General features: G+C 59.1%; 105 protein-coding genes, 1 tRNA gene and 1 pseudogene (2 of these 107 cut by a window edge). 47 read left to right on the top strand and 60 right to left on the bottom strand.

Going from position 1 to position 115,343, the window contains the following annotated elements; all coding sequences use genetic code 11:
* On the bottom strand, positions 1-61 hold the 5' end (the start) of the coding sequence (locus tag OYW20_RS10575; RefSeq protein WP_268800631.1) for a dermonecrotic toxin domain-containing protein. The gene continues 4,235 nt to the left of window position 1, outside the view; the window shows 61 of its 4,296 coding nt (coding positions 1-61); the start codon lies at positions 59-61; its stop codon lies beyond the left edge, outside the window.
* 295 nt (positions 62-356) lie between these two features.
* Here OYW20_RS10575 and tcuC point away from each other — a divergent pair, with 295 nt between their 5' ends.
* Entirely contained in the window at positions 357-1,649 is a 1,293-nt protein-coding gene (gene tcuC / locus OYW20_RS10570; protein WP_268800630.1) for an MFS transporter, read from the top strand.
* 456 nt (positions 1,650-2,105) lie between these two features.
* On the opposite strand, the gene OYW20_RS10565 is transcribed toward tcuC, so the two are convergent.
* Complete coding sequence (locus OYW20_RS10565; RefSeq protein ID WP_268800629.1) at positions 2,106-3,569, bottom strand: glyceraldehyde-3-phosphate dehydrogenase; 1,464 nt, start codon at positions 3,567-3,569, stop codon at positions 2,106-2,108.
* A gap of 182 nt (positions 3,570-3,751) precedes the next feature.
* Here OYW20_RS10565 and mfd point away from each other — a divergent pair, with 182 nt between their 5' ends.
* From mfd to OYW20_RS10550, 3 genes are read left to right on the top strand one after another with little or no spacing between them, the layout of a single operon-like run.
* On the top strand, positions 3,752-7,204 hold the full coding sequence (gene mfd, locus OYW20_RS10560; RefSeq protein WP_268800628.1) for a transcription-repair coupling factor: 3,453 nt from the start codon (positions 3,752-3,754) through the stop codon (positions 7,202-7,204).
* Between the two features lie 10 nt (positions 7,205-7,214).
* Entirely contained in the window at positions 7,215-7,739 is a 525-nt protein-coding gene (locus tag OYW20_RS10555) for a CsiV family protein (RefSeq protein WP_268800627.1), read from the top strand.
* A 30-nt stretch (positions 7,740-7,769) separates the two neighbouring features.
* On the top strand, positions 7,770-10,472 hold the full coding sequence (locus tag OYW20_RS10550) for a DEAD/DEAH box helicase (RefSeq protein WP_268800626.1): 2,703 nt from the start codon (positions 7,770-7,772) through the stop codon (positions 10,470-10,472).
* On the opposite strand, the gene OYW20_RS10545 is transcribed toward OYW20_RS10550, so the two are convergent.
* The gene (locus tag OYW20_RS10545; RefSeq protein ID WP_268800625.1) at positions 10,462-12,129 is read right to left on the bottom strand and encodes a VRR-NUC domain-containing protein; all 1,668 of its coding nucleotides are present in this window, start codon (positions 12,127-12,129) and stop codon (positions 10,462-10,464) included. The two genes, OYW20_RS10550 and OYW20_RS10545, sit on opposite strands and share 11 nt — an antisense overlap.
* Before the next feature lie 156 nt (positions 12,130-12,285).
* On the opposite strand from OYW20_RS10545, the gene OYW20_RS10540 reads away from it, so the two are divergent.
* Positions 12,286-12,795 carry a nucleoside 2-deoxyribosyltransferase gene (locus OYW20_RS10540; protein WP_268800624.1) on the top strand — a complete coding sequence of 170 codons (510 nt, stop codon included), beginning with the start codon at positions 12,286-12,288 and terminating at the stop codon, positions 12,793-12,795.
* Between the two features lie 44 nt (positions 12,796-12,839).
* On the opposite strand, the gene OYW20_RS10535 is transcribed toward OYW20_RS10540, so the two are convergent.
* Positions 12,840-13,076, bottom strand: coding sequence for a hypothetical protein (locus tag OYW20_RS10535; RefSeq protein ID WP_268800623.1), 237 nt, complete (start codon positions 13,074-13,076; stop codon positions 12,840-12,842).
* Between the two features lie 78 nt (positions 13,077-13,154).
* Complete coding sequence (locus tag OYW20_RS10530; RefSeq protein WP_268800622.1) at positions 13,155-14,057, bottom strand: LysR substrate-binding domain-containing protein; 903 nt, start codon at positions 14,055-14,057, stop codon at positions 13,155-13,157.
* Between the two features lie 128 nt (positions 14,058-14,185).
* Between OYW20_RS10530 and OYW20_RS10525 the strand changes: the two genes are divergently transcribed.
* Entirely contained in the window at positions 14,186-15,283 is a 1,098-nt protein-coding gene (locus tag OYW20_RS10525; protein WP_268800621.1) for an AbrB family transcriptional regulator, read from the top strand.
* A 145-nt stretch (positions 15,284-15,428) separates the two neighbouring features.
* Entirely contained in the window at positions 15,429-16,214 is a 786-nt protein-coding gene (locus OYW20_RS10520) for an exodeoxyribonuclease III (RefSeq protein ID WP_268800620.1), read from the top strand.
* Positions 16,215-16,269: 55 nt separating this feature from the next.
* On the opposite strand, the gene OYW20_RS10515 is transcribed toward OYW20_RS10520, so the two are convergent.
* Both OYW20_RS10515 and OYW20_RS10510 read right to left on the bottom strand, forming a co-directional pair.
* On the bottom strand, positions 16,270-16,920 hold the full coding sequence (locus OYW20_RS10515; protein ID WP_268800619.1) for an LbetaH domain-containing protein: 651 nt from the start codon (positions 16,918-16,920) through the stop codon (positions 16,270-16,272).
* On the bottom strand, positions 16,917-18,161 hold the full coding sequence (locus OYW20_RS10510) for a D-mannose isomerase (protein WP_268800618.1): 1,245 nt from the start codon (positions 18,159-18,161) through the stop codon (positions 16,917-16,919). The genes OYW20_RS10515 and OYW20_RS10510 overlap by 4 nt, the downstream gene beginning before the upstream one ends.
* Before the next feature lie 248 nt (positions 18,162-18,409).
* Between OYW20_RS10510 and OYW20_RS10505 the strand changes: the two genes are divergently transcribed.
* The 3 genes from OYW20_RS10505 (at position 18,410) to OYW20_RS10495 (ending at position 20,717) form a co-directional block, all read left to right on the top strand.
* Complete coding sequence (locus OYW20_RS10505) at positions 18,410-18,895, top strand: GFA family protein (protein WP_268800617.1); 486 nt, start codon at positions 18,410-18,412, stop codon at positions 18,893-18,895.
* Between the two features lie 83 nt (positions 18,896-18,978).
* The gene (locus OYW20_RS10500; RefSeq protein WP_268800616.1) at positions 18,979-20,520 is read left to right on the top strand and encodes an FAD-dependent oxidoreductase; all 1,542 of its coding nucleotides are present in this window, start codon (positions 18,979-18,981) and stop codon (positions 20,518-20,520) included.
* 38 nt (positions 20,521-20,558) lie between these two features.
* Positions 20,559-20,717, top strand: coding sequence for a hypothetical protein (locus tag OYW20_RS10495; RefSeq protein ID WP_268800615.1), 159 nt, complete (start codon positions 20,559-20,561; stop codon positions 20,715-20,717).
* Positions 20,718-20,791: 74 nt separating this feature from the next.
* Here OYW20_RS10495 and OYW20_RS10490 read toward each other — a convergent pair whose 3' ends face one another.
* Positions 20,792-21,910, bottom strand: a complete 1,119-nt coding sequence (locus tag OYW20_RS10490) for an MBL fold metallo-hydrolase (RefSeq protein WP_268800614.1) — start codon at positions 21,908-21,910, stop codon at positions 20,792-20,794.
* A 187-nt stretch (positions 21,911-22,097) separates the two neighbouring features.
* Here OYW20_RS10490 and OYW20_RS10485 point away from each other — a divergent pair, with 187 nt between their 5' ends.
* Positions 22,098-22,721, top strand: coding sequence for a TetR/AcrR family transcriptional regulator (locus tag OYW20_RS10485; protein WP_268800613.1), 624 nt, complete (start codon positions 22,098-22,100; stop codon positions 22,719-22,721).
* Between the two features lie 81 nt (positions 22,722-22,802).
* On the opposite strand, the gene OYW20_RS10480 is transcribed toward OYW20_RS10485, so the two are convergent.
* Positions 22,803-23,501: a DJ-1/PfpI family protein gene (locus OYW20_RS10480; protein ID WP_268800612.1), complete on the bottom strand. Its 699-nt coding sequence runs from the start codon at positions 23,499-23,501 to the stop codon at positions 22,803-22,805.
* 164 nt (positions 23,502-23,665) lie between these two features.
* On the opposite strand from OYW20_RS10480, the gene OYW20_RS10475 reads away from it, so the two are divergent.
* The 4 genes and pseudogenes from OYW20_RS10475 (at position 23,666) to OYW20_RS10460 (ending at position 28,104) form a co-directional block, all read left to right on the top strand.
* Positions 23,666-24,646 (top strand): GlxA family transcriptional regulator, encoded by a 981-nt coding sequence (locus tag OYW20_RS10475; protein WP_268800611.1) that lies wholly within the window; start codon positions 23,666-23,668, stop codon positions 24,644-24,646.
* A 35-nt stretch (positions 24,647-24,681) separates the two neighbouring features.
* Positions 24,682-25,783, top strand: a pseudogene (locus OYW20_RS10470) (GntT/GntP/DsdX family permease); the annotation flags it as partial.
* Entirely contained in the window at positions 25,784-26,644 is an 861-nt protein-coding gene (locus OYW20_RS10465; protein ID WP_268800610.1) for a MurR/RpiR family transcriptional regulator, read from the top strand.
* Between the two features lie 2 nt (positions 26,645-26,646).
* Positions 26,647-28,104: an N-acyl-D-amino-acid deacylase family protein gene (locus tag OYW20_RS10460; RefSeq protein WP_268800609.1), complete on the top strand. Its 1,458-nt coding sequence runs from the start codon at positions 26,647-26,649 to the stop codon at positions 28,102-28,104.
* 236 nt (positions 28,105-28,340) lie between these two features.
* Here the strand turns inward: OYW20_RS10460 and fahA are convergent, their stop codons facing one another.
* Both fahA and hmgA read right to left on the bottom strand, forming a co-directional pair.
* The gene (fahA, locus tag OYW20_RS10455; RefSeq protein ID WP_268800608.1) at positions 28,341-29,639 is read right to left on the bottom strand and encodes a fumarylacetoacetase; all 1,299 of its coding nucleotides are present in this window, start codon (positions 29,637-29,639) and stop codon (positions 28,341-28,343) included.
* A complete protein-coding gene (hmgA, locus tag OYW20_RS10450) occupies positions 29,636-30,952 on the bottom strand; it encodes a homogentisate 1,2-dioxygenase (protein ID WP_268800607.1) in 1,317 nt (438 codons plus the stop codon). The genes fahA and hmgA overlap by 4 nt, the downstream gene beginning before the upstream one ends.
* Before the next feature lie 118 nt (positions 30,953-31,070).
* Between hmgA and OYW20_RS10445 the strand changes: the two genes are divergently transcribed.
* The gene (locus OYW20_RS10445) at positions 31,071-31,862 is read left to right on the top strand and encodes an IclR family transcriptional regulator (protein WP_268800606.1); all 792 of its coding nucleotides are present in this window, start codon (positions 31,071-31,073) and stop codon (positions 31,860-31,862) included.
* A gap of 26 nt (positions 31,863-31,888) precedes the next feature.
* Here the strand turns inward: OYW20_RS10445 and hppD are convergent, their stop codons facing one another.
* A complete protein-coding gene (hppD, locus tag OYW20_RS10440; protein WP_268800605.1) occupies positions 31,889-32,965 on the bottom strand; it encodes a 4-hydroxyphenylpyruvate dioxygenase in 1,077 nt (358 codons plus the stop codon).
* Between the two features lie 431 nt (positions 32,966-33,396).
* Positions 33,397-34,164 carry a transcriptional regulator GlcC gene (glcC, locus tag OYW20_RS10435; protein ID WP_268800604.1) on the bottom strand — a complete coding sequence of 256 codons (768 nt, stop codon included), beginning with the start codon at positions 34,162-34,164 and terminating at the stop codon, positions 33,397-33,399.
* A gap of 244 nt (positions 34,165-34,408) precedes the next feature.
* Between glcC and glcD the strand changes: the two genes are divergently transcribed.
* The 5 genes from glcD to OYW20_RS10410 all read left to right on the top strand — a co-directional run bounded on the left by glcD (position 34,409) and on the right by OYW20_RS10410 (position 40,920).
* Positions 34,409-35,908, top strand: a complete 1,500-nt coding sequence (glcD, locus tag OYW20_RS10430; protein ID WP_268800603.1) for a glycolate oxidase subunit GlcD — start codon at positions 34,409-34,411, stop codon at positions 35,906-35,908.
* On the top strand, positions 35,908-37,005 hold the full coding sequence (gene glcE / locus OYW20_RS10425; RefSeq protein WP_268800602.1) for a glycolate oxidase subunit GlcE: 1,098 nt from the start codon (positions 35,908-35,910) through the stop codon (positions 37,003-37,005). Before glcD ends, glcE begins: the two co-directional genes overlap by 1 nt.
* A 2-nt stretch (positions 37,006-37,007) precedes the next feature.
* A complete protein-coding gene (gene glcF / locus OYW20_RS10420; RefSeq protein ID WP_268800601.1) occupies positions 37,008-38,225 on the top strand; it encodes a glycolate oxidase subunit GlcF in 1,218 nt (405 codons plus the stop codon).
* 46 nt (positions 38,226-38,271) lie between these two features.
* Positions 38,272-38,679, top strand: coding sequence for a heme-binding protein (locus OYW20_RS10415; RefSeq protein WP_268800600.1), 408 nt, complete (start codon positions 38,272-38,274; stop codon positions 38,677-38,679).
* 63 nt (positions 38,680-38,742) lie between these two features.
* Positions 38,743-40,920: a malate synthase G gene (locus OYW20_RS10410; RefSeq protein ID WP_268800599.1), complete on the top strand. Its 2,178-nt coding sequence runs from the start codon at positions 38,743-38,745 to the stop codon at positions 40,918-40,920.
* A gap of 282 nt (positions 40,921-41,202) precedes the next feature.
* Here OYW20_RS10410 and gntR read toward each other — a convergent pair whose 3' ends face one another.
* Complete coding sequence (gene gntR / locus OYW20_RS10405; protein ID WP_268800598.1) at positions 41,203-42,219, bottom strand: HTH-type transcriptional regulator GntR; 1,017 nt, start codon at positions 42,217-42,219, stop codon at positions 41,203-41,205.
* Between the two features lie 285 nt (positions 42,220-42,504).
* Between gntR and OYW20_RS10400 the strand changes: the two genes are divergently transcribed.
* From OYW20_RS10400 to csrA, 3 genes are all read left to right on the top strand, one after another.
* Positions 42,505-43,023: a gluconokinase gene (locus tag OYW20_RS10400; RefSeq protein ID WP_268801095.1), complete on the top strand. Its 519-nt coding sequence runs from the start codon at positions 42,505-42,507 to the stop codon at positions 43,021-43,023.
* 121 nt (positions 43,024-43,144) lie between these two features.
* Positions 43,145-44,497, top strand: a complete 1,353-nt coding sequence (locus OYW20_RS10395) for a GntP family permease (RefSeq protein ID WP_268800597.1) — start codon at positions 43,145-43,147, stop codon at positions 44,495-44,497.
* 556 nt (positions 44,498-45,053) lie between these two features.
* On the top strand, positions 45,054-45,242 hold the full coding sequence (gene csrA, locus OYW20_RS10390; protein ID WP_062380972.1) for a carbon storage regulator CsrA: 189 nt from the start codon (positions 45,054-45,056) through the stop codon (positions 45,240-45,242).
* Between the two features lie 157 nt (positions 45,243-45,399).
* Here csrA and OYW20_RS10385 read toward each other — a convergent pair whose 3' ends face one another.
* Positions 45,400-45,642 carry a DUF465 domain-containing protein gene (locus OYW20_RS10385; RefSeq protein ID WP_268800596.1) on the bottom strand — a complete coding sequence of 81 codons (243 nt, stop codon included), beginning with the start codon at positions 45,640-45,642 and terminating at the stop codon, positions 45,400-45,402.
* 194 nt (positions 45,643-45,836) lie between these two features.
* Between OYW20_RS10385 and OYW20_RS10380 the strand changes: the two genes are divergently transcribed.
* A complete protein-coding gene (locus tag OYW20_RS10380; protein WP_268800595.1) occupies positions 45,837-47,084 on the top strand; it encodes a M20/M25/M40 family metallo-hydrolase in 1,248 nt (415 codons plus the stop codon).
* Between the two features lie 51 nt (positions 47,085-47,135).
* Here the strand turns inward: OYW20_RS10380 and OYW20_RS10375 are convergent, their stop codons facing one another.
* Positions 47,136-48,071 (bottom strand): ketopantoate reductase family protein, encoded by a 936-nt coding sequence (locus OYW20_RS10375; protein ID WP_268800594.1) that lies wholly within the window; start codon positions 48,069-48,071, stop codon positions 47,136-47,138.
* 212 nt (positions 48,072-48,283) lie between these two features.
* On the bottom strand, positions 48,284-49,714 hold the full coding sequence (locus tag OYW20_RS10370) for an NAD(P)/FAD-dependent oxidoreductase (protein WP_268800593.1): 1,431 nt from the start codon (positions 49,712-49,714) through the stop codon (positions 48,284-48,286).
* Between the two features lie 823 nt (positions 49,715-50,537).
* Between OYW20_RS10370 and OYW20_RS10365 the strand changes: the two genes are divergently transcribed.
* Positions 50,538-50,852: a hypothetical protein gene (locus OYW20_RS10365; protein ID WP_268800592.1), complete on the top strand. Its 315-nt coding sequence runs from the start codon at positions 50,538-50,540 to the stop codon at positions 50,850-50,852.
* 46 nt (positions 50,853-50,898) lie between these two features.
* Here OYW20_RS10365 and OYW20_RS10360 read toward each other — a convergent pair whose 3' ends face one another.
* The 3 genes from OYW20_RS10360 to OYW20_RS10350 all read right to left on the bottom strand — a co-directional run bounded on the left by OYW20_RS10360 (position 50,899) and on the right by OYW20_RS10350 (position 52,869).
* Positions 50,899-51,330, bottom strand: a complete 432-nt coding sequence (locus OYW20_RS10360; protein ID WP_268800591.1) for a hypothetical protein — start codon at positions 51,328-51,330, stop codon at positions 50,899-50,901.
* A 453-nt stretch (positions 51,331-51,783) separates the two neighbouring features.
* Positions 51,784-52,047, bottom strand: a complete 264-nt coding sequence (locus OYW20_RS10355) for a DUF1652 domain-containing protein (protein ID WP_268800590.1) — start codon at positions 52,045-52,047, stop codon at positions 51,784-51,786.
* Positions 52,048-52,392: 345 nt separating this feature from the next.
* Positions 52,393-52,869, bottom strand: a complete 477-nt coding sequence (locus OYW20_RS10350; protein WP_268800589.1) for a GNAT family N-acetyltransferase — start codon at positions 52,867-52,869, stop codon at positions 52,393-52,395.
* Positions 52,870-53,263: 394 nt separating this feature from the next.
* Between OYW20_RS10350 and OYW20_RS10345 the strand changes: the two genes are divergently transcribed.
* Entirely contained in the window at positions 53,264-54,196 is a 933-nt protein-coding gene (locus OYW20_RS10345; RefSeq protein ID WP_268800588.1) for a hypothetical protein, read from the top strand.
* 281 nt (positions 54,197-54,477) lie between these two features.
* On the opposite strand, the gene dctM is transcribed toward OYW20_RS10345, so the two are convergent.
* The 8 genes from dctM to OYW20_RS10305 form a co-directional block, all read right to left on the bottom strand.
* Entirely contained in the window at positions 54,478-55,761 is a 1,284-nt protein-coding gene (gene dctM / locus OYW20_RS10340) for a C4-dicarboxylate TRAP transporter large permease protein DctM (protein ID WP_268800587.1), read from the bottom strand.
* Entirely contained in the window at positions 55,758-56,393 is a 636-nt protein-coding gene (locus OYW20_RS10335) for a TRAP transporter small permease (protein ID WP_268800586.1), read from the bottom strand. Before OYW20_RS10335 ends, dctM begins: the two co-directional genes overlap by 4 nt.
* A gap of 118 nt (positions 56,394-56,511) precedes the next feature.
* Positions 56,512-57,510: a TRAP transporter substrate-binding protein gene (locus tag OYW20_RS10330; RefSeq protein ID WP_268800585.1), complete on the bottom strand. Its 999-nt coding sequence runs from the start codon at positions 57,508-57,510 to the stop codon at positions 56,512-56,514.
* A gap of 257 nt (positions 57,511-57,767) precedes the next feature.
* Positions 57,768-58,592, bottom strand: a complete 825-nt coding sequence (locus tag OYW20_RS10325; RefSeq protein ID WP_268800584.1) for an HpcH/HpaI aldolase/citrate lyase family protein — start codon at positions 58,590-58,592, stop codon at positions 57,768-57,770.
* 46 nt (positions 58,593-58,638) lie between these two features.
* Positions 58,639-59,838: a CaiB/BaiF CoA transferase family protein gene (locus OYW20_RS10320; RefSeq protein ID WP_268800583.1), complete on the bottom strand. Its 1,200-nt coding sequence runs from the start codon at positions 59,836-59,838 to the stop codon at positions 58,639-58,641.
* Positions 59,839-59,969: 131 nt separating this feature from the next.
* Positions 59,970-61,319 carry an MmgE/PrpD family protein gene (locus OYW20_RS10315; protein ID WP_268800582.1) on the bottom strand — a complete coding sequence of 450 codons (1,350 nt, stop codon included), beginning with the start codon at positions 61,317-61,319 and terminating at the stop codon, positions 59,970-59,972.
* A 10-nt stretch (positions 61,320-61,329) separates the two neighbouring features.
* A complete protein-coding gene (locus OYW20_RS10310; protein ID WP_268800581.1) occupies positions 61,330-62,493 on the bottom strand; it encodes an acyl-CoA dehydrogenase family protein in 1,164 nt (387 codons plus the stop codon).
* 138 nt (positions 62,494-62,631) lie between these two features.
* Positions 62,632-63,471 carry an FAS1-like dehydratase domain-containing protein gene (locus OYW20_RS10305; RefSeq protein ID WP_268800580.1) on the bottom strand — a complete coding sequence of 280 codons (840 nt, stop codon included), beginning with the start codon at positions 63,469-63,471 and terminating at the stop codon, positions 62,632-62,634.
* 128 nt (positions 63,472-63,599) lie between these two features.
* On the opposite strand from OYW20_RS10305, the gene OYW20_RS10300 reads away from it, so the two are divergent.
* Positions 63,600-64,502, top strand: coding sequence for a LysR family transcriptional regulator (locus tag OYW20_RS10300; protein WP_268800579.1), 903 nt, complete (start codon positions 63,600-63,602; stop codon positions 64,500-64,502).
* 371 nt (positions 64,503-64,873) lie between these two features.
* Here OYW20_RS10300 and OYW20_RS10295 read toward each other — a convergent pair whose 3' ends face one another.
* The 3 genes from OYW20_RS10295 to OYW20_RS10285 form a co-directional block, all read right to left on the bottom strand.
* Positions 64,874-65,254 carry a cupin domain-containing protein gene (locus tag OYW20_RS10295; protein WP_268800578.1) on the bottom strand — a complete coding sequence of 127 codons (381 nt, stop codon included), beginning with the start codon at positions 65,252-65,254 and terminating at the stop codon, positions 64,874-64,876.
* A 50-nt stretch (positions 65,255-65,304) separates the two neighbouring features.
* Positions 65,305-66,189, bottom strand: coding sequence for a helix-turn-helix domain-containing protein (locus tag OYW20_RS10290; RefSeq protein WP_268800577.1), 885 nt, complete (start codon positions 66,187-66,189; stop codon positions 65,305-65,307).
* Positions 66,190-66,266: 77 nt separating this feature from the next.
* Positions 66,267-67,190: a DMT family transporter gene (locus OYW20_RS10285; RefSeq protein ID WP_268800576.1), complete on the bottom strand. Its 924-nt coding sequence runs from the start codon at positions 67,188-67,190 to the stop codon at positions 66,267-66,269.
* Positions 67,191-67,289: 99 nt separating this feature from the next.
* Here OYW20_RS10285 and OYW20_RS10280 point away from each other — a divergent pair, with 99 nt between their 5' ends.
* The gene (locus OYW20_RS10280) at positions 67,290-68,159 is read left to right on the top strand and encodes a LysR substrate-binding domain-containing protein (protein WP_268800575.1); all 870 of its coding nucleotides are present in this window, start codon (positions 67,290-67,292) and stop codon (positions 68,157-68,159) included.
* 182 nt (positions 68,160-68,341) lie between these two features.
* Complete coding sequence (locus tag OYW20_RS10275) at positions 68,342-69,073, top strand: CatB-related O-acetyltransferase (protein WP_268800574.1); 732 nt, start codon at positions 68,342-68,344, stop codon at positions 69,071-69,073.
* 12 nt (positions 69,074-69,085) lie between these two features.
* On the opposite strand, the gene OYW20_RS10270 is transcribed toward OYW20_RS10275, so the two are convergent.
* Together OYW20_RS10270 and deoC are read right to left on the bottom strand one after the other, a co-directional pair.
* Positions 69,086-70,036 (bottom strand): alpha/beta hydrolase, encoded by a 951-nt coding sequence (locus OYW20_RS10270; protein WP_268800573.1) that lies wholly within the window; start codon positions 70,034-70,036, stop codon positions 69,086-69,088.
* Between the two features lie 178 nt (positions 70,037-70,214).
* Positions 70,215-70,898, bottom strand: coding sequence for a deoxyribose-phosphate aldolase (deoC, locus tag OYW20_RS10265; protein WP_268800572.1), 684 nt, complete (start codon positions 70,896-70,898; stop codon positions 70,215-70,217).
* A gap of 120 nt (positions 70,899-71,018) precedes the next feature.
* Here deoC and deoR point away from each other — a divergent pair, with 120 nt between their 5' ends.
* A complete protein-coding gene (gene deoR, locus OYW20_RS10260) occupies positions 71,019-71,789 on the top strand; it encodes a DNA-binding transcriptional repressor DeoR (RefSeq protein WP_268800571.1) in 771 nt (256 codons plus the stop codon).
* Positions 71,790-71,920: 131 nt separating this feature from the next.
* Here deoR and OYW20_RS10255 read toward each other — a convergent pair whose 3' ends face one another.
* From OYW20_RS10255 to OYW20_RS10240, 4 genes are all read right to left on the bottom strand, one after another.
* Positions 71,921-72,994: an aldose 1-epimerase family protein gene (locus OYW20_RS10255; protein WP_268800570.1), complete on the bottom strand. Its 1,074-nt coding sequence runs from the start codon at positions 72,992-72,994 to the stop codon at positions 71,921-71,923.
* Complete coding sequence (gene fucP, locus OYW20_RS10250; protein WP_268800569.1) at positions 72,991-74,322, bottom strand: L-fucose:H+ symporter permease; 1,332 nt, start codon at positions 74,320-74,322, stop codon at positions 72,991-72,993. Before fucP ends, OYW20_RS10255 begins: the two co-directional genes overlap by 4 nt.
* Positions 74,323-74,449: 127 nt before the next feature.
* Positions 74,450-75,370 carry a ribokinase gene (gene rbsK / locus OYW20_RS10245; RefSeq protein WP_268800568.1) on the bottom strand — a complete coding sequence of 307 codons (921 nt, stop codon included), beginning with the start codon at positions 75,368-75,370 and terminating at the stop codon, positions 74,450-74,452.
* A 237-nt stretch (positions 75,371-75,607) separates the two neighbouring features.
* Positions 75,608-76,495: a LysR family transcriptional regulator gene (locus OYW20_RS10240; RefSeq protein WP_268800567.1), complete on the bottom strand. Its 888-nt coding sequence runs from the start codon at positions 76,493-76,495 to the stop codon at positions 75,608-75,610.
* 108 nt (positions 76,496-76,603) lie between these two features.
* On the opposite strand from OYW20_RS10240, the gene OYW20_RS10235 reads away from it, so the two are divergent.
* Entirely contained in the window at positions 76,604-77,092 is a 489-nt protein-coding gene (locus OYW20_RS10235) for a multidrug/biocide efflux PACE transporter (RefSeq protein ID WP_268800566.1), read from the top strand.
* A 507-nt stretch (positions 77,093-77,599) separates the two neighbouring features.
* Here OYW20_RS10235 and OYW20_RS10230 read toward each other — a convergent pair.
* Both OYW20_RS10230 and OYW20_RS10225 read right to left on the bottom strand, forming a co-directional pair.
* A complete protein-coding gene (locus tag OYW20_RS10230; RefSeq protein WP_268800565.1) occupies positions 77,600-78,475 on the bottom strand; it encodes an alpha/beta fold hydrolase in 876 nt (291 codons plus the stop codon).
* A gap of 38 nt (positions 78,476-78,513) precedes the next feature.
* The gene (locus OYW20_RS10225; RefSeq protein WP_268800564.1) at positions 78,514-79,665 is read right to left on the bottom strand and encodes an MFS transporter; all 1,152 of its coding nucleotides are present in this window, start codon (positions 79,663-79,665) and stop codon (positions 78,514-78,516) included.
* A gap of 244 nt (positions 79,666-79,909) precedes the next feature.
* On the opposite strand from OYW20_RS10225, the gene rarD reads away from it, so the two are divergent.
* Positions 79,910-80,791 (top strand): EamA family transporter RarD, encoded by an 882-nt coding sequence (gene rarD, locus OYW20_RS10220; protein WP_268800563.1) that lies wholly within the window; start codon positions 79,910-79,912, stop codon positions 80,789-80,791.
* Positions 80,792-80,825: 34 nt separating this feature from the next.
* Here the strand turns inward: rarD and zapE are convergent, their stop codons facing one another.
* Together zapE and OYW20_RS10210 are read right to left on the bottom strand one after the other, a co-directional pair.
* Positions 80,826-81,950, bottom strand: coding sequence for a cell division protein ZapE (gene zapE / locus OYW20_RS10215; protein WP_268800562.1), 1,125 nt, complete (start codon positions 81,948-81,950; stop codon positions 80,826-80,828).
* The gene (locus OYW20_RS10210) at positions 81,947-83,161 is read right to left on the bottom strand and encodes an MFS transporter (protein WP_268800561.1); all 1,215 of its coding nucleotides are present in this window, start codon (positions 83,159-83,161) and stop codon (positions 81,947-81,949) included. The genes zapE and OYW20_RS10210 overlap by 4 nt, the downstream gene beginning before the upstream one ends.
* A 198-nt stretch (positions 83,162-83,359) precedes the next feature.
* On the opposite strand from OYW20_RS10210, the gene OYW20_RS10205 reads away from it, so the two are divergent.
* A complete protein-coding gene (locus tag OYW20_RS10205; RefSeq protein WP_268800560.1) occupies positions 83,360-84,805 on the top strand; it encodes a SulP family inorganic anion transporter in 1,446 nt (481 codons plus the stop codon).
* Positions 84,806-84,869: 64 nt separating this feature from the next.
* Here OYW20_RS10205 and OYW20_RS10200 read toward each other — a convergent pair whose 3' ends face one another.
* Positions 84,870-85,445 carry a cysteine hydrolase family protein gene (locus OYW20_RS10200; protein WP_268800559.1) on the bottom strand — a complete coding sequence of 192 codons (576 nt, stop codon included), beginning with the start codon at positions 85,443-85,445 and terminating at the stop codon, positions 84,870-84,872.
* Positions 85,446-85,798: 353 nt separating this feature from the next.
* Between OYW20_RS10200 and OYW20_RS10195 the strand changes: the two genes are divergently transcribed.
* Positions 85,799-87,847 (top strand): TonB-dependent siderophore receptor, encoded by a 2,049-nt coding sequence (locus tag OYW20_RS10195; protein WP_268801094.1) that lies wholly within the window; start codon positions 85,799-85,801, stop codon positions 87,845-87,847.
* Between the two features lie 126 nt (positions 87,848-87,973).
* A tRNA-Ser gene (locus OYW20_RS10190) sits at positions 87,974-88,063 on the top strand.
* Between the two features lie 158 nt (positions 88,064-88,221).
* Here OYW20_RS10190 and OYW20_RS10185 read toward each other — a convergent pair.
* Positions 88,222-88,545 carry a helix-turn-helix domain-containing protein gene (locus tag OYW20_RS10185; protein WP_268800558.1) on the bottom strand — a complete coding sequence of 108 codons (324 nt, stop codon included), beginning with the start codon at positions 88,543-88,545 and terminating at the stop codon, positions 88,222-88,224.
* Between the two features lie 677 nt (positions 88,546-89,222).
* Between OYW20_RS10185 and OYW20_RS10180 the strand changes: the two genes are divergently transcribed.
* The 5 genes from OYW20_RS10180 (at position 89,223) to OYW20_RS10160 (ending at position 92,902) form a co-directional block, all read left to right on the top strand.
* A complete protein-coding gene (locus OYW20_RS10180; RefSeq protein ID WP_268800557.1) occupies positions 89,223-89,696 on the top strand; it encodes a helix-turn-helix domain-containing protein in 474 nt (157 codons plus the stop codon).
* A gap of 167 nt (positions 89,697-89,863) precedes the next feature.
* Complete coding sequence (locus OYW20_RS10175) at positions 89,864-90,157, top strand: DUF6388 family protein (RefSeq protein WP_268800556.1); 294 nt, start codon at positions 89,864-89,866, stop codon at positions 90,155-90,157.
* Between the two features lie 151 nt (positions 90,158-90,308).
* Complete coding sequence (locus OYW20_RS10170) at positions 90,309-90,998, top strand: crotonase/enoyl-CoA hydratase family protein (RefSeq protein ID WP_268800555.1); 690 nt, start codon at positions 90,309-90,311, stop codon at positions 90,996-90,998.
* A 115-nt stretch (positions 90,999-91,113) separates the two neighbouring features.
* Entirely contained in the window at positions 91,114-91,836 is a 723-nt protein-coding gene (locus OYW20_RS10165; protein ID WP_268800554.1) for a lysophospholipid acyltransferase family protein, read from the top strand.
* 94 nt (positions 91,837-91,930) lie between these two features.
* Positions 91,931-92,902, top strand: coding sequence for a magnesium and cobalt transport protein CorA (locus OYW20_RS10160; protein WP_268800553.1), 972 nt, complete (start codon positions 91,931-91,933; stop codon positions 92,900-92,902).
* Between the two features lie 210 nt (positions 92,903-93,112).
* Here OYW20_RS10160 and OYW20_RS10155 read toward each other — a convergent pair whose 3' ends face one another.
* The 10 genes from OYW20_RS10155 to OYW20_RS10110 all read right to left on the bottom strand — a co-directional run bounded on the left by OYW20_RS10155 (position 93,113) and on the right by OYW20_RS10110 (position 103,449).
* Positions 93,113-93,835 carry an amidotransferase gene (locus OYW20_RS10155; RefSeq protein ID WP_268800552.1) on the bottom strand — a complete coding sequence of 241 codons (723 nt, stop codon included), beginning with the start codon at positions 93,833-93,835 and terminating at the stop codon, positions 93,113-93,115.
* 1,108 nt (positions 93,836-94,943) lie between these two features.
* Entirely contained in the window at positions 94,944-95,777 is an 834-nt protein-coding gene (locus tag OYW20_RS10150; RefSeq protein ID WP_268800551.1) for a transglutaminase family protein, read from the bottom strand.
* The gene (locus OYW20_RS10145; protein ID WP_268800550.1) at positions 95,774-96,733 is read right to left on the bottom strand and encodes an alpha-E domain-containing protein; all 960 of its coding nucleotides are present in this window, start codon (positions 96,731-96,733) and stop codon (positions 95,774-95,776) included. The genes OYW20_RS10150 and OYW20_RS10145 overlap by 4 nt, the downstream gene beginning before the upstream one ends.
* 12 nt (positions 96,734-96,745) lie before the next feature.
* Positions 96,746-98,155, bottom strand: coding sequence for a circularly permuted type 2 ATP-grasp protein (locus OYW20_RS10140; protein ID WP_268800549.1), 1,410 nt, complete (start codon positions 98,153-98,155; stop codon positions 96,746-96,748).
* Between the two features lie 442 nt (positions 98,156-98,597).
* Positions 98,598-98,939, bottom strand: coding sequence for a ribonuclease E inhibitor RraB (locus tag OYW20_RS10135; protein ID WP_268800548.1), 342 nt, complete (start codon positions 98,937-98,939; stop codon positions 98,598-98,600).
* A 263-nt stretch (positions 98,940-99,202) separates the two neighbouring features.
* Positions 99,203-99,439 carry a hypothetical protein gene (locus OYW20_RS10130; protein ID WP_268800547.1) on the bottom strand — a complete coding sequence of 79 codons (237 nt, stop codon included), beginning with the start codon at positions 99,437-99,439 and terminating at the stop codon, positions 99,203-99,205.
* 146 nt (positions 99,440-99,585) lie between these two features.
* On the bottom strand, positions 99,586-101,655 hold the full coding sequence (locus OYW20_RS10125; RefSeq protein WP_268800546.1) for an LTA synthase family protein: 2,070 nt from the start codon (positions 101,653-101,655) through the stop codon (positions 99,586-99,588).
* Positions 101,656-102,025: 370 nt separating this feature from the next.
* Positions 102,026-102,217, bottom strand: coding sequence for a PLDc N-terminal domain-containing protein (locus OYW20_RS10120; RefSeq protein ID WP_268800545.1), 192 nt, complete (start codon positions 102,215-102,217; stop codon positions 102,026-102,028).
* A gap of 103 nt (positions 102,218-102,320) precedes the next feature.
* Positions 102,321-102,848: a hypothetical protein gene (locus OYW20_RS10115; protein WP_268800544.1), complete on the bottom strand. Its 528-nt coding sequence runs from the start codon at positions 102,846-102,848 to the stop codon at positions 102,321-102,323.
* 64 nt (positions 102,849-102,912) lie between these two features.
* Positions 102,913-103,449 carry an ankyrin repeat domain-containing protein gene (locus OYW20_RS10110; RefSeq protein ID WP_268800543.1) on the bottom strand — a complete coding sequence of 179 codons (537 nt, stop codon included), beginning with the start codon at positions 103,447-103,449 and terminating at the stop codon, positions 102,913-102,915.
* A 410-nt stretch (positions 103,450-103,859) separates the two neighbouring features.
* Here OYW20_RS10110 and OYW20_RS10105 point away from each other — a divergent pair, with 410 nt between their 5' ends.
* Positions 103,860-104,138, top strand: a complete 279-nt coding sequence (locus OYW20_RS10105; protein WP_268800542.1) for a DUF3509 domain-containing protein — start codon at positions 103,860-103,862, stop codon at positions 104,136-104,138.
* A 200-nt stretch (positions 104,139-104,338) separates the two neighbouring features.
* Here the strand turns inward: OYW20_RS10105 and OYW20_RS10100 are convergent, their stop codons facing one another.
* From OYW20_RS10100 to aroC, 4 genes are all read right to left on the bottom strand, one after another.
* The gene (locus OYW20_RS10100; protein ID WP_268800541.1) at positions 104,339-105,055 is read right to left on the bottom strand and encodes a helix-turn-helix transcriptional regulator; all 717 of its coding nucleotides are present in this window, start codon (positions 105,053-105,055) and stop codon (positions 104,339-104,341) included.
* 362 nt (positions 105,056-105,417) lie between these two features.
* Positions 105,418-105,963, bottom strand: coding sequence for a 1,2-dihydroxy-3-keto-5-methylthiopentene dioxygenase (locus OYW20_RS10095; RefSeq protein WP_268800540.1), 546 nt, complete (start codon positions 105,961-105,963; stop codon positions 105,418-105,420).
* 91 nt (positions 105,964-106,054) lie between these two features.
* Entirely contained in the window at positions 106,055-107,203 is a 1,149-nt protein-coding gene (locus OYW20_RS10090) for an MFS transporter (protein WP_268800539.1), read from the bottom strand.
* A gap of 37 nt (positions 107,204-107,240) precedes the next feature.
* Positions 107,241-108,332 carry a chorismate synthase gene (aroC, locus tag OYW20_RS10085; RefSeq protein ID WP_268800538.1) on the bottom strand — a complete coding sequence of 364 codons (1,092 nt, stop codon included), beginning with the start codon at positions 108,330-108,332 and terminating at the stop codon, positions 107,241-107,243.
* A gap of 130 nt (positions 108,333-108,462) precedes the next feature.
* Between aroC and OYW20_RS10080 the strand changes: the two genes are divergently transcribed.
* Together OYW20_RS10080 and OYW20_RS10075 are read left to right on the top strand one after the other, a co-directional pair.
* Positions 108,463-109,458 carry an alpha/beta hydrolase gene (locus OYW20_RS10080; protein ID WP_268800537.1) on the top strand — a complete coding sequence of 332 codons (996 nt, stop codon included), beginning with the start codon at positions 108,463-108,465 and terminating at the stop codon, positions 109,456-109,458.
* A gap of 116 nt (positions 109,459-109,574) precedes the next feature.
* On the top strand, positions 109,575-110,375 hold the full coding sequence (locus tag OYW20_RS10075; protein ID WP_268800536.1) for a hypothetical protein: 801 nt from the start codon (positions 109,575-109,577) through the stop codon (positions 110,373-110,375).
* A 146-nt stretch (positions 110,376-110,521) separates the two neighbouring features.
* Here the strand turns inward: OYW20_RS10075 and prmB are convergent, their stop codons facing one another.
* Complete coding sequence (gene prmB / locus OYW20_RS10070) at positions 110,522-111,430, bottom strand: 50S ribosomal protein L3 N(5)-glutamine methyltransferase (RefSeq protein WP_268800535.1); 909 nt, start codon at positions 111,428-111,430, stop codon at positions 110,522-110,524.
* 262 nt (positions 111,431-111,692) lie between these two features.
* Here prmB and OYW20_RS10065 point away from each other — a divergent pair, with 262 nt between their 5' ends.
* The 3 genes from OYW20_RS10065 (at position 111,693) to OYW20_RS10055 (ending at position 113,347) form a co-directional block, all read left to right on the top strand.
* Positions 111,693-112,295, top strand: coding sequence for a cysteine hydrolase family protein (locus tag OYW20_RS10065; protein ID WP_268800534.1), 603 nt, complete (start codon positions 111,693-111,695; stop codon positions 112,293-112,295).
* A gap of 78 nt (positions 112,296-112,373) precedes the next feature.
* The gene (locus OYW20_RS10060) at positions 112,374-112,694 is read left to right on the top strand and encodes a hypothetical protein (protein WP_268800533.1); all 321 of its coding nucleotides are present in this window, start codon (positions 112,374-112,376) and stop codon (positions 112,692-112,694) included.
* A 95-nt stretch (positions 112,695-112,789) separates the two neighbouring features.
* On the top strand, positions 112,790-113,347 hold the full coding sequence (locus OYW20_RS10055; protein WP_268800532.1) for a Smr/MutS family protein: 558 nt from the start codon (positions 112,790-112,792) through the stop codon (positions 113,345-113,347).
* Between the two features lie 162 nt (positions 113,348-113,509).
* Here OYW20_RS10055 and OYW20_RS10050 read toward each other — a convergent pair whose 3' ends face one another.
* On the bottom strand, positions 113,510-114,856 hold the full coding sequence (locus tag OYW20_RS10050) for an MFS transporter (RefSeq protein ID WP_268800531.1): 1,347 nt from the start codon (positions 114,854-114,856) through the stop codon (positions 113,510-113,512).
* A 69-nt stretch (positions 114,857-114,925) separates the two neighbouring features.
* Positions 114,926-115,343: the end of an MFS transporter gene (locus tag OYW20_RS10045; protein WP_268800530.1), read on the bottom strand. Its footprint extends 905 nt past the window's final position; only the last 418 of its 1,323 coding nucleotides appear in the window; the start codon falls outside the window, past its right edge — the gene reads right to left on this strand; the stop codon is at positions 114,926-114,928.

The following is a 115,343-nucleotide window of genomic DNA, read 5'->3' as shown; positions in this document are numbered from 1 at the left end:
CCAGCGGCAATAACGTAGGGCGGCGGGAAAACGTATCGATTACATCGAATTTCACATTCATTGTGGTTGAACTCGCGAGTGGACGTAGCACCCCGGCTGACAACAGCGGTCAGGCCGAAATATTTCAAGCGAGTTAAAAGCGGAACGGGTCGACTAATGACATAAACAAATATTGCTGCGAGTCGCCGCTCGCGACCGCAAAAGCCGAAGGGATGCATGGCTTCTGATTGCCAGAAGCCATGTTTACACATATCGTTACAAAATCTGTGTCGACCGCGACCAAGCACGGCCTGACCAGAGAGGACGCATAAATACAACGTATCCCCCCAGCTAGACAGCCTAAGTGAGTAATTTCAATGGCCTCGACCACAGGCAAAGGCAAAGCGATATTTCGCGTTGTCAGCGGCAACTTTCTTGAAATGTTCGATTTTATGGTCTATGGCTTTTACGCCACGGCCATTGCCAAAACCTTCTTCCCTGCCGACAGCGAGTTCGCCTCGCTAATGCTCTCGCTGGCGACCTTCGGCGCTGGCTTTTTGATGCGTCCGCTGGGCGCGATCTTCCTCGGCGCTTATATCGACCGTCACGGTCGTAAAAAAGGCTTGGTCATCACCTTGGCGATGATGGCCATGGGGACTGTGTTGATTGCCTGTGTGCCGGGCTACGCGACCTTGGGCGTCGCGGCGCCGCTGATCGTGCTGGTTGGCCGCTTGCTGCAGGGCTTCTCGGCAGGTGTCGAGCTGGGTGGTGTTTCGGTGTATCTGGCAGAGATTGCTACTCCAGGACGCAAAGGCTTCTTCGTCAGCTGGCAGTCGGCAAGTCAGCAGGCCGCCGTCGTGTTCGCCGGTTTGCTGGGCGTTGCCCTCAACCACTGGCTGAGCCCTGAAGACATGAGTCAATGGGGCTGGCGTGTACCATTCCTGATTGGCTGCCTGATCGTGCCGGTGATCTTCGTCATTCGTCGCTCCCTGGAAGAAACCCCTGAGTTCGAGGCTCGTGCTCTAAAACACCGCCCCACCATGGGTGAAGTGGTGAAGTCGATCGGCCAGAACTTCGGCATCGTGATCGCCGGCATGGCGCTGGTGGTCATGACGACTGTTTCGTTCTATCTGATCACTGCCTACACACCGACCTTTGGCAAGAACGAGTTGCACCTGTCAGACCTCGACGCGTTGCTGGTGACCGTTTGCGTCGGCATCTCGAACTTCATCTGGCTGCCGGTGATGGGTGCGTTTTCGGACAAGATCGGTCGTAAACCGCTGTTACTGGGCGCGACCATCCTGGCCATCGTGACGGCTTACCCGGCACTTTCCTGGCTGACTGCAAACCCAAGCTTCGGCAATTTGTTGATGGTCGAGTTGTGGTTGTCGTTCCTGTATGGCTCCTACAACGGCGCCATGGTGGTCTCGCTAACCGAAATCATGCCGGTTGAAGTCCGCACTACCGGCTTCTCGCTGGCCTACAGCCTGGCGACCGCCACTTTCGGTGGCTTCACGCCTGCAGCCTGTACCTACCTGATCCACGTGCTGGATAACAAAGCAGCGCCCGGCCTTTGGCTGAGCGGTGCGGCCGTGCTGGGCCTGATTGCGACGCTGGTGCTGTTCCGCAAAGGTCAGAGCCACGTGCACGGGGCTGCCGTGGCGCAGTGATGAGCTGCACACACGGAGCTTTAAGTAAGTAGAAAATCAAAAACGCCCCGACTGAGTTCGGGGCGTTTTTGTTAGTGCTTTGCGAACCATCCGGTTGCGACGGGTCGCAAGCACCCAGACTTACCCGCGAACTGTTGCGAGGCTTGCCCGCGAAGCTGCCGGGCACCGGCAGTGAATCCTGCGCATGCGGTGTTTCAGGAATAACTCGGGTGTTTGGTTTTGGGGCCGCTGCGCGCCCCATCGCGGCCTCGCCCTGGCTCGTCAACTCCTACAAAGGTACCTCGGCAGCCTCCGTAAGCGGCTAGGTTCGCGGCTTCACGAGGTCTGATCGTTGCCGCACACTCGCAAACGCCCTCTGCCGCTCCCACCAACAAAAACGCCCCGAACTTGTCGGGGCGTCTGGGTGTTGCCTCAGCTTGCGGCTTGAAGCTTACCGCTTGAAGCTGCCTGTACTATTCAGGCCGGAAACGCTGGCGGGTTGACCCCGGCCATGTCTTCCATCACGCGCACAACCTGGCAGCTGTAACCGAATTCGTTGTCGTACCAGACGTACAGCACGACACGGTTATCGTTGCAGATGGTGGCTTCGGCATCGACCACGCCGGCGTGACGCGAGCCAACGAAGTCGGTCGATACCACTTCCAGGGAGTTCACGAAGTCAATCTGCTTGTGCAGATCAGAGTGCAGCGCCATGTAACGCAGGTACTCGTTGACTTCTTCGCGGGTGGTAGCGTTTTCGAGATTGAGGTTGAGAATCGCCATCGACACGTTCGGCGTCGGTACGCGAATCGCGTTGCCGGTCAGCTTGCCGGCCAGCTCAGGCAGCGCTTTGGCGGCAGCCGTGGCAGCACCGGTTTCGGTGATGACCATGTTCAGTGCGGCGCTGCGGCCACGACGATCGCCCTTGTGGAAGTTGTCGATCAGGTTCTGGTCGTTGGTGTACGAGTGAACCGTTTCGACGTGACCGTTGACGATGCCGAACTTGTCGTTGATCGCCTTGAGCACCGGCACGATGGCGTTGGTGGTGCAGGACGCCGCCGAAACGATTTTGTCGTCATCGGTGATTTGCTGGTGGTTGATACCGTGAACGATGTTCTTCAGCTTGCCCTTGCCCGGAGCGGTCAGCACCACGCGGTCGATGCCGGGGCACTGCAAGTGCTGGCCAAGACCGTCTGCATCACGCCACACACCTGTGTTGTCCACCAACAGCGCATCTTTGATGCCGTACTGGGTGTAATCGACTTCGGCGGGGTTCTTGGCGTAGATCACCTGAATCAGGTTGCCGTTGGCGGTGATCGTGCTGTTGGCTTCATCGATAGTGATGGTGCCGTCAAACGGACCATGCACCGAGTCACGACGCAACAGGCTGGCGCGCTTGACCAGATCATTTTCAGCGCCTTTACGCACCACGATTGCTCGCAGACGCAGACCGTCGCCGCCACCGGTTTTCTCGATCAGGATGCGTGCCAGCAAACGCCCGATACGGCCGAAACCGTAAAGCACGACATCAGTCCCCTTGCGTGGCCCGGTGCCTTGCTTGCCGACGATGTCCGCCATTTCTTCCCGCACGAACTGCTCGGCGGTACGACCATTGCCTTGGGCCTTGAACTTGACCGCCAGCTTGCCCAGATCGACCGAAGCGGCGCCCAGTTTAAGCTCGCTCATCGCTTTGATGAGCGGGAACGTCTCGTGTACGGATAATTCGCAAGCGTCGGATTGACGATGACGGGCAAAGCGGTGAGCTTTGAGTATCGCGATCACTGAACGGTTGATCAGGCTGCGGCCATAGATCGAACTCACCACATTGTTATTGCGGTAGAGCTGACCGATAAGAGGGATCATCGCCTCGGCGAGGGCCTCACGATCAATCCATTCACCAAGACACTGGTCGGGCTTCTGAGTCACGGGAACCTTCCACATGTAGGGGCTGAAAAAAGGGGCTACATTATGACCGCGCCTTTGTTTATGAGCAATGCGCGGCTGTCAGCTCGCAGAGCACTACATAAATACCGGGTACAATTTTGCGGTCGTAAAACTGACAGCCGATTCCTTCTTTAGTTACAATCCCCGCCCCTGCCGCAACGCCTGGAGCTTTATCTTCCGTGCCCGTCCTGCGCCTACCGAAACTTCCTGCTGCCGCAGGCAAAACCCACTGGGGAAATCTGCCCGGTGCCGCTCAGAGCCTGGCGATTGCCGAGGCCGCCAGCGCGGCGAAACGTTTCACCCTGCTGCTGACCGCCGACAGCCAAAGTGCCGAGCGGCTGGAGCAAGAGCTGAAATTTTTCGCGCCCGACCTGCCGGTGCTGCACTTCCCGGATTGGGAAACCCTGCCTTACGACCTGTTCTCGCCGCATCAGGACATCATCTCCCAGCGCATTGCCAGCCTGTACCGGCTGCCGGAGCTGGTCCATGGCGTGCTGGTTGTACCGATCACCACCGCCCTGCACCGCCTTGCCCCTACCCAGTTCCTGCTGGGCAGCAGCCTGGTGCTGGACGTAGGGCAGAAACTCGACCTGGAACTCATGCGCAGTCGTCTCGAAGCCACCGGCTACCGTTACGTCGACACGGTGTACGAGCACGGCGAGTTCACGGTACGCGGCGCGTTGATCGACCTGTTCCCGATGGGCAGCAAACTGCCCTACAGGATCGACCTGTTCGACGACGAAATCGAAACCCTGCGCACCTTCGAGCCGGAAACCCAGCGCTCCATCGAGAAAGTAGACTCCGTGCGCCTGTTGCCGGCCAAGGAGTTCCCGCTTCAAAAAGAAGCCGTTACCGGTTTCAAGGCGCGCTTTCGTGAACGCTTCGACGTCGACTTCCGCCGAAACACCATCTTTCAGGACTTGAGCAGCGGGATTACCCCCGCCGGTATCGAGTACTACCTGCCGCTGTTCTTTGAAGAAACCTCGACCCTTTTCGACTACCTGCCGCAGGACACCCAAGTGTTCTCCATGCCCGGCATCGAGCAGGCGGCAGACACCTTCTGGAACGACGTTCGCAACCGTTACGAAGAGCGTCGCCACGATCCGGAACGTCCGTTGCTCCCGCCTGCGGAACTGTTTTTGCCGGTCGAAGATTGCTTTGCCCGCCTGAGAACCTGGCCGCGCGTGGTGGTCAGCCAGGACGATATCGACACCGGCGCCGGCCGTGACCGCTTCCCGGCCGCCACGCTGCCTAACCTGGCAATTGACGCAAAAGCACCTCAACCGCTGGGTGCCCTGGCCGCTTTCCTCGATGAGTTCGCGGGGCGCGTGCTGTTTACCGCAGAGTCCGCCGGCCGCCGCGAAGTGCTGCTCGAACTCCTTGAACGCCTCAAGCTGCGCCCGAAAACCGTGGACAGCTGGCAAGACTTCGTCGACAGCAAAGAGCGCCTGAGTATCACCATCGCGCCGCTGGACGAGGGCCTGTTGCTAGAAAACCCGGCCCTGGCGCTGATCGCCGAAAGCCCGCTGTTCGGCCAACGGGTCATGCAGCGCCGGCGCCGCGAGAAACGCGCCGACGGCCACAGCGCCGATGCGGTCATCAAAAACCTGACCGAGCTGCGCGAAGGCGCGCCAGTGGTGCACATCGACCATGGCGTCGGCCGTTACCTGGGGCTGGCGACGCTGGAAGTCGAGAATCAGGTCGCCGAATTCCTGATGCTGCTTTATGCAGAAGAAGCCAAGCTGTATGTGCCGGTTGCCAACCTGCACCTGATCGCACGCTATACCGGCAGCGACGATGCCCTCGCGCCGTTGCACCGCCTGGGCTCTGAAACCTGGCAGAAAGCCAAGCGCAAGGCCGCCGAACAGGTGCGAGACGTCGCCGCCGAACTGCTCGACATCTACGCCCGTCGCGCGGCGCGCGAAGGCTACGCGTTCGCCGATCCGAAGCTCGATTACGACACGTTCAGCGCGGGCTTCCCGTTCGAAGAAACTCCCGATCAGCAAACCACCATTGATGCCGTTAGGGCCGACATGCTCGCGCCCAAGCCGATGGACCGGCTGGTCTGCGGCGACGTGGGCTTCGGCAAGACCGAAGTGGCGATGCGCGCGGCCTTCATTGCCGTGCACGGCGGGCGTCAGGTAGCGATTCTGGTGCCAACCACCCTGCTCGCCCAGCAGCACTACAACAGCTTCCGCGACCGCTTCGCAGACTGGCCAGTGACGGTCGAAGTCATGAGCCGGTTCAAATCCGCCAAAGAAATCAACGCCGCCGTGGCCGATCTGGCCGAGGGCAAGATCGACATCGTCATCGGCACACACAAGCTGCTGCAGGATGATGTAAAGATCAAAAACCTGGGCCTGGTGATCATCGACGAAGAGCATCGCTTCGGGGTGCGTCAGAAAGAACAGCTAAAGGCGCTGCGCAGCGAAGTCGACATCCTGACCCTGACCGCCACGCCTATTCCGCGCACGCTGAACATGGCCGTCGCCGGAATGCGAGACTTGTCGATCATCGCCACGCCGCCCGCGCGTCGTCTGTCGGTGCGCACTTTCGTCATGGAGCAGAACAAACCCACGGTCAAGGAAGCACTGCTGCGTGAATTGCTGCGTGGCGGGCAGGTGTATTACCTGCACAACGACGTCAAGACGATCGAGAAATGCGCGGCCGACCTCGCTGAACTGGTCCCCGAAGCCCGTATTGGCATTGGTCACGGCCAGATGCACGAACGTGATCTCGAACAGGTGATGAGCGACTTCTACCACAAGCGGTTCAACGTGCTGATCGCCTCGACCATCATCGAAACCGGCATTGACGTGCCAAGCGCCAACACCATCATCATCGAGCGTGCCGACAAATTCGGCCTCGCTCAACTGCATCAACTGCGCGGGCGTGTCGGACGCAGTCACCACCAGGCCTACGCCTACCTGCTGACGCCGCCGCGCAAACAAATTACCCCGGATGCGCAAAAGCGTCTGGAGGCCATCGCCAATACCCAGGACCTGGGCGCAGGCTTTGTACTGGCCACCAACGACCTTGAAATCCGTGGTGCCGGCGAGCTACTGGGCGACGGTCAGAGCGGGCAGATTCAGGCAGTCGGTTTTACCCTGTATATGGAAATGCTCGAGCGCGCGGTCAAAGCCATTCGCAAGGGTGAGCAGCCGAATCTGGATCAACCGCTGGGCGGCGGGCCGGAAATCAACCTGCGTCTGCCGGCATTGATCCCCGAGGCTTACCTGCCGGACGTGCACACCCGGCTGATCCTCTACAAACGCATCGCCAACGCCGCCGACGAAGAAGGCCTGAAAGACCTGCAAGTCGAGATGATCGACCGTTTCGGCCTGTTGCCCGAACCCACCAAAAATCTGGTGCGCCTGACCTTGCTCAAACTCAAGGCCGAGCAACTGGGCATTAAAAAGGTCGATGCCGGGCCTCAAGGCGGGCGCATCGAGTTCGGCTCCGATACACCTGTCGATCCGCTGACGCTGATCAAGCTGATCCAGAGCCAGCCAAACCGTTACAAATTCGAAGGCGCCACAATGTTCAAATTCTCGGTGCCCATGGAACGGCCTGACGAGCGCTTCAATATCCTTGAAGCGCTGTTTGAACGTCTGACTCCGAAATCTGCTTGAAGGATGCATCATGCGTTTGTTTCGCTCGCTGACCCTGCTGCTGATGCTGTTTGCACCGGCAGCTTTTGCCGATGGCACCTTCGGGGTTGAGGTCATTCTGTTTCGACAGATCGATCAACCTGCGGCCACTAACCAGCCCTCCCCGGAGAACTGGGCCGAAGGCGCACGCCGGCTGGTCGCCGAAGACCAGCGCTCGACATCTCTGGACGGGTTGGCCAGCAAACTGGACGCCAGCGGCATCTACAAAGTGCTCCTGCACAAAGCCTGGCAACAGGATCTCAGTGCGGCGCCGAACAAGGTCGCGCTGAGCAGCGGACAGGAGCAGTTTGGCCATTTCCCGATTGAAGGCACGGTCAGCCTGGCGCTGGCACGCTTCACCGACATCGACGCCAATTTCTGGGTCAACCAACTCGATGCCCATGGCGTACTGATCACCAGCGAGCGCATGCGACAGTCGACCCGGGTAAAAAATGGTGAATTGACCTACATGGACAACGGCAGTCTGGCCATGCTGATCAAGGTGTCTTCTCTTTAAGCATTGCGTTGCACAAGGCTACCCCGAACTGTGTCATCCCTCCTCGAAAAAGCCCTGGCCACGCCATGGGAGCCGTTATTCAAAGCGCAGAGTGTCGAGCGCGGGCTTAAATACGCCCGGGAAAAACGCGTCATGCTGCAGCACCTCAGTCCCGATCTTGTACGCACGGTGTGCCGGGGTTCGAGCCTGGAAATTTACACCCAGACCCTGCAATTCAAGGACCCGGCCCGCACGCGCAATTTCGTCGTCGCCAAATGCACCTGTCCTGTCAGAACCAACTGCAAACACTGTGCAGCGGCGCTGTTTTTCCTCCAGGCGCCGGACACCCTGCCGGGCGTGCTCGATGCCCTCGACAAACAGGCACCGGCGGCGGTCAAAGCCGACGACAAGCCAGCGGTGGCGGAGCGGCTGATCGATAATCTGCAACCCGCGCCCCGGCTGACTCTGGCCAGTTTCGAGTTCAGTGCCTACGAGCCACGCAACGGCAAAATGCAGCGGCACATTCAGCACCGCGCCGCCTTGGCGTTTGGCTACGGCGATGTCTACACCTCGGGGACGGTGCCCGCGGGCAGATCCACCGATATCGTGCGTCATCTGAGCGACGAAACCCTGCGCATAAAGCGCGACACCGAGCTGGAAACCCTGTTTCGGCGACAGTTGCTCGACCTTGGTTTTCGTATTGCCACGCGCCAGAGCAAAGCGCTGCCCGACAGTGCGGGCGAAATGTTCGAGCTGCCCAACGACAAGGCCTGGCTGCATTTCATACTCGACGAGTTGCCGGTATTGCGCGACCTCCAATGGAACGTGGAGATGGCCGACGACTTTGGTTTCGACGTTACGCCGGTGGATGAATGGTATGCGGTGGTCGACGAAGAAGCCGAGCGCGACTGGTTCGACCTGGAGCTGGGTATCATCGTCAACGGCGAACGCCTCAGCCTCTTGCCAATCCTGATCAACTTGCTGCGCAGCCATCCCGAGCTGATGACCGTCGACGGCATTGCCAACCGTCGGGATGACGAACAACTGCTGGTGCAACTCAACCATTTCACGCAGCGCGGCGGTGTACCCATACACGTTGCCCTGCCCTACGGCCGGCTGAAAACCGTGCTGGCGACCCTGGGCGACTTCTACTGGCGCGAGGACGGCAACGACACTATTCGTCTGAACACCGCCGACGCAACCCGCCTCACGCACCTGGAAGAGATGCCGCTGGTGTGGGAAGGCGGCGATCGCCTGCGTCAGTTCGCCGACCGTCTGACCAACCTCAAAAACAGCAAGGTCAAGCTGCCCAAGGGCCTCAACGCCAAGTTGCGCCCCTACCAGCTCGAAGGCTTGAACTGGATGCAGGCGCTGCGTGAACTGGAAGTGGGCGGCGTGCTGGCGGATGACATGGGCCTGGGCAAAACCCTGCAAACCCTGACGCATTTGCTGGTAGAAAAACAGGCGGGTCGCCTTGACCGCCCCGCCTTGGCGGTGATGCCGACCAGCCTCATTCCGAACTGGGTCGATGAAGCAAAACACTTCACGCCACAGCTCAAGGTGCTTGCCCTGTATGGCGCCAATCGCCATCAGGACTACGAGAGTCTGCAGGATTACGACCTGATCCTCACCACCTACGCCCTGCTGCCGCGCGATGCAGTCCTGCTCAGCAAGCAGTTGTTTCACGTGCTGATCCTCGACGAAGCCCAATACATCAAGAACCCCAAGAGCAAGGCGGCCGAAGCAGCGCGCGCGTTGACCGCACGCCAACGGCTGTGCCTGAGCGGCACGCCGCTGGAAAATCACCTGGGCGAACTGTGGTCCCTATTCCACTTTCTGATGCCGGGCTGGCTGGGCGACAGCAAGGAATTCAACTCCAATTACCGCACGCCCATCGAGAAACTCGGCAACGAGGATCGGCTGCAGCACCTGAATGCGCGAATCAAACCGTTCCTGTTGCGCCGTACCAAGGAGCAAGTGGCGACCGAGTTGCCGCCCAAAACGGAGATCGTGCATTGGGTCGAACTCAACGACGCTCAACGTGACGTTTACGAAACCATTCGTCTGGCGATGGACAAGAAGGTCCGCGACGAGATCAGCCGCAAGGGCGTGGCGCGCAGCCAGATCATCATTCTCGAAGCGCTGCTCAAGCTGCGTCAGGTGTGTTGCGACCTGCGTCTGGTGAAAAGCTTGCCCACCACGGGCCGTTTTGGCAGCTCCGCCAAGCTGCAAAGCCTGATGGAAATGGTCGAGGAGCTGCTCGCGGAAGGCCGCAAGATTCTACTGTTCTCGCAATTCACCTCGATGCTCAGCCTGATCCAGGCGGAGCTGGAGCAACGCGACATCGGCTATGCGCTGCTGACCGGCGCCACCAAGGATCGCCGCACGCCCGTGCAGGATTTCCAGAGCGGCAAGCAGTCGATTTTCCTGATCAGCCTCAAGGCCGGTGGCACGGGGCTGAACCTGACCGCCGCCGACACGGTGATTCACTACGACCCGTGGTGGAACCCCGCCGCAGAAAACCAGGCCACCGACCGCGCGTATCGAATCGGCCAGGAAAAGCCGGTGTTCGTCTACAAAATGATCGCGAGAGGCACCGTGGAGGAGAAAATTCAGCACTTGCAGCAGGAGAAGTCAGCGCTGGCCGCAGGCGTGCTGGACGGCCGGGTGGCCGGTGACTGGAAACTCAGGGATGACGACATCGAAGCGCTGTTCGCGCCGCTGCCGCAGGTGCCCAAAAAGGTCAAACCCTGAGGACGGAATGAACGTCCTCAGGTGCCCACTGCACATAACAGACCACCACCGGCATGCCATGCTCGGCGCAAAAGTCCAGCCAGCGCAGCTGGTTGTCCTGCAAGCGGTCACCCGGTCCTTTGACTTCTATCATTCGATAACGCCGCTGCTGCGGGTAGAACTGAATCAAATCAGGCATACCCGTGCGGTTGGCCTTGATGTCCTGCAACAGCCGGAGAAACCAGTGCCGCAAATGCGCTGCCGGCAGGCAACCCAGCGCTTGCTCCAGCAACTCGGGGGTCAAGGCGCCCCAGAACACGAACGGCGATTGCAGGCCGAACTTGCTCGCGAACCGCTCCAGAATCACCGTTTTGTAGCAATCACTCTCCAGCAGTGCCAGGCATTCATCGAACTGCTGCGCACGCCGCTGGTAAAAGTCCGGGCTGTAAAGATCACTGGGCCCGCTGTGGAACGGGTGAAAGAACGCTCCCGGCAGCGGCGCAAAGATCGCTGGCCAGCAGAGCAAGCCAAACAGTGAGTTGATCAGCGCATTTTCGACGTAGTGCACCTCGCCGCCTTCTTGCGTCAGATGTTGCTGGATCATCCGCTCGACGCTGGAATCCGCACGCGGCGCCACACTCAGGTCAAGTCGTTCCACGGCCCGTGCAGGCTTGCGCTTGGTCACCGGGCCCCCAAGCTTGCGCAGCAAACGAGGATAAACCCTCGACACGTGCTGGGTTTCGGCGTCGTTTTCCGGCGCGGCCTGCGCATCCTGCAAGAGCGCCATGGCGGACACATAGTCCTCGCTGCGCTCAAGCACCCGAATCCTGCGCACGCGTGCGCCAGGGTAATTCGATCGCGCGTAAACGCTCAGCGCCAACGGCCAATCCTGTTCGCGCTCGGCCTGCTGACCGATCTGGAACAACAGCTTGGAACGTCGCATTGACAACCAGGCATTGCCCGTCGTGATGTCCAGTGCGCGCCGGGCCAGGTGTTCAAGCGCCAGGCCTTCGTCCAGCGCCTGGCGGCACGCATGCAACTCAATGCAGACGTCGATATCGATCCGTTCGTTGATCGCCCTCGAATCAGCCGAAAACTCGACCTTTTCATAGCGGTAGATGCCCAGGTCCGCGAGCACGAACTCCGACCACTCCTGATAGAGATTGCCGAAGTACAGCAGCCGGACCCGGTCACAGACGGGCATGACCTGCAGACTGAAAACCACCTCGTCGAATTCGGTGAACCAATGCTCCAGCGCCTGGGAATGGGGGTAATGCGGCAGCAAGCGCTCCAGCAAATCCGCTTTCTTCTCGCTAGATCTGACGCCGTGGTCCTTGAAGCAGGTCGTGAGTTCGACCTTGCGCAGCAGCTGGAACAACTCGTTGAGGTCCAGCGCAGGTCGCGAATCGACCCAGGCGCATTCCAGCAATGGCAGGACCGCAAGGCGGACATCGCCGATTTCGGGGTAGTCCAGCTTACTGGCGCGGAACAATGTGCCCTTGCGCATCACCATACGCACCAGCAGCGCCTGCGAAGGCTGTGGCAACTGCGCAAAATGGCGGATGAAGGCACGCTCATGCTCGTCCAGCAAATCGTCGTAACGTCGGGCGATCCACTCGAGAACCTGCTTGAAGTTCTCAAGGTAGTAAAACGGATTGTCGAGGGGCGAACTGCTCACGGGCGCGGCACACAAGGGATTGTCTGGAAAGGCGTCAGGATACTGGTTATCCGTACAGATTCCAGCCCTTTCCTACAGCGCCGGACGCATCTACCGATCAACGGCGCGTTCGTCCGGCGTTAGAATCCGTACACGCCACCCCATTGAGAATTCGACATGACACACACCCCGTTACCGCGCATTTATCTGGCCGGCTTCGACGTGTTTCGAGCAGACGCCATCGAGCACGGCCGTTACCTGAAAGCGCTGTGTGAGGCCCATGGACTCGAGGGCCTTTATCCTATTGATAACGAAATAACCCCTGCTTCCAACCCACAAGGCACCGCTGCGCTGATCTGCACGGCCAACGTCGCGATGATCAGGCGCTGCGACGCCGTCCTGGCCAACCTCAACTTTTTCCGCGGCCAGGAGCCCGACTCTGGAACGGCCTTTGAAGTAGGCATGGCAGTTGCGCTGGGCAAACCGGTGTGGGCGTACTTCGAATCGGGCGGCACGCTGCGCGAAATGATCCCCCATGACGCCGGTGGATTTGATCAACAGGGTTATCTGGTCGAAGATTTCGACCTGCCGCGCAATCTGATGCTCGCGTGCACGTGGGCTGGGAGCAGCACCAGCGCCGAGGTGGGGGTGGAGTCGCTGGCGAAGTATTTATCGGGGCGGCCATGAGGGATCGTACCTACAGGCCGGAGCCGCAAACCCGACGCGAGTGTTCAGCGCAATGACGCCGAGCCGATATCGAGTTTGTCGGCATCGCCAAATTCATCCAGCCCGAGATCGGTGAGGTCCAGCTCGCCTTCCGGATCGCTGTCTTCATCGGCATCGGCGTCATTGAGGGGTGATTGATCGCCGCCGAAGTGGGAGTCGTCTTCACTGTCGTCTTGCTGAGCGAACGTCGGCAGTGGGTGTTGCCACAGCGGGGTGTCTTGCTGAATGTGCTCTGGGTACATGGGTGCTCTCCAACAAATAAGGCGGTTGAACGTGACCCGCAGGCTAACGCAAGGCGTGTATGGAAATGAACCCCGGCGTCAGGTCCACCGGAAAAACTCGCCGTTGCTGTCACGCAGCATCTGCACCATCGCATGCGCCGCTGGCGAGAGGTAACCCGCACGCCGGACACTCACGCAAATGGTCCGGGTCATCGTCGTTTGATCCAGGGGCACCTCGCGCAGGTGCTGCATGTTTTTCCCGTACTCAAGGGTTTCCCGGGCGATAAAGCTCAACAAGCGGGTCTGCGCAATCAAACGCGGCAGCAGCGAAATGGAGTTTGCCTCCACCTGCACCACTGGCAACGGCAGGCCGTTCGCCGCAAACGCCTCGTCCACCCATTTACGTGAAGAAACACCGACCGGAGGCAACACCCAGCGGTACTGGCACAAATCGGCCATCTGAAACGGTGCCTTGAAAACCGGATGGTCGCGACTGGCTATCACCACCGCCTGATCCGTGAGGATCGGGTGACCGATGAACTCATCGTCGTCCAGGCGCTGCGGGCAAATAATCATGTCCAGCTGCCCGGATCGCAGTTGCTCCAAGAGCATGTCGTCCTGGCCGATCACCAGTTTGAGCGTCAGTTCCGGTGCCCGCTTGAGCAGCGCGTTGGTCAGTTCCGGCAGCAGGTATTCAGCCATGGTCGCTGCGCAGCCCAGGCGGATGTTGCCCAGTGCGCCGCTGGCAAAGTCACGGACTTCACGTTGGGTCTGGGCAATGCTTTGTTGCAGTACTTTGCCCCTGGCCTGAAGCAGTTCGCCCACCGGGGTCAGTTTGATCCGACGCCCGTCTCGCTGGAACAGCTTGGTGCCAAACGACTCTTCCAGACGCTGAATGCTTTTGGTCAGCGCCGGCTGGCTACGGTTGAGCTTCTCGGCAGCGCGGCCCAAGTGGCCCAGCTCGGCAATGGTTTCAAAATAGGTGAGATCGCGCAGGTCCATATATCAACCAAAGTTATCAATTCATGATTATTATAAAATAGACTTGATCAATTGTACTGTCGATACTGATCTCGCCAAAAGACCCTACACCATCCCCCCAAAGGGAACAGCCTCACAAGGGAGACCCCATGCTCTGGAGATCCTCATTGTCGCGCCCCGCCTCATTGTCGCTGGAAAGCCTGCCTTCGCTGCTTCAATGGTGCCTGCTGATCGTCATGGCTGGCGCCGCCGGTCAACTCTTCAAATATTTCGAGGTCCCTGCCGCCCTGTTTCTCGGTCCGATGCTGGTGGCGATCGGCTTTGGTATCAGCGGTGCATCGATCCGTCTGAACAAACACGTCTTTCGCCTGGGCCAAGGAGCGGTCGGCGTGCTCGTCGCGCATTCCATGACCATGGCCGTGCTGCTGACCGCCCTGCACTCCTGGCATGTCATGGTGTTCGCGACGGTATTGACGGTGGCGCTGAGTGCGCTGGTTGGCATTGGCCTGGTGCGTTGGGGCGGCATTCAAGGCAGCACGGCCGCCTGGGGCACTTCACCCGGCGCAGCGTCGGCGATGGTTTCGATGTCCGAGGACTACGGCGCTGATTCGCGAGTGGTCGCCACCATGCAGTACGTGCGGGTTGTGTGCGTGGTGATGGTCGGGGCGTTGGTGAGCCGGTTGCTCGGGGTTGAAGGTGGCGGCACGGAGGTCCACACCGCAGTGGCGACGGTGCAGAGCCTGAACCTTGTGAACCTCGGTTTAAGCCTGATGGTGATCGTGGTCGGTGTCACGCTGGGATCAAAATTACCGGCCGGTGCACTGTTGGTGCCGCTGGTTTTGGGTGGCGCGCTGCAACTCAGCGGTTTGATGCAGATCACGATACCGCCGTGGCTGCTGGCCGTGGCCTATGGCGCAATCGGCAGCTACATCGGCCTGCGCTTTGACCGGGTAACGATCAACTACGTTTGGCGGCGCCTGCCGGCAATGATCTTCGGGTCTCTGTTGCTGATCCTTCTGTGTGCCCTGTCGGCTTATGTGATTGCAGACATGATGGGCAAGGATTTCCTGTCGGTGTACCTGGCGACCAGCCCTGGCGGCCTGGACGCGATGGCGATCATCGCCATCGATACTCACTCGGATGTCGGCTTCGTCCTGGCGATGCAGACACTGCGTCTGTTCGGGGTGATCGTGACCGGCGCCTTCATCGCCCGTCAGGTAATCCGTGTAACGGCGCGGATGGCCTGAGGGTTTTGGTGAGACTCAGGCGACGGTTTTAATCCGGCGCCATTACTGTCGAGCTCCTGCCGACTGTGCCTTCAGTCGCATTCGTGTTGAATCTTATGTATCACCACGTCCTCGAATGCTGAAACCCGCGCGCGAGGCCGCACCCGTGAACAGTCTGAAAATCGCCACATTCAATATCAACGGTATCCGCGCCCGCCTTCCTATCCTGCTGGAATGGCTGGAGACAGAGGCGCCTGACGTCGTCTGTCTTCAGGAACTGAAAGCGGTGGATGCGGCCTTCCCTGCTGCGGCCATCCAGAAAGCGGGCTACGGGGCAATCTGGCATGGGCAATCTTCGTGGAATGGCGTGGCGATTCTGGCAAGGGACATGGACCCGCTGGAGATACGCAGGGGTTTGCCGGGCAATGAAAAGGACAGTCACAGCCGCTATCTGGAAGCGGCGGTGCAAGGCGTCATCGTCGGCTGTCTGTATCTGCCCAATGGCAATCCCCAGCCGGGCCCCAAGTTCGACTACAAACTGGCCTGGTTCGAACACCTGATCGCGCACGCCGACACGTTGTTCAAGAGCACGCACCCGGTGGTTCTTGCCGGTGACTACAACGTCATCCCCACCGATCTAGACATTTACAACACCCGCTCATGGCTAAAGGATGCATTGCTCCAGCCCGAAAGCCGTGCCTGCTTTCAGCGTCTGCTCGATCAGGGCTGGACCGATGCACTGCGGGCTCACTTCCCGGATGAGCGCATTTATACCTTCTGGGATTACTTTCGTAATCACTGGAAAACTGACTCCGGCGTGCGCATCGATCATCTGCTGTTGAGTGCCGATCTGGCGCCCAGGCTCGTCAACGCCGGAGTGGACCGCTGGGTAAGGGATCTCTCCCACGCCAGCGACCATGCACCGACGTGGATTGAGTTGGAGATGGATTGAAGCGGTCGTGGCCCAGATCGTCAACAGCCTGAGGGCACCTCGCCAATGAGTTCGCTTATTCAGCGTGCGGGGTAGCAGGCACCGTGTTCAATTCGCCGACTTCAGCATCGAACAAGGCGCCGCGGCGCACCACAGAGCCGGGCGTCAAAAGCGCGCCGGGGGCCAGCACGGCGTTAGCGCCGATGCGTGACTGGTCGCCTATCAATGCCCCGAACTTGTCGCAGCCAGTGGCTATCAGTCGGTTATCAATCCTCACCTGCACGTGTTTGTCGTCGCGTTCGTTTCGGTAGTTGCAGACGATGCTGCCTGCTTCCAGGTTAACGCCCGTGCCCAACACCGAGTCGCCGACAAAATTGAAGTGTGCAAGCTTGGTCCCCGCGAACACGATTGATGTCTTGAGCTCAGCGCCCGGCCCGAACGTGCAACCTTCGTCCACCCAGCAACCGCCGCGCAGATAAGCACCTGCAGCGACGAAGCAGCGTGGACCCAGGATCAACGGGCCTTTGAGGACGGCGCCCTGCTCCACAATTGTGCTCTTGTGAACGGCAACGTCGCCGCGGATTTCGTAATCATCCGGCGAGAGTGCCTTGAGCAGCTCAAGCACTACCTCGGGCGCCTGCGCGACCAGCTCCCAAGGGTTCAGCGCTGACCACGGTGACAGCGGTGAACGTTTAATGTCGTTGATGAAGTCAGCCAGCCTGATCATGACAAGCGCGCCAACGCCGTTGCCAGGCTTTGCGCCAGCGGCAACATCGGCAGGAGGGTCGCCTGATAGGCGTGATAGAGGTCCGGCTTGCCCGGCCAGATATCTGCACTTGGCTGGTTTTGCGGGTTCAGCTCGTGGCGCCAGCTTCCCTGTTCGCGGTCGATGAACAACGTTTCGTTGAACTCCCAGAACACCCGATACCAGGTTTCGTACTGCTCCTCGCCAGTGCGCTGCAACAACGCAGCCGATGCGGCGGCCGCTTCGGCATGGGTCCAGTGCAGACGATGGCGCACCACTGGGCGGTTTTCCCAGTCCAGGGTGTAGACGATGCCCGGAGCGCCATCGACGTTCCAGCCATACCGGCAGGCGTTCTCGAACAAACCCCGCGCATCTGCGAGCAGCCAGGACGGGCTCGACAATTTGGCTTTATGCCGCGCGGCTTCGAGGTGGAGCACAAGGCGCGACCATTCGAATGCATGGCCCGGCGTCGTGCCGTAAGGGCGGAATGCGTCATCAGGCTTGTCGTGGTTGTACTCCAGGACCGCCTGCCACTGCGGATCGAAGTGCTCGATCACCTGATGATTATTAACAGCGGCGTGCTGATGAATCACCCGGTCCACGATGTGCAGCGCGCGGTCCAGCCATTGGGCGTCGCCGGTCACGTCGGCCAGCGCCAGAAAGGCTTCGGTGCTGTGCATGTTGCTGTTGGCGCCGCGATAGGCTTCTTCGCCGCTCCAGTCCCGGGCGAAGGACTCGCGCATGGCGCCCTCTTCTTCGCTCCAGAAATGCTGCTTGATCACGTGGATAGCCTGTTCGAGCAGCGTCTGGGCGCCGGGGCGTCTGGCGACAACGGCAGAGCTGGCGGCCAGCGCAACGAATGCGTGCAGGTAGGCGGCCTTGCCCGTGTCGGTGCTGTGCTCCAGCGGTTTGGCGAACCAGCCGCCATGCTCTGCATCACGCAGCGGGCCCGCCAGCGCCGCAACGCCATGATCGACCAACGCTGCAAATCCCGGCAGGCCGTTGATGTGGGCCATGGCAAAACTGTGGGTCATGCGTGCGGTGTTCATGGTTTCGGCGACAGCGTCGGCAGGCAAACGGCCTTGGTCATCGAGGTTGCCGAAGCCCTGAGGCAGGCGGGCCGCTTTGGCAAACGCCAGTAACCGGTCGCCTTCGTGCGCCAGCCAGGCCTTGTGCCCCGGTGCGCCAAGCCAGCTGCTGAAACCGCGATTCACGTGATCCATTGCTTTTCACCTATCTGTTCGGCAGGTTCGGCCCGCCATCTATTATTAGTCATGGCGAATCATGCAAGCCGGGACAGTTGCAGGCAAGTGATCGGTGAAGCGACGGTAGACCATTGTCTGTCGCGACAGCACTCGCAGCCGCTCCCAACGCCCGTCTGAGTGAGCATCGCAAAAAAATGCGCAGATCCCGACAGCACGTGGTCTAGATATCGAGAGGTAACTTCTCAGCCTATAACGGAGACGATCCCATGCATCTCGAAGGTTCCTGCCATTGCGGTGAGGTGGAGTTCAGCCTGACCAGCGTCCACCCGTATCCTTATCAACGCTGCTACTGCTCCATCTGCCGCAAGACCCAAGGCGGTGGCGGCTACGCGATCAACCTCGGCGGCGATGCCGCCACCCTCAAGGTCAAAGGGAAATCGAGCATCTCGATCTACCACGCGAAAATGCGAGACGGCGATCAGCCTGTCCACCTCAGCAGCGCCGAACGCCATTTCTGCAAGCACTGCGCCAGCGCGCTCTGGCTGTTCAGTCCAGAGTGGCCTGAGCTTATTCACCCCTTTGCGTCGGCCATCGACACGCCCCTGCCGACACCGCCCGAGCACACGCACCTGCTGCTCGACTCCAAAGCATCTTGGGTGGAAGTCCAGGCCGGTCCGAACGACCAGCAATTCGATCATTACCCCGAGGAATCCATTGCCGACTGGCACGAGCGATTGGGATTGGTGCGCTGATGGTTCAACCTACCGTCCACTACTTTCACTGAACCTGTCCATCAGCTCCCGACTCACACTAGAAAGCTGATAAGGATATTGATATGCCATTACATCGAGTCGCTGAACTGGCTGAGTTGCATGAAGACCGTGGGATTGAGGTAAAGCTGGGCGAGAAAAATATCGTCTTGATTCGGGTGGGCAACGAGGTTCGCGCCTTTCAGGGCGACTGCCCCCACGCGGGTGCACCGCTGGCCGATGGCGCGGTGTGCAACGGGCAGTTGATCTGCCCGTGGCACAAGGCACAATTTGCCGTAGACGACGGCCGCCTGTGTGAACCGCCGGCACTGGACGCTCTGCTCCAATATCCGGCACACGTGGTTGACGGCCACGTTCAAGTGGACGACCAGCCCATTGCCCGGCCCACGCCGACGCTTGAGAAAGACGCGCGCTGCTTCGTGATCATCGGCGCAGGTGCAGCGGGTACGGCAGCTGCGGCTGCGCTGCGCGAGAAGGGCTTTAACGGCCAAGTACTCCTGATCGATCGGGAAGAGCATCCGGGCTACGACCGCACAGCATTAAGCAAAGCGGTATTGGCCGCTGAAATGCCCCCGGAGCAGACACCCGATTTACGCGAGGAGCACTTTTATACCGAGCACCGCATCGAACGGATCTGGGGCGAGGTGATGAAACTCGACGTCACCAACCGGCGGCTGTTCATTGCCGACGGCCGCCGCTTCGATTACGACGCCGCACTGATCACCACCGGTGGCGAACCTCGGGCGCTACCATTAATCGGCGCGCAGCTGCCACAGGTGCTGACACTGCGCCACAGGGACGACGCCAGACACATTCTCGACGCGGCGAGGCCCGGCACTCATGTGCTGATCGTCGGCGACAGTTTTATCGGACTGGAAGCGGCCTCGGCACTGCGCAAAAATCAGGTTGAAGTCACCGTCCTGGCCCGGCACGAAACGCCCTTTGCCGCACCGTTTGGCGAGCGCATCGGGCGTGCGATTCGCGCCTTGCACGAGGAGCACGGTGTGGTCTTCCGAACGCACGTTGAAGTCAGCCGTTTCGAAGGTGATACCGCCGGCAGCGCTCTCGCCCATGCCGTGCTGAGCAGCGGTGAAAAAATGCCGGTGGATCTCGCGCTCATCGGCATTGGCGTAGACCCGGCCACGCAATTTATCGATGGCGTGACCCTGGAAAAGGACGGCTCACTCAAGGTCGACGGCGCAATGCGCGTGACCGACAACGTATGGGCCGCCGGGGACATTGCCACGTTCCCGCTGGCTGACAGCCCTGTGCGGATTGAACACTGGCGGGTGGCTCAGCAACAGGCTCGAATCGCCGCAAGCAACATGCTTGGCGCGGACGAGCGCTATACGGATGTGCCTTATTTCTGGACGCTGCACTTTGATAAGCGCGTCGACTATCTGGGCCATGCCGACAAGTGGGATGACATCGTTTATCTGGGTGAACCTGAGACTTTCGAGTTTCTCGCCTTGATGTGTCGCCAAGGCGTGGTAGTCGCCGCAGTGGCTTGCAAGCGAGAGCGCGAAATGGCCATGTTGGCCGAGCGCATGAAACAACCCCTGTTCGTGAATGAGGCGCTGATGCTGATCACGGCGATGGCGTCGTAAGTCGGGCAACCCACAGGCAATAAAGCCGAGGATAAGACATGACTCAGGAATCGGAACGCGAAGACCTCAATCACACTGCGGAGAACGCGGGAAAGGTCGGCGACAAGCACAAGCAACTCAACGAGCAGGGTGAGCACCCCAGGCCCCGGTCGCCCGATGATCCCGACGACGAAACCGATCCAGCAAACCACGAGTAGCGTTTGCCACTGCCGCTTTCCCCCAACAGGGGAGCGGCGGCTAGTGCAGGCAATTGCTTCTGGCAGTGTGCTGATCAGCCCCGGTTATGAACCTGATGCGAGGAATCTGCGCTCAGGCAGCCACGTTTGTGGCCCGGGACGATTTCAGGTGCGCCTTCGTCTTCATCGACGCTCTCCACTGTGGTCCACCACGCCTCTCCCCGGTGCGGGTAATCCACGTAGAACGGCTGGCCCATCTGCGGCGTAGTGATCGACACGCTGCGCTCCCATGCCAATCCTAGGATGCGGTCGAACGGTTCGTGCCAGGCGTGCATGGCCAGGTCGAACGTGCCGTTGTGGATCGGCAACATCCATTTGCCGCGCAAATCGAGATGCGCCTGCAACGTTTCCTCCGGCTGCATGTGCACGTCCGGCCAATCGACGTTGTAGGCACCGGTTTCCATCAGCGTCAGATCAAACGGGCCGTAGTGCTCACCAATGACTTTGAAGCCGCTGTGATAGCCAGTATCGCCGCTGAAGAAAATCCGCTGTTGATCGTTGATCATCACCCACGACGCCCAAAGCGTTTGATTGCCGTCACGCAGGGAGCGCCCGGAAAAGTGCTGCGCAGGCGTGGCGACAAATTGAATCCCGTGAATGTCGGTGGATTGCCACCAGTTCAACTGCTGGACTTTTTCTGCTGCCACACCCCACTCGATCAGCGTGTCGCCGACACCAATGGGCGCAATGAAGTGCTCGGTTTTGTCCTTGAGCACCTGAATGGTCATGTGGTCCAGGTGGTCGTAGTGATTGTGGGACAGAATTACCGCCTTGAGCGGCGGCAAGTCCTCAAGGCTGATCGGGGGCAGGTGAAAACGCTGCGGCCCGGCCCATTGAACGGGCGAGGCTCGCTCGGCGAATACCGGATCAGTCAAAAAATACGCGTCACGCATTTTGAGCAAAACAGTCGAATGCCCCAGTCGGTAGACCGTGTTGTTCGGCGCTGCCAGCAATTGCTGGCGGGACAGCGGCTGGACCGGTATTTCCCCGGCAGGACGCGTGTGGCGAGGCTTGTTGACCATGGCATTCCAGAAAATCCGCATAGTCTTGAAGAAGCCGGAACGGTTCATCGGTTTGTGGTTGCTGTAGCGCCCTTCGTGCCGGGACAAAACAGGCAACGAGGTCATGTCATCGTGGTTTTCGGTCAAGGCCATGGGTGCTGACTCCAGTGAAGCGGTTGGAGGGTGTGCAGGAGCTAATGCTTTGCAGGATGTTGCATCTGGCGGCAAGAATTAAGCGAGAAGTTGTAACAGGCCTTTACACTACACAGTGTAGTTTCAAGCTTGCATCAATCGCAATCGCAAGTAAACTGCCCAGTGTAATTTTCTTGAAGCGAAACCGATGACTGTCCCTTTGCGCCTGACCGACCGAAAACGAGAATCCATTGTGCTGGCCGCCATTGCCGAGTTCCGCGACAGCGGTTTCGAGGTCACCAGCATGGATCGCATTGCGGCGCGCGCGGAGGTCTCCAAACGCACGGTCTACAACCATTTCCCCAGTAAAGAAGAGCTATTTGCAGAAATCCTGCAGCGACTTTGGGTCAATGCCACTGATCAGCCAGACGCGTCCTACAAGCCGGAAGTCGGTTTGCGCGAACAATTGCGCGAGATGCTCAAGGCCAAGATGAAGACCCTGAGCAACAGCAATTTCATCGACCTGGCGCGAGTGGCCATTGGCGCGACGATCCATTCCCCGGACCGCGCGCAAACATGGGTCAATCGCCTGAACCAGCGCGAAGAGTCGTTCACTGTCTGGGTTCGGGGCGCGCAGCAGGATGGTCGTTTGAACGAAGTGGAGCCGGGTTTCGCAGCGCATCAGATCCACGCCCTGCTCAAGGCGTTCGCGTTCTGGCCGCAAGTCACCCTGAACGAGCCGTTGCTGACGGCTGAGAAACAGGCCTCGGTCGTGGAATCGGCGCTGGACCTGTTTCTCTGCTGTTATGAAGTGCGCAGAACATCTAACTGAAACGCTGATAAAGCTGTCGACTTGCGGCAGAGCGTCAGCACGCTAACGCCTGCCGCCTTGGACGCAATCAAACGGAACGAACTAAGCCGTTACTGGCGATTCAACCTGGCTGGCGACCACGCGTTCAACGATCTGCCGACGCGCCGCCAGCCCTGGCGCTGCACGCTCGGAGGCTGTCGCCAAAACCTCGGCGGATGCAGTGTCCGGGCGACCTGAATCGAACGGTGGCGCGGGCGCGTATTCCAGCTGCAACTGAACCAGTTGTGCTTTTTCTTCGCCGAACAGCTCGCCCAGTAACGTCAGGGCAAAGTCGATACCCGCCGTCACGCCGCCGCCCGTCATCAGATTGCCGTCACGCACCACACGCTCCTTGATCGGGATAGCGCCAAAGCTTTCCAGCAGGTCATGGGAGGCCCAGTGAGTGGTTGCCCGCCGGCCTTTCAATAAACCTGCAGCGCCCAATACCAAAGCGCCGGTGCACACAGACGTCACGTACCTGGCGTGTTTCGCCTGGTAGTTGAGGAAATCCAGCGTCTCGGCGTCTTCCATCAACGCATCGATGCCGACGCCGCCTGGCACGCAGATAACATCCAGCGGCGGACACGATTGAAAGGTCCGGGTGGGCATCATCAACAACCCGGTGCTGGACATGACGGGTTCAAGGGCCTTCCACACAAGGTGCACGGTGACACCGGGCGCGGTCGCGAAGACATCGAATGGGCCGGTCAGGTCCAGCTGCTGCACCTTGGGGAACATCAGAATGCCGATATTGAGGGTCATAAAAAGGTGCTCCAGGTTAAGTGAATCAGATCGGGGCGCTGCACAGCTCTGCGCAGTAGCGTCATCAGCGCCTCAAATGGACGAAAGCACTCTAGCCCGCTAAGCTTTGGCGGCTACGCCATAAAGCCCACCATTTACGCCAAGTGCCGCTTGACAGGTTGCCCATGCCTAAACCACCCAAAGCCATTCATATACTCGCCTTCCCCGATGTGCAGTTGCTGGACGTCGCCGGACCGCTGCAAGTGTTCGCCTCGGCCAACGAACAAGCCGTCAATCTGGGCGGCGCGGCGCCCTATTCGCCAACGGTGATCGCCCGCCAGCCCGGCAGCGTGATGTCGTGGGCCGGACTTGGCCTGCAGACGTTCCCTTTGCCTGAAGAGGCCTCCGATACGCTGATCGTTGCCGGTGGACGCGGCGTTCACCAAGCCCTCGAGGACGAACAACTGGTGGATTGGGTGCGTCAACAGGCAGCCTCGGCGCGGCGTTTGGCGTCCGTGTGCACCGGCGCGTTCCTGCTGGCGCAGGCAGGTTTGCTGGACGGGCATCGCGTGGCCACTCACTGGGACAGTTGCGAGACGCTCGCGCAGCGGTTTCCCAAAGTGCAGGTCGATCCCGATCCGATCTTTATCAACGAAGGCACACTCTGGACCTCGGCCGGTGTAACCGCCGGCATCGATCTGGCCCTGGCTCTGGTCGAAGCTGATCTGGGGCGCAACATCGCGCTGGCGGTCGCTCAGGATCTGGTGGTGTTTTTAAAGCGCCCTGGCGGCCAGTCGCAATTCAGTACCGCACTGTCGATGCAGCAATCGACGCGCAACACCGACAGCCGTTTCGCCGACCTCCACGCCTGGATTCTCGACAATCTGGCCAATGAGCTTTCAGTCGCGACCCTCGCCGAGCACGTCGGCATGAGCGAGCGCAGCTTCGTTCGCCATTACCGGGCGCACACCGGCAACACTCCGGCCCGCGCCATCGAGCAATTGCGTGTCGAAGCGGCGCGGCGCCTGCTGGGCGACAGCGCGTTACCGATCAAGCGCATCGCCGACCGCTGCGGCTTCGGCACAGAAGAAACCCTGCGTCGCAGCTTTATGCGCGCCGTATCGGTCACACCTCAGGCCTATCGTGAGCGATTCACCGCAAGCTAGCTTCCTGCATGAGGCAACCATCGCCCGTAGGAGGGATCTTGCGCGGGATGGCTGCCAGCAGCATTGTCGGCTGCTCTTATGAAGCCGGGGTCGGCAAGACCCTCGGGCACATTGCACTGGTGGTAGCGCTGGGCACCATGCTCGGCAAAATGATGGCCGAGTCTGGTGGCGCCGAGCAGGTGGCGCGCACGCTGATCGATAAATTTGGCGAGAAGAATGCGCACTGGGCGATGGTCTGCATTGCGTTTCTGGTGGGCTTGCCGCTGTTCTTCGAGGTCGGATTCGTGCTGCTGGTGCCGATCGCTTTTACCGTGCCGCGTCGGGTCGGGGTGTCGATCCTGATGGTCGGTCTGCCTATGGTGGCGGGTCTTTCGGTGGTGCATGCGCTAGCGCCGCCGCACCCCGCCGCCATGTTGGCAGTGCAGGCCTATCAGGCATCGGTTGGGCAAACATTGTTCTACGCGATTCTGGTGGGCATCCCGACGGCAATCATCGCGGGACCGCTCTACGCCAATTTCATCGTGCCGCGTATCCACCTCGCCGCCGACAATCCGTTGGCCAGGCAGTTTCTGGACCGGGAACCGCGCCAGACACTGCCCAGCTTTGGCCTGACCATGGCAACCATTCTGCTGCCTGTGTTGCTGATGCTACTGGGCGGCTGGGCCAACCTGATCCGCGTACCGGGCAGCGGCTTAAACAGCTTTTTGCTGTTCATCGGCAACTCGGTGATCGCGCTGCTGCTGGCGACATTGTTAAGCTTCTGGACCTTGGGCATCGCGCAGGGCTTCAACCGCGATTCGATCCTCAAATTCACCAACGAATGCCTCGCGCCAACGGCCAGCATCACCCTGCTGGTGGGTGCTGGCGACCGGCTCGGCAACAGTGGCAATGACCACCGCTTCCGGCATTGTCGCGCCTGTGGCGTTGGGTCTGGGCTATCCGCATCCCGAGTTGCTGGTGCTGGCGACCGGCGCGGGGTCGGTGATCTTTTCCCACGTCAATGACGGCGGTTTCTGGCTTATCAAGGAGTACTTCAACATGACCGTGGCGCAGACTTTCAAAACCTGGACGGTGCTGGAAACGTTGATTTCCGTCATCGCCTTTGCCCTCACGCTCGGCCTGGCACAGGTGCTCTGAGTGGACATTCTTTACCAGATACGTGCGCGACAAGCGTCTTTCAGCGCGGGCGAAGGCCGGGTCGCCAGGCTGATACTCGATAACGTGGCCTTCGCCGCCAGCGCCAGCCTTGACGAACTCGCTGCGCGCGCCGAAGTCAGCAGCGCCACGTTGTCGCGTTTTGCGCGCAGCATCGGTTGCCGTGACTTGCGCGACCTGCGCCTGCAACTGGCCCAGGCCAGCGGCGTCGGCAGCCGCTTTCTGACGCCGGACCCCGCACCGGAACAATCGGCTTTTTTCACGCAGATCGTCGGCGACATCGAATCGACCCTGCGTCAGCATCTGGCGGGCTTCGAGGAAGAGCGCTTCGCAGCGGCAGTGACCTTGCTGGTGCAGGCGAAAATGGTCCACGCGTTCGGCATGGGCGGCTGCTCCAGCCTGTGCAGCGAAGAACTGCAAACCCGGCTGGTACGCCTCGGCTACCCGATTGCCGCCAGCCGCGACCCGGTGATGATGCGCCTGATCGCCGCGACACTCGGCCCCGACCAGGTGATCATCGCCTGCTCGCTCAGCGGGCTCACCCCCGAACTGCTGGACGCCATCACGCTGGCGCGCAGTTATGGCAGCAAAATCCTCGCCATCACCCTGCCCGACTCCCCCCTGAGCCAACTGGCTGATGTGGTGTTGCCACTGCAGATTGCCGAAACCAACTTCATCTACAAACCCACCGCAGCGCGCTACGGCATGCTGCTGACCATCGACGTGCTCGCCACGGAACTGGCGCTCAATGCCCCCGAGGACAATCAGGAGCGCTTACGCCGGATCAAGCTGGCGCTGGATGATTATCGCGGCGCCGCAGACGGCCTGCCGCTCGGAGACTGACCATGCTTTACGACCTGATCATTCGCGATGCGAGGGTGATCGACGGCAGCGATACGCCAGAATTTCGTGCCGACGTGGCCATTCGCGATGGCCGCATTCAGCGCATCGGCCATCTGGACGGCGTTTCGGCCAGCGAAGAATTCAATGCAGCCGGGCGCGTGTTGGCGCCAGGCTTCATTGATGTTCACACCCACGACGACACGGTGGTGATCCGCAAACCGCAGATGCTGCCCAAGATTACCCAGGGTGTGACGACCGTGATCGTTGGCAATTGCGGCATCAGCGCGTCCCCCGTGACGCTGGCCGCCGCCCCACCCGACCCAATGAACTTGCTGGGCCCGGCTGAAGCGTTTTCGTACCCGCGCTTCAGTGATTACGTGGCTGCCGTGGACAATGCTCGCCCGGCGGTAAACGTCGCCGCGCTGGTTGGCCACACGGCGCTACGCAGCAACCATCTGAACGATCTGTTTCGCACAGCGTTGCCTGACGAGATCAGTGCCATGCGCCAGCAACTGCGCGAGAGCCTGGTATCAGGCGCGCTGGGCCTGTCCACCGGTCTGGCGTATGCGTCGGCTTTTTCGGCAGACACCGATGAGATCAAACAACTGGCGGAGGAATTGACGGCATTCGGCGCGGTGTACACCACGCATTTGCGCAGTGAGTTCGAACCGGTGCTGGAGGCGATGGATGAGGCGTTTGCCATTGGCCGCCACTCAAAGTCCCCTGTGGTGATTTCGCACCTCAAATGCGCCGGTGCCGGTAACTGGGGCCGTAGCCCGCAATTGCTGGCGAAGCTGGAAGCGGCTGCCCTTGATCATCCGGTGGGTTGTGACTGCTATCCCTATGCGGCGAGCTCCTCGACGCTGGATCTGAAACAGGTGACTGACGCGTTCCGTATCACCATCACCTGGTCCACGCAGCACCCCGATCAAGGTGGCCGCGATCTGAAGGAGATTGCCGCTGGCTGGGACGTTTCGCTGATGGACGCCGCCCGAATGCTGCAGCCAGCGGGCGCGGTGTACTACGGCATGAACGAGGCGGACGTGCAGCGCATCCTCCAGCATCCGCTGTCGATGATTGGCTCCGACGGCTTGCCCGAGGATCCGTTTCCGCACCCACGGTTATGGGGGGCGTTTCCTCGAGTGTTGGGGCATTACAGTCGTGACAAGCGGTTATTCCCGCTGCACACCGCCGTTCACAAGATGACCGGGCTGACGGCTTCGCGCTTCGGCTTGCATGAGCGCGGGTTCATCCGTGAAGGCTACTGGGCGGATCTGGTGCTGTTCGATCCGCAGACCGTGCGCGACGTTGCCGAGTTCACCGCGCCGCAGCGCCCCGCCGAAGGGATCGACGCCGTGTGGGTCAATGGGCATTTGAGTTACACAGACGGCCAACCGCAAGGCGAACGCCAAGGCCGCTTTCTGCCACGCAGCGGATCACTGGTGGCTGGATTTGGTTGAAGTCGTAACCCGGCCGCCGCCTCGGCAATCTGTTTGCACCTGTCAGAAAAACTGATAATTCACTGGTTTGCTGCCGGTGCCCGGCAGATCGTCAGCAAGCTGGACTCCTACGCCCTTCGGGCAGAATCACATCCAAACAAGCCAGTTCCCGCGCCTGCGGCATAAGCCAATGCAAACGCGAACTGCCCCGGTTTGCTTCGCAACGGCGCGGCGACGTCTACAGACCTTTAGGCCTGTCAACCGACGATCACCCCTCGGCATTCGCCGAAGCCAATGCTCACCTGCCCTTCGCGGCGACACCGGGCTTTGAGGATGACTTCGTCGCCAGCCAGCAAAAACGTGCGTGTCTCACCGCCTGGCAACTCAATGGAGTGTTTACCGCCGTGGGTCATTTCCAGAAGACTGCCCAATTGACCGGGATGCGGGCCCGACAGCGTCCCGGTACCGAACACGTCGCCCGCCTGCAACTGGCAACCGTTGACGCTGTGATGCGCGACCATCTGCGCCACCGTCCAGTACATGTGCAGCGTGTTGCTCAGCGCCAGACGATGCGGCGCCAGGCTCTTGGTCTTCATGTGTTCGGTCTGGATCAGCACCTCGAGTTCGATGTCCAGCGCCCCATTGTTCTGGTCCTCGTCATCGAGCAGATACGCCAACGGCGCGGGATCGCCCTCGGGACGTTTGGGCTGAGACGCGCGGAACGGCGCCAGCGCTTCAGCCGTCACCACCCACGGCGAGAGGCTGGTGGCAAAACTCTTGGACAGAAACGGCCCCAGCGGCTGGTATTCCCACGCCTGCAAATCACGCGCAGACCAGTCATTGAGCAAGGAGAAACCGGCAATGTGCTGGCTCGCCCGTGCAATCTCAATGGGTACCCCCGCCTCGTTGCCGGGGCCGATCCAGACGCCCACTTCCAGCTCGTAGTCCAGACGCTTGCTAGGGCCAAGGGTTGGCGCATCGGCGCCGGGCGCAAGGGTTTGACCCATCGGCCTTTTGACCGGCGTGCCAGACACGCACAACGTTGACGCGCGCCCGTGATAGGCAATCGGCACGTATTTATAATTCGGCAGCAAAGGGTTTTCAGGGCGGAACAGCAGACCGACATTGGTGGCGTGATGAATGCCAACGTAGAAATCGGTGTAATCCCCGACCCTTGCAGGCAGGTGCATCTGACAGTCGCTTATGGGGCGCAGCAAGGTGCTGCCCATCAGTTTCAAGCGATCGCGCTGCGGGCTTTTCTCGTCCAGCAAATGCAACAACTCAGCACGCAATGCCTGACGGGCCGAAGCGCCCAGGGCAAAAAAGTCGTTGAGCTGATCACGGCACGCAGTTTCGGCGGCAAGCCGTGCAACGCCATTGAATACGCTGGCATCCAGTGCCGCTCGCAGGTCGAAAATCATGTCGCCGATGGCGACGCCACAACGCTTGCCGGATTGACCAACGCTGAAAATCCCCATCGGCAGGTTCTGCAGCGGGAAGTCGGCATGGCCGTTGGCCGAGGCCACCCAGCTGCGCAGGTGCTTAGAGGTATTCATCGAGGGCTGTCCAAATCAGTGGAGTTGAAAGTTCTGGCGATGCCATTCCAGCAGGCGTCGTAGTCGCGTTGCAGTTGCGGGCACTGCAGCGCGTAAAGGCTGGGGCGCAGCACTTTGCCGGTTTCGAACATGAAGGCCATGGTCTGCTCGATCTTGTGCGGTTTGAGCTCCGCAGCCATGGCTTTTTCGGCGGTTGCGTTGTCCGGTCCATGAGCGCTCATGCAGTTGTGCAACGACACCCCGCCGGGCATGAACCCTTCAGCCTTGGCGTCGTAGGCGCCGTCGATCAACCCCATGAACTCGTTCATCAGGTTGCGGTGAAACCACGGCGGACGGAACGTGTTTTCCGCCACCATCCAGCGTGGCGGGAAAATCACGAAGTCGACATTGGCCTGCCCCGGCATGGCACCCGGCGCAGTCAACACGGTAAAGATCGAGGGGTCAGGATGGTCATAACTGACCGTGCCCAAGGTATTGAAGCGTCGTAAATCGTACTTGTAGGGCACGTTGTTGCCGTGCCACGCCACGACATCGAACGGCGAGTGGGTCAGCGTCGTCGCCCACAGTTCACCAAGAAACTTCTGGACCAGCACCACGGGTTCAGGCCGATCTTCAAAATGAGCGACCGGCGTCTGGAAATCCCGAGGGTTGGCCAGCCCGTTGCTGCCAATCGGCCCCAGGTCAGGGAGGCGCAAGGCGGCGCCGTGGTTTTCACAGAGGTAGCCGCGGGCCTCGCGGTCCTTGAGCTGAACACTGAACTTGAGGCCACGAGGCAATACGGCGATCTCCTGCGGCTCGATGTCCAGCACGCCCAGCTCGGTGACGATGCGCAAACGACCCTGCTGCGGCACGATCAGCCATTCGCCGTCGGCACTGAAAAATGCGCGCTGCATGGAGGTGTTGGCGGCGTACACATAAACCGTCACACCGTCGGCCTGATCAGCGGCCGAAGTGCTGGCCAGCGAGATCAGACCATCAATGAAGTCCGTCGGCGTTTGGGGGATGTCAAAAGCGTCCCAGCGCAGACGATTGGGGGTGATGGGCCCTTGGGAGTGGCCGGGGATTTGCGTTTCAAGGCGCTGGTATTGCGGGTGGCTGGCCGATGGCTGGATGCGATACAACCAGGTGCGCCGGGCCTCGCTGCGCGGGACGGTGAATGCCGTGCCTGAAAATTGCTCCGCATACAGGCCCAGCGGGTGACGTTGTGGGGAGTTTTGCCCCACTGGCAACGCGCCGGGGATGGCTTCGCTGCTGAACTGATTGCCGAAGCCGCTCTGATACGCAAGGGCGTTGGGCATATGTGCTGTGACCATCTCGGGCCTCTTGTTCTTATGGGCAGTTTTTTACGTAACCGGATTACGAATAACGTAATTTGAGTTTGCAGGAGGGTCAAGTTATAAAGCAGCCTTCCCAGACCGGCGCACCTCCTTCATGACCGTTGATTCCGAAAGCTCCCCAGGTGGACGTCCGCAGAAGGTGCAATCCGCCGAGGTGGCAGTGGGCGTTCTCAAGGCTCTGGCAGAGCTTGCACCCTCCACATCGCTGTCCAGACTTGCCGAACACACCGGCATGCCTGCGAGCAAAGTGCACCGCTATCTGCAGGCGCTGGTTGACAGCGGATTCGCAGAGCAAAGCCCGCTCACTCTGCACTACGCGCTGGGCCGTTCTGCGTTGCAGGTCGGTTTGGCAGCATTGAGCCAGCTTGACGTATTGAAAGTCTCAGCCCCGCACTTGATCAACCTGCGAGACGAACTCAACGAAACCTGTTTTCTGGCAGTCTGGGGCAACAAAGGCCCGGCCGTGGTGTACGTGGAACAGTCGCTTGGCGCAGTGACGCTGGTGACGCAGATCGGCTCCGTGCTGCCGTTGTTGAGCTCATCCACCGGACTGGTGTTCCAGAGCTTTCTATCGGCAGCCGAAACAGCAGCGCTGCGCGACACCGAGGCTCAGACACTGAACACCCAGCAGCTCAAGGACATCGACCGCCACATCACTGAAATCCGCAGCACCGGCGTGCACCAGATTCAGGGCTTGCTGATGGCCGGGGTGAATGCAGTGTCGTCGCCCGTGTTCGCCATGGGCAACACGCTGGCAGGGGTGGTGACCGTCGTCGGCTCGGCATCGGTGCTGACGGGAGAACGGCAGACACGGGCAGCGCAACGCTTGAAAGCCACCGCACACGCGATCAGCCAGCGGATGGGCGGGGAAATGCCGCTGGGCTGAACGCGCCTGAACCAGTGCCTGAAGTCTTAATCAGCGGCTAACACACCGCGCCGCACCTGATCACGCTCGATGGATTCGAACAGCGCCTTGAAGTTGCCTTCGCCGAAACCGTCATCACCCTTGCGCTGGATGAACTCGAAGAACACCGGCCCCATCAGGGTTGCCGAGAATATCTGCAGCAGCAATCGCTGAGTGCCGCCTTCGGACGTGCCATCGAGCAAGATCCCACGTGCCTTCAGCTCATGTTCCGGCTCCCCATGGTTCGGCAACCGGCCTTCGAGCATCTCGTAATAAGTGTCCGGCGGCGCGGTCATGAAGCGCATGCCCAGGGCCTTGAGCGCGTCCCAGGTCTTGATCAGGTCTTCGGTGAAAAACGCGACGTGCTGAATGCCCTCACCATTGAACTGCATCAAAAACTCTTCGATCTGCCCCGCGCCTCTTGAGGATTCCTCGTTGAGCGGTATGCGAATCATGCCGTCCGGGGCGGTCATGGCTTTGGATGTCAGGCCGGTGTACTCGCCCTTGATATCGAAGTAGCGCAGCTCGCGGAAGTTGAACAGCTTCTCGTAGAAGTTCGCCCAGTACGCCATCCGCCCGCGATACACGTTATGGGTCAGGTGATCGATGAATTTCAGCCCCGCGCCTTCGGGATGACGGTCAACGCCGTCAATGAAAACGAAGTCAATGTCGTAGATCGATGTGCCTTCGCCAAATCGGTCAATCAGGTAAAGCGGGGCGCCGCCGATGCCCTTGATCGCTGGCAGTCGCAACTCCATCGGGCCCGTGGCGATTTCAATGGGCTGCGCACCGAGTTCGAGTGCGCGGCTGTAGGCCTTTTGCGAATCCTTGACCCTGAAAGCCATGCCGCACACCGACGGACCATGCTCAGCGGCGAAGTAGGACGCTTCGCTGTGCGGCTCATTGTTGAGGATGATGTTGATTGCGCCCTGCCGGTACAACGACACGTTCTTGGAACGGTGGTTGGCGACTTTGGTGAACCCCATGATCTGAAACACAGGCTCAAGTGCGCCAGGGGTGGGGGATGCAAATTCAATGAATTCGAAGCCCATCAGGTCCATCGGGTTTTCATAGAGGTCAGTCATGGTCTTGCTCCTGGAGAGTGAAAAACGCTGAGATCGGGATCACTGTCCAGAAGGCGGTGCGCACGGAATGCCGCGTACGCTGCGGGCGAGAAAGTCGCCGAAGATGAGTTGCAGACCAAAACTTTTCATGTCGGAAAGGTTACTCCGGCTTGTCGGATTGCGCATCCGGGTGCGCGTGCTGGAAAGCGGGATGTCCCAGCGCCACGGTGATCGCCTGCCACTGAGTTGTTATTGTTGTCGGCGGTAACGTTTCGTAATCGTTTTACGCAGTGCGTAAATTGCGGGTTTGAGAAGCGACTGTCAAGGCAAGCATCAAACCTGCAGGAGCGCGCTTGCACGCCATTGGGGTGGGTCAGAGCAATGGGTGTTCACTGACAGAACGCTTTCGCGGGCACGCGCGCGCCTACAGGTGAGAGGACGGGTATTCACGCTTACGTCCAGCCTTCCAGGCGCAATGTAGCCCTGACCAGTCGTTGTTCTTCGTTTTCGATTTCCCGCAGGTTCTCGCAAATACTCTGGATGTGGGCGATGGCGGCCTTGCGCGCTTGCTCCGGCAATCGACCGGTCACCGCGTTGTACAGCCTGGCATGGTGACGATCGATCTGCTTTTTCTGCGCTTCGCGGTGGTACAGGTTATTGACCGACGCGAAGACCGTATTGAGCAGCAGATCCGTCAGCGACCGCAGCGTTTGCACCAGCACCGGGTTGTGCGACGCCTCGCAAATGGCCAGATGAAACGCGTGATCGAGCCGCGCATGGCTGGATGCGTCCAGCGCTTGATCATGGGACGCGACCAGCGCGTCGTAGCTGCGCGTGATCAGTACAAAGTCCGCGTCTGTGCCGCGCAACGCAGCCAAGCGGGCCGACTCGCCCTCCAGCAGGCTGCGCACCTCGAACAGGTCATAGAGCGTGCGCGGCTGCGAGCCGAATAAATGCAGCAACGGTGAACTGGCGGCCATGCCGTCCATGCGGGCAACGAACGAACCTTTGCCCTGCTGCGTATCGATGATGCCCCTGGCGCGCAGCAACTTGAGACCTTCACGCAGCGCAGTGCGTGACACGCCCAGCTTTTCGGTCAAGCGACGCTCCGAGGGCAATAACTGACCCACTTTCAGCACGCCGTCGACGATCAGGCGCTCGATACGCTCGCTGACGACGTCAGCCACTTGGGGAGCACGCGCAATGACGGTGTTCTGCATGACGACCTCAACTGGTATGACCAGTGACCTTGATAAAAACGAGTTTGGGGACATGCGTTTTCAAGATCATGATTTATATGGATTTAAATGATTATTATGCGCCAGCTCGAAAAATAAACTGGTTCGACCAGCGCCTCAAGGCATGGACAGTAAAGCCGCCAGCACCAATGATGCAAGCCAGCCAATAGAACGTTCGTCCAGCGAACGGGCCTCAATAAAAACAAAACAGGGTTGCGAACCCATCATGAATATTCTGTACGACGAACGCGTCGACGGCGCGCTGCCCGCTACCGATAAGGCGCTGTTGTTACAAGCCTTGCAGGCCCGATTGCCCGATCTGGACATTCTTCACCGCGAAGAAGAGCTTCGCCCCTACGAGTGCGATGGACTGTCCGCGTACCGCACCACGCCGATGCTGGTGGTGCTGCCCGAACGCCTCGATCAGGTACAAACCCTCCTCAAGCTTTGCCACGAACGCAACGTGCCGGTTGTCGCACGCGGCGCTGGCACCGGATTGTCTGGCGGCGCTCTGCCGCTGGAGAAAGGCGTGCTGCTGGTCATGGCGAGGTTCAACAAGATCCTGCACATCGACCCCGCCGGGCGCTTCGCTCGGGTGCAACCCGGCGTGCGCAATCTCGCAATCTCGCAAGCGGCGGCACCGTTCGACCTTTATTACGCCCCGGACCCTTCCTCACAGATTGCCTGCTCCATTGGTGGCAACGTTGCCGAAAATGCCGGCGGCGTGCACTGCCTCAAGTACGGCCTGACGGTTCATAACCTGCTGAAAGTCGACATCCTCACGGTTGAAGGCGAGCGCATGGTGTTGGGCTCCGAGGCGCTGGACTCGCCAGGCTTCGACCTGCTCGCGCTGTTCACCGGTTCTGAGGGCATGCTCGGCATCATCACCGAAGTGACCGTCAAGCTACTGCCCAAGCCGCAAGTGGCACGGGTGCTGCTCGCAGCCTTCGATTCGGTGGAAAAAGCCGGACGCGCAGTGGGCGATATCATCGCCGAGGGCATCATCCCCGGCGGCCTGGAAATGATGGACAACCTGGCGATCCGCGCCGCCGAAGACTTCATCCACGCCGGATATCCGGTGGACGCCGAGGCCATTCTGCTGTGCGAACTCGACGGCGTTGAAGCCGATGTGCACGACGACTGCGACCGCGTCCGCGCCGTGCTGGAAAAGGCTGGCGCCACCGAAGTGCGTCAAGCCAAAGACGAGGCCGAGCGCGTGCGCTTCTGGGCAGGCCGCAAGAACGCCTTCCCTGCCGTCGGCCGTTTGTCGCCCGACTATTACTGCATGGACGGGACCATTCCCCGGCGCGAGCTGCCCGGCGTACTCAAGGGCATTACTGCGCTTTCAGAGGAATATGGCCTGCGGGTCGCCAACGTATTTCATGCAGGCGACGGCAATATGCACCCGCTGATCCTGTTCGATGCCAATCAGCCAGGCGAACTGGACCGGGCCGAAGCACTGGGCGGCAAGATTCTCGAACTGTGCGTGAAAGTCGGCGGCAGCATCACCGGCGAGCACGGTGTCGGGCGCGAGAAAATCAACCAGATGTGCGCGCAGTTCAACAGCGACGAGCTGACGTTGTTTCACGCGATCAAGGCGGCGTTCGACCCGAGCGGCATGCTCAACCCCGGCAAAAATATCCCGACGCTGCACCGCTGCGCCGAATTTGGCGCGATGCATGTGCACATGGGCAAACTGCCCTTCCCTGAACTGGAGCGTTTCTGATGAGTGCCGAACGTCAGCCAAACCGCTCGCCTGCGGATCGTGACGCCAGTGGCGCGCTGCTGGAGCAGGTCAATCAAGCCATCCATGCCAGCACGCCCTTGCGCATTCAGGGGTCCAACAGCAAGGCGTTTCTGGGTCGTGAAGTGGCCGGTGAAGTCCTCGACACGCGCCAGCATCGCGGCATCGTCACCTACGATCCGACCGAGCTGGTCATCACCGCGCGGGCCGGTACGCCGCTCAGTGAGTTGTCGGCGGCGCTGGATGCCGCTGGGCAGATGCTCCCGTGCGAACCGCCGATCTTCAGCGACAACGGCATCGAAGACGCCACGGTGGGCGGCATGATTGCTGCCGGTTTGTCCGGGCCACGTCGCCCGTGGTCGGGCTCGGTGCGAGACTTTGTGCTCGGCACCCGGGTGATCACCGGCCACGGAAAGCATTTGAAGTTTGGTGGCGAAGTGATGAAAAACGTCGCCGGTTACGACCTTTCACGCTTGCTGGCCGGCAGCTTCGGGTGCCTGGGCGTCATTACCGAAGTGTCCTTGAAAGTGCTGCCCAAACCGCGACTGTGCACCAGCATTGCGCTGGAAATGGACGCCGCCCATGCCCTCGCCCGGTTGGCCGAATGGGGCCAGCAGCCGCTGCCGATCAGCGCCGCGTGCCACGACGGCCAGCGCCTGCGACTGCGCCTGGAAGGCGGCGAAGGCTCGGTGGCGGCGGCAAAGGATCGTCTGGGCGGCGAGGCCACCGCACCCGCTTACTGGAATGACCTGAATACCCATCGCCTGGACTTCTTCTCCGACGGGCGTGCGCTGTGGCGTGTGTCGGTGCCCAACAACACCGGCGTGCTGGATCTGCCAGGCGAGCAGTTGATCGACTGGGGCGGCGCGCAGCGCTGGTTGAAATCGGATGCCAGCGGCCCGGAGATTCGGGCCATCGTCAGTCAGGTCGGCGGTCATGTTACGTGTTACAGCCCCGGCACTGATGACAGCCCCTTTGAACCGCTGGCCTCGCCGCTGATGCGCTATCACCGCCAACTCAAGGCGCAACTTGATCCGCACGGAATCTTCAATCCGGGCCGAATGTACGCGGAGATCTGACCATGCAGACCACCTTGAGCGAAGAGGCCAAACGCCTGCCCCGTGCCGAAGAAGCTGAAAGCATCCTTCGCAGTTGTGTGCATTGCGGCTTTTGCAACGCTACCTGCCCGACCTATCAGCTACTGGGCGACGAACTCGACGGGCCCCGTGGCCGCATTTACCTCATCAAGCAGGTGCTCGAAGGCAACGAGGTCACCGAAAAGACCCAACTGCACCTGGACCGTTGCCTGTCCTGCCGCAACTGCGAAACCACCTGCCCGTCAGGGGTCAAGTATCACAACCTGCTGGACATCGGCCGCGCAGTGGTTGACGCCGCCGTGCCGCGCCCTATGGGCCAGCGCCTGCTGCGCGATGGTTTACGGGCCGTGGTACCGAATGCCGGGCTGTTCAAATCCTTGACCCGGGTCGGCAATGCATTCCGGCCGCTGCTGCCGGGCAGCCTGAAGACCAAACTGCCGGGGCAGGTTCGACCCGCTACCGCAAGGCCGACACAGCAACACGCACGCCAGGTCTTGATGCTCGAAGGCTGCGTATTGCCAGCGCTTTCGCCCAACACCAATGGCGCAGCGGCGCGGGTGCTGGATCGTTTGGGCATCAGCGTAAAACCGATTGCGCAAGCGGGCTGCTGCGGCGCGGTGGACTACCATTTAAACGCACAGAAGGCCGGTCTGGATCGCGCCCGGCGCAACATCGACGCATGGTGGCCAGCTATTGATGCCGGGGCCGAAGCCATCGTCCAGACTGCCAGCGGGTGCGGCGCTTTCGTCAAAGAGTACGGGCATTTGCTGCGAGACGACCCGGCCTATGCCACCAAGGCCGCGAAGATCAGCGAAATGACTCGCGACCTGATTGAGGTGCTTCGCGAAGAACCACTGGAAAAGCTCGGCACCTGCACCAGCCAGAAGCTGGCGTTTCATTGCCCTTGCACGTTGCAACACGCGCAAAAACTGGGCGGTGCGGTAGAAGCGGTGCTGACCCGGCTGGGCTTCAACCTCACCAGCGTGCCGGACGGTCATTTATGCTGCGGATCGGCGGGTACTTACTCGATCACTCAACCGGTGCTCTCCACGCAACTGCGTGACAACAAGATGCGTGCGCTGGAAAGCGGCAACCCCGAGGTGATCGCCACAGCCAACATCGGTTGCCAGACACACCTGGCCGGAGCCGGACGCACGCCGGTCAAACATTGGATCGAACTGATCGAAGACGCCTTGCACTAACGCAAGAGCGCCCCAACACCTATAACAACCGCCTCAGGAGAGCTGCATGAAAACCAAGTCCGTACTGACTCAGACCGAAATCACCCGGATCATCGCTGCCGCGCGGACCGAAGCGCAGGCTAACAACTGGGTGGTCTCCATCGCCGTGGTCGACGACGGTGGGCACCTGCTGGGCTTCGAGCGCCTTGATGGCTGCGCGCCGATTGGCGGCTACATCGCCATCGAGAAGGCCCGCACGTCGGCGCTGGGCCGTCGCGAGTCCAAGGGCTACGAAGAAATGATCAACGGCGGTCGTACCGCATTTGCTACCGCTCCGCTGCTCACCTCGCTGGAAGGCGGCGTGCCGGTGATCGTCGACGGTGAAGTGATCGGCGCTGTGGGTGTGTCCGGCGTGAAGGCCGATCAGGACGCGCAGATTGCCAAGGCCGGCGTTGCAGCGGTGAATGCCGGTTGATCCTGAACCTGGCGCCTGCTGCCTATCGCATGTCGTAAGCATTATTTAAACGGAGAACCCGAGATGACCGAATTCGTCACCCGCCATGGCCTGAAAGTCGCGGCCAGCCTGCAACGTTTCGTCGACGAGGACGTGCTTCCCGGAACCGGGCTCGACGCCGATGTTTTTTGGGCGGACTTCGATTCGCTGGTGCATGACCTTGCGCCCGTCAACCGCGAACTGCTCGCCGAACGTGACCGGCTCCAGCTGAAACTGGACAAGTGGCACAAGTCCAACCCCGGCCCTGTGACTGACATGCCGGCGTACATCGCTTATCTGGACTCGATTGGCTACTTGAAACCCGTGCCCGCCCAGGTGCAGGCCACCACCAGCAATGTCGACATCGAAGTCAGCCAGCAAGCCGGTCCGCAGCTGGTGGTGCCGGCTGCCAACGCCCGTTATGCCCTCAATGCCGCGAACGCGCGCTGGGGCTCTCTTTACGATGCACTGTACGGCACCGACGTGATTCCAAGCACCTATGGCGCCGAAATCAAAGCCGGCTATAACCCTCTGCGCGGGGGCAAGGTCATTGCTTTCGCTCGCGTATTGCTGGATCAGGCAGCGCCGCTGGCCAGTGGCTCGCATGTGGACGCCACGGCCTACGCCATCGACAGCGGCAAACTGGTGGTCACCCTCGCCGACGGCTCTCAGACGCCCCTCGCGCATCCTGAAAAATACATTGGCTACCAGGGTGAAATCGCCCGGCCCACCGCCATCTTGCTGAACAACCACGGTTTGCACATCGAGATCCAGATCGACGCGACCAGCCCGATTGGCAGCACTGACCCGGCCGGCATCAAGGACCTGGTGCTGGAAGCAGCCCTGTCGACGATCATCGATTGCGAAGACTCGGTTGCGGCGGTGGATGCCGAAGACAAAATCGTCATCTACCGCAACTGGCTGGGGCTGATGAAGGGCGACCTGACAGAGGAACTGGTCAAAGGTGGCAAAACCATCACCCGACGCCTCAACGCCGACCGGGAATACACCACCGCTGAGGGCAGCGCGCTGAGGCTGCACGGCCGCTCGCTGCTGTTCATCCGCAACGTGGGTCACCTGATGACCAATCCGGCGGTCCTTTATGACGGCGACAAGCAAATCCCCGAAGGCATTCTCGACGGCGTGATCACCAGCCTGATCGCGCTGCACGACCTGCACAATCGTGGCAACTCGCGTGCAGGCAGCGTCTATATCGTCAAACCGAAGATGCACGGCCCGGACGAAGTTGCATTCGCCGACACGCTGTTCGCGCGCATCGAAGATGTCCTGAAGATCCCTCGCAACACGGTGAAAATGGGGATCATGGACGAGGAGCGACGCACCAGCGTCAACCTCAAGGCGTGCATCGGGGCGGCATCTGCCCGCGTGGCATTCATCAACACAGGCTTTCTGGACCGCACGGGCGACGAAATCCACACGGCAATGGAAGCCGGTCCGATGTTGCGCAAGGGCGATATGAAAGCCACTCCGTGGATCAAGGCCTACGAGCGCAGCAACGTATTGGTTGGCCTGGCGTGCGGGCTGCGCGGTCGCGCGCAGATCGGCAAAGGTATGTGGGCAATGCCGGATTTGATGGCCGAAATGCTGGAGCAAAAAATCGCCCACCCGAACGCTGGCGCGACCACCGCCTGGGTGCCGTCGCCCACCGCCGCCACCTTGCACGCGATGCATTACCACAAAGTCGACGTCAAGGCGGTTCAGGAAGAGCTCGAGCAAGTGGACCTGGACACCGTCAGCGAGCAGATTCTGCTGGATTTGCTGACCGTTCCGGTGGTGGCCGAAGCGAAGTGGACGACTGAGGAGATTTGTCAGGAAATCGACAACAACGCACAGGGCTTGCTGGGTTACGTGGTGCGCTGGGTCGAGCAAGGCGTGGGGTGTTCCAAGGTGCCGGACATCCATGACGTGGGACTGATGGAAGACCGTGCGACCCTGCGTATTTCCAGCCAGCACATCGCCAACTGGATGTACCACAAGGTGATCGACGACCACCACGTCCTGGACACGCTCAAGCGCATGGCCAAAGTCGTGGACGCGCAGAACGCAGGCGACTCGGCTTACAAGCCGATGGCCGCGAACTTCGAGACGTCAGTGGCATTTCAGGCGGCCAAGGATCTGGTGTTCAAAGGGCGCGAGCAGCCAAGCGGATACACCGAACCGTTGCTGCACCAGTTCCGGTTGGCGTTCAAAGGGAAGGAATAACCTTCCTCAACAGCCCCGAAATCCCTGTAGGAGCCAACTTGTTGGCGAGGCGCCTCTACGGTCAAACCCGCACTGGCGCCACGCGAATGAATTCGTGTCTACAGCGTGCCCGCATCGATCAGCGAGCTTCGTGGGCAAGTCGGGATGCCGCCCACTCGATCCAACAAAAGCCCTGCAATAGGCAAATTCCTGTAGGAGCCAACTTGTTGGCGAGGCGCCGCTACGGTCGAACCCGCACTGGCGCCACGCGAATGAATTCTCGCCTACAGCGGATCGGGCTTTTCATGTGCTTTCGCGCACGACCAATTCGAACCCCAGATCGATTTGCGACGGCTGGACGGTGCCGTCCAGCAACCCCAGCAGCAGCTGCGCGGCGCGCTGGCCGACTTCTTCACGCGGGGTGCGGATCGAGGTCAGGCGCGGCACCATGTGCGCAGAGCCGGGCAGATCATTGAATCCGATCAGCGACACACGCTCGGGAATGCTGATGCCACGACGCAAGGCTTCGAGCGCGGCCCCTTGCGCGAGGTCGTCGTTACAGAAAAACATGCCATCCACGTCTGGATGTTCTTCAAGCAAGCGGGCGAACAACTCCCCTCCCAAGCCAATCGAAGACGGCTGCGGCGTCGACACCTGCAGCGCCGGGTCGTAAGCCCCCGCCGCCTCCAGCGCGGCCTGAAATCCTTTGCCGCGCTGCAACACGCGGGGGTCCAATTGCGCGGCTACATACGCCAGGCGACGGCGGCCGCGGCTCAACAAGTGCCTGGCCGCTTCTGCGCCAGCCTGCTGTTGGGAAAACCCGACGCAAGACTCGGCGCGCTGCCCGTCCAGCTCCATCATGTGCACGCACGGCACGCCACTGGCAGCGAGCAGATGCTGGGCGGCCGGACTGCGATCAAACCCGGTCAACAACAGCCCGCGAGGACGATTGGCAAGGTGGCTGCGCAACAGGTTTTCTTCCTCATGCGGCGAATAGTGGTAGTTACCGATCACCACTTCCAGGCCGCGCGGGCTCAGTACCGCCTGAATCGCTTCGAGCGTTTCGATAAACAGCTGGTTGGATAAGGACGGTACAAGCACCACCACCGTCTGGCTGTGCGAGGAGGCCAAAGCGCGGGCGGCAGGGTTGGCGACATAGCCTAGACTCAGCGCTGCAGCACGGACCTTTTCGACCAGTTCTGGCGCCACAGTGGCAATCCCGCGCAGGGCTCTGGAGGCAGTGATGGGTGAGACCGCCGCCAGCTTTGCAACTTCATTGAGCGTGGGACGACCGGTGGAGCGGGAACCATTGCGTGTCATGCGTTGCCAACTGAATAGGAACAAAAGCTGAAGGGGTTGCAAATTGTGTCGGAGGGGCTCTAAGGTAGCGCTATCTCCGGAAGTCCCGCAACGCTTTCTTAGAACGCTTTTGTCACATCCAAGCGGCAAGGATCGAGCGGCTATGAACCATCGAGATACCCATAACAATGACTACACCCGGACACAGTCTGCAGTCTTCCGTCTGGTAACCGGACAAGACAGCGCTGTCTGCGGGACGAGGTTTTTATGACTACTGCTCCACACGCAATTTCTGCCCTCGTGGTGATGGGTGTTTCCGGCTGCGGCAAAAGTGTCGTCGGCGCTGAAATCGCCAAAAACAGCGGAGGCCGCCTCATCGAAGGCGACGCGTTCCATCCCCAGGCCAACATCGACAAGATGAGCGCTGGTCACCCCCTCAATGACGAAGACCGTGCCGGCTGGCTTACCCGTCTGGGTGAAGAACTGGCCGCCGCGTTGCGCAATGGCGAACACCCCATCCTCACCTGCTCCTCACTCAAGCTTCGCTATCGCGAAACGCTGCGTGCTGCGGTGCCTGGCCTGGGTTTTGTGTTTCTCGAACTGAGCAAGGAAGAGGCCACCAAACGCTGCGCTAACCGCCCTGGGCATTTCATGCCAGCGAGCTTGGTGGACAGTCAGTTCGCGACGCTTGAGCCGCCTAATGGTGAAGACCGCACACTGGTCGTCGATGCCACGCAGTCAATCGAAGCCATCGGAGAACAGGCCGCCAAATGGTGGGAACTCTCCAAAACCCAATCCACCGAAGGCGCGCACACCGGCTCCTGATCGCGGATCAGGCGTGAGCTGCAAAGACAGCGCTGTCTTTCGCATGCAACGCACACTCGTGAGTGAAGGCAGCGTCAGGCATTAGCTCCAAAAAAACAAAATACAACGGAGAGACACCCCCATGTTCGGTATGACCCAAGAGACGTATCTGCTTGTGGATGCGGTGGTGACCATCATCGGCCTTGTGCTGTTGATCACCAAATTCAAAGTTCACCCCTTCGTAGCGCTGACCATTGCCGCGGGCTTCCTGGGCCTGACGTCCGGCATGCCGGTGGACAAAGTCATGAAGTCGTTCCAGGACGGCTTCGGCGGCGTACTGGGCTTCGTCGGCATCATCCTCGGTCTGGGCACCATGCTCGGCAAACTAATGGCTGATTCCGGCGGCGCCGACCAGATTGCGCAAACCCTGATTCGTCGATTCGGCAAAGAACGCGTTCACTGGGCGATGATGTTTTCGGCGTTCCTGGTGGGCATCCCACTGTTCTTCGAAATCGGCTTCGTATTGCTGATCCCGCTGGTGTTCATCGTGGCGCGTCGCAGTGGCGTCTCCATCGTCAAGATCGGCATTCCGCTGCTGGCGGGCCTCTCCGCCGTTCACGGGCTGGTGCCGCCGCACCCGGGTCCGCTGCTGGCCATCGGCATCTTCAACGCCGACATCGGCAAGACCATTTTCTATGGCCTGATCGTCGCACTGCCCACTGCAATCATCGCCGGGCCTATCTACGGCAAGTGGATCGCCAAGTACATTCCTGGCAACCCTTCTCAGGAGCTGATGGACCAGATCGCCAAGGAGTCCACCAACGAGAACCTGCCGAGCTTCGCGATCACGCTGATTACGATCCTGTTGCCGGTGTTCCTGATGCTGCTCAAGACCTTTGCCGACGTCGCCTTGCCAACTGGCCATGTGTTCCGGGTGTGGATGGACTTCATCGGCCACCCGATTGCCGCGCTGCTGTTTGCGCTGTTGCTGGCGTTCTACACCTTTGGTTCGGCACGCGGCTTCAGCCGTGATCACATCATCAAATTGCTGGATCAGAGCCTGGCACCGGTGGCGGCCATCGTGCTGATCGTGGGCGCAGGCGGCGGCTTCAAGCAGATGCTGGTGGACAGCGGCGTGGGCAACCTGATCGGTCACATGGCCGTGCAGGCACAGATCTCGCCGATCCTGCTGGCATGGCTGGTGGCAGCGGTGATTCGTGTCGCAACAGGTTCAGCAACCGTGGCCACCATCACCGGCGCCGGGATCGTCGCCCCGGTGGTGGGCATGGTACCGGGCGTCAACCGTGAGCTGCTGGTATTGGCCACAGGCGCCGGTTCGCTGATTCTGTCGCACGTCAACGATGCGGGTTTCTGGCTGGTGAAGCAGTACTTCAACATGACCGTGACCGAGACCCTGAAAACCTGGACTGTGATGGAAACCATCCTGTCGGTGGTGGGCATCATCTTCATCATGTTGCTGTCTCTGGTCGTCTGATTCGACGCTCTATCAACGTACATGCCCGTCGCACTGGCGGGCATGTCGTTTACGCCTCCGCGCCCCTTTCTCGCTCCACCCCTTCCAACATAGACGTGCCAATCGGGCCTCTGAACGATCATTGATCAACGTGGTGCCGATTAGCAGTCAAATTGCCTTCACCTATCCATCTGGCGACCTTCACTGATCTAGGAATTCTCCTACACTGCATTAGGAGATCGCTTACGAGGCTTCGGAGTGAAAAATTCTTCACTTCTCGGCATGACTTCTTTGCATTAAATGGCAAAGGAGTGTGCAATAGTCGCCGCCCCACATTTGGCACCCGCGTTTTGCACCCATAAGCGTGGCGAATTTAATGTCAAAACAGGGCAGAATTCATGTGCCGCTCACCCCGGAAACTCTCTCTACAACAAGAAAAGGAACCTGGGGAATTAAAATCGTACCGAAGACGTCATACTGACGGACGCATTTGGATGCACTCGGCAATAACCACCACCCAAAGGCTCACGCCAGCCTCCTGGTAGAGGCGCTTCATGAGGCCATCAAGGAAAAGATTATGTTGATACTCACCCGCAAAGTCGGCGAAAGCATAAACATCGGTGACGAGATCACCGTTACCATTCTGGGCGTACAAGGTCTGCAAGTCAGACTTGGTATCAACGCTCCGAAAAACGTTTCAGTTCACCGCGAAGAAATTTACAAACGTATTCAAGCCGAGATCGCACCTAATCAAGAGCCCCAATAACAATCGTTGCTGGCCTCTTACGCGCAGTCTGCTTGAACCGCAAGCAGATTGCCCACACGGCGCCCCCGCAAAGGCGCCCTATGTGCCGACGCTGATTTTGGATCCATAAACAGCGTCTACCCTCTTTTCTGGTTCCACTCCCCTCCTTCCCTGCCCGTCATTGCGGATGGCTCAGCTGACTGACGATTTTGTCCTTGGTCTCCAGACGCTTTCCCTTGAGTTTCAAAAGCTGACCGTCCGAAACACCCAACGACGACCCGGCTTCTGCCTTCAGCACTTCGGCATCGATTTCATCGTAATGAGCGACCAACTGGTTCAACCTCGGATCACTGCCACGACGCTTGGCAAGGTCGTCTTTGCTGACACTCAAATCCGCATATAAATCGTGCTTGACTGGCATGTGGCACCTCTCTGCTTTGGACTGAAAAACGTAAGTGAAGAGGTTAGCTCACCCCGCGCCCCGGCGGGCACTGTGACTGACAAACGTTTTTTACAGCATTAAACGCTGCAAACGCCGGGTTTGGCGGGTGCGGATTTTTTTTGAAGCCGTTAGGGTAATACCTGAATTCAATCAACGACATCAGGGAACGACGCATGACCCAACCCTTCTCCCGCTCCGCACTCGCTAGCGCCTTCGCCTTGAGCCTTGCAATGGGTGTTGCGCTGCCGGCGTCCGCCGCGCCTGACCAGCAGGTTCAGACCGACGCTCAAAACTACCAGCCAGAAGCCCTGAAACTGCTGGAGAAACTGGTCAACATCGACTCTGGCTCAGGGTACGAACCGGGCCTAGCGCAAGTCAGTGATATCACCGTCGATGAGCTGAAAAAGCTCGGTGCGACCATTGAAACGTTTCCCAATACCGCACCCGACAAGAGCAGTCATGTTGTCGCGACGCTCAAAGGTACGGGCAAGGCAAAAATCCTGCTGATGGCGCACATGGACACCGTGTTCAAGGAAGGCTCAGCGGCTGCCCGCCCCTTCACCATCAAGGATGGTCGCGCTTACGGGCCTGGAGTGATGGATGACAAGGGCGGCATCGTCGCCGGCATTTACGCGCTGAAAATCCTCAAAAATCTCAACTTCAAGGATTACGCGCAGATCACCTTTCTGCTCGACGCCAGCGAAGAAACCGGTTCGGAAGCCGCCACTGCGCTGATCCAGAAAGTCGCCAAGACCCATGACGTCACGCTCAATCTGGAGCCGGGCCGTCCAGCCGATGGTCTGGTGGTGTGGCGAAAAGGCAGTGCAACCGCCGTGGTGGACGTCAAAGGCAAGGCCTCACACGCCGGTGTCGCGCCGGACCTGGGCCGCAATGCGGCGATGGAAGCTGCGCACCAGATCCTGCAACTGGGCAAACTCGGCGATGCCGAGAAAAAGACCACGATCAATTTCACCGTGATCAATGCGGGTGAGCGGGTCAACGTGATTCCCGATCAGGCGACAGCCAAGGCAGACGTTCGGGTGGCGGTGCCTGAAGAGTTAGACCGGATTGAAAAGGACCTTGCGCGGGTGTCTGCCGACAAGATGATCCCGGAAACCGAAGTCAGCACCAAACTGATTCGGGGCCTGCCACCGATGCCGCAGACGGCGGAGTCAGACAAGCTGGTCGCCATGGCGCAAGGCATCTACGGCGAGTTGGGCCGCAAGCTGACCATCGAGGGCAGCGGTGGCGCGGCAGATGCGAGCCTGGCGGCCGCTGTTGGCGTACCGACGCTTGATGGTTTCGGCATCGTCGGCGGGAATATTCACACGCCCGAGGAGTACGCCGAAGTCGACAGCGTGGCCCCGCGCATCTACCTGTTGACGCGAATGATCATGGAGTTGTCCGCCGCGCATAAGTAAGCCTGTCGTACTTGCTTATCCGAGCACTGAACCGGCTTCCGGGAAGCCGGTTCACACTTCGCGAACCCTTCGCGCTTCGTAGGATTTCAGATTCAGGTGCACGAAATCCAATGCTGACAACAGCGGCCTTTCATGGCCGCTGTCTGCCCTCCTGAGCACCATCTCGCCGATGATCTGCTCGACTTCAATCGGCGCGCCACGCTCGATGTCGCGCAGCATGGAGGCTGTCATCCTCGAATTCGCCGCGGTCAGCATGTTCTGAAAGCGCTGCCTCACGTCCGTGCGTAACGCATAACCCGCGTGCTCGGCCACGCTTGCACATTCCGCCAACAGCTTGAGTATCAGCGGCTCGCCTCCGGACGCCAGCACGTCCCCGATACTGGCGCGCATTGAACCGGTGATCCCTGCTGCGGTGGCGATAAAGCACCACTTCTCCCACATTTCCTGGACGATTTGCTGACTGAGGTTGGCATCGAAACCAGCGTCCGCCAGCGCTTCGGCTACCCGCAGGATACGAGGGGTCAACGCGCCACTGAGCTCGCCGAATGACAGCTGATGGGTGTCATTGAGGTGCAGCACGGCGCCTGAAACATCTCGGTCGAGTGACACCAGACACTGGCCTCCCAGCACGTTCGCAGCCTCGAAACGCTGGCAAAGCCGGTCCACATGCGCCATGCCATTGAGCAGCGGCAGTATCAACGTGTCAGGGCCGACTGCGACAGCGAAGCCTTCCATCGACGCGTCGAGGTCATACGCCTTGCAACTGACCACGATCAGGTCGTACGCCTCGTCGAGCTGTTGCGTTAGAACATAGGGCGGCGACGGGTACTCGATATTGCCCATCGGACTTCGCACGACCAAACCGTCGCGGTCCAGCTCTTCGGCCCGGCCGGTCCTGACCAGAAACGTAACGTCGCGCCCCGCTTCCAGAAGGCGCCCGCCAAAATACCCGCCTATCGCACCGGCTCCCACTATTAAAATGCGCATGTGCCGTTGATCCTTTCAGTCAATCGAGATGCTGTAAAAGCCATGAGAATAGATGAATGCAACCACACTACAAAAGCGCGGCGATGGCCAAGATATTAAGTGCCACCCGCCAGGCGGGATCGCCTTGATCGCCTGGCACTCAGGCGCATACGCGGGCAAAAAAAATCCCGGATGACCTCGTGGCCATCCAGGATTTTTTGCGCGCCGTGGCATCAGGAGTTTGCGTTGACCAGCGTCGGCCACAAAAACGGCATACGATGCCCTTCCCGGTCAGGCAGCAGCTTGCGACTGAGACTGACCGGTTCCTGCATCGGCTCCTGCAGGCGCGCGACCACCGCATCGATCACCGCGCCACTGGCGTCATGATGGAACTGCCAGACGCCGTAAATGCGTCCATCGAACGACGACTCACTGCCCAGACGAGGGTCGACCCCCAAACCTGCGCCGAGCCCGAACAGGTGCAATCCGTAAAGACGCTGACCGCTGATGTCCAAGGGGCAACCAGACGGGTCCGAATCCAGGCCGCCTTTGACTTCAAGCAATTTGATCGGCCCGCCATTGGCGTATGTAAGAGTCGGCAAGCGCGGTTGGTAGCCGGTGCATTGCACCACTACGGCAGATTCGGCCAGCGCCGCCCGGGCACTTTCAAAATGCCCCTGGGGCCCGTTTTCAGTCTGAAACAGATTCACTCGTACCCCGGTCTTGCCGATGCGTCCGCACGATAATGCCTCACGGCCGATGTCCAGCGCACGGTAACGCAAACCGCCAGAACGGTTGACGCGTCCGGAGATCGGACAGACGTCGCGCTGCTCGTCAAAGCGGTAACCGGCTGTCACTGCGGCCTCCGTGCTTTCGTAAAACAGTCGGATCTGCGAGCGATGAACCAGAGTGACTTCCTTGAGCCCGGCAAACTCCAGCGCGTCTGCCAGGTTTTCCAGCATCGAAAACGCACTGTGCGAGCCGCCGACCACCGTCACACGGCCATCGCTGGCAAGGGTGGGTGCGAAGTAATCGCGCAATTGCACGGCGTTCATACGCAACAAGGCGTCGGCACTCTGAATATGCGCCGACGGAGAAAGCGCAAGTTTCTGGTCGGCCAGGCTATTGAGTAAATGCTGGGGGTCTTGAACACCACCCAGATTGAGCACCACCGAGCGGCACCGAATACGCCAACTACGCCCGTCGGCTTCCACCCAGACCTGGTACTCCTCGCCGCCATTGACGATTTCGGTCACGGTGGTGCTGCGCCACAGTTGCACGCCGTAATGGGCAACGATGAAATCCAGTACCAGGGTTGAGGCTTCTGCCAGCAACTCGGCCACGTCCGATAGCTGCGGTGCACTCTGGGCTTGTCGGCGAATACGCCAATATGCCGGAGAGTGCTCAAGCGGTTCGAACACGTCCCGCAGCGCCGGGTCACGCAAACAGTCGAGAAAAACATCGCCCACCGAGTTGGCGGTGATGTGGTACTCGCCAAGCCGGCCCGTGCCGGGGCTGGGGCTTGCATCGACAATGATCAGGCCTTCCTTGGCCAGATCCGGCATGGCTCCGCTCTTCAACGCATTGAACAGCAGCCCCATTCCCGCAGGGCCGGCACCTGCGATGACGCAACCGCAAACGATTTCCAGATGATCTCCGTGCATAGTCCTTACTCCAAGCGTATCGATGCGTTAGCACTGTCCAAGAGTTGCTTGAGTGCTGGTTGAAGGCAGAGGTACAGCCGCGCTGAATGGCAGCGATTGGTAGGGCAAAACTGCGAACAAAAAGTCAACGACAGGTATTAAAGGCTGATCAAAATCCGGGCATGACTACCGTAGCCAGAAGGCCAAAACAGCCCTTGGCGAAACATCGACACACTGGATATTCGTCTCATCGCACAGCCGAATGCAGCATGCTGTTGCCTGCACATGCAGCAATAAACATTGAGGATCGTATAAATAAGCCCGCATCGTTGGCGGAGGAGCGAGGCGAGTACTTGACGCTGCCGGTGAGGGACGCTACCGCCACTGGGCGAATGCCTCTGGCGCCGGATTTTGCTGATTGGCCCTTGTTAACCAGGCGTTACTACAACAATAAAAGCGTGCGTATCGTAAGTCTTACAACGCGGAACATGAGCAGATAGTTTCAAAAATCAGGGCAGGTGTCAATTTATTGATATTCGCCCACCCTGCCGCATTAGATTAATTAATCTATTGATTTATATGAATAATTATTTATTGGCGCCGTAAAAAAGCTGCAACTTACGAAGGCCATATATTTATAAAATCAGCAACTTCGCTTTTTACTGTTCAACGCACTGACTGCGGTTGTCGGTCTCCATTGCAAACGAGGTGCTCCGGCTTCGCTACAGAGAGTCAACCGATGAGCGGTGTGACCGCTCACAGGGAAAACGCGAACTATTTCAGCCGGATCGGCCTCAGTTGTCACGTAGGTGCTTACCATTGAATGGATATTGAGGTCGTCGTCATGAACACGGAAAAGATGCTTCGTTCGAGCATTGCCGAAATCGATTACTCCCGGGACACATTGTTCGGGCCGATTCCAATGCAAGCGACGTGTCGCGTACGCCTTGCCACTGTCGAGCAAAACGGCCAAAGCGTTCGCGAGCTGACGATCATCGGTGACGTGCCGGACTACCTTTCAAAATCGACGATCATTCGGGTAGCGCTGGACGGCCGCATTGAGGCCGGGCCAATTCTGGATCACTACGCCGTTACCGACGCGGAAGAAAAGCAGTTCAAGCTGCTCTTTGAAAACGATCACCGCCGCTCGTACCACTGATAAGCCCAGGACAGTCAGGGCACTGTGGCTGGGTCACTGATGGACATCAGTGAGCGGGACTCAGCCCTTCGGTATGCCTGGCAGTTTCATTGAAGTGAGGCCGCTCGAAGGGTTGTGACTGACCTCCCAAAGACTGCTTGACCACGGCGGCGCCTGAAGCCCCTGGCGCCACAGACAGATAGATTTCGTTGGCAGAGCTGTCAGCCTCATCTGCGTAGCGCAAACCTTCGACGCTTGGCGAGATGTCCAGTCGAGGCTCGGCGGGCATCAATTGCTGGCGTTCGAGTTCTGTCATCGGGGGATGGAAATTGGCATTGCGCGCTTCAAGGCGCTCGATCATCAACATCACGCCAGTCACGCACAGTGCCGCAATAAGCGCCATCACAGCGACTACCCATATCACCTTGTGCCGTGCCGTGCGTTTCACGCCCTCACCGGTTAAAGCCGGTCCAGCAAACGGAAGCTGATCGTCAGCCATGTGGCCCTCGTTATCATGATGCCAGTGCACCGGATGCCCTTGTCAGTTTGCTCAAGGGCAGACCAACCTTGCTTGATCGTGCGTGTAGGGTCAATAGCCAGCCTTGCTCACTCACAGGCAAATGCTGTTGAACCTCGCAGCACCTGATGAACGTAGGTATCAATGGGTGAAACAAATAAAACAGGCTCAAATTTTCACATCTAGCTTCTGTTTTGTTTAAACAGGTTCGATTTGTGATCCAGCTCACACACATGAAACATGAAGCTACAAACTGCCGTCAACTCATCATCCCGAAAACAGCAGAACGCGATGAATGTTTAAACTGCAAAAAAGTTCAACCAAACTTAATACCCCTTATCGTCCTATGAACGCCGCACAGAAAAACGCCCGTCTCTCAATTGATTAACGGGCGTTGCGAGTGGGTACAACAAGATAAAGCCTGGCTGAGCAACGTCAGCCCGCCAAGGTCTGCTGTGAGTAGGATGGCGCTTGCAGCCCGGCGCGCAGCTGACTGATTAACTCCGAAATGGCGCGGCTTGTGTCCAGCCTGTCTAGCGCAATCCCTGTGACATAAAGCTCGACGCGCTCGGTCTCGGGATCAATCACCTCAACGGTCATCGACTGGTTTGCCGACACCGTGCAGTTGCAACGCATGGGCAGAAACGCACTTTCGATAATGCTACGTAGTTCTAGATCGGAAAGCCTATAGGCAAACATCGAGTCATCCTCCTGGCACGCTGCCAAACGCCGGACAAAGGTGCCATATTCTTCTTTAATGGCGTCGTTCCATCATTGGTTATATCGCCGCAAGTCTGAACTTCGCACACGCGACAGTAATAGAAGTTATACGCTGCAGCCGAACTTGAAGCAACGTGGAGGATGATCAGCCTGACAATTCGATAACTAAGATAAACACCCGTAGAAGAATCGTTTCACGCGCGTTTTTTAGCTGGAAAAAAGCGCTTTTGTGCCTTTTAAGACACGCACAAGTTAAAGGGGGACTGATTAACTGGAGATTCCATTCGTCGGCAGGTTTGCATGCCGACGAATCCTGGAGCCCGGTCAGTCTTTGGGCAAACGCAAAATGATCAACGCCACCCGGGCACCCTTCTTGTCCTGGCGCTCTTCAATCGCAAACGGCTTGAATCCCATTTTGGGATAAAACAACAGGCCCGGGACGTTGTGGTTAAAGCAGGAGGCGGTCAGCTCGGTGGCCTCATGCTTGCCGAACGCCAATTCCATCATGCAGCCAATCATGTAGCGGCCTACGCCTTTGGATCGGGCGCTGGGTGCGATAATGACGTTGCCCATTGAGCAACGACCGCGAAAGTCAAAGCGGGAGAAGTTGGCAAAGCCCACCACCTCACCATTGAGCTCGATAACGGTGTTATCCGAGCGTTGTTCGATGGCGTCGGTCAGTTGAGCGGGGGTTAGCGGAAACGCTGCTTTGGGGAACATATAAAACAGCTCATCAACCGACTGCGGCATCGCGCAAATGACTGGTACGTCTTTTTCTTCGAGGGGGCGATGCAGAAACATGGGCGGTTAACCTCTTTGGGAAGCGGTTTCTGAAATAAAACTATAGGCCAAACATCGGGTTGGAGCCGTTTATCTGCGTTTTGGTTCGCTGCCGAGACGGTCAGACTGTCAGGGCGTTGATCAGATACCGTCGTGATTAAAGCGTTATAGGACGTTCAAGAGCAACTCCTGAAACGCCTCGCAAGCCACTGATGGCACTCGATTAATCCACCGTGCATAACGCGGCGCAAAATAAGCACACTCATGCAATTTGCATGAAGCACAGCGCCATTATCACTCCTAAGATGTTGATAAATATGGATTTATATTCACTCACAGCACTGGCACGACCTCTGCAAAAGCGAATTTTGCAAAGCCAAGATGTAATAAAACTATTCGCAAGGAGCAGAAAACAATGAATCCCTTACCTGATACCTATCCTGCCGCTGTAGAACACAACAATGCCTCAGGCGTTTCCTGGGGAGCCATATTCGCCGGAGCCGCCGGTGCTGCGGCACTTTCCCTCATCCTTATCCTGCTGGGCACGGGCTTGGGCTTCTCGGCCATGTCGCCTTGGGCCAACGAAGGTGCAAGCGCTAAAGCCTTGGGGATTTCAGCCGTAGTCTGGCTGGCCGTCACGCAGATCCTTGCCTCCGGCATGGGCGGCTATCTGGCCGGCCGACTGCGTGTGAAGTGGGCGAACATGCACGGTGACGAGGTGTATTTTCGCGACACCGCGCATGGCTTCCTGTCGTGGGCAGTAGCCACTCTGGTTGCAGCGATTCTGATCGCAGGCTCGGTGGGCAATATCATCGGTGGTGGCGCAAAAGCAGGCGCCAGCGTGGTATCAGGTGCAGCCAGCGCCACTACTCAGGCTGAAGGCTCGGCTGCGAGCAACACCAGCAGCGATCAATACGGCTATTTCGTGGACAGCCTGTTCCGCGACAATCGCCCGGTTGCTGTCAGCGATGACGCAGCGCGCGGTGTGGTGGTCAGGATCTTCACTCAAACGCTGGCCAACGATGGTCAGCTGGCCGCTGAAGACCGTAACTACCTGGCTCAGTTGGTCGCCCAACGCACCAACCTGTCCCAGGCCGATGCTCAAGCACGCGTGGACCAGGTTTACGGTCAGGCCCGTCAGGCGGTTGAAGACGCCAAGCTGAAAGCCAAACAGGCAGCCGATGCTGCGGCCAAAGCGGCTGCAATGGCTTCGCTGTGGACTTTCGTTGCCCTGCTGTGTGGCGCGTTCATTGCCAGTCTTGCCGCTATCTGGGGTGGTCGTCGCCGTGACGCCGTGACTTACCTGGAATCGCGTCCTTACACCACTCACGCTGCCCCAGTTCGCTAATAAGGAGAAGACCCATGCGCTCACTACTGTTGCTGTTCCTCGGCGTCCCGATCCCGATCATCATCCTGATCGCGTTGTTCGTGCATTGATCCAGAGCCAATAGGCTGTAAGCAAAAAGGGAGCAGATATCTGCTCCCTTTTTGCGTGGTCAAGGAAAGTGTTTGATTCTCCAAGGCCCCGCCAGGTCGTTGGCTCAACAGATGGCTCACATCGTCCGTAGGCGCGAATTCATTCGCGTGGCTTCGGGAGCGACTCATCTACTAGAATCGCCTCGCAAACAATCAGGGCATTCCAAGCCACGTGGGCAGTGCCAGCGAAATGAATGGCACGTACGTCACCAGGATCAGGAACATCAGCAGTATAGACAACCATGGCAGCGCTGCTCGGATCGTCTGGCCGAGCGTCAGGCCGGTCACAGCGGAGGTCACAAACAGGTTCAAACCCACTGGAGGATGGACCAGCCCGATCTCCATGTTCACCACCATGACGATCCCCAAGTGAATCGGGTCGATCCCGAGCTTCATCGCAATCGGGAAGAAGATAGGCGCCAGAATCAAAACGATTGCAGACGGTTCCATGAAACTTCCCGCCACCAGCAGCACGATATTGACCATGATCAGGAAGCCAATTGGCGTCAGCCCCTCAGAGATTACCCAGTTGGTGATTTGCTGCGGGATCTGCTCGGTGGTGAGCACATGGGCGAACAGCATCGCGTTGGCAATGATGAACATCAGCATGATCGCCAACCGGCCGCTCTCCAGCAGCACCCTCGGGCAATCGCGAAAGCGCATGTCTTTGTAGACAAACAACGCGATGAACGCTGAATACACCGCTGCCACGGCGGCAGCTTCGGTGGGCGTGAACATGCCGCTGTAGATACCGCCCAGGATGATCACCAGCAACAGCAAACCCCAGAACGCACGCTGCGCGGTATGCAGCCACTGACGGAGCGTCACCCGTGGTTGCGCGGGCAGTTTCTTCACGCGGGCGACGATGTAGATGACCACCATCAGGATCACACCGAGCAAAACACCCGGAATCACACCCGCCATGAACAGCTTGCCGACCGATGTTTCCGTCGCTGCCGAATACACCACCATCACGATGGAGGGCGGAATGAGAATGCCAAGGGTGCCCGCGTTACAAATGATCCCGGCGCCGAACTCCTTCGGGTAACCGGAACGCACCATGCCCGCCACGGCGATGGAACCCACCGCCGCTACGGTTGCAGGCGACGATCCCGACAGCGCCGCGAACAGCATGCACGCCAGCACTGCGGCAATCGCCAGACCGCCACGAATATGACCGACGCAGGCGTTGGCAAAATCGATCAGCCGCTGGGCCACACCCCCGGTCGTCATGAACGCGCCGGACAACAGGAAAAACGGAATCGCCAGAAACGTGTAGCTATCAGACGTTTCAAACAGCTTGATTGCCAGTGAACTCAATGAGTCCTGACTGAACATCAGGATCGACACCGCACCGGCCAGCCCGAGCGAAATGGCGATCGGCACGCCCAGAAACATGAACACGAACAGCAACAGGAACAGACAGATAACCGTCATGGGCGATGCTCCTCGGCAGGGTTGGCCAGCTTGGTCGCTTCTGCTGCTTCATCAGCGAGACCCAGACCGGTTTGCCGATGGGTGTAGATGCGGTACAGGATTTCCAGGTAACGGGCGATGATCAGCGCAAATCCGATCGGCACGATGACCGTGATGTACGCCACCTTGATGCCGTAACGGTCAAGGTCTTCTGCGCCGATGCCAGCCACCATCAAGGCCGACACCCATTTGTAGCTGGCCGCCAGAAACAGACCGGCGTACACGATGCAACACGCGCACGCGAGCAAAGACAGCAGGCGCTGGATCGGCTTGCTGGTCTTCTTCACCAGTACATCAACGCCCAGATGACCGGCTGTGCGCACGCCGTAGGCAATGCCGAAAAAGATCAGCCAGCCGAATAACGCTTTGGTCAGCGCCACGCTCCAGGTCATGCCCTGGGCATAACCCATCAAGTGGTCGCCGATGCCAGCGAAGAAATCGCTGCTGACCACCCAGCGATCGCTGAGGTTATAAAACAGCGTGTAGATGTTGTTCAGCGCCACGTAAACGAATGTCACCAACGTCATGGCAGCCAGCAGAAAGGCAATCATGCCCTCCTCAAAATGCTCCCAGACACGCCTCAGCGATTGCATAAGGATTCTCCGAACGTCGAGAAAGCAGCCACCCTGGAACGGGCGGCCACTCAGGCATCACGGCCTGTATTGATCACGGTGTGAGGACGATTGCGGTTTCACTGAAGAAACCGCTCGCTCATGGCGCCTTGTTGGAATCGTCTGCGGCCTTGATCAGGTCCGCCCCGATCTCTTCGGAGAACTTGTCCCAGACCGGTTTCATGACTTCACGCCATTTGGCACGCTGCTCTGGGGTCAGCGAATCGATTTCGCTGGTCTTGGCGTCGATGATTTTTTGCTTGGCCGTCTGGTTCAGCGCTTCGGCCTGCTTGTTCACCTCAAGCGTCACTTCGTCGATGATCTTCTGCAGTTCGGTACGCACGTCTTCGGGCAGGCCGTTCCAGAATTTGGAGTTAGTGATGACCATGTAGTCGATCAGGCCGTGATTGGTTTCGGTGAAGAACGGCTGAACCTCGTTGACCTTCTGACTTTCGTAGTTGGACCAGGTGTTCTCGGTGCCATTGACGGTGCCGGTCTGCAGGCCCTGATACACCTCGGCAAAACTCATCTTGCGCGGGTTGGCGTGCAGCGCCACGAACTGCGCTTCAAGCACGCTGGAGGCTTGAACGCGGAACTTCAAGCCTCGGGCATCTTTGGGTTCGATCATTTTCTTGTTGGCAGACAACTGCTTCAGACCGTTGTGCCAATAGGCCAAACCGTGGATGCCTTTGTCGTCCATGGAGGTCAGCAACGATTTGCCCTGCGGCCCTTGTTGAAAGCGGTCGACAGCGGCCAGGTCGTTAAACAGGAACGGGAGATCGAATATCTGCACTTTCTTGGTGTACTGCTCGAACTTCGCCAGCGACGGCGCCAGCATCTGCACATCACCGAGCAGCAGTGCTTCCATTTCCTTGCCATCACCGAACAGCGACGAGTTGGGGTACACCTCGACTTTCACTTTGTCTTTGAGCCGTGGGTCGGCAGCCACCTTCTTCTGAAACATCAGTGCACCCTGACCTTTCGGGGTGTTCTCTGCCACGACGTGGGCAAACTTGATGACAATGGGGTCAGCGGCGTGGGCAAGCCCTGCCATGGAAACTGCGGCGGCGCAGAACAGCGCCTTGGTCAGCGTCAACATCGATATCACCTTTTTATTGTTGTAGGGGGATTCGGCCTCTGAGGGCCTTTGCGTCGAAGCCATGTGACTCTGTGAGTGTGGCCTAAAGATCGCGCAATACACTGCGTTTAGAGAATTAGCTTTTCTATAAGCCAGCGTTCGGCAGTGCTGAACGCTGTGGGCGGGAGCTTGTCTCCGAGCCGCAGTCGGACGATCTGCCGGGCACCGGCAGTAACCCCTGCACACGCGGTGTTTCAGGCGTCTCGCGTCAGGCGCAGCTACCCGGCAGCCAAAACCAGTAATCGCTGGGCGCGCAGCAACACCGGCGCATCGATCATTTGCCCCTCGAGCTGAAACGCCCCGGCGCCTTTTGCGACGGCGCTGGCCTGGACGACGTTGTGTGCCCAGCTCAAATCCTCGGCGCTGGGTGCAAGGGCCGCGTGAATAACCGGAATCTGAGTGGGATGAATGCACAAGGCGCCGCCGTAGCCCATGTCATAAGCGTGGCGTGTCGCGCGGTGCAGGCCGTCCAGGTCCGCAATCGCCGGGAACACGCCATCCAGCGGCGGCAATAAATCCGCGCCGCGTGAATGCAGCTGCACCGACATCCGCGCCTGATCGAGAAACGCCTGCGCCGCAGGCGTGCCGGTGTTCAGGTTGAGGTCGAGCGCCAGGTCGAGTCCGCCAAACGACAAACGCTCCACACCCTCTGCCCCGGCAATCTGCGCCAGTGCCAGCAAGCCCTTGGCGCTTTCGATGATCGGCCAGACCGGTTTGCCGGTTTGCCAGACGGCAGCGACGTGCGCCGCGCTTTCGACCTTGGGTAGCAGCACACCGGCCACGCCAGCCTGCTGTTTGCAGAACGCCAGATCCGCTGCGTGTTCGACATGATCAGGCGCATTGACCCGCACCCACACCGACGCCTGCGCGTTGCCCAGCAGAAAGGCCCCAAGATTATCGCGGGCCTGGCGCTTGAGCGGCTCTTCTACCGCGTCTTCAAAATCGACAATCACAGCATCCGCACCGGCAGCCAATGCCTTGGCAAAACGTTCAGGTCGACTGCCGGGCACAAACAGCGCGGAGCGGACGATGGGTCGGTACATGGTGGATCCTCATTCATGAATCTTGAAGTCAGTGGTGCGGCGGCGATCAAACCACCCCGGCCGCCAGCAGACGGGCCTGATCGTCCGCCGACACGCCCAGCTCGCCGAGAATGCTGTTGGTGTGCTGGCCCAATCCCGGCACCCCGTCCATGCGCGGGGTGAATGCAGCATTACGGCCCGGTGGCAACAGCGACGGCAACCTGCCGGACGGGCTGTCAACCTCCCGCCAACGGTCACGCGCCTTGAGCTGCGGATGGTCCCAGACCCCTTGCATGTCGTTGACCCTAGCGTTGGCGATCTGCGCCGTCTCAAGCCGGGCGACCACCTCATCGACGCTCAAGCGAGCGAATCCATCGAGGATAATCTGCCTCAATACCTCTCTGTTTTCCGAGCGTTTGAAGTTGGCCGAAAAACGTTCATCGGTCGCCAGCGCCTTGTTCAGCAGGACCTTCTCGCAGAACAGCGCCCACTCGCGCTCATTCTGCAAACCCAGCATTACGGTGCCGCCGCCTCCAGTGGGAAACGGCCCATAGGGATAAATCGTGGAGTGCGAGGCGCCCGCGCGCGGCGGTGGCGGCGCACCGTTGTAGGCGTAATACATGGGGTAACCCATCCACTCCACCAGGCTTTCGAGCATCGACACATCGATACGGCTGCCGACACCGGTCTTTTCGCGCAACATGAGTGCCGAGAGAATCCCGGTGTACGCATACATCCCCGCCGCGATGTCAGCGATGGAGCAACCAGCCTTGGCCATCTGCTCCTCACCTGGCCCCCCGGTTACTGACAAAAACCCGCCCTCACTCTGAATCAACAGGTCATAGGCCTTTTTCTTTTCGTACGGACCGCCTTCTCCGTAGCCGGAGATGTCGCAGACGATCAGCCGCGGGAAGCGCTCTTTCAGCGCCTCGAACGACAGGCCCATGCGTGCAGCAGCGCCGGGCGCGAGGTTTTGCACCAGCACATCGGCCTTGCCCAGCAACGATTGCAGAATGTCCCCCGCCTCGTCCTGCTTGAGGTCCAGGGTCAGGCTTTCCTTGGAGCGGTTGGTCCAGACGAAATGCGAGGCCAGGCCATCGACGCGCTGGTCGTAGCCCCGGGCAAAATCGCCGCTGCCGGGGCGCTCTATCTTCACCACCCTCGCGCCGAGATCGGCCAGTTGCCGGGTGCAGAACGGCGCTGCGATAGCATGTTCCAGGCTGATGACCGTGATGCCGTCCAGGGGACGGGGGTTTGTTTGAGTCATGTTTATTTACCTAGTGGCTCACATCTGTAGGAGCGCGCTTGACCGCGATGGCGGTGGGTCAACCGCACATTCATCGCCTGAGACCCCTCAATCGCGGGCAAGCGGGCTCCTGCACCGGATTGCATCAACTTTTAAATCAAATCGTGCAAAGACCGCGCATCGCGCAAATGCCAGACCTTGTCGATCAGTGCCTGCCCCCGCTCCACCGTCCTGGCGCCGGAAAACGCCAAGAGCCGCTGGAACTTGCTCGCAAGCTCTGGCCGCGACAACGTGTTGCCCGGATCGCCTTTGGGCTCATCGATAGCGGCCGTCAGCGTGCGGCCGTCGACGGTGGTGACGATCACCCTGCCCAGCCAACGCGCCGGATAGGCGGCATCAACCTCAGCGTCCAACTCCATCGTGACCTTCGCGCGGAAGGCATCGACATCAGCGTCGGTCAACGCCCGATCACGAAACTCGATCAACTGCGCGCTGCCGTGGACGGCGATCAGCCCCAACACTGCGCCCATGGAAAACTTCGCCTGATGAACCGTGGTCGGTACATCGACCCGTCCGAGTACGTCGATGGCGCCCTGATGCACGCGTGTCACGACTGTCGCGATCTGGTCATGCCGCAGGCCATCGCGCTGCATCAAATGCAGCAAAGCGTCGGCCGCCGGGTGCGTGTGGCGGCACGATGCATGGAACTTGAACGAGGTCTCCAGCAGCGCCCAGCGACTGCCGAGGCGATCAGACAACTTGCGCGGATCAGCATCGGTGGACATCCCTGCCGCCATGCCCTGATCGCCCTCGAGAATGTTGCGCGCTCCGGTCAGGCCGTCTTCGGTCATGTAGGCCGCGAGTACACCATCGGCAGCGGCTTTGGCGGCGTGCAATTGCTTGGAGTCGGCCGCATCGCGCAGGAACTCCCACAGCCCGGCAGCCTGTGTGCCCGCCGTCCCCAGCAGATTGATGAACTGCTCTTTGTCGAAGTCCAGCAATTTGCCCACCGCAACGGCGGCCGCCAGCGTGCCAACCGTCGCCGTAGTGTGGAAAATCCGGTAGTGCGAACGGCCCATGAACTCGCCAATGCGGATCCCCGCTTCATAGCCGGCGACCGACGCCAACAGCAAATCCTGACCCGACTTGTTCAGGTCTTGCGCTGCCGCCAGCGCTGCCGAAAACACCACCGTCGCCGGGTGCAGAACGGAGCTGTTATGCAAGTCGTCCTGCTCGACCAAATGCGAAGAGGCGCCGTTGACCAGCGCTGCGAAATACGCCGAAGTGCCACGCCCGCTGACCAGTATTTTAGAAGCCCCGGCGGACGGCCCCATGCGCTGTGCGTAGCGCTCGAACAACGGAACGGGCCGCGCGTTCTGGCTGGCCAGCGCCGAACCGATCCAGTCCAGAAACAGGTCTTCCGTGCGGTCCAGCACACTGCCGGGAATCTGCTCGTAGCTGAGGTCAGCGAGGAACGCCGCCAACGCTTGGGTATGGCTCATGTGCGCCTCCTCAGAAGCTGCGTGGCAGTTCGAGCAAGTGCTCGGCCACGTAAGAAAGAATCAGGTTGGTCGAGATCGGCGCCACTTGATAAAGCCGGGTCTCGCGAAACTTGCGCTCCACGTCGTACTCGCAGGCGAAACCGAAACCGCCGTGGGTTTGCAGGCATGCGTTGGCCGCCTCCCACGACGCTTTGGCTGCCAGGTATTTGGCCATGTTGGCGCTGGCGCCGGCGTTCTTGCCGCTGTCGTACTCTTCGCAGGCGCGCCAGCGCATGAGGTCTGCGGCTTCCACCTCGATGTGTGCTTCGGCAATCGGGAACTGCACGCCCTGGTTCTGACCGATAGGCCGTCCGAACACCACGCGATCCCGCGCATAGGCAGTGGCTTTCTCGATGAACCAGCGACCATCGCCAATGCATTCGGCAGCGATCAACGCGCGCTCGGCATTGAGGCCGTCGAGGATATATTTGAAGCCCTTGCCCTCCTCCCCGATCAGGCTGTCGGCGGGCAGTTCGAGATTGTCGAAAAACAGCTCGTTGGTCTCGTGATTGACCATGTTGGCAATCGGCTGAACCGTCAGCCCCTTGCCGATGGCCTCGCGAAGGTCAACGATGAAAATCGACATGCCTTCGGATTTCTTCTTCACCTCGGCCAGCGGCGTGGTGCGCGCCAGCAGAATCATCAGGTCGGAATGCTGAACCCTGGAGATCCACACCTTCTGGCCGTTGATCACGTATTTGTCGCCACGCTTGACGGCGGTGGTCTTGATTTTCGTGGTGTCGGTCCCGGTGGTGGGCTCGGTGACGGCCATCGATTGCAGGCGCAATTCGCCGCTGGCGAGCTTGGGCAGGTAGTAGCTTTTTTGCGCGTCGCTGCCGTGGCGCAGCAACGTGAACATGTTGTACATCTGGCCGTGGACGGTGCCTGAATTGCCACCGCATGCGTTCACTTCTTCGAGGATGACCGACGCTTCGGCCAGCCCCAGGCCCGAGCCGCCGTACTCGGTGGGGATCATCGCCGAGAGCCAGCCGGCGTCGGTCAGGGCTTTGACGAAGGTCTCGGGAAAGCCTTTTTCGTCATCGATCTTGCGCCAGTAAGCCGCGTCGAATTCAGCGCACAGGGCACGCACACCTTCGCGGATGGCATTCAGGTCTTCGTCGTCGTAGGGATTCATCGGGTTGTGTCCTCGGATAGGCCTTGGCCTCTGTAGGAGCGAACTCGTTCTCGAGGCGGTTTACCTGATGCACCGCACCAAACCTCTTCGCCAACGAGTTGGCTCCTACAGAAATCGCCGTTTCAATTCATGGAGAAATCAGTCGAAAATCACTTCCGCGCTCTGCGCCACACCGGCGTCATTGCCGGCCCACAACTGCGCCTTGCCCGGCTCGACCACCCGGCCACCGACGCGAAACGGCGTTGGCACGTTCAAGGGCCGCAGGCCGCGATAGGCAAAATGGCGCACGCGTTTGTCAGGGTTAGCGCGGATAAAAGCCCGCAAATTGAAAGTGGCGATCATCGGCCCATGAACCACAAGGCCTGGATAGCCTTCGGTGTCGGTCACGTACGGGTAGTCGTAGTGGATGCGATGGCCGTTGAAGGTGACTGCGGAATAGCGAAACAGCAGGGTTGGCGTTGGCGTGATGGTTTCGCTCCAGTCAGCCTGCCCCGGCGCCACACCGCTGCCTTGCTTGGGCGGGTTTGGCTCGCGGTAGACGATGTCCTGTTCTTCGCGCACGCACAGTTGGGCGTTCTGGGAATAGTCGTGACGCACGGTGACGAACAACAGCGAGCCGGTGCGACCGCGCTTTTCTTCGATATGCAAAAGGGTCGACTGGCGCTGGGCTTCGGCGCCAACAATGAGCGGCGCGATGAACTCGACGCGTCCACCGGCCCACATGCGGTTGCGGTTGTCTGCAGGCGGCAGGAAACCGCCGCGGGCCGGATGGCCGTCGCTGCCCAATTGTGATTCGGGCACCGGCTCCTGGAAAAAACACCATTGCCACAAGGCGGGCAGCGGGTCGCCGTCGGCAGGTGTTGGCTCGCCGAACGTGGCAGCGATACGCTTGATCAAGTGGCGGCTCAGGTGGTCAGTGGCCTGTTCGGTACGACCGATCCAGGCACTGAAATCCGTAGGCGTATCTGAAGCACTCATCTCGCGGCAGCCTCTGCATTTGTTGTTATCGCCAGATGATGGGAGTGGCCCGGCATTCTGTGAATTTGCATTTGCATAAACCAGCGTTCGGGTATGCTGAACGCCCTCTGCAACATCCGGACACGACCATGCACTTCGACCTAGCTGATTTGCGCCTTTTCATTCACATCGGGGAATCACCCAGCCTGACCCAGGGTGCGCGTCGGGCGTTTCTTTCACCGGCTGCCGCGAGTGCCCGAATCAAGGCGTTGGAGGGGCAACTCGGCACACGCCTGTTGTATCGCGACAGCCGCGGCGTGGAGCTGACGCCTGCCGGACAGAAATTGCTCAAGCACGCACGGCTGATCATGAGCCAGGTCGATTACCTGAAAGCCGAGTTCACCCATTTCGGTACCGACTCTGCGGGGCACATTCGCATCTTCGCCAACACCACAGCGGTGACAGAGTTTTTGCCGGAAGTGCTGGCGGGGTTTCTGGCAAAACGGCCAGGCGTGACCGTGGACCTTCAAGAGCGGCTGTCGCGGGACATCGTGCGCGGCGTGCTCGATGGCAGCACAGACATGGGGATTATCGCCGGGCCGGTGGAAGCGGCCGGGTTACAGGTGATCCACTTCAGTACTGACCGGCTGGTACTGGCGGTACCGGTGGGCCACGAATTGGCGGGGCACAAAACAGTCACGCTCAAACAGACGCTGGCGTTCCAGCACATCGGGTTGCACGAAGGCAGCACGCTGCTGAGTTTTCTGCGTGACCACGTGGAGCGGATTGGGCAGAGCCTGTCGCTACGGATTCAGGTGTCGAGCTTCGAGGCCATTTGCCGGATGGTCGAGGCCGGCGTGGGCATCGGCATCATTCCCGAATCCGCCGCCGTACGGCACAGTCGGACCATGCAACTGGTGACCATCGAGCTGGACGAGCCGTGGGCCGTTCGCGAGCGCAGCATCCTCGTCCGCGAGCTGGACGCACTGCCGGGCACCGTACGCGCCTTGATTGCAACACTGATGCCCGAGCCCAGACCTGTGGTTCTGTAGCTGAGCCACCGAAGGTGTTGGCGTTGGACAGGATTTTCGGCGTTCTTGGGTTTTTGCTTCTGCCCGGAGGGCGTAGGAGCGTGGCTTGTCTCTGGGCCGCATTCGGACGATCTGGCGCGCAGCGGCAGTAATCCCTGCACACGCGGTGTTTCAGGTACGACCGAGGCGTCTGGCTTCAGCCGCTGCGCGCCCCATCGCAGCCTCGCCCTGGCTCGTCAACTCCTACAAAGGTACCTCGGTGGCCTCCGTAAGCGGTTAGGTTCGCGGCTTCACGAGGTCTGAGCGTTGGCGGGGCTTGCCCGCGAAGCTCCCGGGTACCGGCGGTAAATCCTGCATGGGCACGGTTGAAGGGGCGACCGGGCGCCTACTTTTCAAATCCACACGTCGTTCTGCGCGGTGCGCTCGCCTTGGATGTCGCCGGTGTTGATCACACCTTCTGGCTCGATCAGCATCAGCTTCACTTCTTTTTCGGCCCAGGGTTTGTGCTCAACGCCTTTAGGCACCACGTAAAGCTCCCCTGCCGAGAGCATCACGAAACCGTCCCGAAAATCAATGCGCAACTGCCCTTCGATCACGATGAAGGTTTCATCCGTGTCAGCATGGCTGTGCCACACAAACTCACCCTCCAGACGCGCCAGCTTGAACTGGTAGTCATTCATCCGGGCAATGACCTTGGGTTGCCATTGTTCGCTGAACAGGCTGTATTTCTGGGCGAAATTGACGGGGTGGTAAACAGTCGGGACGGTAGACATCGCAAAGGCTCCAGCGAGTGGTTGAAGACTCACTTTAGGATCAAAACGATTCAGACGTCTTGTACGTTATTGCACGTCGCGCCGAGCGTTGAGCGTTGAGCGTTGAGCATCTTCAACCAGCGACCGGGCGGGTGTCCGAAGGTTTTGACGAAGTGCCTGGTCATGTGGCTTTGATCGGAAAAACCTGCCATCGATGCGGCGTCGATCAGCGACATGCCATGAGCAATCAAGCGGCGCACCTCATCCAGACGCCGCAACGTCAGGTAGCGGTAAGGAGTGGTGCCATACAACACCCGAAAATCCCTCGACAGGCGCCAGCGATCCGTGCCGCTCGCGGCTTCAAGCTGGTCCAGCGTGACCCCGGTCGTGAGCGTTGCCATCAGCAATTCACGGGCTTTTTGCGCGCCCGGGTAATCGACAGTGTGCCGACCTTTTCGGACACCGGCCGCCGACTGCAAAGCCATCGTGAGATCGAACAAGGCGTCGTCCATCTCCAGCGGGTCAATCGCGCAATCCATGTCCTGCAACAGCACTTGAGTCGCCGCAAAGAGTCGAGGATCTGCAGAAATGCCGCCCTTGATAAATGGCAATGGCTTGCCCCCCAGCACCTGCTGAATCATCGCCGGCTCAAGGTAAAACATGCGATAGCGAAAACCGTCTTCTGTGCCGGCATGGCCATCGTGTGGCTCGTCAGGGTGCAAAACCATGGTGCGACCCGGCAGGCTGTTGCGCAGGGTATTGCCGTATTGGAAACTCTGCACGCCAGATAATGTGCGGCCGATGGCATACGTGTCGTGCCGGTGCATTTCAAATCCGTGACCCTGAAAAAACGCCTCAAAACGCTCCATCTGCGGCAACGGTGCGGCCCGCATCACCCAGTCCTGCGTCGGTTTGGCAGTGGCTGGCGTTGAGCGATTATCGTCGTGTGGGTCCATGCGGCGGCTCGAATCTCAAGGCAACAGGTGCCAAGAGATAGCATTTCGGGATGAGTATTGGAATGCCGCCCCTTTCCCTACGTGCGCCGACTCAGCAGAGGCAGGCCGATCAACGTCAGCAGCACACCGACCCAGGCCACCCCCGGCAGGCTGTCGCCAAATTGCAGCCAGGCCCAGAACATCGTCACAGGCGGCGTGAGAAACAGCGCGCCGCTGATGCGCTGCATGCTGAAGCGCTGCAGGCAAAGCCAATAAAATCCGTAGCCGCCCAACGTGGAAAACACCGTCAGCCAGATCACGCCGAGGCCAAAACCTGGTGCGGCAAGGGGGCGCAGACCACCTTCATAAAGCGCCAGCCCGGCAAACACCGGCAATACGGCGCAGACCTGAATGAACAGCGCCGTCAGCGCAGACATCGGCGCCAGCGGGGCACGTTTCTGGTACAGCGTTGCGCAGGCAATCGACAGCACCGCAAGCAGCGGCAAGGCGTAAGCCCATGCCGGCGCCGAACCAAATTCGATGCTCGACGCGCTGGCGATCAGCATCCCCGCCACGCATAGCAACAGTCCCAGCCACTGCCAACCTTGCGTGCGCTGCCCCGGTACAAAGCCTGCGAGCAGAACGATTGTTACCGGCAAGAGATTGGCGATGACCGACGAGGTACCTGGCGCCACACCCAATTCAATGGAACGGGCGATCGGCGCGATGTAGCCGGCGAACGCGAATATGCCCATCAGGCATTGGCGCAGAACGTCAGCCCGGGACAATCGCCGCAACTGCCTGATGGCGAATGGCAGCAGAAACAGCGCTGCGAGGACAAAGCGCCAGAACGTCGCCAGGTAAACGCCGCCCTGCTCCGCCGCGTACCGATAGCCAATAAACCCGGAACTCCAACTGACAACCATCGCCAGCAACAGCAGCAAACCGATTAGCGTGTTGGAGACGCACGTCGAACTGGTGCCCAGGGTTGTAAGGTTGCGTGCTGTTTGTCGGAGGGTCATCACGTTGGCCTTTTATGTTCACAGGCGGTAATGGTAAGAAGGGAGCACTGATGCAATCAAACGAGATGATTGATACCACTGATGCAGGATTATTGAACCGTGCAGGACACACTGGATATTGAGCTGCTGCGCACGTTTCAGGCCATCGTCAGGTTTAACCAGTTCCTGGCGGCCTCGACCTGGCTCAACCGAAGCCCATCGGCCGTGAGCCTGCACGTTCGGCGGCTAGAGGAGCTGGCGGGTGGTCGATTGTTCGAGCGCGATAACCAGACCGTCAGCCTGACGGCGCTGGGCCGCCGATTCGCACTCCAAAGCGCCGAATTACTGCACGTGCACGACCGGATGCTCGCCAGCTTCAGCGAACCTTCCGCCAGCGGGCGCGTACGACTGGGGATCTCCGAGGAGTACGCCGGGGCCGTGCTGCAATGCACCCTGTCGGCGTTATCGACGCGCTATCCGCAGATCGAGCTTGAGGTGGAGACCGGCGCGAGTGGGCGTCTGAGCCTGAAGCTTGCGCGCGGACACCTGGATTTGGCGCTGGTGGTGGAACCGGTGGGCGTAAAGACCCCCAGCGAACGGCTGGTGAAAAAAATCGGCACCACTGAACCGGTGTGGGTCGCCAGCCATGACTACCGGGTGGACACCGGCAAACCCCTGCCGCTGGCGCTGCATGGCAAAGGATGCCCTTACCGCATCGCTGCCGTGGACGCCTTGACCGAACAAGGCCAGCGCTGGCGCGCAGTGGTCAGCAGCGCCGGGGTGAGCGCCCTTCAGGCTGCCATTGAGGCTGGGCTTGCCGTTGGCATCGTCGATCGTGCGCTGATCGGCCCTGGCATGCGCGTGCTTGAGGACGAGGAAGGCTTCCCGCCACTGCCGCTGCACGAAATGAAACTGATCCTGGCGCCCGGCGAAACCAGCGAGGCCTGCGCGGTGATGGCGCAACTGATGTGCGATCACTTCCACGGCTGAGCTGGCGCCTGAGGCCCGCCCGGCAGCATCAAAAACAGATCAGCTCACCGCCTTCTTTCAGTGCGCCCGGCGCCCGTGCGATGATCCGTGCCCTAATAAAGGCGGCAATCAAATCCCCGCGTATTCATTGCGACATAAAAAAGCCGCCTGTTTCAGCCCATTTTTGCTACGGACTGCCGACCATGAATTTCTTCAAGCGGGCGCTGCTCGACCGCAAGCTCAAGCACGCGTTGCTGCAGCATAACTGCCGCCTGGACAGCGGCATCAGAGGCCTGCGCACGGATCTCCAGCTCACCCTCGAACACGGCGTGAAACTGCACCAGATCAAAATACATTCGAAAAACCTGACCATCGGCGCCTACACCGACATCGTAAGCGGCTCAGAGCTGCACGACGTGTCCCGCATTGGCCGCTATTGCTCCATCGCGAAAAACGTAACCATCGGTCAAGACCGCAAATCCCACCCGCTCAGCTGGCTGACCTCTCACAGCGGTCTGGTGGGACTGCGCCAGCAACTCAGCGGCGTCGCGCCACACCACGACGGCGTGAAACAGACCGTGATCGGCCACGACGTGTGGATCGGCATGGATGTGCTGATTCTGGAAGGCGTGACCATCGGCACGGGCGCGGTCATCGGTGCTCAGTCGCTGATCACCAAGGACGTGCCGCCTTATGCCATCGTCACCGGCTCGCCGGCTGAAGTGCGGCGCTACCGCTTCGATCAGCCGACCATCGACGCTCTGCTGGCCAGCCAGTGGTGGAACCTGACCGCACACCAACTGGCCGACCTGCCGATAGAAGACCCCGCCGCGCTCATCGAATCGTTGAAAGGGTTCGTGGTGCCGGACAGTCACCCCGGCAAAGTACGGGTGCGCAACAAGCCGTTCAGCGCCGAACATCACCCCGCGCAATAGCGGCGGGCAGCCTCAGCCCGCTGCGCCCTTTGGCACAGCCTGCTCGCTGGCAGCATGTGCTTTCGGCGCATCGGCATTGAGCAACGCCTGAATGGCCTGGCCATACGCCTGGCGCCCCAGGTTCATGCTGTTGTTGTGATTGCCGCCCGGCACCATCAACAGGCTTTTTGGCTCGCGTGCCGCGTCGAACAATTCTTTGCTGAAACGTGGGGCGACAAACTGGTCGTCGGTGCCATGAACGATCAACACGGGCATGTTCACTTCGGCGATCTTGTCGATGGAATCGAATTTCTGCGACACCAGCCAGCGCACCGGTAACGAGGTGTACGTCGTGGCCAGCGCAGAGGCGACGTCTGCCAGATTGGTGAACGTGGATTCGATGATCAGGCCGCGCGCCTGAACAGGCTCGCCCTTTTCAGCGTCCTGCCCCAGCTCCGCTGCCAGGTCCACCGCCACGGCGCCACCCAGGGAATGTCCATAAATAAGCCGTTTACGCGGGTCCGGCTGTAGCGTTTTCAGGCGTTCCCAAGCGATTCGAGCGTCCTCGTAAACCGACGCTTCTGAGGGGAGCTGGCCCTTGCTCTGGCCGAAACCGCGGTAGTCGATGGCCAACACCGAGAAGCCCAACGCGTGCAGCTGCTCAATGCGGAAAAACTGCCCCGTCAGGTTCCAGCGCGAACCGTGCAAGTACAGCAACGCTGGCGCGTCACGCTTCTCGGCCGGCCACCACCAGGAATGAATATTCTGAGCGAGGCCAAATGAAGGCGCCTTGAGTTCGAACTCCTGCACATCATCGGGCAAACCGTGATACCAGCTGGCGATGCCCGGCTCGATGCGAAAAACCAGCTCGCGCTCCTTGTGCTGCAACAGCGAACAGCCCACAGGCAAGCCGACGATCACAGCGATCATGCACGCATAGATCAACCAGCGAGCCCTGAGGTGCGCAAGGGGGAGTTTGGGCATCGATGAAGTCCGGTAAGCGAAAGAGAGCGGGAAATGCGGGCATCTTGCCAGCTACATCACAACGCGTCATCGTCGCCCGCCGAATGGGGCGTGTGGTCGTCCGACCGGAAAGCGTTGGCTGCGCACGCCCGCACAATAATGGGTCAGGGGCGCGCCAGCGCTGGGGTGAGCAATAGACTCAGTAGCCGGAACCCGATGCCGAGGCGCCGCTGACGATGGCGATCCCGGAACTGGTGCCCAGCCGCGTCGCACCTGCCTCGATCATTGCCAGCGCAGTGGCGTAATCACGCACGCCGCCCGAGGCTTTGACGCCGATGGAGGCGCCGACCACCTTGCGCATCAGACTGACGTCTTCAAGCGTGGCGCCGCTGCGGCTGAAGCCGGTCGAGGTCTTGACGAAAGCGACGTTGAGCTCGCGACAGATTTCGCAGGCTCGGACTTTTTCTTCGTCGTTCAGCAGGCACGTTTCCAGAATGACTTTGAGCGGGACTGCGCCGCACGCCTCTTTCACGGCGGCAATGTCGTCGCGCACCTGATCCAGCAGGCCGTCTTTAAGGGCACCGATATTCAGCACCATATCAATCTCGCCAGCGCCCGCCGCAATCGCTTGTCGGGCTTCGAAAGCCTTGGTGTCACTAAGACCGGCACCCAGCGGGAAACCCACCACAGCACACACCTTGACTGGCTCGCCTGCCAGCAATTGCGCGGCGTAAGGCACTTGGCCAGAATTGACGCAAACGGAATAAAAACCATGGGCCTGTGCTTCACGGCACAATGTGGCGATCTGCTCGCGTGAAGCATCAGCCGCCAGCAATGTGTGGTCAATGTACTGTGCGAGTTCAGCGGGTGCGATCTGAGTCATCGGGTCGGTTCCTGTAGTGAGGCAGTGGCCAGCGGCGGATTCGAAGCCGCGAAAAGTTTGATTATGTTTCGATACTAACAATTTATGTTATTTTTTTACCACGAATAATCGACAGTCGGAATGCCTGTGGACACTAAAAAATCAGACCGCATCAAACTGATTCAACAAGCCCTGCAGGACCAGAAGGCCATTCACCTGCGTGAAATGGCGGCCTTGCTGGACGTGTCGGAAATGACCCTGCGCCGCGATCTGGGCCGTTACCCGGATAAATTCCATTTGCTGGGCGGCCATATCACCCTGGCCTTCGATCCCAGTGAAGCCGCCGACTACAAAATCACTGAACAAGGCACGCGCCATGTCGAGGAAAAACGTCGCATCGGCAAACTCGCGGCGGCATTCATCAAGCCCGGCGATACGGTGTTTTTCGACTGCGGCACCACCATTCCTTTCGTGGTCGATTTCATTCCGGATGAGCTTGAGTTCACGGCGGTCTGCAACTCGCTCAATGTCCTGCTCAAGCTTCAGCAAAAACCCAATTGCAGCATCGTGCTGTGCGGCGGCACGTTCCATCGTAAGAACCAGGTGTTCGAGCACCGCGACGAGAGCAGCATTCTCGACAGCGTTCGCCTGACCTGGGCGTTTGTGTCGGCGGCGGGCGTGAGCGAGGCGTTCGGCGTGACCTGCTTCAACTTCAATGAAGTGGAGGTCAAGCAGAAGGTGCTGCGGCAGGCCCGGCATTGCATGTTGCTGGCCGATCACACCAAGTTCGACGCGGTCAAAACGGCGCACTTCGCGACGCTGGAGCAGTTTCATGTGGTGGTCTCGGACAAGAAAATGCCCAAACCCTACCGCGATCTGATTCAGGGACACGGTGCGCAGTTGGTGATTTGATGGGCCGGTTACTGCGCTGTGCTGGACTCTCTCCACCGCCGATCAACCATCATCGCGAGCAAGCTCCCTCCCACAGTGCTGTGAGGTGATTCCACGCCCTCTATGGGAGGGAGCTTGTTCGCGATGCTCTGTCAGCCTTTCAAAGCAGCTTCCAGTTGCCGCACTTCCGCGGCCGCCAGATACCCGGTCGTCACGCTGAATTCAGCGCTCTCCCCGGCTGCCAGTTCTCGAACATTGCCTTTGCCTTTCTCCGCCAGATAGCCCTCCGGCTCGCAGGTCGCGGGCAACGCGAAGGCAGCGACCTGCTGATCGGCGTTGTACAGAATCCAGCGCGCCGCGTGATCGAACTCCCCGGGTTTGTAGCGTGTGTAGAACGCGGCGCCGTGCGGGTGCTCAAGCAAAAAGTGCGCGTGCCCCTTGGCATCTGCCTTGACGTCGTCGAAGAAGCACACAATCTCCGGGTCATACAGCTGCGGCGTGTCCAGCGTACAAAGCCGCGTCGGGTCTTCGGTCAGTTCGGCCATGTAGGCCGACCAGGCAGGCGTCGGCTTCACGTGGGCCGGGACACTGCTGCGCACCCGGGCGCGCGCCATGCCCAGCGGTTCGACGAAACGGCCACCTGCGACGTAGGCGTAATTCATGTGCGCCATGTACATCAACTCCATCGGTTTGCCCGCCAGGTTGGTGACCTGCATGCCGATGTCGAACAGCGCCGAGCGGGCACGCAGCGTGACCGACGGCCGCGCACGGTAGTGATCACCAAAACCCTGGACGTATTCATAATCGCCACCCAGACGCACGTACGCACCGCTGGCGTCTTCGCCCACTTCCAGCCAGGCCGAATCCATGGGTGCACAGGGCATTTCGCCGTGCAGCGCATGATCGTCCTCAGGCGCCGGGCAACCGTTGCGCAGCAGCCCGCTGTGAAACATGAAGCAGCCATACGTACCTATCACCGTAGGGCTGGGCCTTGGCTGACCGAACATGTTGCGCATGGTCAAGTCGCAGCCGTCGAACATCGCTGACCAGATCATCTGGCCCTGATACGGCAGCACGACGAGCCGCCCGCGCGCGTTCTCCAGTGCGAGTGCTTGCACGCCCGAGGGATAGGTCCAGGCCAGCACGCGGAAATCCTCTCCCTCGACCAGCGTTTTTTCCGTGCCGCTGAACAGTTCCGGGTACAGCGCTATCGTCAGCTTTTTCATGAGGTGGTCACCGCACCCACAGCCGCATGTTCGCTGCGGGGGTCACGCATGCATTTCACCGCATACATGACGATCACGACGAAACACAGCAGCGGTACGGTATAGGCCAATTGCATGTTGCCCCCGGTCGCATCCGACAGCAGGCCCTGGAAGATCGGGATCACACCGCCCCCCACAATGCTCATGACCAGCAGCGAACCGCCGACGCCGGTGTCTTCACCCAGACCATCGATGGTCAGGCCGTAAATGGTCGGCCAGCACGGACCCAGAAAGATACTGACGCCCACGGCTGCATACACCGCGCTGATGTTGGGTACCAGGATTGTGTAGGCCAGCAGGGCAATGGTCAGAACGCCATAGATCGCCAGCACTTTGGCCGGGTGCATTTTGCGCATCAACAGGTTGGCAATCATCTTGCCAACGAAGTAAGCGGCGAACGTGGTGAGCAAGAACCACGAGGCGCTGCGCTCGTTCATTCCGCCCATTTGCATGGCCAGGCGAATGGTGAAGCTCCAGACGCCGACCTGCGCGCCCACGTACAGAAACTGCGCCAGCACGCCAAACGTAAAGCGCGGGTTACGCCACAAACGCGACAGGCTCTGGCCAATGGTGCTGCTCTGAACGTTGGCCTTGAGATTGCCCTTGCACGCAGGGAATCGCGTGATGGCGATCAGGATGAACATCAGGATCAATACCGCGATCATCCATTTGTACGGCAATAACGTGGACTGGATCATCTGCAGTTGCTGCACCGCTGCGTCCGAAGCGCTCATCTGCGTCAATTGCTCGCGGGTGGCATCGGTGTCCTTGAACATCACGAAGCTGCCGACGTAAACCCCGGTCATCGCGCCGAACGGGTGGAAGGTCTGGGAGATGTTGAGACGGCGAGTGCCGGTTTCACGTGGGCCCATCAGCGTCGAATAGGTGTTGCAGGCGGTTTCCAGAAACGAAAGCCCTGCCGCGATCACAAACAGTGCCAGCAGAAACATGCCGTACTTGGCGGTCGATGCGGCTGGAAAGAACAGCAGGCAGCCGAACATGTACAGCATCAGGCCGATCAGGATCGTGGTTTTGTAACTGAAGCGGCGGACCACCATCGCGGCCGGAATCGCCACGAAGAAATAGCCCAGATAAAACGCCGACTGCACGAATGCTGTCTGAAAGTCGCTAAGCAGAAAGGCTTTCTTGAAGTGTGCGATGAGGACGTCGTTCATGCTCGCAGCAGCGGCCCACAGGGCAAAAATGCTGCACAACAGCAGGAACGCGAACCACGGCGTGCGGTTGAGGTAGAACCCGTCCGGGGTTTGTTGGAGCGCGGGCTTTGTCATTATTGTTCTCCGGGATGTGCGGGAATGATCAACGTTGATTGCAGGGGCTGGGGCTGCCGGCGAAGCTTTTGATCAGCCGATTGGCTGATCTGACCGCTTCGAAGGCACGCCCTGCTCCAACAAGGGTTCAGCAAGTACCCAGGAACTGCGCGAACGTAGCAGCGTCCGGGTAAGAACTCTGGGTGCCCCGCTCGGTGACGGAACAAGCGGAGTACGCGACCGCCTGGGTCATGGCGCGGCGGATGTCGCCGTCCTGGCTCCAGTGATGGGCGAAACAACCGATGAAGGCATCGCCTGCGCCGGTGGTATCCCGGGCAGCCACCTTGCGGCCGTCAACCCGAAATTCGCCCTCCTCACCCACGTATAAGGCGCCTTTGTCGCCGAGGGTCACGATGACGTGGCGAATCCCCTCTTCCACCAAGTGGCGCGCGGCGGCGAGCGCGGTCTCAGGGCCGTCGACCGGTTTGCCGGTAATCAGCGCCAGTTCGGTTTCGTTGGGAATCAGAAAGTCCAGCTGCGACAAGTGTTCGCGGCTGAGCCCGGCCACCGCAGGCGCGGGGTTCAGGAGGACCGGAATGGCGTTGCGCCGGGCGAACTCGATAGCGTAGTAAACCGTCGCCAGGTCGATTTCCAGTTGCAGGACGATCAGTTTGCAGTCACGCAATGCGCCTTGAGCGGCATCGATGTCGGCAGGCTTCAGGTACGCATTGGCGCCTTTGACGATGAGGATGCTGTTGTGCGAATCCGACTGGACGAAGATGGGAGCGACGCCGCTGGAAACCCCCGGCACACGCTGGACGAATTGGGTGTCGATGCCCAGGCGCTGGAAGTTGGCGACCGTGTTGTCCGCGAACATGTCGTCGCCGACCTTGGTCAGCATGAGCACGTCAGCGCCCAGCTTTGCAGCAGCGACGGCCTGATTGGCGCCTTTGCCACCGCAACCCATGGCGAAATCCGGCGCTTCGAGGGTCTCGCCTTGTTCAGGCATCCGGTCGATGTAGGTGATCAAATCCACCATATTGCTGCCGATGACCGCGATCTTGTTCATGGATGTTTACCTTGTGAACGTGCCAACCCAGAGGTCAACCACGCTATTATTTTTGTTATTTAAATAACATTACGTGTGACTATTCAACCTTTTTGTTGAGCGGGATTGTTCAATCGATGGCCGGATAGGCAAGCCGAACGGGGCCAACCCGCCGGGCGCGCGGGTTTGAAGGGTCTATTCAGGGGGTGAGCCGTTGGTCGGCGTCTCTGGCGTCGTTTCGCATGCAGGGTTGCTGGCTCAATGATCGCCGCGCCCTTGCAACAACGTGCCGAGCAACCACGCACCGGCCGGGCCGAGGCTTTTTTGCCGGGACCAGATCACGTCGACAGCTGAGCTGCGCGGCCAGCCGGGGACTTGCAGCTCTTTGAGACGCCCTTGCGCATAACCCGACACCAGCCAGCGCGGCAGCGCCGACCAACCGAACCCAAACACCGCCATGTCCATCAACAACAGATAGTTGGGCGCTGACCAACTGCGCAGCCCGCCTGCGGGTAAGTCATTGGTCGGGACATGCTCGTCGACAAGGGTGTTCAAGCGCAGCGCCCGGTGTTTCGACAGTTGTCGGTAATCCACCACGGTTTCGGCGGCGAGCGGGTGTTTATGCGCGACGAACAGCCCGAAATCCGCGCGTTCTTCAATCGTCGCGTGGCCCACCTCTGGGGGGTAACTGGCCTGTGCCGAGAGCAGCCCCAACGACGCCCTGCCCGTCTGGATCAGGTTGATCGCGTCACCGTGCTCGGCAAACACACACTCAAGCTCCAGTTCGGGAAAGCGCTGATCGAGCTCGGCCATGCGCACTTCGAACTCGGCAAATTGATTGGCATCGGACAGCACCAACGTCAGTCGCGGCTCCATGCCTTCAGCCAGGCGTCCGGCAGCACGACGCAACTTGTCGCAGGCGACCAGCACTTCATCGACGCGACCCTGCAGTGAACGGCCGGCGTCAGTAAGCGAGGGCTGCTTTGACGATCGATCAAACAGCTCGACGCCCAGATCGATTTCCAGGCGGGCAATCGCCTCGCTGACCGTGGACTGACTTTTGCCAAGGCGCCGTGCCGCGGCGCTGAATGACCCCAACTCAATGACTTGTGCAACGGCTTCGAGCGCCTCCGGGGAATAACTCATGAGCAGACCTGCCGTATCCTCCCATCGGTTTTTCCGATGGCTATGATTTTCACTTTAGTGCAGATCGCACCGACAATGCACGCCTGCCCGCAACACAGTGAAAATGTAATGAACGACTCCACACAATCTCCGGCCGCGCCTGTGCCCACCAAGTCCCTGAAAGAGCGCGCACTGCACGCCCTGTTGTTCGAAATGATCGGCGTGCTGCTGTTCGCCCCGGGGCTTGCGTGGGTGCTGGGCCAATCGCTTGGGAAAATGGGGGCCATGACGGTGATGATCTCCACCGTGGCGATGCTCTGGAACATGCTGTTCAACGCAGGTTTTGATCGCTTGCGCAGGCGAATGGGCTTCGCCATGTCCCTGAGTGCGCGAGCGCTGCACGCGCTGGCATTCGAGGGTGGTCTGATCGTCGCGGTGGTGCCGCTGGCCGCATGGTGGCTGTCGATCAGTTTGATGAAAGCGTTCTGGCTGGACATCGGTTTGCTGCTGCTGTTTCTGCCGTACACGATGATCTTCAACCTGGCCTACGACAAAATCAGGGCAAGAATCCTGGAGCGGCGCCGGATGAAATGGGACGAGGGCACTTCGCGGCGGTGAGGCAGAGATTCGTCGCGCGTCTACAGGCTGCGGCATTGTTGGGTCAGCAGGCAACAGTCTTGGTGCCTACTTATTAAAGCAACCCCCATCACCCCCATCACTGTAGGAGTGTACGAGCAGCGCGAGGCCGCGATCTGCCGGCACCGGCAGTAAACCCTGCGTACGCGGTGTTTCAGGCATATCCCGGTTGACTGGTTTTAGGGCGGCTTCGCAGCCCATCGCGGCCTCGCGTTGCTCGTGCGCTCCTACGCCCTGCGGGCAGAGGCAGAGGGCGACGGAAAGGCAGAGGGAGAGGCAGGGATTCGTGGCGCTACAGAACGGTGCCATGCCCATTCTCTGTAGCCAGCGTGTTGGCGAGCCGCCGTCATGGGTTGAATCATGATGGGCGCCACGTGAATGAATTCGCGTCTACAGATCAGGTGAAAAACATCGCCCGCAGCAACAGACAACACGTCGAACATCACCCGTAGCAGAAGTTGTTTCACACAAAACCAGATCCCACGTCCCTCACATCAGAAATGGCAGCACTTCAGCCAACAAGGCATCCGGCGCCTCCTCGGCGATGTAGTGACCGCACTGCAGGGCCTTGCCACGGACATCGGTGGCCACCTCGCGCCATTCTTTCAGCGGATCGAAGCATTTGCCTACGACGCCTTCAGCCCCCCAGAGCACCATCAGCGGCATCTCCAGTTTATGGCCAGCTGCGATGTCGGCGCGGTCGTGCGTCAGGTCGATGCTGGCGCTGGCGCGGTAATCCTCGCACACGCCACGAGCCGCGCCCGGCAGGCTTGCGCACCGCAGGTATTCGGTGAATGCCTCGTCGGCAAACGGGGCCAGGCCAGCGCTACGAGAGCCCATCACACTGCGCAGATACTGCTCGGGGTCGGCCTCCAGCAGGGTTTCCGGTAGCGGCGACGGGCGAATCAGAAAGAACCAATGCCAGTAAGCGCGAGCGAAAGCTTCGTCGGTCTGGGTGTACATCGCCAGCGTCGGGGCGATGTCGAGCAAGGCCAACCGTGTGACCGCCTGCGGATGATCAAGCGCCAGCCGATGTGCTGCCCGCGCGCCACGATCATGGGCCAGTACTGCAAAAGTCGGGAAGCCCAGAGCACTCATCAGCTCGACGTTATCGCGCGCCATTTCACGCTTGGAGTAGCTGCTGTGATCGTCCGTCGCGGGCGGCTTGCTGCTGTCGCCGTAGCCCCGTAAATCAGCCGCCACCACCGTAAAATGCTGCGCCAGGGTCTCGGCCACTTTGTGCCAGATCACATGGGTCTGCGGGTGCCCGTGCAGCAACAGCAGACCGGCGCCGGAACCGCCGATGCGGTAAGTGATATCGACCCCATTGACGTGACGCCGGGTTTTCTCGAATCCCGCAAACATGATGCGTCTCCTGTTGATGGTCCCGCTGACGATCTCGATCAGCCCTTCAGGAAGCGCCCGCTGAGCGCCACCCCCAATAGCATTACGGCAATGATCATGAAGGCAAGGTTCAAACTGCTCACGTGGGCGATGAAGCCAATACCGGCAGGCCCAACCAGAATGCCGCCGTAGCCCAGGGTCGTGATCGCCGGGACCGCAACGTTTTCCGGCATGGTCTTCTGCCGCCCTACTGCGCTGTAGCAGACCGGTACGATGTTGGAACACCCTGCCCCCACCAGCGCGTAACCCAGCAACGCGGCCTGCCACGTGGGCACAAGCGTCGCGAGCGCCAGCCCTGCCGAGGCGCACAAACCGCCGAGCAGGATGATTCGCGACCCGCCGAGGCGCCGCACGATGGGATCACCAAACAGGCGGCCGATGGTCATGGTAGTGGCAAACACCGCGTAGCCGAGACCGGCGTAAGACGTCTCGACCCCACGCTGGGCGCTCAGGAACACCGCGCTCCAGTCGAGCATCGCGCCTTCGGTGAGGAACACCGTAAAGCACAACAGCCCTATGAACAGGACGATCCCGCGGGGCATCGCAAACGCCGGACCGCTGGTTGCGCTGCCATAAGTCAGCAAATGCGGAGCGGCTTTGAATAGCGCAAACAGACAGAATGCAACCACTACCAGCATCGCGATCAATGGAGAGGCGCCGAGGCTGAGCATGCCAGCCACGCTGGCCGCACCGACAAAACCGCCGACGCTGAACAACCCGTGAAACCCTGACATCATGGTTTTGCCACTGGCGCGCTCGACGATGATCGCTTGAATGTTCACCGTACAGTCGAGCGCCCCCATGCTCGCTCCAAACACGAACAGGGTCGCGACCATCAGCGGCAGACTCGAGAGTGTGGCCAACAGCGGCAGGCACAGACAGACCAGCAACGTCGACACCGTCAGCACGCGCCTGCAACCAAAACGCGCTGCGAGCGCCCCGGCCAACGGCATCGCGATGATAGAACCGACGCCCAGGCACAAAAGCATCAGGCCCAGGGTGCCTTCATCCAGACCGATTCGGGCTTTGGCGTACGGCACCAGCGGCGCCCATGCGGCAATACTGAAACCTGCGATGAAAAACGCTATGCGGGTCGAGAGGTACTCAAGACGCCCAGGCGTGATTGGCGGCGCGGTGCTGATGGACGTCATTGAAGCTCCCTGACAGATGATCAGCCCGTCATGCGCTGAAAAACAGGAAGCCTAACAAAGGTCGAGGGTTAACCAAATGCTTCACGTCGGATCGTGGCGTTTCAAGAACGCCTCAGGCCATTCAATGCATCGGTTCCAGCGTGCAATACGCCATGTTCAGATAGACTGTGCGCCGTTTCCCACGATCAAATCGACAGAATCTGACAACGGAAACGCTCAAAACAACACGCATAAAGAGGCACCTGTGTACAAAGGCGCTACGTTGTCAGTCATGGCCTCCTGCCTGTTCGCGGTCATGTATTTCTACACCTCCCTGCTCAAACCGCTCACCGGCGAAGAAATCTTCGGCTGGCGAATGCTGCTGACATTGCCCTGCGCCACCCTGTTTTTGCTCTACAGCGGCGACTGGAAACTGGTGCGCGCACTCACGGCCCGTGTGCGGCAAAACCCCGCCATGCTGGGGGCGATGGCGGTGTCGGCGGCGCTGATGAGCGCACAACTGTGGCTGTTTATGTGGGCGCCGTTGCATGGCCGCAGCCTGGAGGTGTCGCTGGGTTATTTTCTGTTGCCGCTGACGATGATTCTGACGGGGCGTGTGGTCTTCGGTGAGCACCTGTCGCGTCTGCAAAAGATAGCGGCGTGTTGCGCGATGATCGGCGTCGGCAATGAACTGCTGCGGCTGGGCAGTTTTTCCTGGGAAACGCTGCTGGTGGCGCTGGGTTATCCGTTGTACTTCGTGCTGCGACGCAAGCTCAAGACCGACAATCTGGGCGGTCTCTGGTGGGACATGCTGTTGGTGTGGCCGGTGGCATTGCTGATTGTATGGACTGGCAACCCCACGGCACTGGAAGAGTCCCCGCGGCTGTACGTGCTGATACCGATCCTCGGCGCAATCAGTGCCTCGGCGCTGGTCAGCTACATTCTCGCCAGTCGCTTGCTGGCGTTCAGCGTTTTCGGGCTATTGAGCTACGTCGAGCCGGTGCTTTTGGTGGGCGTGGCGATGCTGCTGGGAGAGTCCATTCAGCGCGATGAATGGATGACGTACCTGCCGATCTGGGTGGCCGTGATGGTGCTGGTGTTCGAAGGGGCCAAGCACGTGATGGCGCAGCGACGTCGGGGTATATAAGACGGCCGGCATACGTTCCCCGTCTGTTCTGCGCTCAACTGTGTCCGAAACGCTCCAGCTGCATTTCCTGCAATCGGCTCAGGGTGCGGCGAAAGGCGAACGCCAGATAGCCTTCGGTGTAGAGCTCGTTCATCGGCAACGCCGCCTCGATGTACAGGGGCACCTTGCGGTCGTAGCACTCATCTACCAACGCAATGAAACGCCGCACACCGTCGTCGTAAGCCGATAGCTGCGGCAGCTCGCGATCCCCCGCCGCTACCTGCTCGACGCCATCTTCGGTACCGCGGGCAATCCGCCCCTCGCGTTGCGGTGCGCTCAAGGCTGGCACCTCACTCACTAGCACCGCGTCATTGCGATCACACAGCTCGATGAAATCCATCGCCGCCAACGGCTGTTCGCACAGATCGGCGTAGCGACACCAGACCACTGTCTTACTGCTTCGCACTACTGCCAGGTGGCGACGCCCCAACGGCACCGGCTGAGTAGAGACCGAGAGTCCTCCACTCAGGTGCTCGAACACCGCAAGCAGTGCGCTTGCGCCGTAAGGCAGTGAAACCCAATAACGCTGATGTAACTGGCCGGGATGCAGACGATGGTCCTCGCCGCCGTCTACCGACACCACGTCCATGTAGTGATTGATGGCGGCAATCGCCGGCACGAAACGCTCGCGGTTATGGCCACTGGCGTACAGCTGTTCAGGCAACTGGTTGGAGGTGCAGACCAGCACCACACCTTCCTCGAACATGGCGCGCAACAAGCCACCAAGAATGACCGCATCGCCAATGTCATTGACGAACAGCTCGTCAAAACACAGCACGCGCACGTCCCGCGCCAGTTCGCGCGCCAGCGTCTGCAACGGCTGTGCGGTGCCGTTGAGTTGAAACAGACGCTGATGCACCCAGCGCATGAAGTGATGAAAATGCTGGCGCCGCGCAGGGATATCGAGGCTTTCGAAAAAGCGATCCATCAGCCAGGTTTTGCCCCGTCCCACCGGACCCCAGAGGTAAACCCCTTTGGGCGATACGCGCGCTTTCCCGGCGCTCAACGCCAGGTAGCAGGCCTGTAATTTCAGCGCGGCATTGCGCTGGGCTTCGTCAGGCTGGAACCCGTCTCGATCAACCGCTTGTTGCCAGGCGTCGAGGGGTGCTAGCGCATTCATGGGCGACGAGCTCCGCCGCTCGACGCCTGGCGTCTGGAATAGGACGCCCCCATGAGATAGAAGCATCCGCCGGCGACGATAAACGCCGCCAACATTGAGAACATGAAAGTCGCAGGTTGCGAAGCCAGGGCAAACCCGCACAACACCGGCCCGAGCGCCCCGCCGAGGTTGGACAGGTTTTGCGCGCCGTAATACATCCCGCGAAGGTGGTCCGGGGCAATGCGGTCGATGAACATATATTCAGCCGGAAACACGATGATCTCCCCCAGCGTGAATATCGCCACGGCCAACGCCCAGTGCAGCACGGTGGTGGACAGCGCAAAACCGACAACGCCGAGCAGAAACAGACTGAACCCTGCTGTCAGCCATCGATTCAGGTGCTCGTTGGTGATGCGTTTGCCGACCACGTATTGCAGGCAGATCACCACTGTCGCATTGACCGCCACCACGGAACTGATGACCTGATAGGTGAATTCCGGCGTGCTGGTCGTCACCAGGTACTGCGACAGATAAGCCGTGAACTGACCGAACACCACCGCGCTCAACGCACCGCCGACGGTAAAGCAGACCAGCCGACGGTCCCTGAGCAGAATACGCCCGACCGCCACAAACGAGACCGGCGCGGCAGCAGGATCGGCAGAACTGAGGGTTTTATCGCCCCACACCGCGTAAGCCAGAAAAAACCCCATGCCAAGCGTCGCCGACATCAAAAACGGCAGCTTCATGTCCATGTGGGCAAGCCCTGCACCAATGAACGGCCCTACCGCGTAACCGATATTGATCAGCGTGTAGCGCACCGAAAACACTTTGCCACGCTCGGCCTCCGGCAGCAGCTTGCCGAAGGCGGCCTTGACCACGATGTCGATGACCGAATAGGCGAAATTGAATGACACCAGAAACACGAAGAACAGCCACAGGTGTCGCGTAACGCACATGCCGATAAACCCCACCGTGAAGAAGCCGGTGAAGCACAGAATCAGTCGATAACTGGACGTCTTGTCGGTCAGGTAGCCGCCATACAGGCTGAGCAACGAGCCGACAAACAAAGCGCTGCCCACCACCAGACCAATTTCGCTGATACCCAGGGCGAAACTGGACGACAGATAAATCACCAGATAAGGCAGGGTGATTGCCCGACCCAGCGTCAGAAATAACGAGGACGACAGCAGAAGATTGACTGAAAACGGGTAGTGTCTGAGGGTGGCAAGCATCCGTGTTTGTGTCCTTTGACAGGCGATTTCCGGGGTGGGGACCAGCATGTGGCACATATGTTTACATATTCACTATTGACCTGAAACCTGGATTTACGAACTGGCCGACAGCATCAGGATTTCGTACCATTCCCCCTTTTTTGCGCAGCCCACTTCGGCACGCCGCTCAACATGCCGCCCACGGGCCTCAGGAAAACCATGAAACCCACCCGAATTCGCGCCGATGTCCTGGCTGGATTGACTACGTCCTTTGCCTTGGTCCCCGAGTGCATTGCGTTTGCACTGGTCGCGCATCTCAACCCGTTGATGGGTCTGTACGGCGCATTCATCATCTGCACGCTGACCGCGCTGTTCGGCGGCCGGCCGGGCATGGTGTCTGGCGCCGCCGGGTCGATGGCCGTGGTCATCATTGCGCTGGTCATTCAGCAAGGCGTGCAATACCTGTTGGCGACCGTTTTACTGGGCGGCTTGTTGATGGTGATCTTTGGCCTTCTGCGCCTGGGCAAGCTGGTGCGGATGGTGCCTTATCCGGTGATGCTCGGCTTCGTCAACGGCCTGGCGATCGTGATTGCGATGGCGCAACTGGAACATTTCAAAGTGGGTGAGCACTGGCTGACCGGTACGCCGTTGTATCTGATGATCGGCCTGGTAGCGCTGACGATGGCCATCGTCTATGGCCTGCCGCGCCTGACTCGCGCCATCCCACCGGCGTTGATCGCAATTCTTGGCGTGGGTGTGCTGGTGTATTTCCTGAACCTGCCGACCCGCACACTGGGCGACATGGCGCACATCGCCGGCGGCCTGCCCTCCCTGGCAATGCCCGATGTGCCATGGAATCTGCAGACGCTGCGCATCATCGCGCCTTACGCCATTCTCATGGCGCTGGTGGGTTTGCTCGAAACGCTGCTGACGCTCAACCTGACCGATGAAATCACCGAGACCCGAGGCTATCCCGACCGCGAGTGCGTGGCCTTGGGCATTGCCAACATTGCCTCCGGCGCCTGTGGCGGCATGGGCGGTTGCGCGATGATCGGCCAGACCGTCATCAACCTCAGCTCGGGCGGACGCGGTCGACTTTCGGGTGTGGTGGCGGGGGTAATGATTCTGATGTTCGTGTTGTTTCTGTCGCCACTCATCGAGCGTATTCCACTGGCGGCGCTGGTGGGCGTGATGTTCGTGGTCGCGCAGCAGACCTTTGCCTGGGCGTCGCTGCGGGTGCTGCACAAAGTCCCGATCAACGACATGCTGGCGATCATCGCTGTCACGGTGGTGACCGTGCTCACCGATCTGGCCACCGCCGTGCTGTTCGGCATTCTGATCGCGGCCATCAACTTCGCCTGGCAGCAGGCACGCGAGCTCTACGCCGATACCCATACCGAGGCCGACGGCAGCAAGGTGTACAGCCTTCATGGCACGCTGTTCTTTGCTTCCATCACTTCGTTTCTTAACCAGTTCACCACCGCTGAAGACCCCGCCCACGTGACGCTGGACTGCCGTCACCTGAGTTTCGTGGACTACTCCGCTGTCGCGGCTCTCAATACCCTGCGCGAACGCTATGAGAAAGCCGGCAAACACCTGCGCGTCATTCACCTGTCAGAGCGCTGCAAACAGTTGCTCAAACGCGCGGGCGTGCAGCACGCATAAGTTGCGGTTGGCAAGGCGTGCTGCCGGTTAAATCAAGTCTGCCGCCACGCGAATGAATTCGCGTCTACAGGTGTACGCCAACTGTGGTGCCGTCCAGCAGCGCCTGCGTGGATACCACCCGAGCGTACTCACCGTTGAGGTTGGCCAGCGACATCGCGTGCACCTCCTCGGCTGTGCGCAGAGTGCCGAAGAAATCCGCCTGATCGAAGGTAAAGCAGGCGTCGTGGGGCACGATGACGTCGAAACCAAGATTGCCGCCCGACCGCGCAGTGGACTCGACCGAGTTATTGGTGATGACGCCCACGATCACGATCTGCGACGTACCGTCTGCGCGCAGCCAGGCTTCCAGAAACGAATGGCAAAACGCATCGGGCACTTGCTTACTCAACTCCTGCTCGCCGTCCAGCGGCTCGAAGGCTGGCTGATAGTCGACGCCCGACTGTTCAGGCCAGAACACTGAATCGGGCGAGCGTGAAAAATGCCGAACGTGTATCACTGGCCGCTGGCTGTTACGCCATGCGGCCAGCAACGCCAGCATCTGCTGTTCGGCATCCGGGTTATTTCGGCGACCAAGCTTGGGGTGATTAATGCCGTTTTGCATGTCGATCAGGATCAATGCAGCGTTGGGATGGATGTCCATTGCAGCCCTCTCTGGTAATTGGCGTCGCAATGTACGAAGCCCGCCGATGACCTGTCCAGATTAATACACCGGCAGGCAGTACAGGTGGCCGTTTGCCAACCCATGCGCACACCACACTGAGACTTCATCGCGCAATGCGCTTAGTCCGGCCCTCTCCGGCCGATCACCATGCGGTCCGGCGACTGATAAAAGTGAAGGCAATGTGAAAAAGATGTCGAAATACCATTACTAAATGTATATCTTTCTCATTCGCAACTCCGCCCATTATCAATTCCCATTTACACACCGCCAGGAACGTCACCTTGAAATCCCGCCGACCCGCTCACCTTCTGTTTGCCGGCGCTTGCAGCGCCATGCACCTTGCATACGCCGCCGACGAGATCACATTGCCCGTTACCCAGATCCAGAGTGACGCAGGACAATCCGAAGTATCCAGTGAGGGTTATCAGGGAAAGACTGCGGCAAGCACGACGCGCCTTGGCCTGTCGGACAAAGAGACGCCACAAGCAATCACCACGATCACCCGCGCACAGATCGATGACTTCAAACTCAACGGTGTGCGTGACGCATTGCGCGCCGCGCCTTCGGTGACAGTCGAGCAAATCGAAACCGACCGAACCGTATTTACATCACGCGGCTTCACTATCGATACGTTTGAATATGACGGCATGGGCATGCCCTTCGCAGCCACCACACTGGTCGGTGAGCAAGACCTGGCCGAATACGAGCAGATCGACGTATTACACGGCGCCAACGGGCTGATGAGCGGCACCGGCAACCCGTCGGCCACCGTCAATTTCGTGCGCAAACGCCCTACCGATACCTTTCAGGCCAAGATCGGCGCCACCGCGGGTTCCTGGGACAACCGCCGCGTGGACGCTGACGTTTCCGGCCCGCTGACGCCCACCGGCAACGTGCGCGGACGCCTCATTTACGCCCACGACAAAGGCAATTCTTACCTTGATCGCTACAGCCATGAAGTGAACGTCGCGGCAGGTCTGCTGGCATTCGATCTGACCGATTCGGACACCCTGACAGTAGGATTTTCGCAGCACAACAGCGATGCCAACGGCAACAGCTGGGGTAACTTGCCGCTGATCGACAGCGATGGCGACCGCATCCATTACAGCGGTCGCAGCTCGAATATCGGCCAGTCCTGGAACTACTGGAACCTGCACACCCAGCGCGCGTTTGCCGAGCTTAATCACGACTTCGGCAACGGCTGGAACAGCAAAGTCACTGTGACCGGCGTCACTCAGTATCAAGACGCCGACATTTATTACATCTCCGGCGTGACCGGGGACGCAGGCTCTGCTTATGCCACCGACACTTCCAGCAAAGAGCACCAGTTGATAGGCGAGGCCAAATTGTCCGGGCCATTCGACCTGTTCGGGCGCGAACACGAGGTGACCTTCGGCGCCAATTACGGACGCACCCATCACAAGGAAACGGCCTACAACCTCGACGACGTCGGCTACTACGCAACAAATCTTTCAGACGCTCTGGCCGGTCGGATTCCGCGACCCGAGCTGAACTACACCGACAGCAATAACATGGGAAACTTCAGCGACAGTCAGAAGAGCCTGTATGCCGGCGCGCGTTTCAGTGTGCTGGATGATCTGCACTGGATCGTCGGCGCGCGCATGCTGAGCGCCGATGGCAAAGGCGAAAACTATGGCTCGGCGCACGACACCCGCGAACACGGCAAAGTGACGCCCTACACCGGCCTGGTGTATGACCTCACCAGTGAATGGGCGGTGTACGGTAGCTGGACGCAGATTTTCACCCCACAGTACGTGCTGAGTACCGATGGCAACCTTATCGACCCGCTCGAGGGCACGAGCATGGAGGTTGGCGTAAAGGGCAGCGTAATGGATGACCGGCTCAATCTGACAGCAGCGGTGTTCAAAACCCGCCAGCAGAATGTGGCCGAATACGCGGGTCAGCTGGGCAGCCAGTATCTGTACGACGGCGTGGACCTTAAAAGCCACGGCATCGAGTTGCAGGCTTCCGGTGAAGCGCTGCCGGGGCTCGACGTGCTCGCAGGCTATACCTATGTGCGCATTGACGATGCCGATGGCGACCGGGCACGGCAATATGTGCCGTCGCACAGCTTCCGTGGAATGGCGACCTACCGGCTGCCGGGCATGCCCAAGGCCAAAGTCGGCGCACGTGTGAGCTGGCAGACCAGCATCGAAGACGACACCTACAGCGTCGTCCACCAGAATGCCTATGCGTTGGTCCACCTGTTGACCAGCTACGACATCGACGCGCACTGGAACACATCGTTGAACCTGAACAACCTCACCGACCGTAAATACCTCATGTCACTGCAAAGCGGGACCAGCGCCAACTATGGCGCGCCACGTAACCTGACGGCGTCGGTGACCTGGACCTACTGACCACTCTGCACGCCTGGCGACTTATCTGCTTAACCGCATGAAAATTCTGAAAAAAAGTTTTGCCTTCGCCAAAGGTTTCGACTACATTAGCGCGCCTCGACAGACGGAACATGTTTGAAGAGATACGGTGAAGTGTCCGAGTGGCTTAAGGAGCACGCCTGGAAAGTGTGTATACAAGAAATTGTATCGAGAGTTCGAATCTCTCCTTCACCGCCAAATTCGAGACAAAGAAAACCCCTGATATCCGAGAAGATTCAGGGGTTTTTTGCATCTGGGTCAGTGCCCTGATGGTTAGATCCTGTCCAGCATAACCACAAACGCTGTCAGGCAACTTACGCCCACTGCGACAATCACCATGATCAATTCCAGGCCCGTCACAGGTAGCTACGCGCCAATGAGCTTAACAGGTGGTTAAACGCATTCTGATCAGCTTGTGGCATTTTTCTCAACGTCAGCACCATGCTGTTTTCTTCGGCGGTCAACTCGGAAAACTCGTCCGGTGTACGTTTACCGGTAATGATATAGGCGATATCCAGCGTGCCGGAGGTCGCCACCAGGTAATCAGCCTTGGGCATTCTTTGCCCATTTTCGTAATGCCCTTGAGCATTAGGCTGCACACCTCCCAACTCAGCCAATGCGTGCTGTGTTAGTTTGTTTCTTACTCGCTCTTGCTTAAGCCTACTGCTGAACGTGCCCATGGTTGTACCCCTTGTCACGATGATGGAGTAGGGGCCCCGCCAGTCTATCCGGCTGAATCCATCATACAAAACTCATACAGATGGAATTCTACTCATATTCATCCATTCGGATTAAATGGGCCTTATATGATCGGAAACTAGCGCCAGCCATTCAAGCAACAAAACAACTATCACTTTTGCTAATGGCTCGGGGCTTATGCCAGACGCAACGCGCTTTGCGGAATACCTCCTTCATTCCGGTCAAACTTGAATGTCCCTGTCCGAGCGCGCATTCGTGTCAGCCAAACGAGTATGGGCTTGCGCCAACCGAATAGATACCAGCTTCGGACCTCCTCCCCTTTAGCTGAGGCCTGCTGCCAATAAAACAATTTAAATCAACACCTTACGTGAAAAACGAATGTCTCTGATCGATCAGTGGTAATACGCATACAAACACGCCATTAGATAGTCCTCCCCGCTACTCTCCATCCAAACGAATACTTAAGGGTCGGAATAAATGATTAACACACGCAGAAAAATAACCTACAGTATTAATTTGCAGGGGCCAGGGAAAGCAAACTCCCATCTTTGTCCGCGCAACAGCTAACGTGTCATGCCTGTAAACAATTCCACATACCCCCTGCCTTAGCGCCTAACTAAAAATCCAATAAGAGCGCTACCTTCTTCGGAGCTTGGCGATGAACGATATAGGGAAACGACTAAAGCAGGAAAGGAAGCGGTTAAATCTGACCCAAGGCCAGATGGGCGCAATAGGTGGCGTTGAAGTCAATGCACAAGGGCATTACGAAAGTGGTCAGCGGATACCGCGCGCCGACTATTTATTTCGTATTGCCGCTGTCGGTGTCGATATCAATCATGTCGTGACCGGGGAAGGTATCTCACGAATCTCTCCAGCTTCTGCCTCCAACTCCATTCTTTACCGGGGAGGCGAGCCATACGCTATGCAAGTGCAACCGACGCCGATCGAGAGCCTGGCAGAGGTCATTGACCATCTGCGCCACAGTTTGTGGGTGACCTCAAACGCCCTGTGCGAAGCGAGCAAAATAGTATCCCAGCACATCCCTGACCAGATTGATGTTGCGCCCGATCAGCCAGGCATGATGGTCTGCGCTGACATGATCACCTCGCCCACGCTGACGTCAGCGCCATGACGCCACGCTGCCATAAATCCTGCGCTCATGCGGCGGTATTGGAATGACGCGACCGACGGAATCCGTGTGGCTGGCATGCGCTGCCGACATCCAGCACAATCCGGGCTCCCTTTAGGCCGACAAGGCCACGCGTCAGATCGCATCCAAAAACAGGAGATACCCGCCGCATGAACGCAAACGACTGGACTGATGCTGCACTGTCGAAGTACATCGTGACCAATCCTGGTTTGCAGACTCAAATTCAGACCCTGAGCCCCGAGGAACAGAAAAAGCAGATTCTGTGGGAGTTTGAAGACGAAGCGGAGAGCCGGGGCATTGAGCCTTGGGAACTGGCGTTGGAATTCATCGCTGAAACCCCTGAACAACGGGAGGAAATGTTTCTTGCCGCTCACCAGCAAGCCGCAGAAGTGCTGGGCGTGGACTGGGATGAGTACCGCGAGCTGAACGGCCTCCGCGACTGAGACGTCCGCGCCATTCTGCAACCCTCCATGGGCCGCCAGCACCTGATGCCTGCGCGGCCCTCAGCTTGACTTACCGGTCACTCTTAGCGCTTTACCTGCTCCTGCCAGGTGGGTAACTTCTGCGCACTTTCAAAACAAAAAGGATGGCGTCATGAGTGATTTGGTCTCGTATCAACTGGACGATGGAATCGCTACGCTGACCCTGAGCAACGGCAAGGTGAATGCGATCAGCAACGACGTGATCAGCGCCCTCAACGCAGCTCTGGACAAGGCAGAACAGGATCGCGCCGTGGTAATCCTGACGGGTCAGCCGGGGATTTTTTCAGGCGGCTACGACCTGAAAATCATGACCTCCGGCCCGCAGGCAGCACTGGACCTGGTGTTCGCCGGTTCGACGCTTGCACGCCGCATGCTGTCCCACCCCTTCCCGATCGTGGTCGCTTGCAGTGGTCATGCCGTGGCCAAAGGCGCGTTCCTGTTGCTGTCCGCTGATTACCGTATCGGTGTGGACGGCGCATTCAGTATCGGGCTCAACGAAGTCCAGATTGGCATGACCATGCACCACGCAGGCATCGAGCTGGCCCGCAATCGTCTGAGCAATTCAGCCTTTGGCCGCTCGGTGATCAACGGTGAAATGTTTGATCCCAAGGGCGCAGTGCAGGCCGGTTTCCTGGACAAGGTGGTTGCACCCGAATCGCTGCAAGAGGCCGCCCGGACCGCGGCATTGCAGTTGAAAAAGATCAACATGCTTGCTCACAAGAACACCAAGCTGAAAGTGCGCAAAGCGTTTCTAGAGACGCTGGACAGTGCAATCGAAGCGGACCGTCACCAACCGCTGTAAAAACTTCCGGAAACATTCCCTTAAACATCCCTTGCCCACGCAAGGGCCTGTCAATTGCCGATGTCAGTGCGCATCCGTACACTGCGCCACCTTTTATCCCGGTGGGCGGTTTTGAATGCTGTTTGCATTGCGTATGTCGTTGATGGGCCTGCACTTCATGGTGGCAGGCGTGCTGGGTGTACTGCTTGGACTGTGTCGTCCTTTCAATCCCGATAACAGCCGCTGGTGCGCCAGGTTCTATGCCTTGCCCGCCATGCGCATTCTTGGGCTGACCCTCAACACCGAAAGCAATCAGGTGTTCACAAACGCTCACCCCTGTGTGGTCATCGCCAATCACCAATCCAACTACGACCTTTTCATCTTCGGCAATATAGTGCCCCGGCGCACGGTGTGCATTGGTAAAAAGAGCCTGAAGTGGGTCCCGCTTTTCGGCCAACTGTTCTGGCTCGCGGGCAATGTGTTGATTGATCGGGGCAACCCGCTCAAAGCCCGTCATTCGTTACGCAATACCACCGAAACCCTGCAAAAAAAGGACACCTCGATCTGGGTGTTCCCGGAAGGCACGCGCAACCTGGGCCAGGACTTGCTGCCGTTCAAACGCGGCGCCTTTCAGATGGCGATTGAAGCCGGTGTGCCCATCGTCCCGGTTTGCGCCAGTACTTACTCGCGGCACATGAAACTCGATCGTCTGGACAGCGGCACGGTGATGATTCGGACCTTGGCTGCCATCCCGACCGCGCACCTGACTCAGGATGATCTCCCGGATCTCATCGCGCTCTGCCGCCTTCAAATGAAGACCTGCATCGAAGAGATGGACAGGCAGCTTTCGGGCGCCTGAAGACGGCCCCGAACTCGTGGAATTTTGCTGACTCTGATCAGATAGATCCGCGCTAAGCTGCGCGCCTGCCACTTTATGAAGAAGCGAAAACACCATGGGCCGAGTCGTTGCTGCTGCGGTTTACAGCGCCGGAAAAAAAGTCACCGATATCACCCTAGATCAAGGCGCAGAGTGGGCGGCCAAGCCCGACCACTTCGTCTGGATCGGCCTCGAGCAGCCCAGCGCGCAAGAGCTGGCCGTGCTGCAAAAGCAATTCTGCCTGCACGAGCTGGCAATAGAAGATGCGCTGGAAGTCCACAGCCGGCCGAAACTCGAAACCTTCGGCGATGCGCTGTTCATCGTGACGTACGCGCCGATCCGCGAGAATGGCAAGCTGATCTTCATCGAGACGCACATCTTTGCCGGCAAGGGTTACATCATCACCTCGCGCAACGGCCATTCAAAATCCTATGGACTGGTACGCCAGCGCTGCGAGGCGCGGCCGCTTCTGCTTGAGCACGGCGAAGATTTCGTGCTGTACGCGCTGCTGGATTTCGTCACCGAGAATTACCAGCCGGTGACCGAGGCCATTCACTGCGAGCTGGAAGAACTCGAACACAGCGTGCTCAGTACCGAGTTAAATGAAGCAGACATCCATCGCATTCACAGCTTGCGCCGCGATCTGTTGCGTCTGCGTCGTTACGTGTCACCCATGGTCGAGATAGGCGAAGAGTTGCAAAAACTCAGCTTTCCTTTCATCGATAAAAATATGCGTCCTTACTTTCGCGACGTGGAAATCCACGTTAAGCGGCAGATGGAGGACTTGGCGAACTTGCGCGACATCGCCAGCCAGACCATCGAAATCGGGCTGTTGCTGGAGTCGTCACGGCAAAGTCTGGTCCAACGCAAATTCGCAGCCTGGGCGGCAATATTGGCGTTCCCGACCGCTATAGCGGGGATCTACGGGATGAATTTCGAAAACATGCCAGAGCTGAGCTGGCATTACGGCTACTTTATGGTGATGGGCGTCATTCTTGGCGGCTGCTCAGTACTGTTCGCAAGCTTCAAACGCTCGGGCTGGTTGTGAGAAAGGCCCTCGACTGCTAGCACCGTCGCCAGCGAGTTGGCTCTAAATTGGGGGGAAAGGCAGAATTTCGCCGCGTCACGAACCACCTGCTATCTGTGGAGCCAACTTGTTGGCGAGACGTCTTGCGCATTCAACCCGCACTAACGCCCCGCGAACGAATCCCTCCTGCAGGAGTTTCTCACCGTCGCAGGTGATAGGACACTCGCTGCTTCAAACAGCCTTTGAATCACCTGCCACAAATCGCATCATCCACTCGGCCACTGTCGTGCCATGGTGGTCCTGCTCAAGGCTGGCAATGCCCTTGGCGTAAACTTTATCGCCCAATGCCTCCTGACGCGTCTCCAGCAGCGTGCGTGAGTAGTCGTGGATGAATTCCGGGTGGCCCTGGAAGCACAGCACCTGATCGTTGATCTGGTAAGCGGCGAACGGGCAAAATTCACTGGACGCGACCACGGTCGCGCCTTCTGGCAACGCGGTGACCTGATCCTGATGGCTGATCAGCAATGTCAGCTTGTCCACCGGCGGCGACATCCAGGGTGAAGTCGGCGCCAACTGATACTCGTGGATACCTACGCCCCAGCCCTGCTTGGCGCGCTCGGTCTTGCCGCCCAGCAACAACGCTAAAAGCTGATGGCCGAAGCAGATACCCAACAACTTATCGCCGCGCTGGTAGCGCTCGAGCAGATAAGTCTTGAGGGTTTGAATCCAGGGATCGGCGCCAAAGGAATCGGCTTTGCTACCGGTAATGAGGTACGCGTCGAATTGCTCATCATCGGCCGGATACTCCCCGTGCATGACGTTGTAGACCGTGAAATCGGCTGCAATCGGCTGGCGAGCGAACAATGACTGAAACATGTGACCGTAGCCGTGGTACTGCTCGACCAATTCCGGACGCAAAACGTCTGTTTCCAGGATGCAGATGCGTAACGACATAAAAAATACCCGAAGCACTGAAGGGGAGAATGCACACACTCAAGCCTGCCTTGAATGGACGCTCCAAGGCAAGGCCCGCATGGGCCATGTGCCAACTGCAGGCTGAACCCGAGCAGTGCCTAAGGCGAGTGCGGGCCTCAGAATGTCTTCAGGCTCACCGGCTTGACGCTGAAGAGCGCCCCGCCCGGGTTTCCCTGTCCCGCTGCGTGCGCACAGCGTCGAATATGAAAGCCTTTATCACTCGCATCCTTTGCTGCCTGAATTTATTTTCATATCAACACACAAGCGGTCATCAATCTGGGGGCTTCAGTCCGAAACGTTATGCGTTAACTCCAGTTACTAGGAAGCTGGTTGTCAGACGCTTCTGACTCGGACGAACGGTAGCGAGCTATCGGATTGGCGTTAATTTGCCTCAACGTGTCTAGCGAGGGAATAAGTGAGTGATAGCCAAGCGCCTGCCGCTTTTTTAGCCTGAAAACTCATATACCTAATAGCGAAGTGATCTAAGAAGCGCGGCACTGGCGCTCTAAGGTTAAGTCAGTAGCAGAAGCGCCTATAAAACATTTAATTCAGCGCCCTTTTTTCCGGCGGTTTGCCGGACTGCCTGCTCTTTAATTTCACCTTTGCCAGCTGCCTGCTTCTCCCGTTGTTGAAGCCGGTGGACTTTTGTCGCTCAGGAATAAAAAAAGGCATATGTCATGTTTAAACATTCGAAAGTACGTCAGGCCGGACTCATCCTTTTCGCTACCACGCTGTTATTGATTCTACCCAACATGACACGCCTGTTTGGCTGACCGGGCAGGTCATCCCAGACGCGCTCTGGCGCGCTGTTCGCAGGTATGAATTCATTCGAGGGATTGCAGGACTGCTTCAATACACGACGCCGCTTCGACACCAACTGGCTCCTACAGAGGTCTTGGAGATGCTTGGCGGGGGGCTCGGCGAGGCGTCGGAACTGTAGACGCGTATTAATTCGCGAGACGGCGGGACTGGTTCAACACATGACGAAGTGTCGATCTGTAGGCGCGAATTCATTCGCGAGCCGGCAGGACTGATTCAACCCGTGACGCCGCCTCGCCAACAAGTGGGCTCCTACAGAGCTCGCACCTCAACCTTGACGCTGCACCTGCATCATTGGCGCAGGTTTAGGCAGCGCTGATGCGACGGTCGGCGACACTGTCACTTTGGCGTGCATCTGCTCGCAACCACCACCACGGCGCATGCCGCGCACCGGACAGGCATCCAGGTAATCCAGACCCACCGCCAGTTTCAGGTGACGCTCGGGAATGGCCAGTTGATTGGTGACATCAAAGCTGTACCAGGCGTCGTCGATCCACGCTTCTGCCCACGCATGGCTCGACAAGTGTTCGCTGTTTTCGCTGTACAGATAGCCCGAGACATAACGAGCCGGCACGCCCAGACTGCGCGCGCACGCCAGGAACGCATGAGTGTGGTCCTGACAGACGCCTGCCTTGTTGGCAAATGCCTCGGCCGCGCTGGTGTCGACTTCGGTCGCGCCCGGCGTGTAAGTGATGTGCTGGTTGAGCGCGTGCATCAGGTCAATCAGGCTATTACGGTCGCGACGCTTTTTGGATTCCCTGGCTGCAAAACTACGAATGGCCTCGTCAGCTTCGGTGAGGCGCGTGACCCGCAGAAATGGCAACTCAGATTGCGATTCGTGCTCGGCTTCGCGCTTCTCGTCGATCTCGACCTGCCCGCGGGCACCAATCACGATCGCCTCATGAGGCTCGTCGAGCGTCAGCACGTGCAGGATATTGCCAAACGGGTCTACCTGCGCGCGCACCGGGCGCGGCAAGGTCAACTGCCAGCTCAATACTTGCTGGCGCTCGCTGTCGTGAGGGGTCAGACGCAGATACTGGATGCTGGCGCGGACCTGATCCTCGTAGTGATAGGTGGTCTCGTGGCTAATTGAGAGTCTCATGCAGCCTCCAGATAAGATGTGTGAATAACACTACCCAGTTGGGCCAGCAGCGGAATGAATTCGTTCAACCATTCATGCAAACCCTCGTCGAGGATTTCATCGATACCGGTGTAGCGCAGACGGGCATCGAGTTCGGCAGCCAGACGTTGAGCCGGACGACCGTTGGCGCCAGGCAAGCTGGCCAGAATCAGATCCAGCTCCTCCAGACACGCGCGCAGTGAGCGTGGGATATCTGCACGCAACAAGAGTAATTCTGCGACCTGACGAGCACCCGGCGCATCGCGGTACACCTCGGTATAGGCCTCGAACGAGGACAACGCACGCAGCAAGGCGCTCCACTGATAGTAGCCAGCCGCCGAATTGTCTGCCGCAGCATTGGCGGACGGACCGCGCAACTCAAGCATTTCATAGCGCGCATCAAGCATGCGCAGGGTGTTGTCAGCGCGCTCGATGAACGTACCAAGACGAATAAAGCGGAATGCGTCGTTACGCATGATGGTGCCGTAGGTGGCGCCGCGGAACAGGTGCGAGCGCTCCTTGACCCACTCGCAGAAACGACTCATGCCGTAACGACTCAAGCCCTGCTCGGCAATCCCGCGAATTTCCAGGTACGTGGCGTTGATGTTTTCCCACATGTCCGCAGTAATGCGCCCACGAACTGCATGAGCACTGGCCCGTGCGGCCCCGAGGCAGCTATAAATGCTCGCAGGGTTTTCAGCATCCAGGGCGAAGAAATGCAGCAGCCGCTCGGCGTGCAACTCGCCATGGCGCTCCAGATAATCGTCCAGCGTTCCAGTGATCAGCAGCGGCATGGCGATTTCATTCAGCCCGTCGCCGCGGCCGTCCTGAGGCATCAGGGACAGCGAATAACTGACGTCCAGCATCCGTGCGAGGTTTTCGGCCCGCTCCAGGTAGCGGGACATCCAATACAGATCCGAGGCAGTTCTACTTAACATTGGCAGGCATCCTTAATCCTCGACCACCCAGGTATCCTTGGTTCCGCCACCCTGCGACGAGTTGACCACCAGCGAGCCTTCACGCAATGCAACGCGTGTCAGGCCGCCGGGGACGACGCGGGTTTCGCGGCCCGACAACACAAACGGGCGCAGATCGATATGTCGCGGGGCGATGCCGTTCTCGACGAACGTCGGACAGGTCGACAGACACAAAGTAGGTTGAGCGATATACAAGTGGGGCTTGGCTTTGAGCCTGGCGCGGAAAGATTCGATTTCAGCCGCAGTGGCAGAAGGACCTACCAGCATCCCGTAACCGCCCGAGCCCTGGGTTTCCTTGACCACCAGATCGCCGAGGTTGGCGAGCACGTGAGACAACTCTTCCGGCTTGCGGCACTGCCAGGTCGGTACGTTCTTCAGGATGGGCTCTTCGTCCAGGTAGAAACGGATCATGTCGGTGACAAACGGGTAAATCGATTTGTCGTCCGCAACACCAGTCCCGATGGCGTTGGCCAACACCACATTGCCCGAGCGATAAGCCGACAGAAGACCCGGCACACCCAGCATCGAATCCGGATTGAACGCCAGAGGATCAAGGAACGCATCGTCCAGACGCCGGTAGATCACGTCGACGGGCTTCGCGCCATCGGTGGTCCGCATGAACACCCGATCATCACGGACGAACAAATCCGCCCCCTCAACCAGTTCAACACCCATTTCCCGAGCCAGAAACGCATGTTCGAAGAAAGCGCTGTTGAACCGTCCCGGCGTCAGGACGACCACGCTTGGATTGTCCAGCGCACTGGAGCTCTTCAGCGTGTCGAGCAGGAGATTGGGGTAATGATCGATTGGCGCGATCCGTTGCGCCGCAAACAGTTCGGGGAACAGCCGCATCATCATCTTGCGGTCTTCGAGCATATAGCTCACGCCGCTGGGGGTCCTCAGATTGTCTTCGAGAACGTAATACGTTCCATCTCCGTCACGTACCAGATCGACACCGGAAATGTGCGAATAGAGATCACGGTGCAGATTCAAGCCCTGCATCGCCAACTGGTACTGCTCGTTGGCCAGAACTTGCTCGGCGGGGATGATCCCGGCCTTGATGATGCGTTGATCGTGATAGAGATCGGCGAGAAACATGTTCAGCGCCTTGACGCGCTGAATACAGCCGCGCTCCACCACGCGCCATTCACTGGCGGGGATACTGCGGGGGATGGTATCGAACGGGATAAGCCGCTCGGTGCCTTGCTCGTCGCCATAGAGCGTAAATGTGATCCCGGCGCGATGAAACAACAGATCGGCCTCACGCCTGCGCTGAGCCAGCAACTCAGGGGGCGCTTCACCCAACCAACGGGCAAATTCCCGATAATGCGGGCGAACAATGCCGCCTGCATCGTACATCTCGTTATAAAAGGTGCGGATCATGCCGTACTCCTTGTCACCATGGACACAAGGGCCTTCGCAAGGCCCGTGCCAGCGGCATAAACGCTTTAAAATCAATTGGTTAAACAATCAAAATCACACCCGCGCACCATTCCTGTGCAAGAAGCGCCCTAACCAATTCTCTTACGCCTCATATAGAAGCGTCCCACCATTGAGAAAACTATCACCGGCATAGCCAGAGTTGATTTCACGGCAGGCCATTAGCTTCTGGATACTCACACTTATACCGGCAAACAACTCTCTGCCGGGCACCGAAGCGTGATGCATGAAAACGATTTCGACGCTGCAAGAGAACCTTGCCAACACCTACTCGTTACAGACTTCCCTTTATAGCCGCTCAATTGAGCGGCTTTTTTTTGCCCTGTTTTGAGCTGCGAGCTGAGCCGAGTTCACCCAGCTCGCCGCCTCATAGTGCTTCTAGCAATTAAGCGTGAAACCGTTTGATCTCCTGCTTCACACCCCAGCCTTCCACTTCCCCATCCAGGGGATCGAATGCCGCTTGCAGATCCTGTTCAAAGTCGCCGATACCGTCATAAGTCGCGTACATCACTTTGCTCAGCTGCAAGTCCCAGGCGCCATCGTCTCGGGCGTTGATCTGGGCATTGATGGACTCACCGCGAAACTGACCCGCTGCCTGACGCGCCCGCTCCTCATCCGGGAAGACAGCATAAAACTCAATGGGGTGAATACGAGCGAAGTCGAAACCGCCTTCTTTCATGCGGCGCAGTACGTTACTGCTGATGTCTTCTTGATAGGCTGTGCTCATGAAACGTCCTCCTATGCAACGATAGATAGAGTTTCAACGATCCCTGAACGCCCCGTCCGAAGGGGCCGCTTCACGGCAGATAATCTGCCGTGCGGGACTCAAGCATGTCGCTACAAGGCCGGCCCTGCGCTTGAAGCCAGAGTTACAAACCGGGCATCGATACAGGATCTGGGTCGGTTAGATGCGTCACCGGCCTCATTTGCAGACTACGCCCATTGATAGCCCGTTGCCAATTGCCGCAACAGGCGGAATCGGTTGATAAATCACGATGCTTCGACGATGGAAACGATCTGTACCGCATTCTGGTCCTTCAGAGTTTTGACCGTGGGCTCGTCGGTCCGGCCGTCCAGATCATTCAGGTCCAGATCAGTCGTCACAGGGAACAAATGCGGACGCAGACGCTGCGCGGCCTCCTCTTCACTGGGCCGCTGCTCGGACTCAAGATCGAGGGTCTGTTGCACGCCGTCTTTATCCAGAAACGAAATTGTCCAGACTTTCATCGATACCTCCTCAACCAGGCCGCAAGCCGGCCTACCGGAATCGGACTTCGGATTTTCCTCATTCGTTCAACCTGTTATGCGCGCAGCGTCCAATACACAAGCAAAAAAAAGAGGCCACGAGGGCCTCTTCTTGTGCAGCAGCCAGACTAAGGCTTGGCGTCCTTAACCCCGGCAGTATTGTCCAAAAGGCTTTTCGTCGCGATCTGCAGGAAACTGTCGAGCTTCTTGCGCAACTCAGCCACGTCCGGTGCATCCGGGATCAGCTCGGCGTGTGGCTTGGTGCCAAGCGTGTAGGCGTAAATCTTCGGCTCCATTTCCTTGGGTTCGATCAGGATTCGATCACCCGTGACGATCGCCACGGTCTGCTCACTGCCCGACGGCTTGATGACACCGAAGCCCTTATCGCCTTCCGGCAAGCTGAGCAAATCGCGGCCCCAGCATTGGTTGACGGTGTCGCCACCCAGACGGCCCATGATGGTCGGCACGATGTCGATCTGTGTACCGACGATACTGCTGCGAGAACCGAACTTCTCCTGCAGGCCCGGCGCGATCATCAACATTGGCACGTTGAAACGGCCGAGGTCCATTTCGGTGATCTGCTCGTTATTGCCGAAACCATGGTCGCCAACGACGATGAACAAGGTGTCTTTGTAGTAAGGCTCTTTCTTGGCCTTCTCAAAAAACTGCCCAAGCGACCAGTCGGAGTAACGCATCGCGGTCAAGTGTTCATCGAGCGAACCGTGTCCGGTTACACGCTCTACTGGCAAGTTAGTCGGCAGCGCGTAAGGCGTGTGATTGGAGAGCGTCTGCAACAGCGCATAGAAAGGACGGCCCTTATCTTCGCGTGCCTTGAGCTCCTGGGCGCCACGGTCGAACATGTCCTGATCGGACACGCCCCACGTCGGGTCAGAGAACACCGGGTTCACGAAGTCATTACGGCCGATGAAGTTGGTCATGCCCTGGTTGCTGAAGAAACCGGACTGGTTGTCCCAAGCGAAATCGCCGTTGTAGACGTAAACGTCATCGTATTTACGAGCGCTCAGCAACTGCGGCAAACCGGACAACTTGTGGCTGCCCTCCGGCGTCTGCATCAGGTACTCGAAACCTGGCAGGTTGGGGAAGCACGCCATCGTCGCGAACATGCCTTGGTGGGTGTGAGTGCCGTTGGAGAAGAAACGGTCAAACAGCAAGCCCTCTTTGGACAGCTTGTCAAAGTAAGGCGTGATGTTCGACTCGTCGCCCAAAGCCCCTACAGAGTGGCCGGCGAAGCTTTCCATCAAAATGACGACCACGTTTTTAATCGGAAGGGTTTTATCCGCTGGCGGCGAGAAGTTACGACGTACAGCCGCCGTGTCCGCGTCGATCAGCTTGTCGTTGGGTGTCAGCAGCATGTCACGCACGGTTTGCTGGGCTTGCGCCGTTGGCAAGTTGCCCTTCCAGATGTTGTCGCGATCTTCTGACATCCGGCTCTTGGCAGCGGCGATCAAAGTCAGCGTGCCATTGAGACCCAGTGTGTTGGCGAAATTGGATTCGGTGGTGTACGCGTCACCCCAGCGCAGCGGCGGGCCTTGACGCAAGGTGCCGCGCGCAGCCACCACGGCGATCAACAGGCAGACCACGAACACACCAATGCGCGTATACCACGGCGCCACTTTGCGGTTGCTCGCGGTGGCCAGGTTGAACTGGCCGCTCGGCCGGGTCAGACGGTCGACGCCCTTGAACACCAGGCTCAGCAACCACGTCACCACCGCCCATGCCAGCAGGTAACGGACCACCGGAAAGCCGTACCACAACATACTGAGTACGGTTTTCGGGTCTTCCTTGACGTACTGAAAGACCAGACCGTTGAGGCGCTGGTGGAACTCACGGTAGAAGTCCATCTCCATCAGACCGAAGAAGGTCGTGATGCTGGCTACCAGCGTCAGCCAGAAACGGAAGAAGCCGCGCGCCGCCATCAATCGTGCGCTGAACAATGCCAGCAGCAACGGAATCAATAGGTAGACCACCAGTCTCAGGTCGAAACGCAGGCCATTGGCAAATGCTTCGATGAAGCTGGCGGCTGGCGTCTCGCCGATTCCTTCGCGGTTGTAGACCAACAGCGCAACGCGCAACAGTGTGTACAGAACCATCAACACCAGACCACTGAGCAGCGTGTAAGCCAGGTGCGATCTGACGGTAGGTTGCGGCGCGCGCGCCGGGGCGTCCGTTTTGGCCATGTGTTCTAGGATCCGTTGAATTCAGGTTGAAGTTCAAAAAGCCGTTGCGCCCGCAGCCAAGACATCTGGCCGGGATCACGGGTGGCAAATATTACGTGATCGCTCAAGCTTTACCACTGATGCGACTCTTTCTTTAGCACATGCGCGCCTTTCGGGCGGTGCGCAGTCTTGCGGAGCTGCCGTGAAAATTACGTTGTCCGGCTGTCCGATCTAACAAATGCTTACAAAATCTACGTTTCAACACGCTTTTCATCTTTTCGCTCTTGCACCCACAAGAAAACGCGATGGCAGATGGGCGTGGAGAACACATAAAAAACGCCTGATTCCCTACTGGCAATCAAGCGTTGGATGTTACCGGCGAATCGACTGGCTAGATGCGCACATTGCCTCTTGGACCTGCGATAGCCCAAATGATCAGACCCAGGACCGGCAGCAGCACAATCAGCAGCACCCAGAGGATCTTCATCCCGGTTTCGGAGCCGCTTTTAAGTACGTTGATAATGGCCCAGATATCCAGAGCCAGAATGATCAGTCCGACCAGACCATTGAAGGTTGAACCCATGGTGTTGCTCCTAAATGAGGCTTGCCCTGGTTAGGAAAGCAGCGCCTCACAAGGGTTCCGTTGGTCGGCGTGCATATTTCGAAACATTCGCCGCCCAACCACTTCAAGACTGAGCGCGTTCACTCACTTGCAACGCAGGCTCAATCGCGACCCCGATCATCGCGCCCAGCTCGACCACGCGCGCTTGATCGCAACCGTAAACAAGGACGGTCTGCAGTTCGTCATCCAGAGGCTGGCTGATATTCATGAGCACATAGCCGCCCTGCTCCTTGTTCATGCTGCTCAACTGGATCTGAATCCGTTTCATGGCGGTAAGAGGATCGGTTTTGGCCAACTGTTTAGGCTTGATATTGAATGCCACACCTGGGCCGAACGAAGCGATGATCTGCGCCAGAAGCTGCTCGTGCGTATCGGCCTGAAACAGCACCGTCTCGGGCAGGCTGCCAATCACCACCCACTCGCCCAGCGGGATCGGGAAAGTGTCGTCGTAATTGATATCGGGATTGGCATCGAGAAATGATTGAGGCTCGGCGTAAGCCTGCGCGGCTTCGTCGGCAATGAGGCCGATTTCCTCATCGCTCATGCAGCCGGAGCTGATTTTGCTGATGAATTCGATGAGCTGAGCTTTCATGGCGATGATCCGGGCAAAAAACAGGCGCGCAGGATAACGGTAAATCCTGCGCGCCTCTATGGCTTCACACGCCGATACGGGTGAGTTGCTCGGCTGTTTCAGTGGCGCCCATGGTTTGCGCGGCCATCAGCGGCGTCACGCCCTTGGCGTCCTTGACGTGCGGATTAGCACCTTTGGAGATCAGGTAATCGACGATGGCCGTACGGTTGAACATTGCCGCCATCATCAATGCAGTACGACCGTCAGCAGACGCGCCTTCGACCTCAGCCCCGCTCTCGACCAGCAGCCGTACCACTTCCAGATCGCCCTTGAACGCTGCGCCTGCAATCGGGCTCTGACCGTTATCGTTACGCAACTCAGGGTCTGCCTTGTGCTTGAGCAGCACGCTGACCGCGTCTTTATGACCGTGATAGCTGGCGAGCATCAGCAGCGTGTCGCCCTTGTGATTCCGCAGGTTAGGGGTCAGGCCGTTTTCCAGCAGTCTGTCAAGCATGACGGCATCACCGGCTCGGGCGCGATCAAAAACCTGTTCGGCAAACTCCAGCGCTTCGTCATCGGTCATGCGGGTGGCAGAACCTCCAGGTTTAGAGTCTTCGGACATTCAGTGCTCCTTGGGCGCTCGGCGGCGCATTTATCGATACTGTCGAAAACCTGAGACCTTGGTGGCCGCGATCTAGTTTCCAGTTAGTTTCGATAGAAAGGCCGCCTATCCTGATGAAGGTCGATGTCACGGGATTTTCGTACAGCTAGATGAAATAAAACCCGCTGATCGCGGTCTTAGGTTGCGGCACCCCTCTGCAATCCGTTGATTCGCATTCCTGTTTAAGTTCCCCTCGTCCGGCAAAATGCAGGACACCTAACGGCTATTCATGCAAATTGCACGGAAAGACAAAAAACAGACTTTATATAACTCTTTGTTTATAAAGGGATAAATAAAAAAACAAATGCTGGCACAGTCACTGCACTAGTACTACCAACGCTTGTAATCATTGAGCAACGGAGCCGCTAGACATGACTTTCATCCAAGAAAAATTCTCATCCGTATTTTCCGAATTCGAAGTCACCACCCAACTGCGTCCAGACGGTGGCGTGCTGCTGTCGCTGCGCAACAGCGAAGGCAAGCAAGTTCGTCGCTCGGTTTCCTACGCTCAGTTGCACACACCCGTTCAACTGGAATGGGTTATTAGCGCAATCCGCCGCGATCTCGCCGCACAGGCTAGCGAATTGCCAGCCATTTCGATGCTGCAAAGCCAGCACCGGTTTGATCTGCCGACTTACCACACCCGTTAATTGATCAACGACTCTTTCTGGTAACAGCGTCTCTGCCTACAGCGGCTGCTGTCATCAGCGATAACGTACCTTGCATCCCTTTTATGACCTTCTTTGGTACCGCGGCAGCCTCACGGCTCCCGCGGTTTTTTTGCCTTGATGCGCCTAACGCTCATGGCCTCACACTCTGCGTGCGCATCAGCATCGAACACCCTTGAGCGCTACTGGATGATCCCGCGACACAGAGCCTCGCCCACCGCCTGCGCACGATTCGAGACGCCCAGCTTGGCGTAGATGCTCTTGAAGTGATGCTTGACCGTTGCCTCCGTCACCTCCTTGATCAGCCCGATTTCCCACGCTGTCTTGCCTTGTCTGGCCCATTTCAGAATCTCGACCTCTTTGTCGCTTAACGAGCGATTTTGCATAGGCCTGCCATTCCCGGCGACGTGCAGCATAGGCACCAGGCTGGCCAGCAAGTAGCGGTCGGCATGGGTCAACGGCCGCTCCAGGGCATTGAGCGAGCAGATCGTCACCACCCCATTGCTGGCGCGACTTTCGCTGGAATAGCCGTAAGAAAAGCCCGGCAACAGATCGCAGTCCTCCACGGCTGCCATGTAGGCGGACGACGGAGGATACGTGTCGAATGCCTGGTTCCAGTCGAGAAAACCCATCGATTGTCGGTAGTAACGCACCACCGGGTCCTCGATCATTAGCCGCCCCTGGCAGTAAAGCTCTTTCCAGTAACCGTCGACATTGGAAGTGATGCAGTTAAGCAAAGCACCACCCCGATATTGGTAGAGCATCGCGCGCTTGCAGCTGCATTCAGCCCTTAGCCAATCCAGCGCGTTGGCGATGGCGGCCTCGCCGTTTTGGTGAGTAATGCTGGTGACCATCTGTTTGATCAGCGGGTCGAGCATGCCCGTTTGCGTGTTTTTCATTTCTCCTCCTCTAAACCCCTGATGATTGTCGTCCCTGTTGGCATGTCGTTTTCTGATGAGCGCAGCTCGATACGGATAACAGTGCTGATGCGCAGCGGGTGCAGCGCATTGGCAGCGGTATCGCGGAGGCTTCGGGGATCTGACGGACGCAGGGTTACACAGTAAAAGGGCTTAAACATGGAGCCGAAAACAAACAGGCATCGCTGACCTATAAACAAGCAACTTCCCACAAGACTGCAAAAACTTGCTTACATCTTTACTAAATCCCCAACAAAAACGGCCAACTTCGTGGAGTTGACCGCTCTTTATTGGTACGCACGTACCGGTTTCAGCTAATGCACGTCTCGGCAGAAGTGTTTACTTCAATCATCAAGGCTCGGGAATCCACCCGCAGTGTTTTCACCGGTAAACGTCGCAACCGAGCCTTCAGGGTGGTTGAACAGCCTGATGGCAACAAGGTGGGGGTTCTCGCCCATGTCGATCCATTGGCGGGTGCCGGCGGGGACGGAAACCAGGTCGTTCTTTTCGCACAAGACGGCGAAGACCAGATCACCAATATGAAGGGTAAAAAGCCCACGTCCGGCGACGAAAAATCGCATTTCATCTCCGGCGTGCTGATGTTCTTCAAGAAACCTGGCCTGGTACTCGGCTTTTTGCGGGTGATCGCTGCTCAGACTCATGACATCAACGGTGCCATAGCCTCGCTCCGTGCTCAGGGTGTCAATTTGAGCGCGATAGGCGTTGATCACTTCCTCCTGACTGGCACGGGGAGTGATCGGCGTGGGGGCCTGCCAGCGTTCAAAAGTCACGCCCTGCTCCGCAAGCGTCGAGGCGATGTCTTCAAAATGGGTCAACACCTTGTTTGGCAAATCAGGTGATGACACGTGGTAAACAGACAGCGTGCTCATTACGGTACTCCTCGGTTCGGTCATGGCCTCAGGCTTTGTAGCCCGTCAGGCAAAGTCGCTCAGGCTTTTTTTCAAGCGATTTCCACTTGGCTCATACGCGTTCCGCTTTCATGCGTGTGGCACACACGATGGCGGCTGCCAGCGCCGCGACGCTGGCGATGCTGAAGGTCCATCCGGCACCTAGCGTGTTCCAGCTGTAACCTGAGTACAAGGCGCCCATGGCACCGCCAGTTCCTGCCAGTGCCGCATAAAGTGCCTGGCCCTGCCCTTGCTGCTGCGGCCCGAAGCTACGTTGCACGAAATGGATGGCCGCCGCGTGAAAGCTGCCAAAGGTGGCGGCATGCAGCACCTGAGCGAAAATCAGCAGCGCCAGTTGGTCGGCAAAGTTACCCGTCAATATCCAGCGCAACGCGGCGAGGATAAAGCTCGCCATGAGCATCTGCTTGACCGAAAAGCGCTGCAATAGACGACTCATCGCCATGAACATCAGCACTTCTGCAACCACGCCGACGGCCCACAGCATGCCGATCAAGCCACGACTGTAGCCCAGTTGCTCAAGGTGCAGGGTCAGGAATGTGTAGTAAGGCCCATGGCTCAGTTGCATGAGGCCGACGCTGGCATAAAAGGCCAGCACGCCAGGACGTGTGAGCTGCTTTAGAAAACCACCCGCCTGAGTGCGCAGGCTCGAAGCGACGGGCTGAGCATTCGGCACCCACCAACTGCTGGCGACAATCCCCAGCATGATAACCAGCAGCGCCTGCGGGTAGGCGTCGAGGCTGAACCACTCGAACAATCGACCCAGCGCAACCACCGTCAGGATGAATCCAATCGAGCCCCATAAACGAATCTGGCTGTAGCGGGACGTCTGGCCCTGCAAGTGAGCCAGGGTGATGACTTCGAATTGGGGCAGCACGGCATGCCAGAAGAACGCATGCAGCGCCATGACCATCGCCAGCCAGGCGTAGCTTTTGTCAAACAGGATCAGCGAAAACGTGGCAAGCGTGCAGACCGCCCCAAAGCGCACGATGGCCAGCCGTTGCCCTGTGTAGTCACCCAGCCAGCCCCAGATGTTGGGCGCCACGCAACGCATCAGCATCGGGATCGCCACCAGTTCGCCGATACGAGCGCTGGAAAACCCAAGGTGATCGAAGTACAGCGCCAGAAATGGCGCCGTCGAGCCAAGCAAGGCGAAATAGAACAGATAGAAGCTGGACAGTCGCCAGTACGGAAGCGCTGCCAAGGTCAGGACGCCTCGGCAGCGTTATCCGGTTTGGGCATTACAGCTGACCCAGAACCGGCGTGCTCACGCGCACATCCGCGTTTTGCCCTCGGTGGCGCAACAGATGGTCGAGCAACACGATGGCCATCATTGCTTCGGCAATCGGCGTGGCACGAATGCCGACACACGGGTCGTGCCGGCCTTTGGTGATGACATCGACCGGGGCACCGTTGACGTCGATGGAACGGCCCGGCGTGGTGATGCTGGAGGTAGGTTTGAGCGCAAGATGCACGACAATCGGCTGACCGGATGAAATGCCACCCAGAATGCCGCCCGCGTTATTGGTCACGAAACCCTCTGGCGTCAGCTCATCGCGATGCTCAGTGCCGCGTTGAGCGACCGACGCGAAACCAGCACCGATCTCCACACCCTTGACGGCATTGATGCTCATCATCGCGTGAGCCAGCTCGGCGTCCAGACGATCAAAAACCGGCTCGCCCAGACCCGGCATCACGCCTTCGGCCACCACGGTAATTTTGGCCCCGACCGAATCCTGATCGCGACGCAACTGGTCCATATAGGCTTCGAGTTCCGGCACCTTGTCCGGGTCGGGGCTGAAAAAGGCGTTGTCCTCGACCGAATCCCAGGTCTTGAAAGGGATTTCAATCGGACCCAACTGACTCATGTAGCCGCGCACTGTGATGCCGAGGCTGGCGAGGTATTTTTTGGCGATGGCACCCGCGGCCACGCGCATGGCGGTTTCCCGCGCGGAACTGCGTCCGCCGCCACGATAGTCGCGCATGCCGTATTTGTGGTGGTAGGTGTAATCGGCGTGGGCCGGGCGGAACAGGTCCTGAATCGCGGAGTAATCCTTGGACTTCTGGTCGGTATTGCGAATCAGCAGGCCAATGGAGCAGCCAGTGGTCTTGCCTTCGAAGACACCGGAAAGTATCTCGACTTCGTCGGCTTCCTGACGTTGCGTGGTGTGGCGACTGGTGCCGGGTTTGCGGCGGTCAAGATCACGTTGCAGGTCCTCGATCGACAGCGCCAGGCCCGGCGGACAGCCATCAACGATCGCGACCAGTGCCGCGCCATGGCTTTCGCCAGCGGTGGTGACTGTGAACAGCTTGCCGTAGGTATTGCCGGACATGCGTGACGCTCCGAAAAATCGATCAAAAACTCAAGCGCGCCAGTATACGCAGGCTGCTCGTGTAGTTCATCCTCGAACCTTATTGGATTGGCTGCGTCCAATCGGCACTGAATCAGATGGTGGCTTTCCGATGTTACGTAGACTTTGCCTGATCCGCGCTTTTTTGCCACTGCGAGCAATCACCTTGACCCTGACCGTTCTGACCAGCGTCGCACACGCCGCAACCCCCGTTGTGCTTCAGCGCCCGATCAGCCTGGAGACCGCCACGGGTGAGTTGTTCGGCACGTTGTTACTGCCCAAATCCACCACACCGGTGCCGGTTGTATTGATCATTGCGGGCTCCGGCCCCACCGATCGCGACGGCAACAATCCGGACGGCGGCCGCAACGACAGCCTCAAGCGCCTGGCCGTGATTCTCGCCAAACACAACATTGCCAGCGTGCGCTACGACAAGCGCGGCGTTGCGGCGAGCAAACCGGCAACGCCGGATGAACGCGACCTGAGCATCGAAAAGTACGTCGCCGACGCCCAAGCCTGGGGCCAGAAGCTCAAAGCCGATCCTCGGCTTGGGCAACTGATTCTGCTGGGGCACAGCGAGGGCGCGCTGGTCGCAGCCCTTGCCGCAGGTCAGGCTGGCGCATCGGCGGTGATTTCTGTCGCAGGCACCGGGCGGCCGGTCGATCAGGTGGTTCGCGAACAATTGCAGTACCAGTTGCCGCCGCCTCTGCTGGCGCGCAGCGAACAGTTGATAGAAGAGATCAAGGCCGGCAAAACCGATGACAACGTGCCCCCGCCGCTGGACGTGGTGTTTCGCCCCAGCGTGCAGCCCTATCTGATCTCGCTGTTCCGACAGAATCCTGCTGCCGCGTTCGGCAAGCTGACGGTCCCGACACTCATCATTCAGGGGCGCAACGACATGCAGGTTGGCGTGGGTGATGCCGAACTGCTGCATCAGGCCAAACCCGACTCAAGCATCGCCATCATTGATGGCATGAACCACGTGCTGCGTATCGTGCCCAACGACATCAAGCGTCAACTGGCCTCGTACAAAGATCCCCAGTTGCCACTGGCCAGCGAAGTATCGGACCGAATTCTCAAATTCATCGACTCGATACCCGCTGCCTGAGCGGGTTCAAGCGTGGATGGATGTATGGCGCCATGCACTTCAGATTGACGTAGAACGGCCGATAGCGAGTTGCTGGCATTGTCTTGCCGGGCAATGTCGAAAACAGGATCGCCGTGATGACAGACAACAACATTTTGGCCGAGCCGGTCGTGACGCCCGTCACCACCGACGCCGAACCTGCTGCCCCAGTGCTGTGGGACGACGTAAAAGCCGAACATTTTCTGATGCTGCGCATGGCGCCGCTGCCAACCGACCGCGCCACTGGAGCGCGGCCGCTACGTTTCGCTCAATTTGGTCACGCAGAGCGCAACAGCAAAGCATTCAGCCTGTTGCGAATGAACTATCAACTGCCCGCACAGAACGCCCGTAAAGAACAAAACCACTTGGACATATGGGTCGACCACACCCTGCGCACCGTGCGCGTCGGGCCTGAATCGGGGCTGCAAATCGAGCCGCTGAATCGTGGACTGGGGCGCTTCATGCTGGCTCAAGGCATCTTGTGGGCGCAGAAGCACTGGGCGGAGTACAAAGTGGAAGGCACCGCCCTGTCCAACAAGGATGCGCTGCAGGAAGACACCCGCCTGCGCCGCGATCATGTGCTCAAGACCCAGGGCTTTGAGGTGGTTTACGCGGATGCGCAACACCTAAAAGGCAGCGTCAAGGATGTGAAGGTGGGCAACCTCAATAACAGCTGGAACGCCGAGAAAGTGCAGGTCGTCGCGATTCTAGAAGCGGCGCAGATGTTACAGCAGGCAGAACAGAAGCTTATCGAGCAAGAAGTAACGATCAAAAAGCATGAGGAAAAGGTCAACAAATACCGCCGTGAGGACAGCGGCCTACGCTTTACCATCGCGTGCCTGGTGACCTTTGCGGTGTTCCAGGCAGGGCTGTTGATCTGGATTGCAACGCATCGGTAGACGGTGACAACACCCCGCAAGGATTTTTTCTGGCCAGCACTGACCGGTGGGGCCGTGCAGAACCCTTCGCGGGCAAGCCTCCAACAGGTCCATATTCGCGCAGCAACCACCGCAAACGCTTCTGCATAAAGGGCGTCGGAGCGAGGCTAGACCCGTGAAGCGAACAATGCCTGATGCTGTAGGCATTGTTCAGCGGTCAGCATGAACACGCCATGTCCGCCGCGCTGGAACTCTAGCCAGGCGAAGTCGACTTCCGGGTACAGGGCCTCGACGTGGACCTGACTGTTGCCGACCTCAATGATCAACAAGCCCTTCACGGTCAAGTGATCCGCTGCCTGAGCGAGCATGCGCCGCACCAGATTCAGGCCGTCATCGCCGCACGCCAGCGCCAGCTCAGGTTCGTGCTGATATTCGTCGGGCATGTCGGCAAAATCTTCGGCATCGACATAGGGCGGATTGGACACGATCAGGTCGAAACGCTGGCCCGGCAAACCGTCGAAACCGTCGCCCTGTACGGTGTAGACGCGCTCATCGACTCCATGACGCTCGATGTTCTGATTGGCGACTTCCAGCGCCTCGAACGACAGATCGGCCAGCACCACTTCGGCCTCCGGAAACACGTCGGCGCAAGCAATGCCAATGCAACCTGAGCCTGTGCACAGGTCCAGAATCCGCGCAGGTTCAGCCGCCAGCCAAGGCTCGAAACGGTTTTCAATCAACTCACCCATGGGCGAGCGCGGGATCAGCACACGCTCGTCGACGATGAACGACATCCCGCAAAACCAGGCCTCTCCAATAAGGTAGGCCGTAGGTACACGTTCATCGACCCGGCGCTTGATCAGGCGTTGCACCTGAACCAGCTCGTCTTCTTCCAGGTTGCAATCGAGGTAGCTGTCGGCGATTTCCCACGGCAGGTGCAAAGCCCCCAGCACCAACTGCCGTGCCTCGTCCCACGCGTTGTCGGTGCCATGACCATGGAACAGGTCTGCTCCGTGAAAACGGCTCACGGCCCAACGGATATGATCGCGCAGGGTGCGCAGGCGGGAAGTGATCACGGCAGACTCCTTGAAAAAACGACGGACGATTCTAGCAGCCATCCACGCAACAAACGATGCCTGCGCGCCAAGGCGCTCGCTGAAAAAAACTTTCCCAGCCTTTCGCTGAGTTTGCAGGCAATATGACGGCATTCGCGACCTGCTCGACGGCTTTGAGCGCGGCAAGGAGTCCGGTACAAAGCGACGCCTGTGAGCATTGCGATTCACAGAATCGCTCAGCCAGTGGACAATGTGGCAAAAGCCCCACTCAAAGGAGCCTTAGATGTCTGTTCCAGCTTCCAGTCCAAAGACCATGTTTCAACTCAGTGGCCGCGGTTATGCAGCGGCTACTTTAAGCAATGCCACGTTGATCATCATCGATGCCCAGAAAGAGTACCTCAGCGGCCCTCTAGCGCTAACTGGTGTTCATGAAGCCATCGCCCACATCGTTCAACTGGTCACGGCTGCCCGTGCCGCCAAATGCAGGATCATCCACGTGCGCCACCTGGGCACGGTCGGCGGCATGTTCGACCCACAGGGTCCTCGCGGCGAGTTCGTCCCGGAACTGTTGCCTCTGGCTGATGAAACCGTCGTCGAAAAGCGCCTGCCGAACGCTTTCAACGGCACCGGACTGCATGATCTGCTGCAAAGTTTCGGCCATCTGGATCTGGTGGTGTGCGGCTTCATGAGCCACTCCAGTATCAGTACCACTGTCCGTGCGGCGAAGGATTACGGCTATCGCTGCACCCTCGTCGAAGACGCCTGCGCCACCCGCGACCTGCCGACGCCACATGGCGTGATAAAGGCTGAAGTAGTACAACAGACCGAAATGGCGATCATGGCTGACAACTTCGCCACCCTGGCCACCACCAAAGACCTGACTTAATGCTGGAGAAACCTGGCCAAACGGGAACCACCCCTGCATATGCTGGTCAGAGCGCCGATACCCATAGAGGAAATCGGAATGAAAATATCCGATGGTTTTGATGCCCGCCGCCTGCGGCCCAAAGGCCAGAGCAACTGGCGGATGCGCCTGGGTGCGGGGTTCGCAGCAGTGCTGGCAACGTTCGGGGTGCTGCTGGCGATGGCCGGCATTGCCAGCCTGATCGGCCATCCCCCTGCATTGGGCGAACTGAACACAAGTCCGGCCGGCGCTGTTGTCAGCATCGTGCTAGGTCTGCTGTTTCTGTACATCGGTGTATGGATGTGGCGCCGCACTCGCCGTCGTCGTCGCAGCTCGGGCGGACTGAACATGTCGCCGCATCTGATGAAGAAGCATGACTGACCCGTGCCCCACCTTCTTATTTAGTCGTTGAACAGCTTTAGTCGCGCCGCACTGGGCGTGACTTGGTTAAACTGGCGGCCTTCGCGGAGGCCATCATGCAAGACGACGATTTTTCCCTGTTTCGAAGCGAGACCCGCGGCGTAAAGCCGATCAAGGTCGAGTACGCCGACACAGGCAAACCCAAACCCGACCTTAAGAATCTGGCAAAACTGCGCCAGGCCGCTACCGTGCGCACCGGTTCTGTGACTGTGGACGGCCTGTCCGATCAGTTCGTGATCGATGTAGGCCCCGAGGACACCCTCAACTGGGTCCGCGACGGCGTCCAGGAAGGCCAGATGCGCAAGCTCAAGCTGGGCCAGATAAGCTTCGAGGGAAGTCTGGACCTGCACGGCATGAGCGTCGAACTGGCCCGGGAGACCATGTGGGAGTTTCTCGCCGAAGCCACCCGACTGGAAATCCGCTGCGTGCGCATCACTCACGGCAAGGCGGTGCGTCTGGACGGTAAACGCCCGATGATCAAAAGCCACGTCAACACCTGGCTTCGTCAACACCCGCAGGTCCTGGGTTTCACATCCTGTCTGGCCAAGCATGGCGGCGCTGGCGCGGTGTACGTGATTCTCAAACGCACAATGATGGAAGGGCGTGACGAGTAACCTGCGGTGTCCGTTTTGCAGGAGATCCATCGTCGTGCGGCAAGCGGGATCTGTGAGAGGGCGCTTGCTCGCGATTCGATATTCTGCGCGCAGCACCTGTGACGGATACACCGGCCTCATCGCCAGCAAGCTCCCTCCCACTATAGGCAACTAGCCGTTTAATCAAATGGATTCACGCCGGGCGCCTCGCACCGCCTGGTCTTTACTCTCATGACGCTCTTGCCCCTGACGCAGACGCAACGCAGCCAGAGCGGCAATCACCAGCACCACCGCAATCACCTTCATGCCGTTCATGGCATTGCCGGTGCTTTGCTCGATCAGACCCATGACCGACGGCCCGACGAACCCGCCCAACAGTCCGCATGAGTTAACGAACCCCAGCCCACCCGCCAAGGCCGCCCCTTTGAGCCGCGAAGCCGGGTAAAGAAAGATGATCGACTGGACGACGAAAAACATCACTGCTGAAATACAGAAGCCCAACAAGCTGACCACCGGCCCCGCCAGTGATGCAATGGCTAAGCCAGCCGCCATAGTCAGCAAGCCGGTGACCAGGATCCGTCGCGAACGCTGCGGAGTGTTGGCGAATCGGGGCAGCACGATGGCGCCAATTGCAGCCGCCAGCCAGGGTAATGAGGTCAGCAACCCAATCTGCAAAGTGCTGAGGCTGGCGTACTTGCCGATAATGCCGGGTAGAAAAAAGATCACGGTGTAAACCGTAATCTGATGGCAGAAGTACACGAAAATCGCCAGCAGGATTTGCGGCGTCAGGCATTGCTTGAGGGCACTACCGCCCTGCCCCGCGCCTTCTTCGGCCTCTTTTGCCATTTGCCGTTCGATCTGCGTCGCTTCGGCGGCGCTCAGCCACGGCGCCTTGCCTGGGCGGTCCGGCAGCTTCTTCCATACCACCATCGCAAAAAACACCGCAGGCAAGCCTTCGAGCAAGAACATCCACTGCCACCCGCGCCAACCCCACACCCCGTCCAGTTGCATCAGCGCAGCGCCCAAAGGGCCACCGAGGATGTTGGCAAAACACACCCCCAGCAGAAAGTAACCGGTGGAACGCGCCCGTTGTTCGCGTCCAAACCAGTACGTGAGGTACAGCATGACGCCCGGAAACAGCCCGGCCTCGGCAATGCCTAGCAGCAGGCGCAGCACATAGAAAGAGGTCTCGCCCTGCACGAACGCCATGGCGGCAGAGATCAACCCCCAGGTCACCATGATCCGGGCAATCCAGAACCGTGCGCCGACCTTGTGCATGATCAGGTTGCTCGGCACCTCGGACAGCGCATACGTCAGAAAAAACAGCCCGGCGCCCAGCCCGTAAGCAGCTGCCGATATGCCTAGGTCAATGTCCAGTTGGTGTTTGGCCAGCGCGATGTTGGTCCGGTCGAGAAAGCTCAGCACGTAGGCGGCGATCAACAGCGGCATCAGTTTGGTGAACATCAGTTTATTGAGCGTTGCCGCGTCGCGCGGTAAAGAAGGCGTTTCGAGCGTTTTTGTGATGGTCATTGCGCGAACCTTTCATGAGCGGCGTCAGTGGAAAAGCCCCGACTGACAGAAGTCAGTGGGGCTTGAAGGTCAAGCGCTCGGTTGAGCCTGCAACGCCTGCGGCCGATGAGAGAACAGTTGCAGGAACGCCCCCGCCAGTGCGCAGCCAGCCATGACGAAGAAGCACACGGTGTACCCGGAAAGGCTGGTCCAGCCGCCACCCATGGCGATCAACCCACCCATCAGCACAGGCGCGACGCCGCCGCCGATAAACATGGCGGTGGTGATGATGCCGTTCGCCGTCGAAGTCGCAGACGGCTGAGCGGAGTCGGATGCCACCGCGTAATAAATCGGCCAGACCGCATTCGCCACCAGCCCGAACAGCAACTGCACAACCACGATGATCAGCGTGGTGTTGGCGAAATAGAACGCGCCCACACTTGCCGCCATCCACAGCCCGCAAATGATCAGCGTCACGCGGCGGCCAATGATGTCCGACAGAGACGGC

The organism is Pseudomonas sp. BSw22131 (assembly GCF_026810445.1).
Taxonomy (GTDB): Bacteria; Pseudomonadota; Gammaproteobacteria; order Pseudomonadales; family Pseudomonadaceae; genus Aquipseudomonas; species Aquipseudomonas huanghezhanensis.
This window is presented reverse-complemented; position numbering and strand designations above follow the sequence as displayed.

Bases quoted from the DNA above. Each gene is read 5' to 3' on its own strand.
- OYW20_RS10310 (WP_268800581.1), bottom strand. From the start codon at position 62,493: ATGAATCCCTACGACGACGAAGACCTGAATGCCATCCGCGAAGGTGTG.
- OYW20_RS10355 (WP_268800590.1), bottom strand. From the start codon at position 52,047: ATGTTTGCCTATAGGCTTTCCGATCTAGAACTACGTAGCATTATCGAA.
- OYW20_RS10325 (WP_268800584.1), bottom strand. From the start codon at position 58,592: ATGTACCGACCCATCGTCCGCTCCGCGCTGTTTGTGCCCGGCAGTCGA.
- OYW20_RS10320 (WP_268800583.1), bottom strand. From the start codon at position 59,838: ATGACTCAAACAAACCCCCGTCCCCTGGACGGCATCACGGTCATCAGC.
- glcD (WP_268800603.1), top strand. From the start codon at position 34,409: ATGAATATTCTGTACGACGAACGCGTCGACGGCGCGCTGCCCGCTACC.
- hmgA (WP_268800607.1), bottom strand. From the start codon at position 30,952: ATGGTCACAGCACATATGCCCAACGCCCTTGCGTATCAGAGCGGCTTC.
- OYW20_RS10100 (WP_268800541.1), bottom strand. From the start codon at position 105,055: ATGAAAAACACGCAAACGGGCATGCTCGACCCGCTGATCAAACAGATG.
- OYW20_RS10160 (WP_268800553.1), top strand. From the start codon at position 91,931: ATGGGCCGAGTCGTTGCTGCTGCGGTTTACAGCGCCGGAAAAAAAGTC.
- OYW20_RS10210 (WP_268800561.1), bottom strand. From the start codon at position 83,161: ATGCTTGCCACCCTCAGACACTACCCGTTTTCAGTCAATCTTCTGCTG.
- OYW20_RS10140 (WP_268800549.1), bottom strand. From the start codon at position 98,155: ATGATCCGCACCTTTTATAACGAGATGTACGATGCAGGCGGCATTGTT.
- OYW20_RS10145 (WP_268800550.1), bottom strand. From the start codon at position 96,733: ATGTTAAGTAGAACTGCCTCGGATCTGTATTGGATGTCCCGCTACCTG.
- OYW20_RS10400 (WP_268801095.1), top strand. From the start codon at position 42,505: ATGGGTGTTTCCGGCTGCGGCAAAAGTGTCGTCGGCGCTGAAATCGCC.
- OYW20_RS10230 (WP_268800565.1), bottom strand. From the start codon at position 78,475: ATGTTTGCGGGATTCGAGAAAACCCGGCGTCACGTCAATGGGGTCGAT.
- OYW20_RS10110 (WP_268800543.1), bottom strand. From the start codon at position 103,449: ATGTCCGAAGACTCTAAACCTGGAGGTTCTGCCACCCGCATGACCGAT.
- OYW20_RS10485 (WP_268800613.1), top strand. From the start codon at position 22,098: ATGACTGTCCCTTTGCGCCTGACCGACCGAAAACGAGAATCCATTGTG.
- OYW20_RS10415 (WP_268800600.1), top strand. From the start codon at position 38,272: ATGAAAACCAAGTCCGTACTGACTCAGACCGAAATCACCCGGATCATC.
- OYW20_RS10050 (WP_268800531.1), bottom strand. From the start codon at position 114,856: ATGACCATCACAAAAACGCTCGAAACGCCTTCTTTACCGCGCGACGCG.
- OYW20_RS10290 (WP_268800577.1), bottom strand. From the start codon at position 66,189: ATGGACCCACACGACGATAATCGCTCAACGCCAGCCACTGCCAAACCG.
- OYW20_RS10130 (WP_268800547.1), bottom strand. From the start codon at position 99,439: ATGAAAGTCTGGACAATTTCGTTTCTGGATAAAGACGGCGTGCAACAG.
- OYW20_RS10180 (WP_268800557.1), top strand. From the start codon at position 89,223: ATGAACGATATAGGGAAACGACTAAAGCAGGAAAGGAAGCGGTTAAAT.
- OYW20_RS10525 (WP_268800621.1), top strand. From the start codon at position 14,186: ATGCTCTGGAGATCCTCATTGTCGCGCCCCGCCTCATTGTCGCTGGAA.
- deoC (WP_268800572.1), bottom strand. From the start codon at position 70,898: ATGACTCAGATCGCACCCGCTGAACTCGCACAGTACATTGACCACACA.
- OYW20_RS10330 (WP_268800585.1), bottom strand. From the start codon at position 57,510: ATGTTGACGCTGACCAAGGCGCTGTTCTGCGCCGCCGCAGTTTCCATG.
- tcuC (WP_268800630.1), top strand. From the start codon at position 357: ATGGCCTCGACCACAGGCAAAGGCAAAGCGATATTTCGCGTTGTCAGC.
- OYW20_RS10530 (WP_268800622.1), bottom strand. From the start codon at position 14,057: ATGGACCTGCGCGATCTCACCTATTTTGAAACCATTGCCGAGCTGGGC.
- OYW20_RS10315 (WP_268800582.1), bottom strand. From the start codon at position 61,319: ATGAGCCATACCCAAGCGTTGGCGGCGTTCCTCGCTGACCTCAGCTAC.
- OYW20_RS10240 (WP_268800567.1), bottom strand. From the start codon at position 76,495: ATGAGTTATTCCCCGGAGGCGCTCGAAGCCGTTGCACAAGTCATTGAG.
- OYW20_RS10125 (WP_268800546.1), bottom strand. From the start codon at position 101,655: ATGGCCAAAACGGACGCCCCGGCGCGCGCGCCGCAACCTACCGTCAGA.
- OYW20_RS10275 (WP_268800574.1), top strand. From the start codon at position 68,342: ATGAATTTCTTCAAGCGGGCGCTGCTCGACCGCAAGCTCAAGCACGCG.
- glcF (WP_268800601.1), top strand. From the start codon at position 37,008: ATGCAGACCACCTTGAGCGAAGAGGCCAAACGCCTGCCCCGTGCCGAA.
- OYW20_RS10360 (WP_268800591.1), bottom strand. From the start codon at position 51,330: ATGGCTGACGATCAGCTTCCGTTTGCTGGACCGGCTTTAACCGGTGAG.
- OYW20_RS10350 (WP_268800589.1), bottom strand. From the start codon at position 52,869: ATGTTTCTGCATCGCCCCCTCGAAGAAAAAGACGTACCAGTCATTTGC.
- OYW20_RS10540 (WP_268800624.1), top strand. From the start codon at position 12,286: ATGACACACACCCCGTTACCGCGCATTTATCTGGCCGGCTTCGACGTG.
- OYW20_RS10370 (WP_268800593.1), bottom strand. From the start codon at position 49,714: ATGCACGGAGATCATCTGGAAATCGTTTGCGGTTGCGTCATCGCAGGT.
- OYW20_RS10385 (WP_268800596.1), bottom strand. From the start codon at position 45,642: ATGCCAGTCAAGCACGATTTATATGCGGATTTGAGTGTCAGCAAAGAC.
- OYW20_RS10195 (WP_268801094.1), top strand. From the start codon at position 85,799: ATGCACCTTGCATACGCCGCCGACGAGATCACATTGCCCGTTACCCAG.
- OYW20_RS10300 (WP_268800579.1), top strand. From the start codon at position 63,600: ATGCACTTCGACCTAGCTGATTTGCGCCTTTTCATTCACATCGGGGAA.
- hppD (WP_268800605.1), bottom strand. From the start codon at position 32,965: ATGACTGACCTCTATGAAAACCCGATGGACCTGATGGGCTTCGAATTC.
- OYW20_RS10305 (WP_268800580.1), bottom strand. From the start codon at position 63,471: ATGAGTGCTTCAGATACGCCTACGGATTTCAGTGCCTGGATCGGTCGT.
- OYW20_RS10060 (WP_268800533.1), top strand. From the start codon at position 112,374: ATGAAAATATCCGATGGTTTTGATGCCCGCCGCCTGCGGCCCAAAGGC.
- OYW20_RS10235 (WP_268800566.1), top strand. From the start codon at position 76,604: ATGAACGACTCCACACAATCTCCGGCCGCGCCTGTGCCCACCAAGTCC.
- OYW20_RS10565 (WP_268800629.1), bottom strand. From the start codon at position 3,569: ATGTGGAAGGTTCCCGTGACTCAGAAGCCCGACCAGTGTCTTGGTGAA.
- OYW20_RS10080 (WP_268800537.1), top strand. From the start codon at position 108,463: ATGTTACGTAGACTTTGCCTGATCCGCGCTTTTTTGCCACTGCGAGCA.
- OYW20_RS10500 (WP_268800616.1), top strand. From the start codon at position 18,979: ATGCCATTACATCGAGTCGCTGAACTGGCTGAGTTGCATGAAGACCGT.
- OYW20_RS10155 (WP_268800552.1), bottom strand. From the start codon at position 93,835: ATGTCGTTACGCATCTGCATCCTGGAAACAGACGTTTTGCGTCCGGAA.
- OYW20_RS10515 (WP_268800619.1), bottom strand. From the start codon at position 16,920: ATGATCAGGCTGGCTGACTTCATCAACGACATTAAACGTTCACCGCTG.
- OYW20_RS10065 (WP_268800534.1), top strand. From the start codon at position 111,693: ATGTCTGTTCCAGCTTCCAGTCCAAAGACCATGTTTCAACTCAGTGGC.
- OYW20_RS10165 (WP_268800554.1), top strand. From the start codon at position 91,114: ATGCTGTTTGCATTGCGTATGTCGTTGATGGGCCTGCACTTCATGGTG.
- OYW20_RS10555 (WP_268800627.1), top strand. From the start codon at position 7,215: ATGCGTTTGTTTCGCTCGCTGACCCTGCTGCTGATGCTGTTTGCACCG.
- OYW20_RS10185 (WP_268800558.1), bottom strand. From the start codon at position 88,545: ATGGGCACGTTCAGCAGTAGGCTTAAGCAAGAGCGAGTAAGAAACAAA.
- deoR (WP_268800571.1), top strand. From the start codon at position 71,019: ATGCCTGTGGACACTAAAAAATCAGACCGCATCAAACTGATTCAACAA.
- OYW20_RS10335 (WP_268800586.1), bottom strand. From the start codon at position 56,393: ATGCAATCGCTGAGGCGTGTCTGGGAGCATTTTGAGGAGGGCATGATT.
- OYW20_RS10135 (WP_268800548.1), bottom strand. From the start codon at position 98,939: ATGAGCACAGCCTATCAAGAAGACATCAGCAGTAACGTACTGCGCCGC.
- OYW20_RS10380 (WP_268800595.1), top strand. From the start codon at position 45,837: ATGACCCAACCCTTCTCCCGCTCCGCACTCGCTAGCGCCTTCGCCTTG.
- OYW20_RS10495 (WP_268800615.1), top strand. From the start codon at position 20,559: ATGACTCAGGAATCGGAACGCGAAGACCTCAATCACACTGCGGAGAAC.
- OYW20_RS10490 (WP_268800614.1), bottom strand. From the start codon at position 21,910: ATGGCCTTGACCGAAAACCACGATGACATGACCTCGTTGCCTGTTTTG.
- gntR (WP_268800598.1), bottom strand. From the start codon at position 42,219: ATGACACGCAATGGTTCCCGCTCCACCGGTCGTCCCACGCTCAATGAA.
- OYW20_RS10480 (WP_268800612.1), bottom strand. From the start codon at position 23,501: ATGACCCTCAATATCGGCATTCTGATGTTCCCCAAGGTGCAGCAGCTG.
- dctM (WP_268800587.1), bottom strand. From the start codon at position 55,761: ATGACGGTTATCTGTCTGTTCCTGTTGCTGTTCGTGTTCATGTTTCTG.
- OYW20_RS10285 (WP_268800576.1), bottom strand. From the start codon at position 67,190: ATGACCCTCCGACAAACAGCACGCAACCTTACAACCCTGGGCACCAGT.
- OYW20_RS10510 (WP_268800618.1), bottom strand. From the start codon at position 18,161: ATGGATCACGTGAATCGCGGTTTCAGCAGCTGGCTTGGCGCACCGGGG.
- OYW20_RS10535 (WP_268800623.1), bottom strand. From the start codon at position 13,076: ATGTACCCAGAGCACATTCAGCAAGACACCCCGCTGTGGCAACACCCA.
- OYW20_RS10200 (WP_268800559.1), bottom strand. From the start codon at position 85,445: ATGGACATCCATCCCAACGCTGCATTGATCCTGATCGACATGCAAAAC.
- OYW20_RS10270 (WP_268800573.1), bottom strand. From the start codon at position 70,036: ATGCCCAAACTCCCCCTTGCGCACCTCAGGGCTCGCTGGTTGATCTAT.
- glcC (WP_268800604.1), bottom strand. From the start codon at position 34,164: ATGCAGAACACCGTCATTGCGCGTGCTCCCCAAGTGGCTGACGTCGTC.
- OYW20_RS10255 (WP_268800570.1), bottom strand. From the start codon at position 72,994: ATGAAAAAGCTGACGATAGCGCTGTACCCGGAACTGTTCAGCGGCACG.
- fucP (WP_268800569.1), bottom strand. From the start codon at position 74,322: ATGACAAAGCCCGCGCTCCAACAAACCCCGGACGGGTTCTACCTCAAC.
- fahA (WP_268800608.1), bottom strand. From the start codon at position 29,639: ATGAATACCTCTAAGCACCTGCGCAGCTGGGTGGCCTCGGCCAACGGC.
- OYW20_RS10475 (WP_268800611.1), top strand. From the start codon at position 23,666: ATGCCTAAACCACCCAAAGCCATTCATATACTCGCCTTCCCCGATGTG.
- OYW20_RS10075 (WP_268800536.1), top strand. From the start codon at position 109,575: ATGACAGACAACAACATTTTGGCCGAGCCGGTCGTGACGCCCGTCACC.
- OYW20_RS10175 (WP_268800556.1), top strand. From the start codon at position 89,864: ATGAACGCAAACGACTGGACTGATGCTGCACTGTCGAAGTACATCGTG.
- OYW20_RS10295 (WP_268800578.1), bottom strand. From the start codon at position 65,254: ATGTCTACCGTCCCGACTGTTTACCACCCCGTCAATTTCGCCCAGAAA.
- OYW20_RS10505 (WP_268800617.1), top strand. From the start codon at position 18,410: ATGCATCTCGAAGGTTCCTGCCATTGCGGTGAGGTGGAGTTCAGCCTG.
- OYW20_RS10120 (WP_268800545.1), bottom strand. From the start codon at position 102,217: ATGGGTTCAACCTTCAATGGTCTGGTCGGACTGATCATTCTGGCTCTG.
- OYW20_RS10345 (WP_268800588.1), top strand. From the start codon at position 53,264: ATGAATCCCTTACCTGATACCTATCCTGCCGCTGTAGAACACAACAAT.
- rbsK (WP_268800568.1), bottom strand. From the start codon at position 75,370: ATGAACAAGATCGCGGTCATCGGCAGCAATATGGTGGATTTGATCACC.
- OYW20_RS10170 (WP_268800555.1), top strand. From the start codon at position 90,309: ATGAGTGATTTGGTCTCGTATCAACTGGACGATGGAATCGCTACGCTG.
- OYW20_RS10225 (WP_268800564.1), bottom strand. From the start codon at position 79,665: ATGACGTCCATCAGCACCGCGCCGCCAATCACGCCTGGGCGTCTTGAG.
- OYW20_RS10095 (WP_268800540.1), bottom strand. From the start codon at position 105,963: ATGAGCACGCTGTCTGTTTACCACGTGTCATCACCTGATTTGCCAAAC.
- OYW20_RS10375 (WP_268800594.1), bottom strand. From the start codon at position 48,071: ATGCGCATTTTAATAGTGGGAGCCGGTGCGATAGGCGGGTATTTTGGC.
- OYW20_RS10115 (WP_268800544.1), bottom strand. From the start codon at position 102,848: ATGAAAGCTCAGCTCATCGAATTCATCAGCAAAATCAGCTCCGGCTGC.
- OYW20_RS10445 (WP_268800606.1), top strand. From the start codon at position 31,071: ATGACCGTTGATTCCGAAAGCTCCCCAGGTGGACGTCCGCAGAAGGTG.
- OYW20_RS10410 (WP_268800599.1), top strand. From the start codon at position 38,743: ATGACCGAATTCGTCACCCGCCATGGCCTGAAAGTCGCGGCCAGCCTG.
- OYW20_RS10395 (WP_268800597.1), top strand. From the start codon at position 43,145: ATGTTCGGTATGACCCAAGAGACGTATCTGCTTGTGGATGCGGTGGTG.
- OYW20_RS10205 (WP_268800560.1), top strand. From the start codon at position 83,360: ATGAAACCCACCCGAATTCGCGCCGATGTCCTGGCTGGATTGACTACG.
- aroC (WP_268800538.1), bottom strand. From the start codon at position 108,332: ATGTCCGGCAATACCTACGGCAAGCTGTTCACAGTCACCACCGCTGGC.
- OYW20_RS10055 (WP_268800532.1), top strand. From the start codon at position 112,790: ATGCAAGACGACGATTTTTCCCTGTTTCGAAGCGAGACCCGCGGCGTA.
- glcE (WP_268800602.1), top strand. From the start codon at position 35,908: ATGAGTGCCGAACGTCAGCCAAACCGCTCGCCTGCGGATCGTGACGCC.
- OYW20_RS10460 (WP_268800609.1), top strand. From the start codon at position 26,647: ATGCTTTACGACCTGATCATTCGCGATGCGAGGGTGATCGACGGCAGC.
- zapE (WP_268800562.1), bottom strand. From the start codon at position 81,950: ATGAATGCGCTAGCACCCCTCGACGCCTGGCAACAAGCGGTTGATCGA.
- OYW20_RS10150 (WP_268800551.1), bottom strand. From the start codon at position 95,777: ATGAGACTCTCAATTAGCCACGAGACCACCTATCACTACGAGGATCAG.
- OYW20_RS10105 (WP_268800542.1), top strand. From the start codon at position 103,860: ATGACTTTCATCCAAGAAAAATTCTCATCCGTATTTTCCGAATTCGAA.
- csrA (WP_062380972.1), top strand. From the start codon at position 45,054: ATGTTGATACTCACCCGCAAAGTCGGCGAAAGCATAAACATCGGTGAC.
- OYW20_RS10365 (WP_268800592.1), top strand. From the start codon at position 50,538: ATGAACACGGAAAAGATGCTTCGTTCGAGCATTGCCGAAATCGATTAC.